Annotated in this window: 106 protein-coding genes, 2 tRNA genes and 1 pseudogene (1 of these 109 running past the window's edge); 53 read left to right on the forward strand and 56 right to left on the reverse strand. The window is 41.9% G+C overall.

Annotated features, from left to right (window positions below; all coding sequences use genetic code 11):
- The coding region (locus Q1W14_RS16640; protein WP_300703468.1) for a sodium-dependent transporter at positions 1 to 754 on the reverse strand (754 nt) is incomplete at its 3' end.
- Positions 755 to 857: 103 nt separating this feature from the next.
- Here Q1W14_RS16640 and Q1W14_RS16645 point away from each other — a divergent pair.
- Complete coding sequence (locus tag Q1W14_RS16645) at positions 858 to 1,244, forward strand: VanZ family protein (RefSeq protein WP_300703471.1); 387 nt, start codon at positions 858 to 860, stop codon at positions 1,242 to 1,244.
- Between the two features lie 45 nt (positions 1,245 to 1,289).
- Here the strand turns inward: Q1W14_RS16645 and murF are convergent, their stop codons facing one another.
- Positions 1,290 to 2,588, reverse strand: coding sequence for a UDP-N-acetylmuramoyl-tripeptide--D-alanyl-D-alanine ligase (gene murF, locus Q1W14_RS16650; protein WP_300703473.1), 1,299 nt, complete (start codon positions 2,586 to 2,588; stop codon positions 1,290 to 1,292).
- A 190-nt stretch (positions 2,589 to 2,778) separates the two neighbouring features.
- Between murF and folP the strand changes: the two genes are divergently transcribed.
- The 4 genes from folP to Q1W14_RS16670 all read left to right on the forward strand — a co-directional run bounded on the left by folP (position 2,779) and on the right by Q1W14_RS16670 (position 7,444).
- Positions 2,779 to 3,645: a dihydropteroate synthase gene (gene folP / locus Q1W14_RS16655; RefSeq protein WP_300703477.1), complete on the forward strand. Its 867-nt coding sequence runs from the start codon at positions 2,779 to 2,781 to the stop codon at positions 3,643 to 3,645.
- An 81-nt stretch (positions 3,646 to 3,726) separates the two neighbouring features.
- Complete coding sequence (gene cdaA, locus Q1W14_RS16660) at positions 3,727 to 4,491, forward strand: diadenylate cyclase CdaA (protein ID WP_300703479.1); 765 nt, start codon at positions 3,727 to 3,729, stop codon at positions 4,489 to 4,491.
- Between the two features lie 64 nt (positions 4,492 to 4,555).
- On the forward strand, positions 4,556 to 6,094 hold the full coding sequence (locus tag Q1W14_RS16665) for a metallopeptidase TldD-related protein (protein ID WP_300703482.1): 1,539 nt from the start codon (positions 4,556 to 4,558) through the stop codon (positions 6,092 to 6,094).
- 30 nt (positions 6,095 to 6,124) lie between these two features.
- Positions 6,125 to 7,444 (forward strand): TldD/PmbA family protein, encoded by a 1,320-nt coding sequence (locus tag Q1W14_RS16670; protein ID WP_300703485.1) that lies wholly within the window; start codon positions 6,125 to 6,127, stop codon positions 7,442 to 7,444.
- Here the strand turns inward: Q1W14_RS16670 and Q1W14_RS16675 are convergent, their stop codons facing one another.
- The 4 genes from Q1W14_RS16675 to Q1W14_RS16690 are packed head-to-tail and all read right to left on the reverse strand — an operon-like array spanning position 7,445 to position 10,507.
- Positions 7,445 to 8,467 carry a GNAT family N-acetyltransferase gene (locus tag Q1W14_RS16675; protein WP_300703487.1) on the reverse strand — a complete coding sequence of 341 codons (1,023 nt, stop codon included), beginning with the start codon at positions 8,465 to 8,467 and terminating at the stop codon, positions 7,445 to 7,447.
- A 43-nt stretch (positions 8,468 to 8,510) separates the two neighbouring features.
- Positions 8,511 to 9,425, reverse strand: a complete 915-nt coding sequence (locus Q1W14_RS16680) for a DUF2156 domain-containing protein (RefSeq protein ID WP_300703488.1) — start codon at positions 9,423 to 9,425, stop codon at positions 8,511 to 8,513.
- A gap of 51 nt (positions 9,426 to 9,476) precedes the next feature.
- Entirely contained in the window at positions 9,477 to 10,172 is a 696-nt protein-coding gene (locus Q1W14_RS16685; protein ID WP_300703490.1) for an LrgB family protein, read from the reverse strand.
- A complete protein-coding gene (locus tag Q1W14_RS16690) occupies positions 10,169 to 10,507 on the reverse strand; it encodes a CidA/LrgA family protein (protein ID WP_300703492.1) in 339 nt (112 codons plus the stop codon). The genes Q1W14_RS16685 and Q1W14_RS16690 overlap by 4 nt, the downstream gene beginning before the upstream one ends.
- 1,101 nt (positions 10,508 to 11,608) lie before the next feature.
- Here Q1W14_RS16690 and Q1W14_RS16695 point away from each other — a divergent pair.
- From Q1W14_RS16695 to Q1W14_RS16740, 10 genes are all read left to right on the forward strand, one after another.
- Entirely contained in the window at positions 11,609 to 12,955 is a 1,347-nt protein-coding gene (locus Q1W14_RS16695) for a PEGA domain-containing protein (RefSeq protein WP_300703494.1), read from the forward strand.
- 49 nt (positions 12,956 to 13,004) lie between these two features.
- A complete protein-coding gene (locus Q1W14_RS16700; protein ID WP_300703496.1) occupies positions 13,005 to 14,333 on the forward strand; it encodes a fibronectin type III domain-containing protein in 1,329 nt (442 codons plus the stop codon).
- A 6-nt stretch (positions 14,334 to 14,339) separates the two neighbouring features.
- Positions 14,340 to 16,298 carry a leucine-rich repeat domain-containing protein gene (locus Q1W14_RS16705; protein WP_300703498.1) on the forward strand — a complete coding sequence of 653 codons (1,959 nt, stop codon included), beginning with the start codon at positions 14,340 to 14,342 and terminating at the stop codon, positions 16,296 to 16,298.
- A 57-nt stretch (positions 16,299 to 16,355) separates the two neighbouring features.
- Complete coding sequence (locus Q1W14_RS16710) at positions 16,356 to 18,167, forward strand: hypothetical protein (RefSeq protein ID WP_300703501.1); 1,812 nt, start codon at positions 16,356 to 16,358, stop codon at positions 18,165 to 18,167.
- 161 nt (positions 18,168 to 18,328) lie between these two features.
- Complete coding sequence (locus Q1W14_RS16715) at positions 18,329 to 19,012, forward strand: hypothetical protein (protein WP_300703503.1); 684 nt, start codon at positions 18,329 to 18,331, stop codon at positions 19,010 to 19,012.
- Positions 19,013 to 19,041: 29 nt separating this feature from the next.
- On the forward strand, positions 19,042 to 19,836 hold the full coding sequence (locus Q1W14_RS16720; protein WP_300703506.1) for a DUF4384 domain-containing protein: 795 nt from the start codon (positions 19,042 to 19,044) through the stop codon (positions 19,834 to 19,836).
- A 35-nt stretch (positions 19,837 to 19,871) separates the two neighbouring features.
- Positions 19,872 to 21,419, forward strand: coding sequence for a hypothetical protein (locus Q1W14_RS16725; protein WP_300703508.1), 1,548 nt, complete (start codon positions 19,872 to 19,874; stop codon positions 21,417 to 21,419).
- A gap of 129 nt (positions 21,420 to 21,548) precedes the next feature.
- A complete protein-coding gene (gene pta, locus Q1W14_RS16730; protein WP_300703511.1) occupies positions 21,549 to 22,565 on the forward strand; it encodes a phosphate acetyltransferase in 1,017 nt (338 codons plus the stop codon).
- Positions 22,566 to 22,584: 19 nt separating this feature from the next.
- Positions 22,585 to 23,781, forward strand: coding sequence for an acetate kinase (locus tag Q1W14_RS16735; protein WP_300703513.1), 1,197 nt, complete (start codon positions 22,585 to 22,587; stop codon positions 23,779 to 23,781).
- Between the two features lie 163 nt (positions 23,782 to 23,944).
- On the forward strand, positions 23,945 to 25,345 hold the full coding sequence (locus Q1W14_RS16740) for an alkaline phosphatase (protein WP_300703515.1): 1,401 nt from the start codon (positions 23,945 to 23,947) through the stop codon (positions 25,343 to 25,345).
- 95 nt (positions 25,346 to 25,440) lie between these two features.
- On the opposite strand, the gene Q1W14_RS16745 is transcribed toward Q1W14_RS16740, so the two are convergent.
- The 8 genes and pseudogenes from Q1W14_RS16745 to efp all read right to left on the reverse strand — a co-directional run bounded on the left by Q1W14_RS16745 (position 25,441) and on the right by efp (position 32,604).
- Positions 25,441 to 25,653, reverse strand: coding sequence for a hypothetical protein (locus Q1W14_RS16745; protein WP_300703516.1), 213 nt, complete (start codon positions 25,651 to 25,653; stop codon positions 25,441 to 25,443).
- 132 nt (positions 25,654 to 25,785) lie between these two features.
- Positions 25,786 to 26,652, reverse strand: a pseudogene (locus Q1W14_RS16750) (polysaccharide deacetylase family protein); the annotation flags it as partial.
- 18 nt (positions 26,653 to 26,670) lie between these two features.
- Complete coding sequence (locus Q1W14_RS16755) at positions 26,671 to 27,435, reverse strand: UDP-2,3-diacylglucosamine diphosphatase (RefSeq protein ID WP_300703519.1); 765 nt, start codon at positions 27,433 to 27,435, stop codon at positions 26,671 to 26,673.
- Positions 27,436 to 27,437: 2 nt separating this feature from the next.
- Positions 27,438 to 27,749 carry an iron-sulfur cluster assembly protein gene (locus Q1W14_RS16760; protein ID WP_300703520.1) on the reverse strand — a complete coding sequence of 104 codons (312 nt, stop codon included), beginning with the start codon at positions 27,747 to 27,749 and terminating at the stop codon, positions 27,438 to 27,440.
- Positions 27,750 to 27,923: 174 nt separating this feature from the next.
- Positions 27,924 to 28,610 carry a DNA repair protein RadC gene (radC, locus tag Q1W14_RS16765; protein WP_300703522.1) on the reverse strand — a complete coding sequence of 229 codons (687 nt, stop codon included), beginning with the start codon at positions 28,608 to 28,610 and terminating at the stop codon, positions 27,924 to 27,926.
- Between the two features lie 5 nt (positions 28,611 to 28,615).
- Complete coding sequence (locus tag Q1W14_RS16770) at positions 28,616 to 29,605, reverse strand: glycosyltransferase (RefSeq protein ID WP_300703524.1); 990 nt, start codon at positions 29,603 to 29,605, stop codon at positions 28,616 to 28,618.
- An 84-nt stretch (positions 29,606 to 29,689) separates the two neighbouring features.
- A complete protein-coding gene (locus tag Q1W14_RS16775) occupies positions 29,690 to 31,576 on the reverse strand; it encodes an alpha-L-fucosidase (RefSeq protein ID WP_300703525.1) in 1,887 nt (628 codons plus the stop codon).
- Positions 31,577 to 32,037: 461 nt separating this feature from the next.
- Positions 32,038 to 32,604: an elongation factor P gene (efp, locus tag Q1W14_RS16780; RefSeq protein WP_300703527.1), complete on the reverse strand. Its 567-nt coding sequence runs from the start codon at positions 32,602 to 32,604 to the stop codon at positions 32,038 to 32,040.
- Between the two features lie 193 nt (positions 32,605 to 32,797).
- Between efp and rpmH the strand changes: the two genes are divergently transcribed.
- The 7 genes from rpmH to Q1W14_RS16815 all read left to right on the forward strand — a co-directional run bounded on the left by rpmH (position 32,798) and on the right by Q1W14_RS16815 (position 38,121).
- A complete protein-coding gene (gene rpmH / locus Q1W14_RS16785) occupies positions 32,798 to 32,959 on the forward strand; it encodes a 50S ribosomal protein L34 (RefSeq protein WP_146266617.1) in 162 nt (53 codons plus the stop codon).
- 152 nt (positions 32,960 to 33,111) lie between these two features.
- A complete protein-coding gene (locus Q1W14_RS16790; protein WP_300703528.1) occupies positions 33,112 to 33,765 on the forward strand; it encodes a PASTA domain-containing protein in 654 nt (217 codons plus the stop codon).
- 47 nt (positions 33,766 to 33,812) lie between these two features.
- Positions 33,813 to 34,883, forward strand: a complete 1,071-nt coding sequence (locus tag Q1W14_RS16795) for an RluA family pseudouridine synthase (protein WP_300703529.1) — start codon at positions 33,813 to 33,815, stop codon at positions 34,881 to 34,883.
- Entirely contained in the window at positions 34,880 to 35,860 is a 981-nt protein-coding gene (locus tag Q1W14_RS16800) for a D-alanine--D-alanine ligase (RefSeq protein ID WP_300703530.1), read from the forward strand. Before Q1W14_RS16795 ends, Q1W14_RS16800 begins: the two co-directional genes overlap by 4 nt.
- 2 nt (positions 35,861 to 35,862) lie before the next feature.
- Positions 35,863 to 37,014: an acyltransferase gene (locus tag Q1W14_RS16805; protein ID WP_300703621.1), complete on the forward strand. Its 1,152-nt coding sequence runs from the start codon at positions 35,863 to 35,865 to the stop codon at positions 37,012 to 37,014.
- A gap of 31 nt (positions 37,015 to 37,045) precedes the next feature.
- Complete coding sequence (locus Q1W14_RS16810) at positions 37,046 to 37,726, forward strand: NigD-like C-terminal domain-containing protein (protein WP_300703531.1); 681 nt, start codon at positions 37,046 to 37,048, stop codon at positions 37,724 to 37,726.
- 8 nt (positions 37,727 to 37,734) lie between these two features.
- Positions 37,735 to 38,121, forward strand: a complete 387-nt coding sequence (locus tag Q1W14_RS16815) for a rhodanese-like domain-containing protein (protein WP_300703532.1) — start codon at positions 37,735 to 37,737, stop codon at positions 38,119 to 38,121.
- Between the two features lie 3 nt (positions 38,122 to 38,124).
- On the opposite strand, the gene Q1W14_RS16820 is transcribed toward Q1W14_RS16815, so the two are convergent.
- The 12 genes from Q1W14_RS16820 to ribD all read right to left on the reverse strand — a co-directional run bounded on the left by Q1W14_RS16820 (position 38,125) and on the right by ribD (position 51,732).
- Entirely contained in the window at positions 38,125 to 39,504 is a 1,380-nt protein-coding gene (locus tag Q1W14_RS16820) for a phosphatase PAP2 family protein (RefSeq protein WP_300703533.1), read from the reverse strand.
- Positions 39,505 to 39,597: 93 nt separating this feature from the next.
- Complete coding sequence (locus Q1W14_RS16825) at positions 39,598 to 40,554, reverse strand: acetylornithine carbamoyltransferase (protein ID WP_300703535.1); 957 nt, start codon at positions 40,552 to 40,554, stop codon at positions 39,598 to 39,600.
- 67 nt (positions 40,555 to 40,621) lie between these two features.
- Positions 40,622 to 41,869 carry a glutamate-5-semialdehyde dehydrogenase gene (locus tag Q1W14_RS16830; protein ID WP_300703536.1) on the reverse strand — a complete coding sequence of 416 codons (1,248 nt, stop codon included), beginning with the start codon at positions 41,867 to 41,869 and terminating at the stop codon, positions 40,622 to 40,624.
- A gap of 114 nt (positions 41,870 to 41,983) precedes the next feature.
- On the reverse strand, positions 41,984 to 43,120 hold the full coding sequence (proB, locus tag Q1W14_RS16835; protein WP_300703537.1) for a glutamate 5-kinase: 1,137 nt from the start codon (positions 43,118 to 43,120) through the stop codon (positions 41,984 to 41,986).
- Positions 43,121 to 43,150: 30 nt separating this feature from the next.
- The gene (locus tag Q1W14_RS16840) at positions 43,151 to 43,390 is read right to left on the reverse strand and encodes a DUF2007-related protein (RefSeq protein WP_300703622.1); all 240 of its coding nucleotides are present in this window, start codon (positions 43,388 to 43,390) and stop codon (positions 43,151 to 43,153) included.
- Positions 43,391 to 43,493: 103 nt separating this feature from the next.
- Complete coding sequence (gene murI, locus Q1W14_RS16845) at positions 43,494 to 44,339, reverse strand: glutamate racemase (protein WP_300703538.1); 846 nt, start codon at positions 44,337 to 44,339, stop codon at positions 43,494 to 43,496.
- 198 nt (positions 44,340 to 44,537) lie between these two features.
- Positions 44,538 to 45,044 (reverse strand): OmpH family outer membrane protein, encoded by a 507-nt coding sequence (locus tag Q1W14_RS16850; RefSeq protein WP_300703540.1) that lies wholly within the window; start codon positions 45,042 to 45,044, stop codon positions 44,538 to 44,540.
- Positions 45,045 to 45,097: 53 nt separating this feature from the next.
- On the reverse strand, positions 45,098 to 45,613 hold the full coding sequence (locus tag Q1W14_RS16855) for an OmpH family outer membrane protein (protein ID WP_300703624.1): 516 nt from the start codon (positions 45,611 to 45,613) through the stop codon (positions 45,098 to 45,100).
- 27 nt (positions 45,614 to 45,640) lie between these two features.
- The gene (bamA, locus tag Q1W14_RS16860; protein ID WP_300703541.1) at positions 45,641 to 48,280 is read right to left on the reverse strand and encodes an outer membrane protein assembly factor BamA; all 2,640 of its coding nucleotides are present in this window, start codon (positions 48,278 to 48,280) and stop codon (positions 45,641 to 45,643) included.
- Between the two features lie 66 nt (positions 48,281 to 48,346).
- The gene (locus tag Q1W14_RS16865) at positions 48,347 to 49,081 is read right to left on the reverse strand and encodes an isoprenyl transferase (RefSeq protein ID WP_300703543.1); all 735 of its coding nucleotides are present in this window, start codon (positions 49,079 to 49,081) and stop codon (positions 48,347 to 48,349) included.
- A 76-nt stretch (positions 49,082 to 49,157) separates the two neighbouring features.
- Positions 49,158 to 50,537, reverse strand: coding sequence for a DUF6242 domain-containing protein (locus Q1W14_RS16870; RefSeq protein ID WP_300703545.1), 1,380 nt, complete (start codon positions 50,535 to 50,537; stop codon positions 49,158 to 49,160).
- Positions 50,538 to 50,670: 133 nt separating this feature from the next.
- Entirely contained in the window at positions 50,671 to 51,732 is a 1,062-nt protein-coding gene (ribD, locus tag Q1W14_RS16875) for a bifunctional diaminohydroxyphosphoribosylaminopyrimidine deaminase/5-amino-6-(5-phosphoribosylamino)uracil reductase RibD (RefSeq protein ID WP_300703546.1), read from the reverse strand.
- A gap of 55 nt (positions 51,733 to 51,787) precedes the next feature.
- Here ribD and prmC point away from each other — a divergent pair, with 55 nt between their 5' ends.
- The 7 genes from prmC to Q1W14_RS16910 all read left to right on the forward strand — a co-directional run bounded on the left by prmC (position 51,788) and on the right by Q1W14_RS16910 (position 55,966).
- Positions 51,788 to 52,624 (forward strand): peptide chain release factor N(5)-glutamine methyltransferase, encoded by an 837-nt coding sequence (gene prmC / locus Q1W14_RS16880; RefSeq protein WP_300703547.1) that lies wholly within the window; start codon positions 51,788 to 51,790, stop codon positions 52,622 to 52,624.
- Positions 52,621 to 53,100 carry a regulatory protein RecX gene (locus Q1W14_RS16885; RefSeq protein ID WP_300703548.1) on the forward strand — a complete coding sequence of 160 codons (480 nt, stop codon included), beginning with the start codon at positions 52,621 to 52,623 and terminating at the stop codon, positions 53,098 to 53,100. The genes prmC and Q1W14_RS16885 overlap by 4 nt, the downstream gene beginning before the upstream one ends.
- An 81-nt stretch (positions 53,101 to 53,181) precedes the next feature.
- A complete protein-coding gene (gene pyrE, locus Q1W14_RS16890; RefSeq protein ID WP_294593123.1) occupies positions 53,182 to 53,820 on the forward strand; it encodes an orotate phosphoribosyltransferase in 639 nt (212 codons plus the stop codon).
- Positions 53,821 to 53,914: 94 nt separating this feature from the next.
- Entirely contained in the window at positions 53,915 to 54,325 is a 411-nt protein-coding gene (locus tag Q1W14_RS16895) for an SRPBCC family protein (RefSeq protein WP_300703549.1), read from the forward strand.
- A gap of 11 nt (positions 54,326 to 54,336) precedes the next feature.
- Entirely contained in the window at positions 54,337 to 55,677 is a 1,341-nt protein-coding gene (gene argH, locus Q1W14_RS16900; RefSeq protein ID WP_300703550.1) for an argininosuccinate lyase, read from the forward strand.
- Between the two features lie 116 nt (positions 55,678 to 55,793).
- A tRNA-Gly gene (locus Q1W14_RS16905) sits at positions 55,794 to 55,866 on the forward strand.
- A gap of 13 nt (positions 55,867 to 55,879) precedes the next feature.
- A tRNA-Leu gene (locus Q1W14_RS16910) sits at positions 55,880 to 55,966 on the forward strand.
- A gap of 189 nt (positions 55,967 to 56,155) precedes the next feature.
- Here Q1W14_RS16910 and Q1W14_RS16915 read toward each other — a convergent pair.
- The 8 genes from Q1W14_RS16915 to Q1W14_RS16950 all read right to left on the reverse strand — a co-directional run bounded on the left by Q1W14_RS16915 (position 56,156) and on the right by Q1W14_RS16950 (position 64,572).
- Complete coding sequence (locus tag Q1W14_RS16915) at positions 56,156 to 56,281, reverse strand: hypothetical protein (protein WP_300703551.1); 126 nt, start codon at positions 56,279 to 56,281, stop codon at positions 56,156 to 56,158.
- Positions 56,282 to 56,383: 102 nt separating this feature from the next.
- Positions 56,384 to 57,814, reverse strand: a complete 1,431-nt coding sequence (locus tag Q1W14_RS16920) for a sugar porter family MFS transporter (RefSeq protein ID WP_300703553.1) — start codon at positions 57,812 to 57,814, stop codon at positions 56,384 to 56,386.
- A gap of 11 nt (positions 57,815 to 57,825) precedes the next feature.
- Positions 57,826 to 58,614 carry a glucose-6-phosphate isomerase family protein gene (locus tag Q1W14_RS16925; protein WP_300703554.1) on the reverse strand — a complete coding sequence of 263 codons (789 nt, stop codon included), beginning with the start codon at positions 58,612 to 58,614 and terminating at the stop codon, positions 57,826 to 57,828.
- Positions 58,607 to 60,370, reverse strand: coding sequence for a class I mannose-6-phosphate isomerase (locus Q1W14_RS16930; protein WP_300703556.1), 1,764 nt, complete (start codon positions 60,368 to 60,370; stop codon positions 58,607 to 58,609). Before Q1W14_RS16930 ends, Q1W14_RS16925 begins: the two co-directional genes overlap by 8 nt.
- Complete coding sequence (locus Q1W14_RS16935; protein ID WP_300703558.1) at positions 60,354 to 61,310, reverse strand: ROK family protein; 957 nt, start codon at positions 61,308 to 61,310, stop codon at positions 60,354 to 60,356. The genes Q1W14_RS16930 and Q1W14_RS16935 overlap by 17 nt, the downstream gene beginning before the upstream one ends.
- Positions 61,303 to 61,872: a glucose-6-phosphate isomerase family protein gene (locus Q1W14_RS16940; RefSeq protein ID WP_300703559.1), complete on the reverse strand. Its 570-nt coding sequence runs from the start codon at positions 61,870 to 61,872 to the stop codon at positions 61,303 to 61,305. Before Q1W14_RS16940 ends, Q1W14_RS16935 begins: the two co-directional genes overlap by 8 nt.
- Positions 61,873 to 61,929: 57 nt before the next feature.
- Entirely contained in the window at positions 61,930 to 63,198 is a 1,269-nt protein-coding gene (locus Q1W14_RS16945) for a cellulase-like family protein (protein WP_300703560.1), read from the reverse strand.
- Positions 63,199 to 63,324: 126 nt separating this feature from the next.
- Positions 63,325 to 64,572 (reverse strand): acyloxyacyl hydrolase, encoded by a 1,248-nt coding sequence (locus Q1W14_RS16950; RefSeq protein ID WP_300703561.1) that lies wholly within the window; start codon positions 64,570 to 64,572, stop codon positions 63,325 to 63,327.
- Between the two features lie 145 nt (positions 64,573 to 64,717).
- Here Q1W14_RS16950 and Q1W14_RS16955 point away from each other — a divergent pair, with 145 nt between their 5' ends.
- Entirely contained in the window at positions 64,718 to 66,358 is a 1,641-nt protein-coding gene (locus Q1W14_RS16955) for a beta-N-acetylhexosaminidase (RefSeq protein ID WP_300703562.1), read from the forward strand.
- 88 nt (positions 66,359 to 66,446) lie between these two features.
- On the opposite strand, the gene Q1W14_RS16960 is transcribed toward Q1W14_RS16955, so the two are convergent.
- The 12 genes from Q1W14_RS16960 to Q1W14_RS17015 form a co-directional block, all read right to left on the reverse strand.
- Positions 66,447 to 68,102 carry an AMP-binding protein gene (locus Q1W14_RS16960; protein WP_300703563.1) on the reverse strand — a complete coding sequence of 552 codons (1,656 nt, stop codon included), beginning with the start codon at positions 68,100 to 68,102 and terminating at the stop codon, positions 66,447 to 66,449.
- Between the two features lie 60 nt (positions 68,103 to 68,162).
- Entirely contained in the window at positions 68,163 to 68,711 is a 549-nt protein-coding gene (locus Q1W14_RS16965; protein ID WP_300703564.1) for a cupin domain-containing protein, read from the reverse strand.
- Positions 68,712 to 68,738: 27 nt separating this feature from the next.
- A complete protein-coding gene (gene proC / locus Q1W14_RS16970; RefSeq protein ID WP_300703565.1) occupies positions 68,739 to 69,512 on the reverse strand; it encodes a pyrroline-5-carboxylate reductase in 774 nt (257 codons plus the stop codon).
- A gap of 127 nt (positions 69,513 to 69,639) precedes the next feature.
- Positions 69,640 to 70,764 (reverse strand): aspartate aminotransferase family protein, encoded by a 1,125-nt coding sequence (locus tag Q1W14_RS16975; protein WP_300703566.1) that lies wholly within the window; start codon positions 70,762 to 70,764, stop codon positions 69,640 to 69,642.
- A gap of 32 nt (positions 70,765 to 70,796) precedes the next feature.
- Entirely contained in the window at positions 70,797 to 71,765 is a 969-nt protein-coding gene (gene argC, locus Q1W14_RS16980; RefSeq protein WP_300703567.1) for an N-acetyl-gamma-glutamyl-phosphate reductase, read from the reverse strand.
- 7 nt (positions 71,766 to 71,772) lie between these two features.
- The gene (locus Q1W14_RS16985) at positions 71,773 to 71,967 is read right to left on the reverse strand and encodes a PspC domain-containing protein (RefSeq protein ID WP_300703568.1); all 195 of its coding nucleotides are present in this window, start codon (positions 71,965 to 71,967) and stop codon (positions 71,773 to 71,775) included.
- A 17-nt stretch (positions 71,968 to 71,984) separates the two neighbouring features.
- On the reverse strand, positions 71,985 to 73,193 hold the full coding sequence (locus Q1W14_RS16990; RefSeq protein WP_294594186.1) for an argininosuccinate synthase domain-containing protein: 1,209 nt from the start codon (positions 73,191 to 73,193) through the stop codon (positions 71,985 to 71,987).
- 12 nt (positions 73,194 to 73,205) lie between these two features.
- Positions 73,206 to 73,763 carry a GNAT family N-acetyltransferase gene (locus tag Q1W14_RS16995; RefSeq protein WP_300703569.1) on the reverse strand — a complete coding sequence of 186 codons (558 nt, stop codon included), beginning with the start codon at positions 73,761 to 73,763 and terminating at the stop codon, positions 73,206 to 73,208.
- 30 nt (positions 73,764 to 73,793) lie between these two features.
- Complete coding sequence (argR, locus tag Q1W14_RS17000; protein WP_294594191.1) at positions 73,794 to 74,267, reverse strand: arginine repressor; 474 nt, start codon at positions 74,265 to 74,267, stop codon at positions 73,794 to 73,796.
- Positions 74,268 to 74,418: 151 nt separating this feature from the next.
- Positions 74,419 to 74,880, reverse strand: coding sequence for a DNA-binding protein (locus tag Q1W14_RS17005; RefSeq protein WP_300703570.1), 462 nt, complete (start codon positions 74,878 to 74,880; stop codon positions 74,419 to 74,421).
- A gap of 271 nt (positions 74,881 to 75,151) precedes the next feature.
- Positions 75,152 to 76,207 (reverse strand): BamA/TamA family outer membrane protein, encoded by a 1,056-nt coding sequence (locus Q1W14_RS17010; protein ID WP_300703571.1) that lies wholly within the window; start codon positions 76,205 to 76,207, stop codon positions 75,152 to 75,154.
- 97 nt (positions 76,208 to 76,304) lie between these two features.
- Positions 76,305 to 76,985, reverse strand: coding sequence for a porin family protein (locus Q1W14_RS17015; RefSeq protein ID WP_300703572.1), 681 nt, complete (start codon positions 76,983 to 76,985; stop codon positions 76,305 to 76,307).
- Positions 76,986 to 77,045: 60 nt separating this feature from the next.
- Here Q1W14_RS17015 and Q1W14_RS17020 point away from each other — a divergent pair, with 60 nt between their 5' ends.
- Positions 77,046 to 77,990, forward strand: a complete 945-nt coding sequence (locus Q1W14_RS17020) for a helix-turn-helix domain-containing protein (RefSeq protein WP_300703573.1) — start codon at positions 77,046 to 77,048, stop codon at positions 77,988 to 77,990.
- A gap of 85 nt (positions 77,991 to 78,075) precedes the next feature.
- Here Q1W14_RS17020 and Q1W14_RS17025 read toward each other — a convergent pair whose 3' ends face one another.
- From Q1W14_RS17025 to Q1W14_RS17035, 3 genes are read right to left on the reverse strand one after another with little or no spacing between them, the layout of a single operon-like run.
- Entirely contained in the window at positions 78,076 to 78,396 is a 321-nt protein-coding gene (locus Q1W14_RS17025; RefSeq protein ID WP_300703574.1) for a hypothetical protein, read from the reverse strand.
- 8 nt (positions 78,397 to 78,404) lie between these two features.
- The gene (locus tag Q1W14_RS17030) at positions 78,405 to 79,223 is read right to left on the reverse strand and encodes an RNA polymerase sigma factor (protein ID WP_300703575.1); all 819 of its coding nucleotides are present in this window, start codon (positions 79,221 to 79,223) and stop codon (positions 78,405 to 78,407) included.
- A gap of 53 nt (positions 79,224 to 79,276) precedes the next feature.
- Positions 79,277 to 79,546, reverse strand: coding sequence for a hypothetical protein (locus Q1W14_RS17035; RefSeq protein ID WP_300703625.1), 270 nt, complete (start codon positions 79,544 to 79,546; stop codon positions 79,277 to 79,279).
- Between the two features lie 70 nt (positions 79,547 to 79,616).
- Here Q1W14_RS17035 and Q1W14_RS17040 point away from each other — a divergent pair, with 70 nt between their 5' ends.
- Positions 79,617 to 80,030, forward strand: coding sequence for a hypothetical protein (locus Q1W14_RS17040; protein WP_300703576.1), 414 nt, complete (start codon positions 79,617 to 79,619; stop codon positions 80,028 to 80,030).
- A 131-nt stretch (positions 80,031 to 80,161) separates the two neighbouring features.
- Here Q1W14_RS17040 and Q1W14_RS17045 read toward each other — a convergent pair whose 3' ends face one another.
- Positions 80,162 to 81,307, reverse strand: a complete 1,146-nt coding sequence (locus Q1W14_RS17045; protein ID WP_300703626.1) for an aldo/keto reductase — start codon at positions 81,305 to 81,307, stop codon at positions 80,162 to 80,164.
- A 106-nt stretch (positions 81,308 to 81,413) separates the two neighbouring features.
- Complete coding sequence (locus Q1W14_RS17050; RefSeq protein WP_300703577.1) at positions 81,414 to 82,226, reverse strand: AraC family transcriptional regulator; 813 nt, start codon at positions 82,224 to 82,226, stop codon at positions 81,414 to 81,416.
- Between the two features lie 335 nt (positions 82,227 to 82,561).
- Here Q1W14_RS17050 and Q1W14_RS17055 point away from each other — a divergent pair, with 335 nt between their 5' ends.
- The 14 genes from Q1W14_RS17055 to Q1W14_RS17120 all read left to right on the forward strand — a co-directional run bounded on the left by Q1W14_RS17055 (position 82,562) and on the right by Q1W14_RS17120 (position 104,685).
- The gene (locus Q1W14_RS17055) at positions 82,562 to 83,158 is read left to right on the forward strand and encodes a DNA-binding protein (RefSeq protein WP_300703578.1); all 597 of its coding nucleotides are present in this window, start codon (positions 82,562 to 82,564) and stop codon (positions 83,156 to 83,158) included.
- A 337-nt stretch (positions 83,159 to 83,495) separates the two neighbouring features.
- On the forward strand, positions 83,496 to 84,089 hold the full coding sequence (locus Q1W14_RS17060) for an RNA polymerase sigma-70 factor (protein WP_300703579.1): 594 nt from the start codon (positions 83,496 to 83,498) through the stop codon (positions 84,087 to 84,089).
- Positions 84,090 to 84,158: 69 nt separating this feature from the next.
- Entirely contained in the window at positions 84,159 to 85,169 is a 1,011-nt protein-coding gene (locus Q1W14_RS17065; protein ID WP_300703580.1) for a FecR family protein, read from the forward strand.
- A gap of 240 nt (positions 85,170 to 85,409) precedes the next feature.
- Positions 85,410 to 88,715: a TonB-dependent receptor gene (locus tag Q1W14_RS17070; RefSeq protein ID WP_300703581.1), complete on the forward strand. Its 3,306-nt coding sequence runs from the start codon at positions 85,410 to 85,412 to the stop codon at positions 88,713 to 88,715.
- A 20-nt stretch (positions 88,716 to 88,735) separates the two neighbouring features.
- Positions 88,736 to 90,523: a RagB/SusD family nutrient uptake outer membrane protein gene (locus Q1W14_RS17075; protein ID WP_300703582.1), complete on the forward strand. Its 1,788-nt coding sequence runs from the start codon at positions 88,736 to 88,738 to the stop codon at positions 90,521 to 90,523.
- 64 nt (positions 90,524 to 90,587) lie between these two features.
- Entirely contained in the window at positions 90,588 to 93,227 is a 2,640-nt protein-coding gene (locus Q1W14_RS17080) for an alpha-L-rhamnosidase (protein ID WP_300703583.1), read from the forward strand.
- A 47-nt stretch (positions 93,228 to 93,274) separates the two neighbouring features.
- Positions 93,275 to 94,669, forward strand: coding sequence for an SGNH/GDSL hydrolase family protein (locus Q1W14_RS17085; protein WP_300703584.1), 1,395 nt, complete (start codon positions 93,275 to 93,277; stop codon positions 94,667 to 94,669).
- A complete protein-coding gene (locus Q1W14_RS17090; protein WP_300703585.1) occupies positions 94,662 to 97,325 on the forward strand; it encodes a family 78 glycoside hydrolase catalytic domain in 2,664 nt (887 codons plus the stop codon). Before Q1W14_RS17085 ends, Q1W14_RS17090 begins: the two co-directional genes overlap by 8 nt.
- Positions 97,326 to 97,431: 106 nt before the next feature.
- On the forward strand, positions 97,432 to 98,892 hold the full coding sequence (gene rhaB, locus Q1W14_RS17095; protein ID WP_300703586.1) for a rhamnulokinase: 1,461 nt from the start codon (positions 97,432 to 97,434) through the stop codon (positions 98,890 to 98,892).
- 31 nt (positions 98,893 to 98,923) lie between these two features.
- Positions 98,924 to 100,174 carry an L-rhamnose isomerase gene (locus Q1W14_RS17100; RefSeq protein WP_300703587.1) on the forward strand — a complete coding sequence of 417 codons (1,251 nt, stop codon included), beginning with the start codon at positions 98,924 to 98,926 and terminating at the stop codon, positions 100,172 to 100,174.
- Positions 100,175 to 100,421: 247 nt separating this feature from the next.
- Positions 100,422 to 101,453: an L-rhamnose/proton symporter RhaT gene (gene rhaT, locus Q1W14_RS17105; RefSeq protein ID WP_300703627.1), complete on the forward strand. Its 1,032-nt coding sequence runs from the start codon at positions 100,422 to 100,424 to the stop codon at positions 101,451 to 101,453.
- A 21-nt stretch (positions 101,454 to 101,474) separates the two neighbouring features.
- Positions 101,475 to 102,284: a rhamnulose-1-phosphate aldolase gene (gene rhaD / locus Q1W14_RS17110; RefSeq protein ID WP_300703589.1), complete on the forward strand. Its 810-nt coding sequence runs from the start codon at positions 101,475 to 101,477 to the stop codon at positions 102,282 to 102,284.
- Positions 102,285 to 102,408: 124 nt separating this feature from the next.
- Positions 102,409 to 103,563 carry a lactaldehyde reductase gene (gene fucO, locus Q1W14_RS17115; protein ID WP_300703590.1) on the forward strand — a complete coding sequence of 385 codons (1,155 nt, stop codon included), beginning with the start codon at positions 102,409 to 102,411 and terminating at the stop codon, positions 103,561 to 103,563.
- A 165-nt stretch (positions 103,564 to 103,728) separates the two neighbouring features.
- Positions 103,729 to 104,685 carry an AraC family transcriptional regulator gene (locus Q1W14_RS17120; protein ID WP_300703591.1) on the forward strand — a complete coding sequence of 319 codons (957 nt, stop codon included), beginning with the start codon at positions 103,729 to 103,731 and terminating at the stop codon, positions 104,683 to 104,685.
- 34 nt (positions 104,686 to 104,719) lie between these two features.
- Here the strand turns inward: Q1W14_RS17120 and Q1W14_RS17125 are convergent, their stop codons facing one another.
- Together Q1W14_RS17125 and Q1W14_RS17130 are read right to left on the reverse strand one after the other, a co-directional pair.
- Positions 104,720 to 105,634: a transporter gene (locus Q1W14_RS17125; RefSeq protein ID WP_300703593.1), complete on the reverse strand. Its 915-nt coding sequence runs from the start codon at positions 105,632 to 105,634 to the stop codon at positions 104,720 to 104,722.
- A gap of 45 nt (positions 105,635 to 105,679) precedes the next feature.
- Complete coding sequence (locus Q1W14_RS17130) at positions 105,680 to 106,456, reverse strand: S24 family peptidase (RefSeq protein ID WP_300703594.1); 777 nt, start codon at positions 106,454 to 106,456, stop codon at positions 105,680 to 105,682.
- Between the two features lie 587 nt (positions 106,457 to 107,043).
- Here Q1W14_RS17130 and Q1W14_RS17135 point away from each other — a divergent pair.
- The 6 genes from Q1W14_RS17135 (at position 107,044) to Q1W14_RS17160 (ending at position 110,495) form a co-directional block, all read left to right on the forward strand.
- Positions 107,044 to 107,511, forward strand: a complete 468-nt coding sequence (locus Q1W14_RS17135) for a hypothetical protein (RefSeq protein WP_300703595.1) — start codon at positions 107,044 to 107,046, stop codon at positions 107,509 to 107,511.
- Positions 107,512 to 107,607: 96 nt separating this feature from the next.
- Complete coding sequence (locus Q1W14_RS17140) at positions 107,608 to 108,069, forward strand: hypothetical protein (RefSeq protein WP_300703596.1); 462 nt, start codon at positions 107,608 to 107,610, stop codon at positions 108,067 to 108,069.
- A 73-nt stretch (positions 108,070 to 108,142) separates the two neighbouring features.
- Entirely contained in the window at positions 108,143 to 108,844 is a 702-nt protein-coding gene (locus Q1W14_RS17145) for a hypothetical protein (RefSeq protein WP_300703598.1), read from the forward strand.
- A gap of 60 nt (positions 108,845 to 108,904) precedes the next feature.
- A complete protein-coding gene (locus tag Q1W14_RS17150; RefSeq protein ID WP_300703599.1) occupies positions 108,905 to 109,351 on the forward strand; it encodes a DUF6808 domain-containing protein in 447 nt (148 codons plus the stop codon).
- 203 nt (positions 109,352 to 109,554) lie between these two features.
- Positions 109,555 to 110,271 carry a hypothetical protein gene (locus tag Q1W14_RS17155; protein WP_300703600.1) on the forward strand — a complete coding sequence of 239 codons (717 nt, stop codon included), beginning with the start codon at positions 109,555 to 109,557 and terminating at the stop codon, positions 110,269 to 110,271.
- A complete protein-coding gene (locus tag Q1W14_RS17160) occupies positions 110,247 to 110,495 on the forward strand; it encodes a hypothetical protein (protein WP_300703601.1) in 249 nt (82 codons plus the stop codon). Before Q1W14_RS17155 ends, Q1W14_RS17160 begins: the two co-directional genes overlap by 25 nt.
- 177 nt (positions 110,496 to 110,672) lie before the next feature.
- On the opposite strand, the gene Q1W14_RS17165 is transcribed toward Q1W14_RS17160, so the two are convergent.
- The 3 genes from Q1W14_RS17165 to Q1W14_RS17175 form a co-directional block, all read right to left on the reverse strand.
- A complete protein-coding gene (locus tag Q1W14_RS17165; RefSeq protein ID WP_300703602.1) occupies positions 110,673 to 111,197 on the reverse strand; it encodes a DUF4468 domain-containing protein in 525 nt (174 codons plus the stop codon).
- Positions 111,198 to 111,458: 261 nt separating this feature from the next.
- Positions 111,459 to 112,160, reverse strand: a complete 702-nt coding sequence (locus Q1W14_RS17170; protein ID WP_300703604.1) for a hypothetical protein — start codon at positions 112,158 to 112,160, stop codon at positions 111,459 to 111,461.
- A gap of 278 nt (positions 112,161 to 112,438) precedes the next feature.
- Positions 112,439 to 113,104: a hypothetical protein gene (locus tag Q1W14_RS17175; protein ID WP_300703605.1), complete on the reverse strand. Its 666-nt coding sequence runs from the start codon at positions 113,102 to 113,104 to the stop codon at positions 112,439 to 112,441.
- A 119-nt stretch (positions 113,105 to 113,223) separates the two neighbouring features.
- On the opposite strand from Q1W14_RS17175, the gene Q1W14_RS17180 reads away from it, so the two are divergent.
- Positions 113,224 to 115,343: the beginning of a tape measure protein gene (locus Q1W14_RS17180; RefSeq protein WP_300703607.1), read on the forward strand. 2,245 nt of this gene lie beyond the right edge of the window; only the first 2,120 of its 4,365 coding nucleotides appear in the window; its start codon is at positions 113,224 to 113,226; its stop codon lies off the right edge, out of view.

The following is a 115,343-nucleotide window of genomic DNA, read 5'->3' on the forward strand; positions in this document are numbered from 1 at the left end:
CGGTCTTGGATAAATTCGTATCATTTCTGAAATAAGAAGCGTAAGTACATAGACATCCCATTCCGAGACTTAAAGAGAAGAAAGCTTGTCCCATAGCTCCTAGTATTACACTGCCGTTCACCTTGCTGAAATCAGGCTTTAGCAAGAATTCAATACCTGCACCTGCTCCGGGTAATGTTATGGAACAAATGGCGAGAACGATTAGTAATATAAACAGCACCGGCATCATGATTTTAGCTGATTTCTCGATACCTCTTTCCACTCCTTTGACAATGATAAAATGAGTAGCGATTAAGAACAGTATCAACCAGATAACCGGACGCCAAGGATTACTAACAAAACTGTTGAATGATGCAATGAAATCGGCTGCCGATTTTCCTGTAAAGCTATTGGTAGCTGCTTCGCCAATAAATTCCAATGTCCATCCCGCTACTACGGAATAATAACTGAGAATAAGGAAGCCTGCCAATACTCCCATACGGCCTACCCAGCGCCAATGTGTACCGGGAGCCAGCTTCTGATAAGCACCTGCTGTATTGCTACGTGAGTGCCTGCCGATAAGGAATTCAGCAATCATAATTGGAATACCCAATATAAGTACGCAAACCAAGTATATAAGGATAAATGCAGCACCGCCGTGATTTCCTGTTTCAAAAGGAAACCTCCAGATGTTACCTAGACCGACTGCGGAACCTGCCGAAGCAAGTATGACACCTAGTTTGCTCCCAAAATTGGCTCTGTCATTTCTTGTCATAATAAGTAGATTTATCTTTCATTTCGTTATTAATACCTACTAAAACATGCAAATATAGAAAATGTTCCTTACTTTTGCCCTCAAATAGTTTATAATTTGCGATATGCTATACTATATTAAGAAATACCCGATATCACTTGCTATTATATTGACAGTGATATATCTGTCTTTTTTCAAACCACCATCCACTGATTTGAATGAAATCCCTAATTTAGATAAGGTGGTTCATATATGTATGTACTTTGGTATGTCGGGCATGCTGTGGTTAGAGTTCCTGAGAGCGCATAAAAGAGATCACACGCCTTTGTGGCATGCGTGGGTAGGCGCATTTGTTTGTCCTGTTTTGTTCAGCGGAGTGGTAGAGCTGTTACAAGAATATTGTACCACCTATCGCGGAGGTGACTGGATGGACTTTGCAGCCAATACTACAGGAGCCATTCTTGCGTCGTTAGTAGGCTATTTCGTTTTAAAGCCGAGAATGATAAAATAATGATTAATGAGTTGCACTATGATACTGCAAATCATTAATCATTTATCATAAGTATTCTATTACAGTATTCAGTTTTATTCCGTTTGAGCCTTTAATCAAGATCATGCTACCAATGGGTTTGTTTTTTTGTAATTCGGTAATGAGTGCTGCTGCATTGGGATAAGTGGGATATATATGGCGGGTTGCGGCAAATAGTTCACCTACAAGTGCAACGTGCTCGAATTTGCATTCTTCCAGATAATCTACAATCTTTTGATGCTCTTCGGCACTATCCTTGCCCAGTTCGCGCATATCTCCCAATATTAGCATTTTGTGCTCGGCTTCCATGTTGTGGAAATTGCTGATAGATGCCATCATACTGGTTGGATTGGCGTTGTAGGCATCAATAATCAATGTGTTGTCCGCAGTCTTTTTCAGTTGTGAACGGTTGTTTTGAGGGGTGTATTCGGTCAGGGCTTTATCTATCTTTTTGGAATCCACATCAAAGAAATGTCCGACGGTAACAGCCGCTAAGGCATTGGGGAAGTTGTATTCGCCGATGAGTTGTGTCTGCACTTTGTGCATTTCACCTTCTTTACCGGCTTTCCATTCAAAAGTGAGGTAGGGGGAATTACCGGTGACACTACCGTTTATATATAAATCATCTTCACTTCCATACGCTATTTGTTTCAAACCTTGGGCAATCTCTCTTAAATAAGGATTATCATGATGGATAAAGATGCTTGCATTTTCCTGTTTTCGTATGTAGTCATAGAGTTCACCTTTGGTTTTGATGACTCCTTCAAAAGACCCGAAACCTTCCAAATGTGCCTTTCCTACATTGGTTATGATGCCATAGTCCGGTTCGGCTATTTCTACCAGTTCCTTGATATCTCCGGGGTGACTGGCTCCCATCTCCACTACGGCAAGATCATGCTCCGGTTTGAGACGAAGCAGGGTTAGGGGAACTCCTATCGGATTATTCAGATTACCTAATGTATAAAGTACGTTATAGCTTTGCGAAAGTACGGCAGACATCAGTTCTTTGGTAGTGGTTTTGCCATTTGTGCCGGTAATGCCGATGATGCGTGTACCTAGTTGGCGGCGATGATAGTTAGCCAATTGTTGAAGGGTGTGCAGGCAATTATCTACTACTATATAATGTGTGTCTCCGGCAGGTGCATAGGCAGGTTCATCTATAACGACGTATGCGCTTCCACTTTCCAGTGCCTTGGAGGCAAAAGTATTTCCGTTGAAGTTGTCGCCTTTCAAGGCTATAAACAGTGAACCTTCGGGACAGTTGCGGCTGTCGGTTGTAACACAGGTACATTCCTGAAATATTCGGTAGAGAGCGGTAATATCCATAATTTTCTCTTTTGAAATAATGTTGGCAATCAAATGAATTACGACGCAAAGATATGGTTTAATTTGCTATGTTGATTTGTTGATAGTGAAAAAATGGTTGGTTCAAAGATTGTTTATTTTTGGAACTTTATGAATCAACAAAGGCTTTTTTGTTTACATTTGCAGATGTATAAGAAAGAAAGGACTATTCATGGAAGTAATGCAACCTAAATATATCAATGTCAATGGCTCGTTATTAGACCTTTCCACGCCTTGTGTTATGGGCATATTGAACATTACTCCCGATTCATTCTACGCAGGAAGCCGTATGCAGACGGAAACTGAAATAGCTCGTAGAATCACTCAAATCATAGCTGAAGGAGCTGGTATCATTGATGTGGGTGCTTATTCATCACGTCCTAATGCTGAAAATGTTTCTGCGAAAGAAGAAATGGAACGTTTACGTACCGGACTGGAAATACTTTATAAAGTTCAACCGGATGCCATTGTTTCTGTTGATACTTTCCGTGCAGATGTTGCCCGTATGTGTGTAGAAGAGTATGGGGTGGCTATTATTAATGATATCGCTGCCGGCGAAATGGATAAAGATATGTTTCGTACCGTTGCCCAATTGAATGTACCTTATATCATGATGCACATGCAAGGAACTCCGCAAAGCATGCAGCAACATCCACATTACGATAATCTTTTGAAAGATATTTTCCAATACTTTGCCCGTAAAGTACAGCAGTTGCGTGACTTGGGGGTGAAAGATATGATTCTTGATCCGGGCTTCGGTTTCGGTAAAACACTGGAGCATAATTATGAATTACTGTCTCATTTGGAGGAATTCCGTATCTTTCAATTACCTTTATTGGTGGGAGTTTCCCGTAAATCAATGATATATCGTTTATTGGGTATTACTCCACAAGAAGCTTTAAACGGTACAACCGTACTCGATACTATTTGTTTGTTGAAAGGGGCAAATATACTTCGTGTACATGATGTACGGGAAGCAGTCGAGACGGTGAAAATCGTGGAGGAATGTACGATGTACAATTTACGATGTACGATTTAGCTGCGCCTTTCCGTCCGCATGGTACATCGTACATCGTAAATTGTACATCGTAAATATATAAACTTTTAAACTATACAACTCGTGTTTTTTGAATTTGGTATAAAAGATTTTATAGATGTATTACTGGTAGCATTCCTACTATACTATACATACAAGTTGATGAAAGCCTCTGGTTCCATCAATGTATTTGTCGGCATATTGGTATTTATCCTGATATGGTTGGTGGTATCTCAGGTGTTGGAGATGAGATTGCTCGGATCGATATTCGATAAATTGGTCAGTGTCGGAGTATTGGCACTTATTGTATTATTTCAGGATGAAATACGGCGTTTCTTGTTGACGTTGGGCTCGCATCAGCACGCCAGTGCGTTAGTGCGATTCTTTACGGGAAACAAGAAAGAGAAGATAGAACATGATGATATTATGCCCGTTGTGATGGCTTGTATCAATATGGGTAAGCAGAAAATAGGCGCTCTGATTGTCGTAGAACATAATCTGCCTTTAGATGATGTTGTACGTACAGGTGAAATTATCAATGCGGACATCAATCAGCGTCTGATCGAGAATATCTTTTTCAAGAACAGTCCGTTGCACGATGGGGCTATGGTGATTAGTAAAAAACGCATCAAGGCGGCGGGATGTATCCTACCGGTATCGCATAATCTTGACATTCCCAAAGAATTAGGATTACGCCACCGTGCAGCAATGGGCATATCCCAAGTCTCCGATGCACATGCAATTATCGTCTCCGAAGAGACCGGAGCTATTTCCGTAGCTTATAAAGGTCAATTCTATTTGAGATTGAATGCCGAAGAACTTGAAAGCTTGCTGACAAAAGAAAATTAGCTTGACATGTGACATCTAACTATGTTCTTGCGTCTTATAGGCAAATAACTTATAACTAAATACGATGGATAGACGAAATTTCTTACGTGCGGGAAGTATGGCAGTATTAGGATCACTGGCAATCCCGTCATTGGCTATGCCTGCATCTGTGCGGGGAGCCTTGGGAGGTGCGGATAACAAGTCTGCTGTTGCATCGGCAATGAGCCACTTCGGAGTGACCGAGGCCGATCTGAGAAAGGTGCTTGCTGCTGCATTGGAAAAAGGTGGCGACTATGCCGACCTTTATTTTGAACATACCTTTAATAATGATGTGAGTCTGATGGATGGCAAAGTAAACAGATGCAGTGCCAACATCGACTTTGGTATGGGAGTACGCGTCTTGGCGGGTGACCAAAGTGGTTATGCTTATGTAGAAGGCATTACTTTAGAAGAAATGCTACGTGCCGCTCATACAGCTGCCCGTATTGCTTCTTCAAATAAAGCCGGCAAAATAGTAGGCTTGACGGAAAAGACAATGCCCAAAAGCCGATATTCAGTAGATACTCCGTGGGAGGATGTAACTGTAAAAGCTAAAATACCTTATCTTGAAAAGGTGAATGCCAGAGTGTTTGCTTTGGATAAACGTGTAAACAAAGTACAAGCTTATTTGTCGGACAGTACTTCGCATGTTCTTTTCTGCAACTCTGAGGGAGTAAGTTACTATGACTATCGCCCGATGGTCTCTTTCAACGTCGTTTGTATCATGGAGGAGAACGGAAGGATTGAGAATGGGTTTGTAGGCCGTTCCTATCGCAAGGGGTTTGAGTTCCTGACAGATGATATTATAGAAATCCTTGCACGTGAGGCGGTGGATCAAACTGCCATTTTGTTTAAAGCGGTTATGCCTAAAGGTGGTGAAATGCCTGTTGTGATGGGTGCCGGAGGTTCGGGTATCTTGTTGCATGAGGCAATCGGACATGCCTTTGAAGCGGATTTCAATCGTAAGAATACATCTATCTTTTCCGACCAGCTGAATAAAAAAGTTTGTAGCGAACATATTAATGTAGTAGATGACGGAACGATTCCGTTCAACCGTGGTTCTGTGAATTTTGACGATGAAGGCATAGAAGGACAAAAGACGTACGTTGTAAAAGACGGTATACTTACCAGTTATATGCACGACCGTATCAGTGCTAAATATTATGGAGTGGCTCCTACCGGAAATGGTCGCCGTGATACTTTCCGCAATTTGCCGATTCCCCGTATGCGTGCTACTTATATGGAAGCCGGTAATATGAAGGAAGAAGACATTATCTCTACAGTGAAGAACGGAATCTTTGTAGACACCTTTACCAATGGTCAAGTGCAGATTGGTGCAGGTGATTTTACTTTCTTCGTGAAGTCGGGTTATATGATTGAAGATGGCAAGCTGACTCAACCTATCAAAGATATTAATATCATTGGTAATGGTCCGAAAGCTTTGGCGGATATCACGATGGTGGCTAATAACGATAAGATTGACAATGGCACATGGACATGCGGTAAAGATGGACAGTCTTGTCCGGTTACTTGCGGTATGCCGTCGGCATTAGTCAGCAAACTGACTGTGGGAGGAGAGAGCTGATAGAATTTTAATTCTCAATTTAGTAAGATTATGATTACAGACAATAATAAGAATTTGGCGCAATGGGCGATGGATTACGCCTTGAAGAATGGTTGCCAGTCGGCTAAGTTGGTGCTGTATTCCAACTCCAACGCTTCGTTTGAATTGCGTGATGCGAAGATGGATAAACTCAAACAGGCTTCGGAAAGTGGTCTGAGTATCAGTATATTTGTAGATGGCAGGTTTGGTACTTACTCTACTAACCGTTTGGACAAGAAAGAATTGGAATCGTTCATTAAAAACGGCATTGAGTCAACACGTTATTTGGCGGAAGATGAGGCACGTGTGTTGCCCGATTCTTCACGTTATTATAAAGGTGGAAAGCCGGACTTGCAACTGTTTGACGGAAAGTTCTATGATATTAACCCGGACGATAAAGTGACGATAGCACGTGCTGCTGCCGAAGAAGTCTTGGGAAAAGATGACCGCATTATATCCGTGAGTACTTCTTATAGCGATGGTGAAGATGCAGCCTATCGGTTGACTAGCAATGGCTTTGAAGGTGAATCCAAATCAACCTGGTACTCTGTTGCAGCAGAGGTAGCTATGAGAGGCGAAGGTGAAGCCCGTCCTTCTTCCTATTGGTATGACTCTTCTTTGTACTTTGATAAACTGATTAAATCGGGTATCGGAGTAAAAGCATTGGAACGTGTAATGATGAAGTTGGGACAGAAGAAAATTGCTTCGGGAAAATATACGATGGTCGTAGACCCAATGAACACCAGCAATCTGGTCGATCCTATGATTAGTGCTTTATATGGTTCTTCATTGCAGCAAAAGGATTCTTTCCTATTGGATAAACTGAATACGAAGATAGGTGCTGACAAGTTGAATTTGATGGATGAACCTCATCTGATTGGTGCCAATGGTTCCCGCTATTTTGATAGCGAAGGTGTGGCTACAGAACGTCGCCCGATATTTGAGAACGGTATCTTGAAGACCTATTTCATCGATACTTATAATTCTAAAAAGATGGGTGTGGCTCCAACTATAAACTCTCCTTCTTTATTGGTGTTGCAGCCGGGTAATAAAGATTTGAATGGTTTGGTTGCCGATGTTCAGAAAGGCATTTTGGTTACCGGCTTTAATGGAGGAAACAGCAACAGTACTACCGGAGACTTCTCATACGGTATTGAAGGCTTCTTGATTGAAAACGGTAAATTGACACAACCTATCAACGAGATGAATATAACTGGCAACATGATAACCCTATGGTCTTCATTGGTGGCAGTGGGCAATGATCCGCAAATGTCTTCCTCCTGGCGTATACCTTCTCTGGTATTCGACGAAGTAAACTTCAGCGGATTATAATTAGTTATTAAGCATCAAACTCATATAAGGGTTTAATGATGCAAAGACCTTTTCGGTGAGTTCGCCGATAGTAAGTGCCAAGTGACTGCCCGGCAGACGCTTGGCACTACTCATACATTTACCATTGTGCAAATAGTAATAGCCGTTGTTGGCACTAACCTGTTCATCGGTAATGTAGAGGGTGATCTCTAGTTCAGGATGAGATACCGCATAGAGTTTCAGCATCGTTTTGGCATTAATAATCCGTGCCATACCAGCAGGGATATTGTCAGCATCGGCAACGGGAGGCATATATACTTCAATAGATGGAATATGCTTTTTCTCACACAAGCGTTGGAGAAGCATCGAATTTGTTTCGGGAGTGTCTGATACGATCTCTCCAATATACAAGCTACCATTGTCGGTAGGGTAGGCAATAGCCAGCGCTACAATATTTCCTTCTTTATTTAGTGTGTAGATATTTCCTTGACTTAACCGTAAGTCGGATAAAACAAACTGGAAATCTTTTTGGGTGTGCTGGATGTAATTGGGACGTTCTTTCAGCTTCCGGTTTAGATATTCGTATATCTCTTTCTTGTATTCATGGGTTGCCTTTAGTATCGGGCCTCCTTTAGGAAGAGGAGTTTCGGATGCAGTATAGACTAACTTCCGGTACTGGAATACAGGTGCAAAGCCATGACGGGCATAATAATCGAATAACCATGGTTCGGCAGGAATCAAAGTAGATACGGTAATATCATTTTGCAGCATACGTATAAAAGCTTGTGATAATAGCTCGTGCATCACACCTCGGCTTCTGTAATCAGGATGCGTGCAAGCTCCCGAGATATAGGCGGTATTGATTTCTTTGCCTTCATAAGTCATGGGATAAGGAATCATCTGCAAAGCGGCGATTACTTCTTCTCCACTTTGAATGGCAATATTTACATCGTTGTTGTAGCGCGAATGGAAATACAGATCTATGTACTCTTCGGTATCGTCAAAACAGAGTCTCCATAAGTTTTTTACTTTTTCCCGTATCATTGCTTTGTCGTTTTATTACTTTATCATCCTATCACCTTATCACTTACCACTTAATAGCCTCTACCGGTTCGTCTTTTAAGCAAGCAACGTATTTCTCTAAAATGATAGTCGGCTGGTAGGAAAGTTTAGCTTTGCGCAAACCTTCAATACCTAAATCTTCTTCCCGGTTGATGTAAGTGTACTGTTCGGGGATGTGGTTGGCAAATTCGTAATTTATCATAGCGTAGGCACCATCAATGCTGGTGTCAGCTTTTTCTACACTTATGCCGAATGTATCTTGGTTGATGGGCATGCCAAATGTGAAGGCAACAATCTTGCCGTCTACATGGAGAATACCACCTGTCAGACCCAGTTCGTCAAAATTATGGAGGGCATAAATCAGTGCACGGCGTTCATTGCCTGTACCTTCGTGTTGATCGCAATTGTTGGCTTTGCACCATTCGGCTTCCAAGTCGAGACACTCCTGAATGAGATCGGGTGTGATAGGAGCATATTCGTAGTTATACGTTTTCTTGAACTTGTTTACATGGTTTCTCTTCGCCTGAAACCTCTTTCCGGAGAGTGTGGCAAGATCGGTACGCAGATAGATGTAATCTGCATAATCACGATCGGCTGTAAACTGGAATTGGTCAGGCATAAATGCCTCCAACTCTGAACACATCCCCGCACAAATACCCAATAAACAAAGAGGCTGTCCTTCCTGGCGGGCATCTTCTCTCAATGCTTCGAGTGCTTTCTCCAAATCACCGTTACCGATAGGCATCATATATACAAGTTCACTTTCGGCCCAGAACTTCAACAGAAGGAAGCCGTCTTGTATGGCAAACTTGGTATTGTATAAAAAACGCCAGCTACAAAGATTGGAGAATGAAAGGTCACAATTCTGCCTTGGACTGTTTAGTGTATATGAAGTGATGAGTTCTTTGTCTTTTAACTCAATATCTTTAAATGGAATCATAAGTCGATTTTAATAGTTCTAATTATAGATAACAAAAATAGAAAGATTTTGTTAGAGTAGCCCCAATAATCTTAAAATTGTTGGAGTAAACAGAGCGGTAAAGATTCCATTCAGAGTCAGACCGAGACTTGCGAATGCTCCATATTTACTGCTGATATCCATTGCCGTTGATGTTCCTACCGCATGCGCTGCCGCTCCCAAGGAGAGACCTTGTGCCATGGGGCTGCCAATACGGGTTAGTTTCATGGTCTTGATTCCCAGGATACCTCCCAGCAAACCGACGCAAACCACGACCGCTGCCGTCAGCGAGGGAATACCTCCTAAGGTTTTGGTCACTTCCATTGCTATGGGTGTAGTAACGGATTTGGGTGCCAGTGAATAGATTATTTCGTCGGAAGCTCCCATCCATTTGGCGATAAGCACCACAGAGACAACACCTACAATGCAACCGGCCAATTGTGAAAGCAATATGGGGAGTAATTGCTTTTTTATAGTCTCCAGTTGGAGGTACAAAGGCACTCCTAGGGCGACTACTGCCGGTTTGAGCCAGAACTCTATCAGATGTCCACCTTTATCGTATGTCTCATAACTGATATTTGCCATCTTCAAAAAGATGATGAGAACGGCAATTGTCAGCAGGATGGGGTTGAGTAACATTATCCCTGTCTTCTTTTGCAATACTTTGGCAAAGAAGAATATCCCGAAAGTGATAGCTAACAGGAAAAATTCATTTTCAAAGAAACTCATTTGATTTTACGTGTTAATTGGTGAACCCATCCGGTGACTACAAGCACCAGCAGGGTACTAACTGTTGAGGCTATGACAATTGGCCAGAATTCAGCAGCGATAATGTCGAAATAGAGCATGAGGGCTACACCGGGCGGTATGAAAAAGAAGCCCAGATTAGCAACCAGGAAGTCGGACATACCCTGCACCCAATGCAGTTTTATCCAACCCAATTTCAAGAAGAGGGTGAGTAACAGCATCCCTATGATGCTGGACGGTAGCTTAATACCTGTAATAAAAACAATCAATTCACCCAAAGCTAAACATCCGAAGAGGATGGCGCACTGACGGATCATAATACTATTATTATACCTATGTTATTTTTGAAAACGTTGCAAAGTTAGGTATTCTCTTCTTTGCTTGTTACAGCTTCGAGAACTATTTTTATGAAACAGTACAATACAGGTATTTGTTTTTTAATTCCTGTTTTAGTTAAAATTGAATCCTTTCTGAATTTAGTTTTACTTGCATATTTGCTCTCATGCTCTCATAGATGCACTGTATCTCCCTATTCATCATTGTTTGAGACATGATAGCAACTATGATAGCAGGTATGAGGGCAACTTTTGCTCTCATATGTAAATTGGTTAAATGTTACTTTAATTGTTTGTTTATCAGCTTTTTAATGTGTAGAGGGAAAGAACGTATTTCGTGTCAACATGAAACAAATTTCGTGTTAACACGAAGTTAATATCGTGCAAACACGTTATTTATTCCCTGTAAGCTCAGTGTTGAGCGTCTAAAACTACGGTCATTGATACGCCATGCACCTGTATTTGTTCTGTAAAAGCAATATGTTTGTTATATTAAACTTCTAAGACTATTAGAAGATTACATTAATGATCCTATCTATTTACATACGTGAATCAATTCATTCTCATTAGAGGGCTTATCAGTTCACAATAGTGGATACTTAATAGAATAACGCCTTTGTTGTATAAAGTATTGAAGGTTAATAAGATCAATGAACTTGCAGAAGAGGAGAAATGCTTGTGCTTTTGTGCTCAACTTGCCTTTAGTATCCATGTTAAGAAGAATGGAATTATTTATTGCAAAAAGGTGACACTTAATAAAAAAAGGTTTATATTTGCGGCATAGTCTTGTAAACTATAGCGAGAGTTTAAGATATAAAGACTATTAAATTTGAAAAAACGCAAGAAGCGAAAAGTTATTATCCGCCTATTCGGAATCTGGTAAATTCAAAGGTCGTAGGATAATAGCAACAGTTTTCTTCACGTCTATGTTATATATAGGCGTGAGGACTGTTGTCTATTTACGACCATGGGTTTTACCAGAACCTCGAATAGGAAATAGATATTAACAGTCCTCGCGCTTTCTTTATATATAACAAACTCCGCCCCAAGAGGACAGACGGAAGAAATTTAGAAAAACACACGATGGCAAACAAAATTTTTAAGCCTTTGTTGTTCGTCGGCAGTCTGTTATGTCTGCTCTTACTTCCACAGTCTGTGACGGGGCAAAACAAAATCCAGATTACTTCCTTTCATCGTATGGAAACAGATGTTACAGCACGTGTTGCTGCTCCTAAGAAAGACCAAAATGGCGAAGTCTGTGCGTTAATCCGTATTGTTACTACGGAGAAGAATTTTATGTTCGAACCCGATGCACTGGGCATTGTTGCGCGTGAAAATAAGCCCGGTGAGATTTGGCTTTATGTGCCTCGTGGTTCACGGCGCATCTCTATTATGCATGATAAATACGGAGTATTGCGTAACTATTTTTATCCCGATATTATAGACAAGGCAACCGTTTATGAAATGGAAATCAGTGCCGGTGATGCAGTTAAGGCAGCTACAGTGGATACGAATATGCAGTTACTTGTGATGCGCCCCGAACCGGCGAATGCCGGTATTTACATTGATGATGAAAAAATGCCTACTGAGATGGGGTTATTTACTGCTACCATGAAGAAAGGCACACATACCTATCGGGTGGAAGCTCCCATGTACGCTCCCGAAGCAGGTATTATAGACTTGGGTAGCGAACAGAAAATAATGAGTGTCACCTTGAACCCTCGATTCGGTTATCTGGAAGTGTTTTCTTTGCCCGAACAAGATGCTAGGGTGTATATCGATAGTGTGCAAGTGGGTGTTACTCCTTATAAAAGTGATCGTATGCCGTTACGTGATTACCATATCAGTGTAGAGAAGGATTTCTTCTTTCCGATTGACAGCCTCGTTACGATTGTTGCAGGAGAGACGAAGATATTAACCTGTAATATGGTGTCCACTATCAAGCCACGTGCTCCTCGTCGTATGCTAGTAATGGCAGATATGGGGTATCAATCGTCACAAATATCCTATGGTGGAATGATAGGATTTGTTCGTGAGAATGGTGCGTACATTCGTTTCCGTAGCGATTTCGGTTCTGTATCTACCGATTTGGAATGTAATGATACAGGAACTTTGATTTCGGGTGGTGAGGGCAAACCTTATTATAAAAAAGGAATGGAATATAAATCGCGTATGTCTGTTGTCGCCGGTTATCTTCGCCATCTGTGGAAACCGCTTTACTGTTATGTCGGCGCAGGCTATGGACAACGGTCTCTTGCTTGGGAAACTGTAGATGGAGAGTTGGTTAAGAATATTGACCATTCAGCAGTCGGGGTGGCAGGTGAAGCAGGACTTCTGCTGAATGTTGGCAAGTTTGCCGTCTCCGTAGGATATCACACCGTGAATTTAAAGAATCATGAGCTTGGAGCCAGTGTTGGCATCATGTTTTGATCAGGCTTCAATTGATTCTTAATCAGATTTCAACCAACTTTTAATAAATATGCATAACAAGATTTTACTTTTCACATGTGGCTTGTTGCTGCTTTGTTTTTCCGGTTGCAGCAAAGACTCTACGCCTGAGAATGAGATGCCGACACTGACTACCGGTGAGGCTACCGCTATTAGCCGGAAGACGGCGACTATTTTCGGCACTATTTCAGTGCCCGAAGGTTCGGAAGTCAAAAATTGCGGCTTCCTCTACTCTACAGTTTCTTCATTGCCTGAGGCTGATACGAAAACGGTAGCCATCACCCTGCAAGGAGTGTCCGGTACTTATACGACTACCCTAACGGGGCTCGTACCGAACACGAAATATTACTATTGTCTCTATGCCAACAGTGGATATACCACAACCCGTAGTAGTGTACGTGAATTTACCACTGCCACCGACGGAGTTCCCGCTTTGGAAACCACTACTTCCGTTTCGGCAACGGAAACTTCGTTGACTGTAGCTAGCAAAATTTCGGATGACGGAGGCAATGATGTGCAGAAGTTCGGCTTCACCTATAAAGTGAGCGGTTCTGCTGACACGGAGAAGATGGTGGAAGCGGCGAGTAAAGAGGGTGACGGCAGATACACGTTCACCATTACCGGACTGACTGCAGAGACGAGCTATGAAGTGCGTGCGTTTGCAACGAATGCGAAGGGGACGGGATATGGAGAAAAAATAACGTTGATAACTGGAAAACGTTCCATACCACAGTTGGAAGATGTCAGCGTTAGCGAGATAGGAGAAGATGCTGCTATGTTGCAGAGTAAAATCCTTAGCAATGGGGGACATGAAATAACGAAATATGGTTTCGTTTACAGCAGTGGTGAGACCGGGCAGGAAGTACAAGTGGAGGTAACGGAAATGGATACCGATAAGACGTTCCGCTTGTTGTTGTCTAAATTGGCTGCGGCTACAACCTATAATATCCGTGCGTATGCAACGAACTCTTCGGGTACAGCTTATAGTAAGAGCCAATCTTTCACGACACTGACCAAAGAATCGCCTGTGGTGTCGTTGGAAGTGAGTACAGTTGAAGGCAATTCTGTAAAAGTAGGAGGTATTGTATCAAGTAGTGGAACAACACCTATTAAGGAGGTTGGTTTTTGCTGGAGCAAAGATAATGCAACGCCGACAATTGCTGACGGCAAGCTGACTTCCACGTTAGACGGAACTTCTTTCAATAGTACTATTACTGGACTGAAAGCGAAAACTACTTATCACATTCGTGCTTATGCTATTAATGAGGCGAGAGCCGGTTATAGTGAAGTTGTAACAATAACTACGCCAGAATCTAACGTACCGGACATTGATGATATTGAATCACCAGATAAAAACTAAATGATTATGAAGCGAATTACTTATCTATTAATATGTATCATCTCTCTTTTTTGGGGAGGATGTACAAGCCTTTTGGAAACTGATAGTGGACTTTTGAGAAATACCGCAACCAAAGTTGATAATCTGGAAACGATGGAAGTTACATTGGAGGTAGCAGGTACGTTGGCTGAAAAGATAGGAAATAAAAAAGATGCTATCTCAAAATTGATTGTTTCCGGACCTTTTGATGCTGATGATGTAACTACAATGAGGGCTTTGCCTAAATTGCAGGCTATTGATATGAAAGGAGTAAGATTGATGGAGTCTGATAAAAAATACAATGGTCGTGATTGGAGTTGGTCAATAAAGGAGAAAGCAATTACTGAAGAAATGTTCGCAGATTTAAAACTTATGGAAGTTGTTATTCCAAAGGATATAGAAATCATTGGTGGTAGAGCTTTTATGGGAACTGCTATTGAAACGATAGAGCTTCCAGAAGGAATAAAGTTGATTGATTATGAAGCTTTTGCCGGGTGTAGAAATCTTTTGAATATAATAATTCCGAAGAATGTTTTAACAATAGGTAATGGCGCATTTATGAGCTGTTCGGCTTTAAATACAATTACTTTGCCCGAAGGATTAACAAGTATGGGAGGGACTGTTTTTAGCGGTTGTGGTTCTTTGACAACTATAGATATTCCGGAAACTGTTACTGATATAGGGAATAATGCATTTAATAATTCTGGTCTCAAATCTATTACTATTCCGGAAAGTGTAACTGTCATACCGTCTGGCTGTTTTGTTTTTTGTGAATCGTTAGAGCTAGTGTCTATTTCATCTCATGTAACCACAATCGAAAGTGAAGCTTTTCGAAGTTGTACCTCATTAAAATCAATAATAATACCTGATAATGTTATCGAGATAGGTATGTCGGCTTTTTGGGATTGTACAGCTTTGGAAAGTATAATATTATCCGATAACATAAAATGTATATCCAAATTAATGTTTAGAAATTGCTACGCTTTGAAATCAATTAGGTTACCGTCTAAATTGAAAAGCATCGGTGAACAGAGCTTTATATGTTGTACTTCGTTGCGATATTTAGAAATCCCCGAATCTGTTACGTCTATTGAATATATGGCTTTTCAGGAAGATTATCATTTATATGCTATTGTCGTGAAAGGGCATCCAGTTATCCAAAAGATTGTTGAATCTGATGCTAATACGCTCATTTATTTATCTGATCCGGATACGGACATAAATGCTTCTAATAAGAATGTAATCATTAATGGGATGGCGCCATCTATTACCCTCAACAATAAGTTCGATTTCTTTTGTCCACAGACTTTCAAAACTCAGAAGATTACTTATACCCATGCATTCAATAGTAATAGTGGAGAGTATCCCATACCAGGAGAAGCGGCGGGTTGGGTAGGACTTTCACTACCTTTCACCGTGACAAATTTTGCTCATAAAGACGGTCGGGTACTGGCTCCTTTTAATGCGGACATGCCGGATGCTAAACCTTTCTGGTTGCGTAAACTTACTGCTAATGGCTTTGAAAATGCAACAACCATGGAAGCTGGTGTGCCATACGTAATTGCCATGCCGCATAATGAACGGTATAACAGTGCGTATAATATAGAGGGAGAAGTTACCTTTATGGCGACAGATGTGACAAACGGAATTGTTATTCCGGAAACAATCTATCAGAAGATGGATGGTCCACTGTTTGATTTCAATCCTAGTTATGGAAAGATAACGAAAAACGCTACAGCATTTGTGCTCAATACTTATGATTTTGTTGAAGGATGCAATTATGGCGGTACTTTCGTGCGCAATTTACGAGATACGAAACCTTTTGAAGCCTATGTCACCGCTAAGAGTATGTCAGCCGACAGTCGTGCCTTCTTTGATATAGATGGTGGTACCAAGACTAGAAGTACCCGCACCATCGGAACTAAGCCAAGAATAGACGATATGTAATGGGAAAGGCAAAAGTTGTGTTTGATAACCTGTTTGAGTAAAATACAGAAAATGGATATGTCAAAGAGTTCTTTATATATAGTAGCGGTGGCACTGTCCGTGCTCCCATTGCTGTGCCATGCCCAGTCGGTCGAGGAAATCCAGCGAAGCCCGGACTTCCTTTGGGGAACGGGCAATGCTTCTACCTTGAAGAAGGCGGACAATGATGCTTTGGCGGCATTGGTCAGCCAAATATCCACCAAGGTTTCTGCCAGTTTTGAGCAACTGACAGAAGGTAAAAGCGATGGGAACAAGGCTATGGCGGGTGAAACCTTCAAATCGGTCATTAACACCTATTCGCATGCCACATTGAACAACACGCGGCGCATTGTGATGCAGAACGAGCCTGAAGCTGTAGTGATGCGCTACATCAAAGTCGCTGAAATCCAGCGCATCTTCGACGGGAGGAAGAACAAACTTCTGAACTTTGCACTAGAAGCGCAGCAGGCTGAGAAAAAGGCCCAGATAGCGGATGCTTTGCACTATTACTATTGGGCGCTGGTACTACTGCAAAGCTATCCCGACGGGAATTTCCTTACCATGGAGGATGCGGACGGTAACAAGCAACTTCTCTCTACCTGGATTCCTAAACAGATGAATGAAATCTTTTCCAACATACATCTTTCCGTCGAAGGAATCCAAAAGGATGGGAGATTGAAGACAGTCTATCTGAAAGTACTCTATAAAGACCGTCCGGCTTGCAACTATGACTACACCTACTTTGACGGGCGCGACTGGTCGAATGTCTTTTCAGCTAAAGATGGGAGAGGAATCATTGAACTGCCGGAATTGGCAAACATTGACGGCCTCTCCGTAAAAACCGAATATGCGTTTGAAGGCGAAGCCAACATTGACAATGAACTTGCCGAAGTGATGAAAACAGTCAGTATGTCGGGAATGCGCAACGCTTATCTGAAAATAGAGGCCAATGAAGAGGAGATTTCAGAAAGACGGCTGGCCGATGTCACAGACAACAATACTAGGAACACGGGTATGCACTTCCTGAACAAGGCAAAGTCAGCTTCCTATCTGGCTACGATGCAAAAGACGGAGGCAGCCATTCATTCCCGCTGTTTTGACGGGATGGAACAACTCTGCACTAAAACAGGACTTGAGATGTTCCGCTGCCTTATTAAATATGGTAATGCGAAGATTATCCGTCAGCCTGAATACCAATTTCTTGAATACGGCGATGAAGTGACTTGCCGTAGTCTTCCCATGAGCTTCAACTTTGCGGGCAACCGCCGTACATTTGTGGAAGACGTGGTGTTCCTCATGAACAAGGATGCCAAAATCTCAGGACTTTCCTTTGCCCTGAACAAGCCTGCGGTGGATGACATCATGAACCGAACGGCATGGGGCGATACGGTGAAGAACGTACTAATCAACTTTCTGGAAAGCTACAAAACGGCGTATGCCCTGAAACGCTATGACTACATCAACTGTCTCTTTTCGGACGATGCATTGATCATAACAGGTTCGGTTCTGAAACGTTCGGGAGGAGGTGAAATGCAACCTACGGATAGGCATGTCGTGAAGTATACTCGGCAAACAAAGCAGGAGTACATGAAGAAGCTACAGTACATCTTCAGAAGCAACGAGTTTATTAACCTGCGTTTTGCTGACAATCAGGTGCGCAAGTCGGGTGTAGGTGGTGAAGTATATGGTATTCAGATAAAACAGGACTATTTTTCTTCGAGCTATGGCGATACAGGTTATCTGTTTCTGATGGTTGATCTGAATAATCCGAAAGAACCAGTCATTCACGTCCGCACTTGGCAGCCGGAGAAAGATCCGGATTTCGGTTTGATAGATTTGAGTTATTTCTAGTCAGCTTTTTTATTCGGATAATCCTTGATTTCACCTGATAGATAAACTGCATGAAAAAAAGATACGAATTGTGATGCGATTAGAAATATTTGTCTACATTTGCAAAGCATAGCATGTTTAAAGATTTAATAACAATACTAATCATAAAAGGAGAAATTGCGATGAAAAAGACTTTGTTTATCAGCGCTCTTGTAGCGTTTGTTATGATGTTTGCTGTCAATGTTAGTGCTCAAGAAAAGGCGGTAGGTAAGGATCGTAAAGCTTTAGAAAAACATGAAAAAGTTTTGGATAAAGACTTGCAGAAAAAAGCGATAAAATCAGCTCGTAAAGAAGCTAAAGAGTTGGAAAAGGAAGGGTTTAGAACTCCAGTAGGTAAATTACCTTTAGACAAGCAGCTGGAAGCATCATGGGAAAAGCAGGCTGAATTGGATATGGATGGAAATCCGTATTGGTATATTGCTACTTCAAGAGCAATCGGTGGCAACCAATCGGCTGCTGCATTGCAAGCTACTAATGCTGCCAAGATTGATCTAGCCGGACAAATTCAGACAAAAGTGTCTCAGTTGATCGAAGCTAAAGTTGCTAATGATGATATGGGACAGGAAGAGGCAGCTAGCTTGTCAAGTGTAGTTGCTTCCAGCAAGAGTGTGATCTCTGCTACATTGGGACGCACTATTCCTTTGGTAGAAGTTTACAGAACATTGCCTAATAAGAATGTAGAAGTTATGGTAACTTTAGGTTATAGTACGGATGCTGCTAATAAGGTTGCTGTTAGTGCTATACGTAAAGAATTGGCTGCTAAATCAGAAGAGTTGGCAAAAGAATTGGATAAATTGGGTTATTAAGAAGCCCGTTTACTAAAATTAGACTTTAAATGAATCGGAATAATCAGATTAAGTGGATATTCCTTCTGTTGATATTAGTTGCGGTTCCGCTGCATGCCCAAAACACTGTAAAGGTGAAGGGCGTGCAGGGGCGCTGGCAAGTCAGTGACAATGTAACGCTGAAAGAAGCGGAAGAACATGCCCGCATGGAGGCTAAGAAAGAAGCATTGCGCAAAGCCGGTGTGATGGAAAATGTTTGGTCTGTATTCGGACAAATCACCCAAGAGAACGGAACTGATTTTCAAGAGGCATATTCACAAATGAACGTGCTGGCAATTGGTGGAATGGTAAATATCACCAAGGAAACTGTGGAGGAGGTATGGGATACAAATAACCGCAGTCTTTATAAAGTAGTGACCATTGACGCCACGGTACAAAAAGAAGAAAAAGTAGATAACTCGTATGCCCTCGAAGTGAAAGGAATCTCTACCTTATATAAGGAAGGAGATGTCTTTACTTGTACCTTGAAAGTACATGGCACGGATTCTTATCTGAAATTCTTTTGGTTTGACAGCAATGGAGGAGCTTTGCTTTACCCTAATGAATATGAAGGAAATTCCTTGCTGAAGACCGAAAATGAGTATAAAATCCCTTTCAGCAATGCCGTGGATTATCGCATGGAAAAGCAGGGAAAGGAAAGTGAGAAAATCAATATGATGATGGTAGCCACCAAAGAAAATATTCCTTTTACGGGTGAAGTAAGCTATCAGAATGTATTGAAGTGGGTATATTCTATCCCCAATGATAAACGTTGTGCCTTTTACGACATGATTCTGATCAAATAGAACGTTTTTATTAACTTCTCTAAATCTAATTACAGATGAAAAAGATGAAGGTTTATTCAGCAGCATGTTTCGCTTGTTTTTTACTGGCGATTCCTGTCAATGCGCAAAATATAGAGAAAGAGTTTGAGGATTTTGAAAAGCAGCAGCAGACGGAATTCGAAGAATTTAAAAATAAGGCGGATGCAGAGTTTGAAACTTTCTTGCGTGAGACTTGGGAGAAATATGACGCTTTTGCTCCTGTGCCGGCACCTGTACGTCCGGAACCTCCTAAGCCGGTAGTCTTTGATAAGACGAAACCGGCGTTACCTCCTGTGGCAATTAAACCGGGCGGATTGAAAGTGCCTGACGTAGCTGCTCCCGGTGTGGGTGAGAAAGTTCCGGTGGATATAAAACGTCCGGATCTTCCGGCTATAGTAGATAAACCTGCTCCCGGAGTGTATGTACCAGGGAAGCCTTATACACCTGTATTGGTAGAAGCGCCGGTAGTAAAGCCGGGATCAATGGTTCGACGTACCCCGATTGAATTTTATGGAACTTCTTTTGAAGTGGCTACCGATGTCATTGATGGTTTGTCTTTGTCCGGCAATAGTGAAGGGAAAGTGGCAGACGCCTGGAAAGGATTATGCAAAATGGACTATGAACAGTTAGTAAAAGACTGTATGACCCTCAAACAAGAAAAGAATCTGAGCGATTGGGCTTATTTGCTATTTACCAAACAAATAGGCAAGCAGTTGTACGGTGAGAATAGAAAGAATGAGATTGTCTTTTTACAGATGTTCCTGCTTAATAAATCGGGCTACAAAGTACGTTTGTGTAAGATTGATGATGAACTTAAATTGATGATTGCTACTGCCGGTACTGTTTATGGTACTCCATATCTTACCATGAGTGGTAATAAATACTATGTCTTTGAGCCTACTCCCGGAAGTTCGATGGGAATTTATACCTATCGTCAGGATTTTGCGAATGCTAAAAACCTGGTAAGCCTCAATATCGAAAGTTTACCGGCGTTTGCCATGCAGGAACAAGATCGTACTCTTACTCCATCGGGCAGTACTCTGAAGGTGCAGACGGTAGTCAATAAGAATTTGATCGATTTCTACTATGACTATCCTAAATGTGATGTGGTAGTACATTACAAAACTCCCATGAGCGAGGAGTTGCGTACTGCCTTATATCCACAACTGAAAGCTGCAATCGCCGGAAAATCACAGAAAGATGCGGCTAACCTGTTATTGAATTTTGTTCAGACCTCCTTTCAGTATATGACAGATGGAGAACAGTTTGGTTACGAAAAGCCGAATTTCCCTGATGAAACTTTCTATTATCCGTATTGCGATTGCGAAGACCGTGCCATGCTATATTCTACTTTAGTGAAAGATTTGATGGGGTTAGATGCCATATTGTTGGATTATCCTAATCATATAGCTTCTGCTGTTCGCTTTACAGAAACCATTCCGGGAGATAACGTTGTGTTGGATGATGGTGGCGAATACCTGATTTGTGACCCTACATATATCGGAGCACCTATTGGGGTCTGTATGGATCAATTCAAGAATGTAGCGCCTGAAATCATTCATTAGTGTTAAATTATATAATAATTGCAGTTCGGGAAGTAAAATAACCCCGAATTGCAATGTGGATATTGCAAAATTGTGTACTTTTGCGGCGTGAATAACACGTACTACCGATTTATACACAATTAAAATATCATGCAGAGATTAATTAATGAAATTCTTGATCGTGCGAAAGCAGATCGCCAACGCATTGTTCTTCCCGAAGGAACGGAAGAACGCACCTTGAAAGCTGCCAATCAAATCTTGACTGACGGAGTTGCTGACCTTATACTTTTGGGTAAACCCGAAGAAATCCATGCTTGCGCTAAAGAGTGGGGGCTGGGTAATATTGAAAAAGCCACTATTATTGATCCGGATAACCATCCGAAGCAAGAAGAATACGCACAATTACTTTGTGAGTTACGTAAGAAGAAAGGTATGACTATCGAGGAAGCTCGTAAGTTGGTGCTCGATCCACTCTATTTGGGTTGTTTGATTATTAAGAATGGTGATGCGGATGGCCAGTTGGCAGGTGCCCGCAATACTACCGGCGATGTACTTCGTCCGGCTCTGCAAATTATTAAGACTGTACCGGGTATAACCTGTGTTTCAGGTGCAATGTTGTTGTTGACTCATGCTCCCGAATATGGTAAGAATGGTATTTTAGTAATGGGTGATGTTGCGGTGACTCCGGTTCCCGATGCAGCTCAACTTGCACAAATCGCAGTTTGTACGGCACGTACAGCTCAGGCTGTGGCAGGTATTGATCCCAAAGTGGCTATGTTGAGTTTCTCAACAAAAGGTTCTGCGAAGCATGAAGTAGTAGACAAAGTAGTAGAGGCTTTGAAGATTGCCAAAGAAATGGCTCCTGATATTGCTATTGATGGAGAATTGCAGGCTGATGCGGCTTTGGTGCCTGAAGTAGGTGCAAGCAAAGCACCCGGTTCGGCTATTGCAGGTGCAGCTAATGTGCTTATTGTACCAAGTCTCGAAGTAGGCAATATTTCTTATAAGTTAGTACAACGTTTAGGGCATGCTGATGCTGTAGGTCCGGTATTGCAAGGTATTGCCCGTCCGGTAAATGACCTTTCACGCGGTTGTTCTATCGAAGATATATATCGTATGATTGCTATTACAGCTAATCAGGCTATTGCGGCTAAGAAGAGTAAATAACTTATAAATCTGAATTAATATGAAAGTTTTAGTATTGAATTGCGGTAGCTCATCCATCAAATATAAATTGTTTGATATGGATCAGAAAGAGGTTATCGCCCAAGGGGGTATTGAGAAAATAGGTTTGGAAGGTTCATTCCTGAAATTCACTTTACCTAGTGGAGAAAAAGTAGTTCTGGAAAAAGATATACCGGAACATACAGTAGGAGTAGAATTCATTTTAGATACATTGGTGAGCCCGGAATATGGTGCTATCAAATCACTGGATGAGATCAATGCAGTAGGTCACCGTATGGTACATGGTGGAGAAAAGTTCAGCAAATCAGTGTTGTTGACACAAGAAGTATTGGATGCCTTTGAGGCTTGTAATGATCTTGCACCGCTGCACAATCCTGCCAACCTGAAAGGTGTGAATGCAATTTCTGCTACTTTGCCGGATGTACCGCAAATAGGTGTGTTCGATACTGCTTTCCATCAAACAATGCCCGAATACGCTTATCTGTATGCTGTACCTTTCGAACTGTATAAGAAATATGGTATTCGCCGTTATGGTTTCCATGGAACTTCTCACCGTTATGTTTCGCAACGGGTATGCGAGTTCCTGGGAGTTAAACCGGAAGGCTTGAAAATAATTACTTGTCATATTGGTAACGGTGCGTCTATTGCTGCCGTAAAAGATGGCAAATGCGTGGATACATCTATGGGACTCACTCCGCTGGAAGGTTTGATGATGGGTACTCGTTGTGGTGACATTGACGCAGGTGCAGTAACTTTTATCATGGATAAGGAAGGTCTTGATACAGCTGGCGTTTCCGACTTGCTGAACAAGAAATCGGGTGTTGCAGGTCTGAGAAATGGTGCCAGTGACATGCGCGACTTGGAAGCTGCTGTTGCTGCCGGAGACAAGGAAGCCATCATGGTTGACAAAATGTACAATTATCGCATTAAGAAATATATCGGAGCTTATGCTGCCGCTATGGGAGGTGTTGATGTTATTGTGTTTACAGGTGGTGTAGGCGAGAATCAATTTACTTGCCGTGCCGCTGTTTGCGATGGTCTTGAATTCCTTGGTGTGAAAATGGATTTTGAGAAGAATAAAGTAAAAGGTCAGGAACTTATTGTTTCTACTCCTGATTCCAGAGTAAAAGTTGTAGTAATTCCTACTGACGAAGAATTAATGATTGCTTCGGACACCATTGCTATTTTAGAGAATTAATAATCTGATATAGAATCTTTAGCTGGTTATAGTGAAGGAGCCGGAGGCAGTAAAACTGTACTCCGGCTTCTTTTTTTTAATAGAATCGTCATCTCATAGTTGCTAAAAATCCCTATCTTTGTTACTCTTTAATACACTAATAACTTTTTTAAGAAATAAGCTTATGAAACGATTAATCTATGTGTTGCTCTTTGTGCTGTTAACCGGTGCGGCGTATGCACAGCAGGCAAAGTATGTATTTTATTTCATCGGTGATGGAATGGGAGTTAATCAAGTGAATGGTACGGAAATGTATCTTGCCGAACAGGAGGGAAGAATTGGTGTAAAGCCATTATTGTTCACCACATTTCCTGTAGCCAGTATGGCAACTACTTTCTCAGCTACTAATTCTGTTACAGATTCCTCGGCAGCAGGTACTGCTCTATCTACCGGTGCTAAGACTTATAATGGTGCTATCGGCATGGATGATAACAAAAACGTTCTTCAAACTGTTGCCGAAAAAGCAAAGAAGGCGGGAAAGAAAGTAGGCGTAACAACCAGTGTAAGTGTGGATCATGCTACTCCGGCAGCTTTCTACGCTCATCAACCTGACCGCAACATGTATTATGAAATCGCACTGGATCTGCCGAAGGCTGATTTCGATTTCTATGCTGGTGGTGGTTTCCTGAAACCTACTACAACGGCTGATAAGAAAGAAGCACCCAGCATTTTCCCTATATTCGAAGAAGCAGGATATACTATTGCCAGAGGACTTGATGATTATAAAACAAAAGCAGGAAGTGCCAATAAGATGGTGCTGATCCAAAAAGAGGGAGCTGAACCTTCTTGCTTGCCATACGCTATTGATCGCCAAAAAGGTGATTTAACTCTGGCTGAAATTACAGAAAGCGCTATTTCCTTCTTAACTAAAGGAAAGAATAAGGGCTTTTTCTTGATGGTAGAAGGTGGTAAGATCGACTGGGCTTGCCATGGTAATGACCCTGCTACCGCTTTCGAAGAAGTAGTAGATATGGATAATGCTGTGAAAGTGGCATACGAATTCTATAAGAAACATCCTAATGAAACATTGATCGTTGTAACTGCCGACCATGAAACAGGTGGTTTAGGACTTGGTACTGCTAAGTATGAATTGTTTTTGAAGTCATTGACAAATCAAAAGCAGTCACAAGATCTTCTTTCTAAAGCTATAACAGATATGCGTAAAGCAAAAAATAACAAAGTTTCATGGGAAGAAGTGAAAGCTTTGCTTGCTGATAAGATGGGATTCTGGAGTGTATTACCATTAAGCTGGGAGCAAGAGAAAATGTTGCGTGACGAATATGAAGAGTCATTCGTAAAGAATCATACTGTTTTCGAAGAAAGTCTTTATGCCAAAACAGAACCTATGGCTGCTACAGCTAAAAAGGTTATGAGCCAGATTGCAATGGTAGGCTGGACCAGTGGAAACCATACTGCCGGTTACGTACCTGTATTTGCAGTTGGAGCCGGCTCTAAGCTGTTTATGGGTAAAATGGATAATACTGAAATTCCTAAGCGCATAGCAAAAGCTGCAGGATATAAATAATTCGATAAGAATTCATCTAAAAAAAGTACGGAGCATAGCTGGGTTACCCTAGTTATGCTCCGTTTCTTTTTAAGATTTCGCAAGTATGTTGTTTTTTATTCCAAATCCTTTTTGATGATCTCGTCCATTTCTTTGATACGTTTCTCTCGTTCTTCATCGGACATTGGCTTTTGATTATCCTTATATCCCAAGTCGGTGCGCTCGGAAACATCCTCGCTCCATTCTTCAAATTCATCCTTTGCCGGGCGTCCTTTAGGATCTATATTTTCCTCAGCAATTGCATTATGTCTGTAAATCATATCATCCATAATTTTTCGTTTTAATGGTTTATGATACTACTACAAAATTGCGGAGAAAAAGTTCTGCTTCTTTATTATTTTTCAGAAGCATTTAATAAGAATAAACGCTTGTCGGATATGTATTGACGATTATTTACCCACCAGTTCTTTGATAGAAATCAGCTTGATTCCTTTTTCTTCAATCACCTTCTTTACTCGGGGACTTGTCAGTAAATCGGTTACTCCTTGGCGGTCGAAAGCTACGTCTTCGTAACCAATGTGGAAAACATTTTTCATCTCATCATTGTCTAATGCGGGGTGATCTAGAAATAGATATCGTTTGCCGGGTTCCAGTTTATTCAAAGATTTGATGAAGCTTGCTTCTTTCTCTTCGGGAGTTCTCTTTGGACCGTCGTAACCAATGTAAGCGAACTGATAGTCTTTTGTAGAGCCCATACGATCGATGGACGGTAGGTTGTATTCCTCGGCGAGACGAAGTACCAGTTCATTAACCTCTTTATTGAAACCGGTCGAAAGCATGTGTCCGGAGAGATGGCTAAGTTGGGGAATGTTCTTCAATGCCATTTCTATCTGTGCCCGAAATTCCTGTTCTATCTCTTTTATGTTCCAGTTATGTTCCAGAATGGCTTGTTCCGGATAGGCTGGGTTCGGGAATATCATCGGATAAAAGTAACCATTTTCATCGGTCAGGCTGGGGCAGTGTGTCAGCGGACGCCATTTCACATTTTCCCATTCACTGGTAAGAACCAAGTGTAGACCGACGTCCAATCCGGGGTTCTCTTTCAATAGTTTTACACCTTCGGGATACCAGGCTGCTACGGGCATTACTTCCACACTCCGGGCAATTCCCGAACGATAGGTTTTGATACAAGCTTCGTTTACAGAATGGAAGGCTCCCAAGTCATCTATTCGAATGGCAAGAGTGGGTGCCGATTGTCCCCATACCGAAGATACTCCTACAGTGAGAAGAAGTCCGGCAAGTGTGCTTTTTAGTTTTAGAAGATTCATTTTGTGTATTATATTGGGTTAGAGTTTTGTTTCTCCCTCGATAAATTCCTCTAGGAATAAATTCTCTCCGTCGAATACGGCGTATGAAAAAAAGTTGATCCAATCTCCCAAGATAAGCACACGTGCGGTAGAACTAAGCATCAAGTCGAGTTCGATGTGACGATGTCCGTAGATAAAGAAGTTGATATTGGGATGGCTTTTCAGATAATCTTTGGTGTAGAGAACAAGGTGCTCGTTGTTCTCACCCATATAATCGGGTTCTTTTCCATCTATTCGTTTCATGCGACTATGCTTTGCCCATGTCAATCCTAGTTCCATACTCCAACGAGGATGTAGGGCAGAGAAGAGCACTTGCAGGGTAGGGCTATGGAACATGGAACGCAAGAGTTTGAACTTCTTGTCAGGATCTCCCAGTCCGTCACCATGGGCAAGATAGAATTCTTTTCCATAGATCTCGGTTGTCAGAGGTTCCCGATGAATGATAACTCCGCATTCTGTAGTCAGATAATCACCACACCAAATGTCATGGTTGCCTGTGAAGAAGTGTACTTCCACTCCCAAATCCGTCAGTTCGGAGAGTTTACCCAGGAATCGGGTGTAACCTTTGGGGACTACTGTACGAAACTCATACCAGAAGTCAAACATGTCACCCAGCAGATACACCGCAGCTGCCTTGTCTTTGATGCTATCTAAGAAATTGACTAATCTTCGTTCTTGAGTTCGTCCATGCTCAATGGCTCGTGAACCCAAATGTGCATCTGAAAGGAAGTAAATGTTCTTCATAATTATAAGAATCCTAATTCCAGTTTTGCTTCTTCACTCATCATATCCTTGTCCCATTCGGGTTCAAAGACTAAGTTGATAGTAGCGGAAGGCACTCCGTCTATAGATTCAATCTTTTGGCGGACATCCTCCATAATGAAGTCAGCTGCCGGACAATTGGGGGCAGTCAATGTCATGTCGATAGTAACATCATTACTATCGGAAACATCTATTTTGTAGATCAAGCCCAAATCATAAATGTCAACCGGAATCTCCGGGTCATATACGGTCTTGAGCATTGCAACAACTTTTTCTTCTATCTCAAATTTGGTCATATTAGTAGGGGTTATTTTAGGCAAAACTAAATATTTTAATTGAAACAGCAAAAGAATACTTCTGAAAGCGTCATTTTACGCACTTATCTGTGAAGGCATACGCACTTATCTGCGATAGAGCATACACTTATCTGCGATAGCATACGTACCTATATGTGTTAGTTCGTGCATCTACTAGATACACCCTTCATCATTGAAGCTGTAATATTTACCGTCTGTTATTATAACGTGGTCGGTTAATCGTATGTTCATGGTTTGTGCTCCTTTCTGTACAAGCTGCGTCAAACGTTGATCGTCGTTGCTGGGGCGTGGATTTCCTGAAGGATGGTTATGGATCAAAGCTATTTGGGTGGCTCTTTGCAGCAAAGCCTCCCGTAAGATGCTGCGTACGTCGGCAGTAGTTTGATCTATTCCTCCCCGACTGATACGTACTTTGTCGATGACGCGGGCTGCTTGGTTCATTAATAATACCCAAAACTCTTCTTGGGAAAGATCGCAAAGCAGCGGGTGGAACAGGTCGTAGATATCTTTAGAACAACGGATGGTGGCGCGTTCCGGGCGTTCTTGCAAGTTGCGGCGTTTGCCCAGTTCAAGTGCTGCCATGATAGTGAGACTCTTTGCGGGGCCGAAACCTTTGAAACGGGAGAAGTCACGGATTTCCCATTTTCCCAATTGGTTTAAGTCATTGCCGCAACTGACCAATATACGTTGCATGAGTGAAACTGCACTTTCTTCCGTATTGCCGGAACCGATGAGAATGGCGAGCAGTTCGGCGTCACTCAATGCTTCTGCACCTTTCTGCATCATTTTTTCCCGTGGTCGGTCTTCTTCCGCCCACTGGTTGATATTTAATTTATCCACGGTAACTACTTGTAAAAATTCTTTTTGAAAGCTTCGAACTCATCCTTGCCGCATACACAACGATTCCACCAGGCACGCCAGAAACCGGTTCCGTATCCGATGAGTTGAATAAAAGAGGCGGCAATAGAGTATAGCCCGATAGATATGCTCTTGTTTTGTATGGAAGAGTCGATAAATACTAATAAAGCATATAAGGCAATAGGAACTAAACTGTACAGGCAGAATGGTGCGCCTAATAACAGTATAACCACTCCTAATGTAAATGCGGCAGGTAATAAGTGTACGATCTTCAGCGATTCGGGGTATTTCTTGTAAAGGTTGATGCGCGCTATACCGGAGTTGTGTACTTGTTTGAAAAACTTCTTGAGGTCTGTCCGTCGCTTGTGATAAACCCATGCGCCGGGGAGTAACCGACATTTATATCCCTCTTTGAAGATTCGGATGCTGAAGTCAATATCTTCACCAAACCTCATTTTAGAGAAACCTCCTAAAGTTTGGTACACTTCTCTCCGCACTCCCATATTAAAGCTACGGGGATAGAATTTATCCATCTTCTTTTTACCTCCACGGATGCCTCCGGTAGTAAAGAAAGAAGTCATAGAGTAGTTGATGGCTTTCTGTATGTCTGTGAAGGATTCGTGTGCCCGGTCGGGACCTCCGAAAGCATCGGATGGAGCGTTTTGCAGTTCTTGTTCTACAGCGGCGAAGTAGCCTTCCGGCAAAATGCAATCCGAATCCAATATAATCAGATATTCTCCCTTACTCCGTTCTGCACCGTAATTGCGGGTTTGTCCGGGACCGGAATTAGGTTTGCTATAGTAATGTACATCCAGTTTATTCTGATAGATTTCTACAACGCTTTCGCAAGGAATAGATGAACCATCTTCCACAACAATTACTTCAAAATCGGTAAAGGTTTGTTGCGCCAGGCTTGCTAGCAATTCGTCCACTTCGTCGGGACGGTTATATACGGGGATGATGACGGAGTATCGCATAATTATTCCAGTTACTTAATGATTTCTCAATATCAGTTTTTGAGTCTGTCACCACAAAAGTACTCTTTATCTTTTAATAAAGTATTATTGTATTCCAAATTCTGCAAAACCCACTTCATTCTCTTCGTTCACCGTCTTTACTGCTTTTAAGGCTACAAAACGTGCTTTTACAGGAGTGAAATAAATAGATTGCAAAATGGGGTTATTCTTAATATTTGAGAACTCACCCTTTTTGATAACGTTACTAATCGCATTTTTATCAAGACCAATGGACAATTCATAATTTGAAATTAATCCTTTGCTGTAATCACTCTGGTCGGGTAAGTAATAGAATGAAGAAATAGTACGTTCTTCACCTAAATCTACTATTAGAATATTTCCTCTGATGAAACAGGTGGTTGCTATATTTTTGTCCGTACATTTATCAGCTTCGTTTTTATCTACGCCGAGCAAGGTGAACGGGAGACTATTCAGTTCATCCGGCTTGATGGCGAAAGAAACATCATTCGTCTCTCCTGCATAATAAGCCTCGATATTATTAATGCAAAGGCTCGCGCGAGAATCAGTGAAATTTACACGTAGGCGATTGGTCTCAACGGTTTTAAATCGCAAAAGACGTTTGTATCCTATGGTCGTGGTTTCTTCATTGAGCTTTATGGGTAACCATTGGTCATTCTTATAATATTCCACGTTGAAGGCTTTAACGCGTTGTCCTAATGGAATGTATTCTTGTAGCAACAGACGGTTTACTTTCTCTGTTTGGGGTAAAGTAAATTCCACGGTAGCTGAGGTTACTCCGTCTTTGGTGCCCCAGTATGAATCGTAATTATTATCGGTTATAGCCTTCGCTTTAAAATCTGTTCCACGTTCATCGGAGGCTTTGGGAGTGATGTCAGATAAGAGGTTGTGTGATAATTGTTGCTCTATATTTTTGCGGAAGTTGACAGCATTGGCAGAATCTATAGGATGAATCAGCCCGTCTCGGTCTACAGGAAAATTGAGTAGCAGGGTTGCGTTGCGTCCCACACTTTTATAATATAAATCGGTTAGTTGATCTACAGTCTTTACCTTGTCATCTTCTTCCGGATGGTAAAACCAACCGGGACGAATGGAGACATCGCATTCGGCAGGTGTCCATTGATTGCCATCATCATGCCCATATTGCAATTCGCGATAATTGGCGTAACCGGGATATACTTCACCGGCACGTAAGAAAGACCAGTTTGTTGTTCCGGCAAAACCATTTTCATTACCTACCCATCGGCAACCGGGACCACCATCGGAGAATATAACAGCTTGTGGCTGATGCTCGTTCAGTATCTCGTAAATTTTCGGATAATCGTAATAATTCTTTCGATCAATGTTGCGAGAGTCTTTTGCGCCACCGTACCATCCATCTCCTCCGTTTGCACCATCAAACCACACTTCAAATACCTCGCCATAGTTATTCATTAGTTCTTTGAGTTGTTTATGAAAGTAGTCTACGTATTCGGGCGTTCCATATTGTGAGTGATTACGATCCCAGGGTGAAAGATAAACAGCGAATTTAATACCGTACTTCTTGCAGGCAGCAGCAAGTTCACCCACAATGTCTCCTTTTCCATTCTTGTAGGGAGTGTTTCGGATGCAATATTCGGTCAGATGTGTAGGCCACAGGCAGAAGCCGTCATGGTGCTTGGCGGTTAGGATAACCCCTTTCATTCCTGCGGAAACAAAAGTTTTAACCCATTGCTCGCAATCCAGCTTTGTAGGATTAAAGGTTTGAGGGTCGGAGTCTCCATATCCCCATTCACGATCATTGAAGGTGTTCAAACCAAAGTGTACAAAAGCGTATGTTTCCATTTTCTGCCAATCTATTTGTTTTTGTTCGGGGATTGGAAGAACCGCTTGAGGAGGAGTTCCAGGGGAAGTGCAAGAACTCATTATTGCAAGAAATATTCCGGCATATAAAAGATTGGTTTGTTTTTTCATTCGGTTCATGATTTAGATTGTTGGTTAATAGTACAAAGATACATCATTATTTACTGATAATTTCATCAATAGCTTTATCTTTTATCGTCGGAAGGGAAAAGTTGAAAACAGTGTGAATACGTTACATTCTAAACAGTCATGCTTATCTTTGTTTTTTCCGACACCGAGGAAGGTCTTGTTCCCCGGTGTCGAGCAAGGGGTTCCTCGGTGCCGAACCCTTCCTTCCTCGGTGCCGGAGAAATACCCTACTCAGAAGGTACTCTGACGGGGGATGGCTCATAAGAAAGAGAACTTGATTGGATTTAAACATTATCAGATTGTTTTCTCAAATAATAATATTCTGTTTAGCTCAATCCCCGTCCGATATAAATCAATTTTAGTTGCTCTGCATTAAAGAAAAACCGCTTGTCCAAAGAAGAACTTTGGACAAGCGGCCACTCTATATATCGTATAATCGATATTTATGCTTTTACACGGCTTACGTAAGAACCGTCGCGAGTATCGATTTCGATAGTTTCACCTTCGTTGATGAATAACGGAACACGTACGGTTGCACCAGATTCTACTGTTGCAGGTTTCAGTGTATTGGTTGCGGTATCACCTTTCATACCCGGTTCGGTATAAGTAATCTTCATCTGAACCTTTATAGGCATATCAGCGTAAAGAACTGTTTCGTCAGTAGCGTTGGACACAACTTCTACAATAGCTCCTTCCAGCAAGAAGTCAACACCGTTGATCAAGTCATGAGCAATAGGATGTTGGTCGAAAGTTTCCTGGTTCATGAAGATATAGTCTTCACCTTCTTTATATAAGAACTGGTAGGGGCGGCGTTCTACGCGGATGTCTTCCAGCTTTTCACCGATGTTGAAACGACGTTCCAATACGTAACCATTTACTACGTCTTTCAGTTTGGTACGCATGAAGGTGTTACCTTTACCCGGCTTAACATGCAGGAAGTCAACACAGAAATACAACTTGCCGTCCATACGGATACAAGTCCCGATTTTGATGTCTTGGGAATTAATCATACTAATTTTCTTTATTATATATTATAGATGTAAGTCGCTTTAAATAAGCTTTGCGGGTGCAAAAGTAATGGAAATCAGTAAAAAACGCAAAAACTTTTGAGAGAAAAAGACTTAACTCTTGGTTATTTTGAAAAAAGTCCCTATTTTTGCAGCCCGAATTCATAGGAATAATAACATAAAACAAGATATAGTAATGAAAAGAACATTTCAACCCTCTAACAGAAAGAGAAAAAACAAACACGGTTTCCGTGAGAGAATGGCAAGTGCTAATGGTCGTAGAGTATTGGCATCACGTCGTGCAAAAGGCCGCAAGAAACTAACTGTTTCTGACGAATACAACGGAGTGAAGGCATAAGCCCCCTCTTTTTGTAGAAAAGATTAAGAAAACCGCAAGAAACTGAGAAGCTTCTTTGCGGTTTTTCTTTTTGCTATTTATAAAAACTATGTGAACTCGGTGTTACTCTGTAGCGAAAATTGTATCTTTGCCTCAAAATAACGCTATAGATTATGACAATAAAAGAGTTTTTTTCTTTCCGACAGAATAAATACTTCTGGGTGAACATCATCGCCATGGTCGTTGTAGTTTTCGTACTGCTGTTCGTAATACTGAAAGGCTTGGATATATATACTCGCCATGGAGAGGCTGTGGTGGTACCTGATGTAAAAGGAATGGGAGTGGAAGAAGCTGAGAAAGTGTTTCGTAATCATGGACTGAGCTGTATTGTTTCCGATTCCAGTTATGTTAAAACTTTGCCCGCCGGCTCCATTCTTGAATATAATCCGGCTGCCGGACAGAAGGTGAAAGAAGGCCGCACGATATATATTACAATCAATGCTCTCAATATTCCTTTGCAAACGGTTCCCGATGTAGCGGATAACAGTTCGTTGCGTCAGGCGGAGGCACGTATTTTAGCTGCCGGCTTCAAACTCGCAGAGATACAATATGTAGCGGGAGAAAAAGATTGGGTATATGGCGTAAAGTATAAAGGCCGCGAACTATCTATCGGCGATAAAGTGCCCACAGGATCTGTGCTCACTTTGTTGGTCGGAAATGGTGGTGAACTTCGACAAGAAACAGACTCTTTAGGTCTGGAATCTACAGAAGAAGTAGCAGAGCCCGCAACTCCTGAGAAATCTGCTTCAGATGAATCCTGGTTCTAATCAATCGACAATTAATAATTAATTAAACTTCAATCGTAAATAGAAAGATGATAGAAGAATTGCCGGAAGACATAGAGAATGATGAGTTGGACGATGTGGAACCTGTGGGTGATGAAGCACAACTTTATGAGCACTTCCGTGTAGTAGCGGATAGAGGGCAAGAAATGATACGTGTCGACAAATACTTGTTCGACAGGATTACAAATGCTTCCCGTAACCGTATTCAGAAAGCAGCCGATGCCGGATTTGTAATGGCGAACGGCAAACCAGTCAAGAGCAGTTACAAGGTGAAACCGATGGATGTCATCACCGTGATGATGGATCGTCCGCGCTACGAAAACGAAGTTATTGCCGAAAATATTCCCCTGAACATAGTCTATGAAGACAAGTATCTCATGATAGTGAATAAACCTGCCGGACTGGTAGTCCATCCGGGACATGGGAATTATCACGGTACGCTTGTCAATGCCATAGCCTGGCACATGAAAGATAATCCTGATTATGATGCTAATGACCCGCATGTAGGACTTGTGCATCGTATTGATAAAGATACTTCAGGACTTTTAGTCATTGCCAAAACACCTGATGCCAAGACAAATCTCGGTAATCAGTTCTTTAACAAAACGACTAAGCGCCGTTATCGTGCCTTAGTTTGGGGAAATGTGGAACAAGACGAAGGTACCATTATCGGCAACCTCGGCCGTAATCCCAAAGACCGTATGCAAATGACTGTTCTGCCCGACGATCAGGGTAAGCACGCCGTTACCCATTACCGGGTGCTGGAACGTCTGGGCTACGTTACTCTTGTGGAGTGCATCCTCGAAACGGGACGTACCCATCAAATCCGTGTGCACATGAAGCATATTGGACATATTCTTTTCAATGACGAACGCTATGGTGGGCACGAAATACTGAGAGGAACCCACTTTGCCAAATATAAACAATTTGTAAACAACTGCTTTGATACTTGTCCACGGCAGGCTTTGCACGCCATGACACTGGGATTTGTACATCCCGCCACCGGCGAGGAGGTGTACTTCACCTCGGAAATGCCCGATGACATGACCCAACTGATTGATAAGTGGAGAAGCTATATTAGTAACAGAGAATTAGAATGAAACGTACCATTGCTATTGTTGGCGGAGGCGATACCTCCGAGTATCATGTTTCCCTGCGCAGCGCGCAAGGTATTTATTCCTTCATAGATAAGGAACAGTATACATTATATATAGTAGTCATGCACGGGCTGGACTGGCACGTACAGTTACCGGACGGTACAGAACTTCCTGTAGACCGTAATGACTTCAGCTTCATACTTGACGGGCAGAAAGTAACCTTCGACTTTGCCTATATTACTATTCACGGTACACCGGGCGAGGACGGGCGTTTACAAGGATATTTCGACATGATGGGTATTCCTTACTCTTGTTGTGGAGTATTGGCAGCTGCCCTTACTTATGATAAATTCACCTGCAACCAATATCTTAAAGCCTTTGGTGTACGTATCGCTGAATCTTTGTTATTACGCCAAGGACAATCTGTTTCTGATGAAGACGTGCTGGAAAAGATTGGTCTGCCTTGTTTTATCAAGCCCAGCCTGGGAGGTTCAAGTTTCGGCGTAACGAAGGTAAAAACGAAGGAACAGATACAACCTGCCATCGCCAAAGCTTTTGAAGAAGCCCAGGAAGTTTTAGTAGAAGCTTTTATGGACGGAACTGAAATTACTTGCGGTTGCTATAAAACAAAAGATAAATCGGTAGTGTTCCCTATCACTGAAGTAGTGACGCATAACGAGTACTTTGATTACGATGCCAAGTACAACGGTCAGGTGGATGAGATTACTCCCGCTCGCATTGCTGACTCAATAAGAGACCGTGTGCAAGCACTCACTTCCGCTATTTACGATATTTTGGGAGCTTACGGCATTATACGTGTAGATTATATCATCACCGCCGGCGATAAAATTAATTTGTTGGAAGTGAATACTACACCCGGAATGACTACCACCAGCTTCATTCCGCAGCAGGTTCGTGCTGCCGGACTGGAAATTAAAGATGTAATGAGAGATATAATAGAAAACAGGTTTAATGATTAAACATTGAATACATGGAATTTGACGAAATCCGTCCTTATCATGACGAGGAGCTTCCTCAAATATTTGAGGAACTGATTGCCGATCAGGCTTTTCAGGCTGTAGCTACTACAGTGATGCCTGGAGTACCTTTTGAGATGATTGCGCAAAAGATGCGTGCATGTAAAAGTAAGCTCGATTTCCAGAAAACCTTTTGCTACGGTCTTTTGTGGAAGATTGCTAAAGACGCTTCCAACGGGTTAACGTTGGATCATACTGCCTTAAAGGATAAGCAAGCGGCTTACACCTATATTTCCAATCATCGTGATATTATTTTGGACTCCGGTTTTCTTTCTATTCTTTTAGTAGATCAGGGAATGGATACTGTAGAAATTGCCATTGGCGATAATTTGCTGGTTTATCCCTGGATCAAGAAACTGGTGCGTGTCAATAAGTCCTTTATTGTACAACGTGGGTTGCCGATGCGGCAGATGCTGGAGTCTTCCGCACGTATGTCCCGTTATATGCACTATACTATCAAAGAGAAGAAGCAGTCTATCTGGATAGCCCAGCGTGAAGGACGTGCCAAAGATTCCAATGACCTTACACAAGATAGTATCTTGAAGATGTTGGCAATGGGAGGTGAAGGAGAAATCATAGATCGTTTGATGGAGATGAATATCGCTCCATTGGCTATTTCTTATGAATATGATCCTTGTGATTTTCTCAAAGCATGGGAGTTTCAGTTGAAGCGTGACATTCCTGATTATAAGAAGAGTACAACCGATGATTTGAAAAGTATGCAAATTGGTCTGTTTGGTTTTAAAGGACATGTCCATTTCCAAACCGGTGCTTGTATCAACGATGCACTGCAACAGATGGATCGCTCACTTTCCAAACCCGAACTTTTTTCCCATATCTCTGCTGTGATTGATCAGCGTATTCATGCCAATTACCGGATATATCCGAATAATTATGCGGCATACGATCTGCTTGAGGGTAATGATACTTTCTCCCGGCATTACACAACAGAAGACAAACAGCATTTTTTGGCATATCTTGAGCAGCAGTTAGCACGTATTGAGATTCCCAATAAAGATTTGACTTTCTTGCGTGAGAAGATGTTACAAATGTATGCTAACCCTTTGAAGAACTATTTGGCAGCAACAAATGCCTGAATTTGTTATTCAGATAAAAAGAAAATAGAGAATGATAAGAGCTAAGTATAATTGGTGTTTTTTGTCTTTATTGATCTGTTTGCTGACGGCTTGCGGTGACGATGAGTACCATTATCCGGATGTAAAACTGGAATATTTGACTGCTTTTTCGGGTGCGGCGGGTGATTTAGTGTCAATTTTGACGGACGAAGGAACCACTTTCTCCGTTGTATCGGATGCCTCGAAAATTAATATAGATGAGAACTCTTCTGTTCGTATTGTTGCGAACTATGGTAAAGTAGCAACTGCCGATGGTACTGAGGGTATGAAATTATATTCTTCGATAAAAACTGTTTCGCCTTTGCCTATGCCAGTTGATAAATTTAAGGACGGTGTGAAGAAAGATCCTGCAAATATACTTGGTATTTGGATGGGATTGAACTATTTGAATATAACTTTGGAAGTAAAGGCGCAAAGCGGGAGACATAAATTCGGATTTATCGAGGATGAGGTTATCACAAACGCCGAAACCGGAAAAAGTGAAGTGTACTTGACGCTTTATCATGATGCGGGCGACGATGTACAAGCATATACTCAAAGAGCTTATCTTTCCGTACCTCTTCAGCAATATGCAGTAAACGGAATACGGTCAGTAACCATTCATTTCAATCTGCTCACCTATTCCGGTAAGGTAGAAACTTATAATTTTGAATATATTCCTTCTTTTAAATAAAATGCTTTATGAAAACTTTATTTGCAAGTATCTGCCTTTTCTTTTCCGCTCTTTTCTCTTGCCAGCAGAAAGCAGGGAACTTTAAGTCTGTACCGGTGGATGAGTTTGCTACACTGATAGCCGATCCTGAGATACAACGGCTGGACGTTCGTACGGTAGCTGAATACTCTGAAGGACATATCCCTGGCAGTATCAATATAAATGTGTTGGACAAAGAGTTTGAAACTGTTGCCGATTCTACTTTACAGAAAGATAAACCGGTAGCTGTTTATTGCCGCAGTGGTAAACGCAGTAAAAAGGCTGCCGCCATCCTTAGTGAAAAAGGTTATAAAGTATATGACCTTGACAAAGGCTTTAATGCTTGGCAGGAAGCTGGGAAGGAAACAGATAAATAACTTCTATTTCCAAAGTAATACATCAACTTCAGCACCTATACTGAAATGGTGTAAATAGAGATTTTTATGCCCAGTGGTCGGAATAAGTTGGTCGGCTGTGCGATTATAATAGGTATAATCTCCTCTTCCTCTGCCCATGTTGTAGTTAAGGTATAGTTTTATTCCCAAATTGTTCTCCATGCTATGCATCAGGTAAGTGCTGAAATCAAGGTTTGCAATTGGATGTGTTTGGCAGTGAATAATTGAGGTACTATTTTCATCTCCTTTATATTGGACGTTGATGCGGTATGTTCCCGTCCATCCGATACCGGGCATGACGCTTCCACCTACGTGTAAGCCGTGTACTATTTGATAGTCGTACATGATTCCTGCCATAAGTCCGGCATACGTCATGGCATGAGTTTCTGTCCCTTGAATGGAAGATTCTAATTCCGGATGTTCTTTAAAGAATCGGGTGGTTTCTAATTGTGCGGTTACTTGAGTCAAAGAGAACTTTCCCGTTATTCCCCAATTGGGGTGGAAAAACCAGCCGCCGTTTAAGGAGGTCATTACTCCACCTTTTCCTTCAATTTCTATGCCTTCGGGCAAATGTACTTCTCTTTCGCCGACCCCATATCCCATCTGCAATCCAAAGAAAGAATAGCCGCGTGATTGGATGGTGCTGCTTAGCTTGGGTTGCCGAATGATACCTTTGTTTTTGAAGATAAGGTCGGCAAAGTAATAGCCTAGTTCTGTAGATAAAATACCAATGCCTGCTCCGGTCAGTACATCGGAGAACCAATGCTTATTATTCAATTGTCGGCTAAGTGCGGTAGCAGTAGCAAGAGAGTAACCTGCAATACTATAAAATGGGCTGCGGGTAAGTCCATATTCCTTATGTAGCATAGTGGCAAGCATAAAAGCCGTAGCAGTATGTCCTGACGGGAAAGAGTGGTTATTACTTTGGTCGGGGCGCACTTTGTGTATGGATTGTTTTAAGCTGTTGACGGTAATAGCCATGATTCCGGCAGCAATGGCATCGGAAGTCAGCATCCGTCCCCAAGAACTTCTACCTTCTACACCTGCAGCTTTTAGTCCTAACATCAGAACTCCCGGACTGTATTGCAGGTAATCATCATAATGGAACCTGAAACGGGGAATATAAGAATTACGCATTTCGCTGAAATCCTTGTCCTTCGTGCTGGCAATGCTACCGATAATGATAAGTGGTACAGCAATATGAGTCATGCGGTAGAAACGACTTTGAAAGAAGTCATGCTTCCGTGCAAGAGTGTCTGTCTGGGATGGTGGAGTGGGGTATAAAAGGATGCTGTTCTGTGCCGTTACAGAACATATAAAGAGACTTATAAAAAGACTCGTTACTATGGTTCGTAGTTGTTTCATCTTGTAAATATAAACAACCCGCCGGACAAAAGGTTGCTTTTCTATTGAGATTTAGCACTTTCCTTTTATCCGGCGGGTTGATATATTACAAAACTATTTCAAACCTTCTATCAACTGTTTCAGTACTACTGTTGCTGATATTTCGCGGTTGGCAGCTTCGGGGATTACAATTGATTGTGGGCTTTCGATGACGTCGTCGGTCACAATCATATTACGGCGTACTGGTAGACAATGCATAAAATATGCGTTATTGGTAACCGCCATTTGACGGTCGCTTACAGTCCATTCACGGTCTTTACTTAGAATTTGTCCGTAGTTATCGCCTGCATAGGCAGCCCAATTCTTGGCATAAACAAAGTCTGCACCTTCAAATGCTTTCATCTGATCGTATTCTACATGGGCATTTCCTACGAACTTCGGATCAAGCTCGTAACCTTCGGGATGTGTAATCACGAAGTCATAATCCGTAGCGTTCATCCATTCGGCAAAAGAGTTTGGAACAGCTTGTGGCAATGGACGTGGGTGCGGAGCCCAGCTCATTACTACTTTAGGGCGTGGTGTCTTCTTGTATTCTTCAATTGTAATGAGGTCAGCGAAACTTTGTAACGGATGACGTGTCGCCGCTTCCATAGAGAATACCGGACGACCGGAATATTGGATAAATTGATTTAGTATTACTTCATTGTAATCATATTCTTTGTTTTCGAAACGAGCAAAAGAACGTACGCCGATTATATCGCAATAGCAACCCATCACAGGAATAGCTTCCAAAAGGTGTTCAGGCTTGTCTCCATCCATGATGACACCGCGTTCGGTTTCCAGTTTCCAGGCACCTTGGTTAATGTCTAGTACCATTACGTTCATACCCAGATTCAAAGCGGCTTTTTGGGTGCTGAGGCGGGTGCGCAGGCTGGAGTTGAAGAATATCATCATCAACGTCTTGTTGCGTCCCAGTTCCACATATTTGAAACGGTCTTTTTTAATCTCGAATGCTTCGTCCAGTGCAGACTTCAGATTACCGATGTCTTGCACGCAAGTAAATTTCTTCATATTCACTGTTCTTTTAGTGTGTCTATACGGTGGCAAAGATAAAGATTAAATGTGAAATACAAATAAATTAGTTTCTCGTTTGCCCTGTTCCTTCTACTATCCACTTATACGTGGTGATTTCTTCGAGTGCCATTGGCCCACGGGCGTGCAACTTCTGTGTGCTGATGCCGATTTCGGCACCCAATCCGAACTGTGCTCCATCTGTAAAAGAAGTCGGTGCATTGACATATACACAAGCGGCATCCACTTCACGGCAGAACCATTCAGCACGTTCTTTATCTTCTGTGATGATGCATTCGCTATGTTTGGAACTATACTGTCTGATATGTGCCATTGCTTCTTGGATAGACATCACGGTCTTAATGGACATTTTGTAATCCAGGAACTCTTTGCCATAGCAATCTTCAGTAGCAAGCTGCAATAATTCAGCCGGGTACTTACCTTGTAAGGCAGTATAGGCGGGTTGGTCGGCGTAAATCACTACATTGCTTAGATGTAACGGGAGGCATAAGTCGGGCAAATCGGCCAGACAGTCAATATCAACAATAAGACAATCCAAAGCATTGCATACACTGACACGGCGCGTTTTGGCATTGTTAATAATGGCAGCACCTATATTTACTTTGCCATAGCGATCGAAAAAAGCATGGCAGACTCCTGCACCAGTTTCTATAACCGGAATAGTGGCATTCTGCCTTACAAAATTGATGAGGCTACTACTGCCGCGTGGGATTATTAAATCTACAAAGCCATTGGCATGCAGCAATTCTGTGGTTGCTTCGCGGTCGGCAGGGAGTAATTCAACGACGTGTGTATCTACCCCGAAATGTTGTAATACCTCGTGTATAACACTGATGATAGCCCGATTGGAACAATCTGCGTCGCTACCACCTTTCAAGATACAGGCATTGCCGCTTTTGAAACAGAGTGAGAATACATCGAAACTGACATTGGGGCGAGCTTCGTAAATGATGCCAATGACACCAAAAGGAACGCTGACTCTTTTTATCTTCAGTCCGTTAGGAAGTATATTCTCTTTTAGAATTCGTCCCAGTGGAGAAGGAAGTGTAGCCACTTTGCGAATATCTGCAGCAATGTCTTGCAGACGGGCTTCCGTTAATTTTAGACGGTCATATTTGGGATCGGCAGCATCCATGCGGTCCAAGTCTTTCTGATTTTCATTCAGAATGAAGGCAGTCTTCTCGACGGCAGCATCCGCAACTGCCAGTAATATCTGGTTGATTTCTTTGTCACTCAACATCAAAAGTTTGCAGCTAGCGTCTTGTACGTCGACAAATGTTTTGCGTAAGTCCATTTTTGCTATCATTTATGAATTAATTGTCCGGCAAAGATAACAATATAAATTAGTAAAATACATGGAGTAAATATAATTATTACATGTATAAAAGTGGATCTACTTGGCGATAAATTACTCTATATATAGGTAATCGTAATGTACTACAGCTTTCTTGCCGTGCTTGCCCATTGCTTCACGTGCTTGTGTGGAATCGCAATTTGCTTTACCTACACCGATAGGGTTACCTTCGAAATTAATGATACGTACAATATCGTCTTTTTCAAATTCGCCTTCAATAGCAGTGATGCCTACAGGCAAGATACTGACTGCTTTATCGGAAGCTAATATTTGTGTAGCTTGTTCATTGATGTGCAACTCGCCTTTGGCGAAGCCTTCGCTATGCGCAATCCACTTTTTGACACTTGATACCGGTTCATCGGATGGAATGAAACGGGTGTATTTTAATGAAGAATTAGACTGTACATCTTCGCCACAAGAAGATTTTTGATTCTTCATTCTTAATTCTTCATTCTTTATTATATCGACAAGAATATTATCTCGCTTACCATTAGCGATGATAACGGTGATACCTTCGTCCGCTACCTTGCGGGCAATGTTTGTCTTGGTCAGCATGCCACCACGTCCGAAGCTAGACTTGGATGTTTGTATATATGTGGAGAGATCTTTACCTTGCCCGATTTCGCGAATGACCTCTGATGATGGGTCAGTAGGAGAGCCATTATAGATACCGTCGATATTGCTGAGAATAATTAATGCTTGGGCATCCATCATGGATGCAATAAGTCCGGATAGTTCATCATTGTCAGTAAACATCAGTTCGCTTACGGAGATAGTATCATTTTCGTTGACAATGGGGATAACACCGTTTTCAAGCATCACAGTCATGCAATTCTTTTGGTTGAGATAGTGCCGGCGGGTACCGAAGTTCTCCTTCATTGTGAGCACTTGTCCTACAGCGATATTATGTTCTCGGAATAATTCGTAATAGCGGTTGATAAGCTTAGCTTGTCCCACGGCAGAGAAAAGCTGACGTTGGTCTACGCTATCCAGTTTCTTGGTAGGACGTACTTCGCTTCGCCCTGAAGCTACAGCACCAGAGGAAACGAGGATTATTTCTACGCCTGCTCTGTGCAGTTCAGCTATTTGGTCTACAAGGGCAGACATACGTGTAACGTCGAGAGTGCCATCCCGACGTGTCAATACATTACTGCCTATCTTGACAGCAATTCTTGTCAGTTGTTGTTCCATATCTATGATTTTCCGGAGATAGAGTAGGCTCTAATCTCCGTCTGTATTCTTTTCGTATGCACGAACTACCTCCATCGCAGGCTCATAATCCTTTTCGTTAACGAGTATAGCTACATCTATGGCTGTAGCAGGAAGAGTAAGATTTACAACCATCGCATCTTTGGTAGCGGCTTCAATACCATTATCTCCAAGCATAGTTCTTACGAGTTCTGCTTCCCACATTGGACCTGCGAATACTTCAACGAGCTTAGTTTTATCTTCTTTCATAATCGTATGAATTTAGAGTTTTTTGTATGACAAATATAACACTTTGTTTTGAATTGACTATTTTATTCTACGAAATAAAGATTAGCCTTCCTCTTAATCTTCCCTGTTAGGCTTCCAGTGAGATTCTCTTCACTGTAACTTCTTCGTTTAAAAAAGTAGATGCAGATTCAATAAACTTATCTTCAGCTTCGGTAGTGCAATAGATACAATTTCCGCCTTTGGTACAGTTCTTATCTATTTCTGTATGCCGTCGTAAATAATCTTTCAGGCTGGCACCCACTAATTCTCCTTGCGCAACGGTAGTAATGCCTGTAGGCATATATTGCTGAATCTTAGGAAGTAAAAGCGGATAATGAGTACATCCTAGAATAACTGTGTCTATTTGCTTGTCTTTGGCAAGCAATTCATCAATATATTTACGGATGAAATAATCTGTACCTTCACCTTGTGCTTCGTTGTTTTCAACGAGCGGTACCCACATGGGGCAAGCTTCTCCACTAACTTGTATGTCAGGAAAGAGTTTATGCACTTCCAATGGATAAGATTCTGACTTAATAGTACCTGCTGTAGCAAGTACACCTATGTGACGGCTTTGAGTGATGCTACCGATACATTCTACCGTAGGGCGGATAACGCCGAGTACGCGTCGCATGGGGGCAAGTTGTGGAAGGTCGTTTATCTGGATACTTCGTAGCGCTTTGGCCGAAGCTGTATTGCAAGCTAGAATGACAAGGTGACAACCCATTTCAAATAATTTGGTAACTGCCTGCAATGTGAATTCGTATACGATGTCGAAAGAGCGGGTACCATACGGAGTACGTGCATTATCCCCCAAATATATATAGTCGTATTGCGGTAGTGCTTCCCGTATCTTACTCAAAATAGTCAGACCGCCATAACCGGAATCGAATACTCCGATGGGTCCTGGGGCAGAAGGTAATATTTGTTTCATACTTCTAAAAGAATTGTGTACCCTGCAAAGATAATGCAAACCGAGGGCAGAATAAAATGAACTTGTTCGTTTTTTATGCAGAGGTGTAGCTTATCTTCGATTTTAATCAAAGATAAAGAAAAGGAATAGGATAATAAATAAAAAGGCACGGACAAAACTGCCCGTGCCTTTTTATTTATTATAACTTTGAGTGGCTTCTTATTTGATGCCTAACTGAGTTTTAACTTTAGCAGTTACATCAGCACTTTGTGTACTTACATAAGGTATCGGAGTACGAGCCAAGTCAAAGATGTAAACTACACCTTCAGTCTTACCTACAGCCTGAATTGCTTCGTCCAATTTCTTGTAGATAGGAGTCATGGCATCTTGCTGTGCTTTTTGCATTGCCTGATAAGCTTCTTGTTGGAATTGTTCTTGACGTTGAGCCATATCGTTCAATTCTTTCTGGCGTCTTTCAGAAATGTTTTTCGGCAAAGAATCTTGTTGAGCAATAAATTCCTGATACTTCTTGTTGAATTCTTCTTGAGTGCGTTGCATCTCTTCCTGATACTTTTTAGACATAGCGTCCAAGTCAGCTTGTGCTTTAGTAAATTCAGGCATAACAGAGATTACCTCTTGAGAATTCATGTGAGCAAATTTTGCTTGTGCCATAGCTCCCAGGGGGAGGACAAACATAATTACGAATAGTGCGATTTTTTTTAGCATAATGTTTATTATTTATTTGAATGATTATTCTGTTGCGGTGCAAATGTATGAAATTAATTTGAATATCCTAATCTAGCAAGTACTTCATTGCTGATATCTATACTTGGCGATGCAAAAATTATGCTTGAAGCAGAAGCGCGATCTACTACTACTGCATATCCTTTTTCAGTTGCAATCTCTTTCACTACATCGTATATATCATCTTGAATGGGTTGCATCAAACTTTCACGCTTTTTGTATAATTCCCCTTCCGGACCAAAGTACTGACGGCGCAGATCGGATACTGATTTCTCTTTCGCAACAATCTCTTCTTCTTTCTTTCCTCTTTGTACTTCAGAAAGAGATGCTATCTGAGACTGATAGTTCTTATACATAGTCTTAGCTTCTTCGGCAATCTTTTCAACTTCGCTTTGCCATTTTTTGGAAGCTTGAGCCAGTTCTTCATTTGCACGATCATACGCAGGAATATTCTTCAGAATATATTCCGTGTCAATCAAAGCAAACTTTTGAGCATTTGCTGTTACGCCTACGGCTAGCAGCAGAAACATTAATAAAACAGTCTTTCTCATCATAACGTCTGGTTTTTGTGAAACGAATTAGAATTCTTGACCTAAGATAAAGTGGAATTGGCTACCACCATAGTCTGAACGTCCAAATACTTTGTCGAAACCGTAAGCCCAGTCAATACCCATCATACCAATCATCGGGAGGAAGATGCGGACACCGACACCGGCAGAACGCTTCAAGTCAAACGGATTGAACTTGTTAACGTCTTGCCAAGCATTACCTGCTTCGACGAATGTTAACGCATAAATACTAGTACTTGTTTCCAACATCAACGGATATCTTAATTCCAGACCGAGACGGGTATAAGCATAACCTTCATAACCGTACGGGGTCAATGAGCTGTTTTCGTAACCACGAAGAGCGACACTTTCCGTTGCATAACTGGAATAACCGGTCATACCGTCACCACCTACGTCGAATGTTTCAAACGGAGACTTCTTATATTTATTGTAGTGTCCCAACAAACCAAATTCTACACGACCCATCAATACCGGAGTACGTTTTACTGTAACAGGGTCCATCAACGGAATATAGATTTTTGATTTGAATTTCCACTTGTGGTATTCAATCCATTTATGCATCTTATTCATGTCATCCTGGTTGCTGGTGCTGTACTTGCTGTAATCTTTGCCGTCAAACAGTGAGTAAGGCGGTGTAATCTGTGCAGACAGTGAGAATTCAGAACCTTGACGCGGATAAATAGGATTATCAACTGAGCTACGAGACAAAGTCAGGTTCAAACTCAAGTTGTTACACTTACCGTTTGTTACGGGGAAGTATTGCCAATCACTAAGGATATAGCGTTGGTATGACAACTCAGCAGTAAACTGGAAGTAGTCATCCGGCCATTTCAGACGTTTACCGAACATTACGGCAAGACCATACATCTGGATAGACTTATCAGGGTCGTAATAGTTTTCGTAGTTATTATAGTTACCGTAGTTGTACTGTCCATAACCATACATACCGCTGTAATAGCTGTTGTAGTAGTTATTCATATATGCCGAGTTGTAGTAACGACTACTGATGTCAGTCTGTCTGGAGTAGAATGCCGATACGGAGAACGCATTCGGACGTTTACCACCAAACCACGGATCATAGAATGAAACACTATAAGATTGGTAATATTTGGCATTTGTCTGACCACTTACTGTCAAAGTCTGCCCATCACCTTGTGGTAAAATACCACGGTAGTTTTCACCCGGATGCAGCAAGTTGGCAAGAGAGAAGTTAGTGAACTTCAAACTTAACTTACCGATGATACCCGTTTGTCCCCAACCGGCGGAGAATTCTACCTGGTCATTGGCCTTAGAAACGAGGTCGTAACCGATATCAACAGTACCGTCTTCCGGTCTTGGTTGGATGTCCGGTTTGATTTGTTCAGGGTCAAAGTGTCCCATTTGCTGAATTTCACGCATAGAACGCATCAAGTCTTCACGACTGAACAACTCACCCGGACGGGTACGAAGTTCACGGCGTACTACGTTTTCGTACAAACGGTCATTACCATTGATACTTACTTTGTTGATAGTTGCCTGACGACCTTCGAAGATACGCATTTCAAGGTCGATAGAGTCGCCTACAATATTTACTTCTACCGGTTCGAGGCTATAGAATAAGTAACCGTTGTTATAGTATAGGTTACCGATAGCATCCTCATCAGTAGAGGTACGTTCGGTCAATAATTTCTGGTTGTAAACGTCACCCTTCTTCATACGGAGCATGAAGTTCAATTGTTCCGAAGGATACAAAGTGTTACCCACCCAAGTTACATTACGGAGGTAATATTTCTGTCCTTCATCAATTTGCATAAAGATATCTACAGTACGGTCATCATAAGGCTTGATACTATCTTTCACAATGATTGCATCACGATAACCTAATTCGTTATACTTGTCGATAATCAGTTGCTTGTCTTCTTCGTATTTGTCTTCTATAAACTTCTTAGTACGGAAAAGATTAAGTAACTTACCTTTCTCATTGGTTTTCTTCATCACACGTTTCAACTTATTGGTCTTGATGGCCTCGTTGCCGACGATGGTGATTTGGTGTACCTTTACTTTTTCTTTCTTGTCAATGTTAATGTCGACGAATACTTGATTTTCTTTCGAAGTATCATCCTTTTGAGTAATGATAACCTCTGCATTCTTAAAACCTTTGTCGTCAAAATAACGCTTAATCAAAGTCTTGGCACGGTCTATCAGGTTGGGAGTGATTTGTCCACCCTTTATCACACCAATTTTGTTTTCCAGATCTTCGCGCTCAGACTTTTTCACTCCATGAAAGCGAATGTCAGAAACACGAGGACGCATGGTAAGACGGATAGTCAACCAAATTTGATCGCCATCTATCTTGTCTGCGGTAATTTCAACGTCGGAGAATAAACCATGTCGCCAGTAGCGTTTACAAGCTTGGGTAATTTCGTCACCTGGCACAGTGATGGTTTGTCCTTTTGATAAGCCGGACAATCCGATAATTACATAGTCCTCATAGTTTTGGGCTCCTTCAACTTTGATGTCTGCTATTTCATACTTCTTGGGTGTTCCCGAGTAGAGGATGACCGGTTTCTCGGTTTCATCGGTGCTGTTTGAGTCCTGTGCTGCAGTAGTCAGTACGCAGCCGAAAAGGCAGATAAACGTTACGAATATGGAGAAAATACGATAATGCATTATTTTATGAATTACAAATTACAAGTTATGTGTTATCTTATTTATTACTTATTTTCAAATAGGTGTTCAACTAATTTGTTCACTGGTTTTGCCAAATCTGCGCTCGCGCTTCTGATAGTCGAGAATCGCTTTACAAAGCTCTTCTTCGCGGAAGTCGGGCCAGTAAGTGTCGCAGAAGTACAGCTCAGAATAAGCACATTGCCAAAGCAAATAATTGCTCAGGCGAATCTCGCCTCCGGTGCGTATAAGCAGGTCAGGGTCGGGCATAAAATTAGTAGTCAGGTGTTGTGAAATCAACTCGCTACTAATTTGTTCGGGGCTTAATTCCCCTTGTTGTACCAGAATTGCTATTTGTCGGGTAGCTTCCGTTAACTCCCATTGGGAAGAATAACTGAGTGCAAGCACCAGACACATTCCTGTGTTATGTGAAGTATGTTCTACGCAGGCGTTTAATCGCTGCTGAACATGCGTCGGTAACTTATCAATATCTCCAATCACACGAAAACTGATATTGTTCTTCATAAACGTCTCTTCCTCGATAGAGTCAAAGAGCAAGCCCATAAGAGCGGCTACTTCGTTGGAAGGACGATTCCAATTTTCGGTAGAGAACGTGTATAAAGTCAGATACTTGATGCCTAGCCTGGCAGCTTCTTCTGCAATGATATGCACGGTTTCTGCACCGACCTGATGTCCATAGCTACGCTCATGTTCGCGTTGCTTGGCCCATCGTCCGTTACCGTCCATGATAATTGCTACATGCCGGGGTATCCGATTTAAATCAATTTGTTCTTTGTATAGCATCTCTTTTTAGTTGTTACATTCTCTGCATCTCGAGTCGCTTTATTCTTTATTATATAGGGCGGCAAAATCTTGACGGTTATTGCAGTTTAAACCCCAGTCTGTTGAGACGACCGCGCCATACCTCGTTCTTGGTGCCTTCCCCACCAAATATTACCCAAATATAACCTCTTCTGTCAGCAGGGTCCGCAGTAACAGGATCCACTACGATGGTGTAGGGCGTTCTACCTTTGAACGTTTCATTTAATAAGAATTTCTTTTCGGTCTTAGTCCATGCTATGCCTGCTATAGACGAATAAATAGCATCCATATTACCTCCAAAACAGTAGAGACTACCGCCATAGTAGGTTACAAAAGGATTCTCCATCGCTGGACAAGCTGTGCTGGGAGTACTGCCGTCATTGAGATTAGCCCAACCTTTACCGTCCATTGAGAACCAAAGGTTAGTCTGCTTATCTGTTGCTTGTGGCATACCGGTGATTACGACTTTATCAACGCCATTGGCAGTAGTAAGTGCAGTAGAATAGATGTTTTCAGTTGGGAATTCCTCAGGAACTATTTCGGTGTCTTTAGTTTCCCATGTTTGTCCGTCTTTGGTGATACAGAACTGATAAAGACCATCGCTGTTTTTCAGAATTCCAACCAGTGTAGCCGATTGATCATTAATCTCATTTTGAGAGAAACAAGCTACCAAAGCTTTAACATCCGTACTCAATCCGTTGACTTTTTCCCAAGTACTACCATCAGCTGAAGAGTATACATCACCTCTTTCAGTTTTACTTCCGGTAATCATATATAGCTTTTCCTGAAAGTTTATTAAGGAAGAAAGTTTAGCATTCGAAGGTAGATTGGTTACAGATACTTTGCTCCAACCGTTATTTAAAGGTAATGCAGATCTCTTGTACATTGTTGTGTTAGAAGTGTATACCAGTAATTTATTGTCCAAAATGACAACTTTGGGTTTTCCTTGGATAGGCGTTTCAGAGAATGCATCCACCTTTGTCCAGTTTAATGAATCAGGATCTTGGTGATGTACTCTTACGTCCAGATAGTATGGGCGGTTATTAGTACCATCTGCTGCGTGAACAATGAATTTCATACCTGTCTTTTCGGGTTTGTTCACGGCAGGTCTTAAATCTACGGAGTCTTTCATTAAGAACAGGGTGTCAGTAGGAGAACCAGCGGTTATCCAGCCCGTTACAGAAAATGTATCTACCAATATACGACCAAGGATACTATCAGAATTAGAGCCGACCGGCATTGAATCCTTGTTATAGATTAATCTGTTAAGTTGGTCAATCGAAAATTTGTAATGTCTGCCATATACGGTGTCAAGGCCAAAGGCATGTACAGTAGCGTCGGAGCTAAATTCGGTATTGTTGTCGGAATCCAGACATGAACTCATGGCTATAGACACAATCAGAAAACTCACAATAACTGATAAAAACTTTATTCTCATTTGAAAGTTAGTGTTTATTTACAAGTTGCAAAAATAGGAACATTTTTTTCTATAAACAGCATTGCGGGGAAGTTTTATATAAAATTATAGATAATATACCCCATTTTCTCGATAAAAAAGCCCAAAAATGAGGCTATTGGCTGATTCTTTCGGCAGTGTAATGTCGAAAACTCCTGTCGAAAGATTGTTCAATCGCATAAGGAATTTTATCGCTGATTTCAGGTGATTTAACACCGGAATGGAGCAATATAGGTGTCTCTTCTATAAATATTTCATCCCATAAGCCTGCATCTATGAAAGATTGCAATAACAGACTGCCTCCTTCTACAAGAAGTGATTGCAAACCACGGGAGTATAAAATTTCCATTATTTGGGGTAGAATGTCTTGTTGAAAATCAATTGTGAGATACTCAATATTGAATTTTGATTCTTGTGTTGCTTCAGTGAATACAAGAGTAGGAGTGCTACCGTCGAACAAATGTAAATCCGAAGGTAGGCTCAAGCCCCGGTCAATAACAATCCGAACGGGTGAACGTCCTTGCCAGTGGCGCACGTTCAGACTTGGATTGTCTAATTTTGCTGTATGGGTGCCTACCATAATGGTGCTGTGTTCTGCTCGCTTTTTATGCACTAACATTGAAGTGAGTGGAGTCGAAAGAATAACAGGACTTCCTTCAGTGCGACATTTATCTATGAATTTGTCCGCGGATTCCGCCCATTTTAGTGTGATATAGGGGCGGCGTTGTATATGGAAGGTGATAAACCTGCGGATAAGGTCTTTACATTCCTTTTCTAATACTCCGACAATTACTTCTCGCCCTGCATCTTTCAACTTTTGAATGCCTCGTCCTGCTACTTTCGAAAAAGGGTCTTGGCAGCCGATGACAATACGGGGAATTTGTTTTTCGATAATTAAGTCTGCACACGGAGGTGTCTTGCCATAGTGTGAACAAGGTTCCAAAGTAACATAAATAGTAGAACGCCTGAGCAATGATGTGTCTTTTACAGAACGAATTGCGTTGACTTCGGCGTGTGCTTCTCCGCAACGTATATGGCAGCCTTCACCAATTATCTTTCCGTCACAAACGATGATTGCTCCTACCATTGGGTTAGGTGCAACGTTGCATTGTCCGTTTTGGGCCAATTGAATGCTACGCCACATGTATTTCTCTTCTTCAAAACTCCCTTCTGTCATTTTGGTGTAAATCAAAATATATTATTACTTTTGCAGTCCGATAAAAAAGACTTCAATGAATGTAACCAACTCATACATTCGCAATGCCTTGCAGAAGTGTTACTCCGCGCAAGAAGCTGCCAATCTTTCCCGCATCATCTGCTGTGAGATGCTGGGACAGAGTACGATTGATTATTATTTGGGCAAAGATATAATTTTATCCCCAAAAGAAACACAGGAATTAGAAAGCATTCTCATTCGTTTGTGTAATTTTGAGCCGATACAATATGTACAAGGCTTTGCCTATTTCCTCGGACGTACGTTTCTGGTTGCCCCCGGAGTATTGATCCCGCGTCCTGAAACAGACGAACTTGTAGAAATTATATTGAAGGAGATCTCTGCAAATGCCCGCATTCTTGATATTGGTACAGGTAGTGGTTGCATTGCAGTCTCTTTATCAAAAGAACTTCCGAAAGCACAAGTTACAGCTTGGGATATTTCGGAAGAAGCACTTGCTATTTCTCGCCGGAACAATGAGATGTTGCAGGCTTCCGTTAATTTCGTTTTATGTGATGTGTTGACCTGCCAACCAACCTTGCAGGAACGCTATGATGTGATAGTTAGCAACCCACCTTATGTAATGGAAGCGGAGAAGCTAGAAATGGAACGAAATGTGTTGGATTGGGAACCTTCTTTAGCTTTGTTTGTTCCCGATACTGATCCACTCCGTTTTTATCGCTGCATTGCGGAACTGGGATTGGTAATGCTTGAATCGTGCGGTAAACTTTATTTTGAAATCAACCGGGCATTCGGGAAAGCGACCGTTGCTATGTTGCTCGAACTAGGCTATTCGAGTGCCCATATCCAAAAAGATATTTCCGGTAACGACCGGTTTGTAATTGCAAAACGATGACTGAAATAACTGAAACAGAAGCACTGAACCGGGTGGCTGCTTATTGTTCTACTGCTGAACATTGCCGCGCGGAGATTGCAGAAAAACTACAGCGTTGGGGTATCGCATACGATGCCATTGAACGTATCCTTGACCGTTTAGAACAAGATAAATACATTGATGAAGAACGATTCTGCCGTGCTTTCATTAATGATAAATATCGTTTTGCCAAATGGGGTAAGATGAAAATAAAGCAAGCCCTCCAGTTGAAAAAGATATCTTCCGTAACTTATCATTCATTCTTAAATGAGATTGATGAAGAAGAATATCTTTCCATTCTGCGCGATTTATTGAATTCCAAGAAGAAAAGCGTTCGTGCCGAAAATGAGTATGAACTAAATGGAAAACTGATGCGGTTTGCGCTCAGTCGGGGATTTGAAATGAAAGATATTCGTCGTTGTATCGACGTTTCTGATGAAAATGAATATCCCGAATGAAAAATTATTGGCATTCTCTTTTTTATTCTCATTCAGTTTCCGTATTTTTGTGCCATATTTATCATAATAGTAAGTTTCGCTATGAAAAATTTAGAAAGATTGTTTGCAGAAAAGTTGCTGAAGATTAAAGCGATTAAATTACAACCGGCTAACCCCTTTACTTGGGCATCTGGTTGGAAATCTCCGTTTTATTGTGATAACCGCAAAACCCTTTCTTATCCTTCTCTCCGTAATTTTGTGAAAGTCGAAATTACGCGTCTGATTTTGGAACGTTTCGGACAGGTAGATGCTATTGCCGGTGTGGCAACAGGTGCCATTCCCCAAGGGGCATTGGTGGCTGACGCATTAAACCTCCCGTTTGTATATGTACGCTCCACTCCGAAAGACCATGGATTGGAGAATTTGATTGAAGGTGAACTTCGTCCCGGCATGAAAGTGGTGGTTGTAGAGGATTTGATTTCTACTGGCGGAAGTAGCTTGAAGGCTGTAGAAGCTATTCGTCGTGACGGATGTGAGGTTATTGGTATGGTTGCCGCTTACACTTATGGTTTCCCGGTTGCTGAAAAAGCATTTAAGGATGCCAAGGTAACTTTGGTGACTTTGACCAATTACGAAGCTGTAATGGAAGTTGCATTGCGTACGGGTTACATTGAGGAAGAAGATGTAGAAACGCTGAATGAATGGCGGAAAGACCCTGCACATTGGGAATCCGGAAAATAAGACTTGTTGTTTTTATTATATAAGTATGATGAAAGAGCCATTCGGATAGATTCTGTCCGAATAGTTCTTTTTGTCTTTTAAATATGATTAGGATATGACGAAATTTGAGAGCGAAGTGAAAGTAATACCGGCTTCTCAGGAAGCTGTTTACGAAAAACTTTCCGATTTGAATAACTTGGAAAAGGTGAAAGACCGCCTTCCTGAAGACAAAGTAAAAAACTTGAGTTTTGATGCAGAAAGCATGTCTATAGAAGTGGCTCCTGTAGGAAAAATTACTTTGCAGATAGTAGAGAAAGAACCCTTTAAGTGTATCAAATTCGCTACTACGACTTCTCCATTGCCCTTTAATTTATGGATTCAGATTGTTCCGGTGACCGATACCGAATGCAAGATGAAACTGACCATCGGCATGGAATTGAATCCATTTATGAAAACTATGGTGCAGAAACCTTTGCAAGAAGGATTGGAGAAGATGGCAGATACTTTGGCAATGATTAATTATTAAACATTATTATCGTGGCTCAGAAACTTTGGGAGAAATCCGTTCAGGTAAATAAAGATATCGAGCGCTTCACTGTGGGGCGTGATCGTGAAATGGATCTGTATTTGGCAAAACATGATGTAATTGGATCTATGGCCCATATCACGATGCTCGAAAGTATTGGTCTGCTGACAAAAGAAGAACTGTCGCAACTGATTGCTGAATTGAAGAATATCTATGCGACGGCAGAAAGTGGGGAGTTTGTAATAGAGGAAGGTGTAGAAGATGTACACTCTCAGGTAGAACTTATGCTGACGCGTAAATTGGGTGATGTAGGTAAGAAAATCCATAGCGGACGTTCGCGTAACGACCAGGTTTTGCTTGACCTGAAACTATTCACCCGTGCGCAGATCAAAGAGATAGCCGAGGCAGTAGAACAGTTATTCCATGTACTTATTGTGCAAAGCAATCGTTATAAGAACATATTGATGCCGGGTTATACCCACTTGCAGATAGCTATGCCTTCGTCTTTTGGACTATGGTTTGGTGCTTATGCCGAAGGGTTGGTAGATGATATGCTGTTTCTTCAGGCTGCCTTTAAAATGTGCAACCGTAATCCATTGGGATCAGCAGCCGGATATGGTTCATCGTTTCCGTTGAACCGTACGATGACGACGGAGCTTCTGGGATTCGATTCAATGAATTATAATGTGGTATATGCTCAGATGGGACGTGGCAAGATGGAACGTAATGTTGCTTTTGCTTTGGCTAGCATTGCGGGCACTATCTCCAAGTTGGCATTTGATGCCTGTATGTTCAATAGTCAGAACTTCGGTTTTGTAAAGTTGCCCGATGAATGTACTACCGGTTCCAGCATTATGCCACATAAGAAGAACCCGGATGTATTTGAATTGACCCGTGCCAAATGCAATAAATTACAATCCTTGCCTCAGCAGATAATGATGATTGCCAATAATCTGCCGTCAGGCTATTTCCGTGACTTGCAGATTATCAAGGAGGTCTTTCTTCCTGCTTTTCAAGAATTAAAGGATTGCTTGCAGATGACTACATACATTATGAATGAGATCAAGGTGAACGAACACATATTGGATGACGATAAGTATCTGCTTATTTTCAGTGTGGAGGAAGTGAACCGCTTGGCTCGTGAAGGCATGCCTTTCCGAGATGCTTATAAGAAAGTAGGATTAGATATAGAAGCCGGAAGGTTCTCTCATAGTAAAGAAGTCCACCATACTCACGAAGGTAGTATTGGTAATCTCTGTAATGATGAAATTTCTGCATTGATGCAGCAGGTAGTAGATGGCTTCAACTTCTATGGAATGGAAGCAGCAGAGAAGTCTTTATTGGGACGGTAGTCGTTGGAGACTGATGTTTTACAGGGTAAATGCAGATAAAGTTTAACTTTTCCAATTAAAAAGTTTGGCTGTAATGAGGAAACTTTTTATCTTTGCACCCGTTCTCCAAAATACCTGCGGAAATAGCTCAGTTGGTAGAGCATAACCTTGCCAAGGTTAGGGTCGCGAGTTCGAGTCTCGTTTTCCGCTCTCCACACAGGATGCTCGAATGGTGGAATGGTAGACACGAAGGACTTAAAATCCTTTGGCCATTGCGGCTGTGCGGGTTCAAGTCCCGCTTCGAGTACCAAGAAAGCCTCTTAATCGTATGATTAAGAGGCTTTCGCTTTTTATATGAACACTAATCATAATATCCGTGAATTCATGCGGTCATGATTAGTTTACATTTGTATTGTCTTCCCCTTTACGGTGCAAAGTGGCATTTCAAATGGTTGATTCATGTAAAATACACCGTTGAGATCCGTGTTTTGGCTTGGGCTTATTGGTACTTTGCTGTGCGCTCGTCGTTGATAACGCCCGACCAATTCAGACCATACGCAAAGTCATACACATTCCCATCAATATCTTGATAGCAACGCATGTCGCGTGGCGTATCTTCGGCCAATGTACCGGAATAAAGGTTCCAGCGCCGCTCTGTAGCGATATCTACTTGAGGCGAAAGTGCGGTAGCTGATATAAGAAATACTACATAAAGATAATTTTTTATTTATTTCAGGTCTCGAGGCTTTCCTCCTTCTTTCCAATGCTTTTCTATTTTCTCTAATGTAACACCTTTGGTTTCCGGAATGAAATAGTAGCCCCAAATCAAGCCTGCTAATGCTATTACCCCATAGAAGAAAAATGCGCCTGCCGGATTACCGATCTTCTCATCGGAAACCATAAGCTCTGTTCCGGGTATGGAGAATACTTTGACAATCTTGAAGAAAGTAAAAGTCACGATACTGTTGAAGAACCATACGGATAGTGATCCGAGCGATGCACCCAATCCCCGGACGTGTTGCGGGAAGATCTCTGAAATGATGAGCCAACCCAACGGGCCGATGCTTATAGCATAGAAAGCGACATAGAAGAACACGAGAAGGATGGTCAATAATTTACCGTATTCCGCCATCTGGTTCGCAAAAATAAAGCAAGTACTCAGTGCCAGAAGGGAAACGATAATGCCACTCAATCCAATGAAGTATAACTTCCGGCGTCCAAAGCGGTCGACAAAGTGCACAGAGAAGATAGTGAACAATACATTTACCAGCCCGACGCCTACCGATGCCCAAATGGCAGAGACTGTACCGTCGAAACCTGCCATCAGGAATATCTTGGGACTGTAGTAGATAATGGTATTGATTCCTACGAATTGCTGGAAGAACATAATTCCTATAGCTATAATCAGTGGTGTCTTGAGCCAGGGCTTGAATAAGTCTTTCCATTTAGAACTGTTCTTTTGGTCTTTCTTTATCTCCTCTTCCATTTCTGAGAAGGTATTTTGCAGGGAATCTTGCGGTTCTATTTTTGTCAGTACCGAAAAACTTTCCTCGCTACGACCTTTGCTCATAAGCCAACGAGGCGTTTCAGGCATGAAACTCATTCCTATTAATAGTATAATTGCCGGGATTACACCTACATAAAACATAGGACGCCAGCAAGACATGTCTTGCTCATTGGCAAAGAAGAGATCGGAGAGATAAGAGGCAAGTACGCCGATTGTAATCATCAACTGGAACATGGAGACAAACTTTCCACGGGATTTGGCAGGAGATATTTCTGCCAGATACAAAGGTACTGCAAATGAAGATATGCCAATGGCAATACCGAGGAATAGTCTGGCTGCTATCAGGTTGTAGATATCAGGAGCTATGCCCGACCATAACGCACCTACCGCAAATATTACAGCTGAGACCAGGATAACCTTCTTTCTGCCCAGCTGGTCTGTTATTTTGCCACAGAATAAGGCACCAAGGATTGCACCTACCAGTCCGAAGGAAGTTATTAACTCTACTGCACTGTCATCTATGCCGAAGTCACTCTGGAAAAAAGGAATAGCACCCGAAATAACGCCCGTGTCGAAGCCGAATAATAAACCTCCGGTAGCGGCGATGAGGGCGATAATATATATAAGGTTTTTGTTATAACTGTTTTTCATGGGGTGGAGTTTTAGGGTTCGAATTTAGTCCATACATTCTCTTTTAATTTAGGGTTTGGAACATACAGAAAAATATGAGGTTTCTCTTCAAATATGCGATAGATAGGCTTTCCTTTTTCGATGCCTAACTGTGAGTAGTCGCCCGGTGCTTTCTCTATTAAGGGCGATTGTTCGTAGGTGGGATTGGCTATCCACTCCAATTCGTTGTTGTCATTAAATATCGGAAACCAAGCTATACCGTTGTGACGCCGTACGCCATCGTAAACAAAACCATAATCGCGGTCACACCATGCCCCGAAGGTCAGAGGTTCCAAGGGGTTAGCACTAATGGTAGCATGTATCCAGTAGGGAGGCACTATCACTACATCTCCGGGCTTGGCCCTAACGGCAAAACATCTGCCGGGATTGTGATCGGCTGTTTCTTGCATATAAATGATGGCCTCCCCCGACCATATTTCATACACTTCGGGAGTGGACCAACCGCAACGGGTGGATATCTTGTGCATATGTCCTTGGCTGCGGACCGGTTCACACCCTAAACGGTCTGCGGCATAAGTGACTACACCAAATAGGAGATTCATAGATTTCAGTAGTTCTTTATCCTTCTTCTTGCCGACGTCCATAGCAATGGAATATACTACCTCAGGACCTTTACAAGTAGGATCAAGTAAACTTTTGCGGATATCGTCCAGTTTGCGATTTTCAGCTTCGGGTCCGAATACATCATCTCCGTATATAAATCCGATACCCGATTCACGTGGGGTTACGGAAAGTCCCGGATTAAATACTCCATTATACATTGTGTTTGATAAAAGCTTTAATGGTTATACATTCTTTTCCTTCGGATTTTCCGTAAGGACGTATCGTATATTCTTCTACAGAAGCAGGGATGATAAAAGTCTCTGCATAGTGAACCACGAATGGCTCAAAGCTTTTTTGCGGACTTTCTACGATAGCTTCCAATCCGTCTACAAGATTCAGTACATTCACGCTTCCGTTGGTGTAGTGGGTAACGGGACGGGTAAAACGATGTCGACGGGTTTCTATGAATTCTTGTTCATGCAGTCCGGTGTGTTCTTCGGTTATGCCTTCTTCTTCGCTGATTACTTTTATCTGGTTGATAATCTCTTTTTTTACCCACGACTCGGTTCTGTTCCATTGAATTACATGTTCTCCGTGGGCAATGTTGATGGGGCGTGGACGCCCGTCTAGTCCGAGGCGTCCCCAATCCCAGAGTTTGAATGTAAAAATGTAAGGCGTAGCACTGATTTCCAGTACCATGCTGTTTTTGCCGGAGCAGTGAATGGTGCCGGCAGGTATGAGGATGTGATCGTGTTTCTGTACGGGATATACACCTATATAAGCTTCTGCATCGAACTTGCCGGACTCTTGGGCTTTCTTCAAGTCCGATATCATCTTCTCAGGACATATATTTTCTTTCAGCCCTAGGTAGACTACGGCATCTTCTTTAGTGTCTAGCAAGTAATAGCTTTCGTCTTGGGTATAATGCATGCCGAATTTTTCTTGTATATATTCGGTTAAAGGATGAACTTGCAAGCTTAAGTTACCGCCATTCATTGTATCCAGAAAGTCGAAACGGATGGGAAATTCATCGCCGAAGCGTCCGTAAACCGGTCTGCCGAGTAATGATACCGGATGAGTAAATACTACGTCGATGGACGGAACCTCAAATCGAACATCTCCGAATCCAAGTAGCAAGCTATTCTCTTCGGGGACGCAATCGAAACACCAGGCATAGTTGGCCGCTGATTTATCCAAGTCACAAACTTCTTTCATCCACTGTCCGCCCCACGGACCCGGATCGAAGAAAGGAACCACTCTGAAAGGCTGTGTTGCTGCCTTCTCCAATCCTAAGCGGATGGCATCTCCGGTAGCCATCTTGGGAGTGTCCTTTATATTTGTATCGAGCACGTAATCCCATTTGGCTATCAAGGTTTTCTTAAAGCGGTCGCATATTCTCCAATCCACAAAGAAAGCCCGTTTGTATTGAAGCGAGGGGCGCTCATCCCGGTTCTCTACTCCGATATTGCTTACCTCATTTCTTCTGAAACGCATCTGTATTTCCCAGCGTGCCATGTCGACATATATCAGAATATCAGCATCAGGACACAGATATGCCGCACCTACGCCATAAACCATAATCAGACCTTCTGCTTGCGAGTCTATGCTATTGCGCATGGCTTCTGTCTTTGAAGCATCAAAGAAACGATCTATCGTGAAGCGGGTTATATAACCGAAAATCTCATCATCGGTTATGTCCGGGTGGAAGAATGTATTAATGGCATCTTCAGGTAACATAGCTTCGGACGAGAAGTAACGGGTACTTTCGGGCAATCCTTCTGCTAACGCAGTGACAAGTTCTTGGTCATTTACTCCCTGATAGCATTCTATCACTAGTTTCTTGACCGGCTTTTGCAAAGAATCCAGTTTCTCTTTGATCTGTTCTATTATATCTTTCCATCCCTGCCAACATGCTTCGTTGCTGTCCGTAACACGGACAAAGGGGTATTTGTCGTAATTAGATGTATATTTCATGATTCTGTTTTTTATTAAGGTGATAGTGCAGCCCGTATAGGGCTGCACTGTCTGATAATTGTGAACTTACAATCTTAACTTTTCCTGACGGACACCAGGCGTAACGGCTAACTCTTTCTTCAATATACGGAAGGATAACCTCACGACTATTCATAATTCCACCGCCCAGCACTACGATTTCGGGATCATAAGCATGTATATAGGTTATGATAGCTGCGCTCCAGATGTCCAAACATTCATTTCTGAGGATGAGTGCTTCCTTGTCATTGTTTCCTGCTTGCTTGAATATCTCTTTGAATGTCCAGTGAATAGCTTGTTCTTTAAACGAGGCGGATAGTAAAGGATGTTCCTTTATAATAGTAGGCAGGAAGAATGAGGAAGATAAGGCTTCTACACATCCTTTATTGCCACACGAACATCTACGTCCCCGATAATCTACTATGAAATGCCCGCCTAGCGAACCGGCTTGGAAGTGTTGCCCGTATAGAGTTTTACCATCAATTATCACTCCGGTACCGATGCCGGTACCGATTGTCATCATTACAACATTCTTCTTACCCAAGGCTGCACCCTTGTACCATTCTCCCACAACTGCCAGGCGTGCATCATTATCCATATAAAAGGGTACGTTCCAGTTATCACAAACCCATTTATTCAGATCGAGTTCGCAGGCATCATCATATTTCTCGTTTGTAGATATAACGCTGTTATTGATAGGGTTTACCAGTCCGGGGAAGGCAAGTCCTATCCCTGACAACTCATTTGCCGTTGCATGGTTGCGGGACAAAAGAGAGTTGATAGCATCTTTTATCCGGGGTAAATTGGGCGCTAATCCTATTGATAACTGCGAACTCAGCTTAATGTCATCCTGTATTTCGCCATGGGACAATAAACCTATTTTTATGATAGTTCCGCCTAAGTCTATAGCTATTTTATACATGATTTGATATGAGTTGTGGAACGCCATTTGTTTCCATTAATCTAGCTGAAAAGCCATGTTCGGCAATCTCTCCATAATTGTGTCCTGCATCCGAAGGCCAGCAAGCTGCAAAAGATAAAATACTGCTACCTGTATTTGCTACCCGGTGGGCTATGCCGCCAGGAATGTAATGCAAGCTACCGGGAAACATCCGTTCTGCCCGGATGTTACGCTTTTCGTCCATGAAGATCAACATTCCTTCACCTTCCAATCCCCAGTAATATTCGGCTCGGTCTATTTGGGCATGAAAGTGCCCTTTAGTCATAAAGTACTCTTTACCCACTTTACCAGGATAAATTTTGGTTAGTCCGAAGTATAATCCACCGGGAGTTCCTTCTTTTTCTGGTAAGTGGCAATATACGTCATATACCGGAGTATCGGGAGCGAGGGTTGAAAAGGCAACTTTATCTTCGAAGATAGAAGATAAGTCGGCCAATATTCTTCTCGAACTATCGATATTGTTGCCAACCAGATTGTCTTTTATGAAGAATAAGGAAGGGAGTGCTATTTTTGCTGTTTCCATAAAATAACTTGATAAAATGTTGAATATATTGTTTTATGTTTCGTGTTGTAGATGGCTTTAGAGCCTCTTTAGTAGCTTGGCGGCTACTTTATTGTTTTTAGTTAGTGATTCGTCTATTTTGGCAGAGCGTATAATTGAGGTAAGATGTTGATGCCACTTGACATCTCTCCACATGCCTACGAATTGAGGCCCGCAGAAATTGCTGGTGGCTACACCTACCCACATGCCTGTTTCTGCAGCAGTAGTTGCTCCTAAGGCACACAGGTCTTTTACCCAGTCCCATTTCATAAGCGGCCAGTCTTTATAATCTACAATAGACCAGCATTCGGTAGTCATAAGTGGACGATTGTACTTACGGGCTATGCCTTCCATTTGTCCGATTCTTTTTACCAATAATCCTTGCCAATACTCCGGTTTCTCTCTGTATACTCTTTCGCCATTGCGGGCAAGATTCTTGTACCCCTCAGGAGTGAAGCGACCATAATCATATCCCACTGTATTGGCAAATTCCCCATTGTTTTCTTTTGCCATCCAGATGTGGTGTTCATAGAAGTCAAGAAACGAGGTATCCTCATTATCGTAACCTTTTGTTCCGTCAGAGTCTAAGGAGAAGATGAAGGGCATGTCGGGATAATGCTTTTTCATTATATTTAAAGACTTCTTCATCCAGTCTAATGATTCCTTTTTATACCATTCTCCCCATTTAATGTCCGGATGTTGAGTTGAGAAGTACGGTGCCCAGGCATCTCCGGGCCATTCGTTACAAAGGTCTACAAATAGGATGGTGTCCATGAGCCCATCCTTCTCGATGCTTTTGATAGTCTTTAGCCAGCAGTCGGCCATCTTTTCGGGGGTAGAGAGCAACATTCGGGTGTCGTCTACATCCTGCCGGAACCAGGAAGAAAGTCCTACTTTTATATCCCGTTCACTACATTTAAAAAGGAATTCGTTCAGATAAGGTTGTATCTGTACTTCGTTCATATCCGGGCTTCCCCACGTCTGTTGATTCCAGACTTCTTTCAGCATCCATTTTTTAGTCGGATTGGCTGCTAATAAATGTGGGTAAGCATCTAGTCGGATGGCATTATATCCTCTTTCTACCAGTTCGTCCAAAGCGACATCCCAGTTCTCGTAGCCTGCTCCGGCCCAACGCCTCTCTAGCCAAGAGAAATCCCACATCGTGATGGCACGTGGAGCCATTCGGGATGAATTGGTACCTGGTAACTTTAGCCCTTCAACAAGATTAGTTGCTTGGAGAAGCGATGTTGAAGCAAGACCACCTAATGTAATAGTGGCTGTTTGTTTTAGAAATTTCCGTCTGTCCATGATTATTAGGAATGTGGTTAAATATGCTATATGCTTGTTGAATGCAAATGTAGCGTATTCCTAAAGACGGAAAGTTCTCGATATTAACAGTGAGTTATGGTATTTTGCTTTATCGTATTATTTCAATCAATGCAGTAAACGAGGGCGCTTATTATTGAATCGGTACCCCAGTCCTAACATCAGATAATTAGGCTCATGGAAATCCTTGAGGTTATATCCGATGTGAAGGTAGGTGTTGCGTGATACATCTATTTTAAGTGCCAGTATTTGGTAAAATGATTTAAGATCGTCTCCGTTGTGCAAGATATTGGCTCCCATGCCGATACCAATAGTGAAGTAGGGCATCACGAACTCACCGCGGGCGGATATTCCCAAAGCCATTTGCTTGAGAGCGGAAGGAACAGTGAAGTCATCTTCTCCATTGTATTCCTGTTTAATGTTAGCGCTGTGGTCGTATACTCCATCCAGTGCTACTCCGGCACGGAACTTATAACCAAAGTTATACATCGGTGCAAAGCTGAATCCCATTACTGCATAAGTGCCCGGTGCAGGGACTTGTCCCCCGGATACATCTACGGCTTTCTTACGCCACGAACCGAACAAGGTCAAGTCGTAGCTGACATGCCGTGGAAACAACGGTACAATAGGACGTTGCCAGGATTTGACAAGTTCATCCGCTCTGCGATTAAAGTTGTATACCAAACCGATTTTGCAATCCACTGTATTCAAGCCTGAGTTGGGGTATCGGGTATTTCCGTTGGAAAAGTGGCTTCCGGTAGCCCCGATCATTAAATCGAATTTAGGTGAGAGCGCCCAGTTCAGATAAAGATTAGCATTCAGATAAGCATTGGCCTTGGAGCCGATCAACTTGTTTGATGAGTTATAGCTCTCATCGTAAGGTTTCCAACCAAACGAAATACCGAAGTTCCATTCATAATTGAGTGATAGTCGGGGAGAGAATTGGGCAATTCGTCCGCCTTGGAACAGATAGACTCCGAAAGGATTTCCTAATTCCTCCGGGTTACCGAAATCAAAGTAACCTACACCCAGTCCTTGATAGGCTCCGATATAGGCTTTGTCTGCGGTTGTATTAGGGCGGACCTGGAATGAATATTTCAAATGTCCGGAATAGGTGCTTTTCATTTCTTTACCTTGATAATTCATTCCTTTCAGGAAAGGATTGGTTGGGAAGATATAACCGGTACGACCTTCTATTCCGACTCTTTGAATAAAGCGTTGCGCAAAAGCAGTAGTGTCCGAATAGCTTTCCGGATAACTTTTATGAGTCTGTTGTTGCGCGTATGTTGTATCAGACAGGAAACATATTGCTACGAAAAAAGCTAACCATTTCCACGTCTGCATTTTATTTTCCATAAACCGTGTCGGTGTTTGTTAGTGAATGAATATTTAGATAAAGTTCAAATTTCTCGCAAATATAAGTCTTTTATCCATTGGGTTTGTATAAAAAGTCTATATTTGCAATGTTAATGATCAATCATCTATGTTACTTAAGAATTTTATGGCTGCAATTATTGCAATTTCTTCAATTGCCGTACAGGCACAGGAGAGACAATTCAACATTATTCCGGAACCAGTGGAAATTTCCACTACCGGTGACTCTACCTATCGAATAGGACGTAATACTCCGATTCATGTTTCAGAAACAAGTTTGCAGTTCTCAGCGGACTATCTGGCGGATTATATGAACCGTTATCTGGGTATTCCTTTGCAAATAGAAAAGGCTAAGCCAAGTAAGCGAAAAACTGATCCAAATGCAAAACCTGCGATCTTCTCCGGGATTTTTCTGGTCGATAAAAAGAAGGACGAAGTTTCCGGTGGCTACAAGCTGACTATATCAGCGGATAAAGGAGTCCTTATTGAAGGTAATGATGTGGCAGGCGTTTTTTATGGTGTACAAACACTTATTCAATTATTGCCTACCCGTGCCGGTGTATTACCCATATTGCCATCCGTACAAATCGTAGACTATCCACGTTTTGCTTACCGTGGTATGCATCTGGATGTAGTGCGCCACTTCTTTCCCGTCGATTTCATCAAGAAGTATATCGACTATCTGGCATTGCATAAACTGAATTACTTTCATTGGCATCTGACAGACGACCAGGCTTGGCGTGTAGAGATGAAGTGTTGTCCTGAGTTGACCCAGCAAGGCTCTGTGCGTGAAGGCGAGATATTCGGACTGTATCCCGGTAAGTATGAGCCGTTGCCATACGGCGGTTATTATACTCACGAAGAGGTGCGTGAAATCGTGCATTATGCTGCCGAGCGGCAAATTACGGTGATCCCGGAGATTGATATTCCCGGTCATTGCATGGCAGTGCTTGCTACGTATCCTCAATTCAGTACAACTCCCGATGAACCCAAGAAGTGTGCGTTGACTTGGGGCATTTTTAATAAGTTCAACAATGTATTGGCTCCCAAACCGGAAGTATTCGATTTCCTGAAAGATGTATTTTCCGAACTTTGTGACCTTTTCCCCGGGCAATATATCCATGTGGGTGGTGACGAATGTGCCAAGCGCTGGTGGGAAGAATCTGAAGATACACAACGATTCATGCATGAGCATAACCTGAAAGATGAAAAGGCATTGCAAAGCTACTTCATTCATTATGTACAGCAGGTCGTGAATGGGAAAGGTAAGACACTTATCGGTTGGGATGAAATACTCGAAGGGGGGATCTCCGAAGATTGTGTTGTAATGAACTGGCGTCGTCCTGCTTCTGGTATAAAAGCTTTGAAAACGGAACACCGCACTATATTTACTTGTTCTGCCTGGTCATACTTCAATCTGAAAGAAAGCCGTACACAGATAGAGATCGGTCCTCGCGGTCCGCTTTCTTTAGAGAAAGTCTATGAGTTCCAGATTGTTCCCGATTCTTTAAAGTCCGAACAAGAAAAACTAATCTGGGGTGCTCAGGGGTGTTTGTGGACCGAGTATATACCTACTACATGGAAAGCGGAATTCGCCATCTTCCCCCGTATGTCGGCACTATCAGAAAATGTATGGTCTCCATTGGAAAAGAAAGATTGGAATAACTTCGCCCGCAAGGTTGAAAAGCAAGTGGAACGTTATGAGCTTTGGGGCGCCCGCTATTCAGATGCATTCTTCAGAGTGCAGGATATTGAAAGAAAACGATAACCTTTAGGGGGGAATGCCGTTTCCTTTAAAGGGAACGAGCGTTTCCACAGCAAGAAACGCTCGTTTCTCTTTGAGGGAAACGGAAGAACTACTTTTCGTCGTTCTTCCTGATCTCTACACGGCGTATTTTGCCACTGATAGTCTTTGGAAGTTCTTCGACGAATTCAATGACGCGCGGATATTTATAAGGAGCGGTCACTTTCTTTACATGATTTTGAAGTTCCTTGATAAGTTCTTCTCCGGCACGTGCCTTATATTCGTTTGCCAATACAATCGTTGCTTTTACTACTTGACCGCGAACTTCGTCGGGCACGCCGGTAATGGCGCATTCTACAACGGCTGGATGTGTCATCAAAGCACTTTCCACTTCGAACGGGCCGATGCGGTAACCACTACTCTTAATAACGTCGTCAGCACGTCCTACAAACCAAAGATAACCATCTTCGTCTTTCCAGGCAACGTCTCCCGTAAAGTAGATATCATCATGCCATGCTTCGTGGGTGCGTGCAGCATCCCGGTAGTATTCTTTGAATAATCCTAATGGTTTGCCTTTATCTGTACGGATTACGATTTGTCCCTGCTCGCCGGCCTCAACGGAACGTCCGTCGTGGTCTATCAAATCCACATCATATTGAGGATTAGGCAACCCCATACTACCCGGTTTGGGTTCCATCCAAGGCATGGTGGCAACGGTAAGCGTTGTTTCGGTTTGTCCGAAGCCTTCCATCAACTTGATGCCTGTAAGTTTCTTGAATGTGTCAAATACAGCAGGATTCAATGCTTCTCCTGCAATGGTGCAATAATGCAAAGAGGAGAGATCGTACTTCGTCAGGTCTTCATGAATCAGGAAGCGGAAGATGGTAGGCGGCGCACAAAGAGAAGTTACGCGGTAATTCTGAATCTTCTCCAGAATGTCTGCCGGAGTAAATTTCTCGTGGTCATAAACAAATACGTTGGCTCCTGCAATCCACTGTCCATAGAGCTTACCCCATACTGCTTTTCCCCAACCTGTATCGGCAATGGTGAGGTGCAGGCTATTCTCAGTCAGGTTATGCCAAAAACTACCTGTGACGATATGTCCTAACGGATAAGTATAATCGTGAGCTACCATTTTGGGTTCGCCGGTGGTTCCACTGGTGAAGTACATCAGGGAGATGTCGTCATTACTATTTACGTGTTCCGGTTTTACAAAAGGTGCGGCGGTTTCAATTCCTTTGTGGAAATCTTCGAAGCCTTCAGCTATTTCAGGACCTACGCTAACGAGTTTCTTTACCGTAGGACAATCCGGCATTGCAGCTACGATGTGGTCGGTAATAACCGATTCACCTGCGCATACAATCATTTTGATGTCAGCGGCGTTGCAACGGTAAATAATGTCTTTCTTGGTAAGCAAGTGAGTGGCGGGAATCACTACTGCGCCAAGTTTATGCAAGGCAACAATGCTGAACCAGAATTCATAACGGCGTTTCAGAATTAACATAACCATATCGCCATGTCCGATGCCAAGGCTTTGAAAATAAGAAGCCGTCATATCGGTATAGCGCTTCATTTCGGCAAAAGTGAACTGTCTGTGTTCTCCTTTGTCGTTTGTCCATAACAGTGCAGGTTTGTCGGGTTGTTCAGCTGCCCAGGCATCTACTACATCGTAGCCGAAGTTGAAATCATCCGGTACGTTTATTTTTAAATTCTTGATGAAATCTTCCTGTGATGTGAAGGAGATTTGTTCTAAAAATCTTTCTACCATAATCTTTTGAATTAAGAATTAAGAATTCTTCATTCTTCATTTTGTTTAGTTCTTCTTTTGTTACATGATAACAGCGAGGAAACGTACATTCTTACCGTCCAATGCTTTCATACCATGAGGCAGTTTGGAGTTGAAGTAAAGGCTGTCTCCTTCATTCAGTATAAGGTCTTTGCCTTCGATGCTGAGCATCATGCGACCTTCTAACACGAGGTTGAATTCTTGTCCCGAATGACTGTTGTAATGTATAGGTTCATCGTTGGGTTCTACGGTAACGATAAACGGGTCGGCATTGCGGTTCATGAAACCGGAAGCCAGTGATTGATATTTATAGGCTTTTGTACGTTCGATACTGACACCTTTTCCCGCACGGGTCAGGAAGTAAGAACTCATTTTCGGCTCTTCACCGAACATCAGTGCATCGAGAGCAACGCCATAATGACGTGCAATCTTTTGCAACATACTGACGGAAATGTCGAAATCTCCGGTTTCAGCCAGACGGTATTCTTCAGCAGATATATCGCAATCGCGGGCAATATCTTCGGAAGTCAGTTCCAAAACATCACGGAGTCCGCGAAGACGTTCTGCAATTTGTTTGATTTGTTCGTCCATGTAATTTAGTGATTAGTGATTAGATAACTATTTTGATGCTTTCATAGCATTGATAACAGTCGAAGTAAATCCATCGTGCTCCAGCTGATTAATTCCTTTAATGGTAATTCCGCCCGGAGTACATACTTTATCTATTTCTATGCTGGGATGCGTATCATTATTCAGGATAAGTTCGGCTGCACCTTTCACAGACTGAGCTACCATTTTCATGGCGTCTTTGGGATATACTCCCATTTCGATACCTGCTTGCATGGCTGCCTGAATATATTTCAATACGTAAGCAATGCCACAAGAAGTAAGGGCTGTGGTAGCAGCGATCTTCTCTTCCGGTATTAACATGGAAAGTCCCATTTCATTGAAAATATCCACTATCAGTTTTTCCTGTTCGGGGGTAGCGTTGCGGCTGGCAATAAGTGTCATACTGGCAAGCTCGCTGATGGCTGTATTGGGCACAAGGCGGAACATCGTCATTTCAGGTTCGGCAACGTAGTGAGCCAATTCTTCGAATGGAATTCCGGCGGCAATAGAAATGAGAATCTGTTTGCTTTTCAGTTTCAAATCACGTACAACTTGCTTCATGAACCAAGGTTTCACGGCGAAGACAATCATTTCTGCTCCGGTTATGGCATCTTGGTTGACTGTGGTTGTTTTTATTTCAGGAAATTCACGGAACAGCTGCTCCAGTTTATCTTCTGAAGGATCAGCCACTATTATTTCTGAGGCCGGGATGATACTCCCTTTGGCTAGCCCACGAGCAATTGCACCGCCCATGTTTCCGGCACCGATAATCGCAATTTTCATATCATTCTGTTATTAAAAGGGTTGTCAATGGGGCAAAGTTAGAGTTTTTTCTATAAAAAACGACCGAAATTGAAAGGTAATCTTCATTTCGGTCGTTTCTTTTGTTGGCTGATTATAATATCAAATATTAAAGTACTTTCTGAAAGCGTTCTAGAAAGAGATTTGCTTCGTCCATGCTGAGGCAAAGAGGTGGCAGCAAACGGATTACATTCGTACCACTTACACCCGTAAATACATGTTGCTCTTTCAGCAGGCGTGTACGCAATTCCTTGATGGGTTCTTCAAATTCCAGCCCTATCATCATTCCACGTCCGCGAACTTCTTTGATTTGAGGGAATTTTTTCAGTTCGGTTATCAAATACTCACCTACTTTGGCGGCATTCTCTACAAGATTCTCTTGTTCTATTACATCCAGTACGGCAAGAGCGGCACTGCATGCCAGGTGATTTCCACCGAAGGTCGTTCCTAATTGTCCGTAAACGGGAGTAAACATCGGACTTATCAATATGCCTGCCATTGGGAAACCGTTTCCGATGCCTTTGGCTATAGCTATGATGTCGGCTTTGATGCCATTGTATTGGTGAGCGAAGAACTTACCGCTACGTCCGTAACCACTTTGTATTTCATCCAGAATCAGTATCGTGTTGTTTTCCGTACAAGCTTCACGCAAAGCATGCATAAACTCGTCTGTAGGCAATTGAATGCCACCTACGCCCTGTATACCTTCGATAATAACGGCACAAACGTCACCTTTCGCCAATTCGGCCTTCATGACTTCGATATCATTCAGCGGAAGAAATGTTGTTACGTGTCCGCAATCGTTGATAGGCGCAATGATCTTCGGGTTGTTGGTCACTTCTACTGCCAATGAAGTGCGTCCGTGGAAGGATTTGGAGAAAGAAACAACGCGGGTACGTCCGTTATAGAAAGAAGCCAGCTTCAATGCATTTTCGTTAGCTTCGGCACCGCTGTTGATGAGGAATAAGGAATAGTCGTCATAACCGCATACTTTTCCTAGGCGTTCTGCCACTTCTTCTTGCAGCTTGTTGATTACTGAGTTGGAATAGAATCCCAACGTTGCCACTTGCTTGCTGATCATCTCTACATAATGCGGATGTGCATGTCCGATAGAGATTACCGCATGTCCACCATACAGGTCGAGGTACTCCGTACCATTCTCGTCCCATACCTGGCAGCCTTTTCCTTTGACAATATTGATGTCAAAAAGGGGATATACGTCGAATAAATTCATAAGACTAATGTTTAATGATTAATGTTTACTGGTTAGAAGGCGGCAGGTTTCAATCGAAGTCCTATTGTCTCTTCCAGGTTAAACATCAAATTCATGTTATGAACAGCCTGACCGCTGGCACCTTTCAATAAGTTGTCAATGCAGGAAATGATGAGCAGCTTGTCGCCATGCTTCTCCAAGTGGATGAGGCATTTGTTGGTGTTTACCACTTGTTTCAGGTCGATGTTCTTCTCTACAATAAAGGTGAAAGAATCTTTGGCATAGTACTCTTCGTACATGCGGACAATTTCTTCCAGAGCTACCTTTGTCTTGACAACAATGGTAGTAAAAATGCCACGGGGAAAGTCGCCACGGTAAGGAATAAAATCTATTTCCGAGTCGAAGCTGTTTTGCAACAGTTTGAGTGATTGCTTGATTTCGGGCACGTGCTGGTGGTCGAAAGCTTTGTACACACTCATGTTATTGTTGCGCCAGCTGAAGTGGCTTGTGGCACCCGGTTTCACTCCTGCACCTGTACTACCGGTAATAGCATTTACCATGATGTCATCATTCAGCATCAGGTGTTTAGCAAGAGGTAATAAACCTAATTGGATGCAAGTGGCAAAACATCCCGGATTGGCAACATGCTTCGCTGTACAGGTAGCACGGCGGTTCAGTTCCGGCAGTCCGTAAATGAAGTCATGTTCGGGAGATGCGATGCGGTAATCCATGGAGAGGTCGATAATCCTCAACTCTTCGGGTACATTGTGACTTTCGAGGAACTTCTTCGTGTCGCCATGTGCAGTGCAGAAGAAGAGAACATCAATTTCGTCCAATGGCAGCTCGTCGGTGAATACTAAATCTGTTTCTCCGTACAGTCCTTCGTGTACGTCGGTAATTTTGTTGCCGGCATTGCTCGAACTGTTTATAAAAACGATTTCCGCTTCCGGATGGTTGATAAGCAAACGTATCAGTTCGCCTGCCGTATATCCGGCTCCGCCGATGATTCCTACTTTTATCATGTTTATTTTATCTTTTTTCTGGAACAATAAGCCACATTATGAGGTATACAGGTATTCCTGCAAAAGCAGTAAATATCGTTAATAGTGCATAACCGATGCGTACGAGTGACGGGTCGAGCCCGAAGTAATCTGCCAAGCCTCCGCAAACGCCTGCCAACATTTTGTCGCTGCGTGAGCGTGTAAGTTTCTTATTATTCTCCATAGTGTTATTCTTGTGATTTATATTTTTTCGTCTTTATGATTGGCGTAATAAGCACGTAGCGGGGTAGAAGTTACTTTAATAAATCCTTTTGCATCTTCTGCAGTCCAGCCTTTTTGCATTTCACCGTATTCGCCTAACTTGTTTTTTACAAGGTCGTCTTCACTTTCCACACCTACGGTAGAGAAGCTGAGTGGGCGGAGTTCAAGAATAGCCGTACCATTTACATTGCGTTGAGAAGACTCAAGCATAGCTTCAATATCACGCATTACCGGTTCCAAATACTGGCTTTCGTGCAAGAACATTCCGTACCAATTGGCTACCTGGTCTTTCCAGTATTGTTGCCATTTGCTCAATGTGTATTTTTCCAGGAAGCGGTGTGCACCGATAATCAGCATAGGTGCGGCTGCCTCGAAACCTACACGTCCTTTGATACCGATAATTGTATCACCAACGTGCATATCGCGTCCGATACCGTAAGCGGCACCAATTTCTTCTACTTTCAGAATAGCTTGGATAGGATCGTCGAATTTCTCATCATTAACTGCTTTCAGTTCGCCGTTTTCAAAAGTGAGGCGCAGTTGTTCGCTACCTTCTTTCGTACAATGCTTCAGATAGGCGCTTTCGGGTAAACCTTGGGCTGAGTCCAGAATTTCGCCTCCACAGATGGAAGTACCCCACAATCCTACATTATAAGAGTATTTCAGTTTGGCGAAGTCGGCTGCAAAACCGTGCTTGTTCAGGTAATCAATTTCTTCCTGACGGCTCAGTGCCATGTCGCGTGTCAGTGTGATGATTTCTACTCCCGGAGCCATTACCAGGAAAGTCATGTCGAAACGAATCTGGTCGTTACCGGCACCTGTAGAACCATGTGCGATGGCATCCGCACCAATCTCGTTGGCGTAGCGTGAAATGGCGAGTGCCTGGAAAATACGTTCGGAACTTACAGAGATAGGGTAGGTTCCGTTGCGCAATACGTTACCATAAACCATGTATTTCAGGCTCTTTTCGTAATACTCTTGCGTTACGTCGATGGTTACATATTCTTTAGCGCCCAGTTTGTAGGCGTTCTCTTCGTTGGTTTTCAGCTGTTCGGGGCTGAAACCTCCGGTGTTGGCGCAAGCTGCATATACTTCATAACCTTTTTCTTTAGCAAGGTACATTACTGTAAATGAGGTGTCCAAACCGCCGCTGAATGCGACTACTACTTTTTTCTTCTTAGCTTCCATATCTTTGTATATTTATATTTTATCTTCTTCGTGTAACTTCGGATCGTATAGCATTGCCGTGCAAATACAGAATTTACGATTCTTAGCTACTAATATATCGTGGTTAATGCAACCTTCGCAACCTTTCCAAAAGGATTCATCGTCAGTCAGTTCATTGAAGGTTACAGGGACATACCCCAGTTCCGTATTCATTTTCATAACGGCAGCTCCACTGGTCAGACTGAATATTTTTGCATTAGGCCATCGCAATCGGGCAAGGCGGAAAGAGGCGGTTTTAATACGTTTTGCCAATCCTAAACCGCGGAAGTCGGGATGAACAATCAATCCGGATGTAGCTACATACTGTTTGTTGCCCCAGCTCTCAATGTAGGTAAAGCCTGCGAACTCCTCTCCACACAAGGCGATGATAGCTTTTCCTTCTTTCATCTTAGTTGCTACATATTCGTGTGTACGTTCTGCGATGCCCGTTCCGCGTACCTTGGCAGCATCCCGGATGGTATCCAAAATTTTATCCACGTAAACTTCATGTGAGGCATCGGCCACCATCACATCAATTTGTTTCGAATCCATTTCTTTATTTTAATTTCTTATTTATATGACTTACTTCAAATGCGGAATGATTTGTGACAAGAAGATGCGTACTTCTTCGTGAGATGCCGCTTCGTGAACAACCATCATAATAGTATCGTCTCCGGCTATAGTACCCAAGATGGCGGGACATTCGCGATTGTCGATGTCGTATGCCATGCTACTGGCATATCCAGGGCGAGTACGGATAACAGCGATATTGCCGGAAAATTGAATGGATATAAATCCGCTATTCATTAGCATTTCGCTGGCACTCTGGTCGTTAGAACGTTTGTACATGATGTTGTTCGGCAGTACATAGACGTATTTACCGTTCATATTGGCTGCTTTTGCAACTTTCAACTGTTTCAAGTCGCGTGACAAGGTGGCTTGTGTCAGCTCAAAGCCTTCCTTTCCCAAAGCCTGCAATAATTCTTCCTGAGAACTTACGTCTTTGCTTGAGATAATCATCTTAATGGCGTCTAACCGATTGGCTTTTTTCTTCATGTTTATGTATAATTATTCCAATGATGGCGCAAAATTAAGGATTTATTTGGAAATAATATGCAAAAATGATCGAATTTTTATTCTATTTTAAAAGAAAGCCGGACTGTTTATGCAGCCCGGCTTATACTTTTACTATCGAAAAATCGCTCCTTTATCCTAACGGATTATCATTTTCATCTCCTGGTTTTCCTGTGCTTCCTCCGCTTTCACTAGAAGTATCTTCCGACTCAACTACCATACGGGTTACACCTGAATTTTTCATCATATTCTTCAATCGTTGTCCCGGTACGAAGATCAACTTTTGTCGATAAATCACATCGGACGTCACAGCCTTGGCCTCATCTTGGCTTTTGCTATTCAATCCCGGTCGGATGCTGCCGAAGTCTCCTAATCTAATGGTCGCACCGATACTGGCATATGTGCAAAGTGCGTCGATCATACCGTCGAGAACGGCTTTTACAATACCTCTCGGTACAAATCCCTGACTAGCAACCTGATCACATAACATACTGAAATCAATATCCGCTACCGAAATTGAAGCGGCTACATACTTTTCTACCTTGGCATCACCGATACCAATTTTTCTTTTTCTTACTGCATAACGAAATGACATAATTGTGTTTGTTTTAAATTAATAAAATAGTTTTGTTTTGTGTTTTAAGCTTAAGACATGGCAAATATATAGTTTTAATATTTAAAAAGAGGCTTTTCCAAAAAAACTTTCTTAATACATATTTCAATTGATTGCTATATAGATAGTTATATGAACTATTATCAATAGAACCAACTGAAATCCCTAATTAGTAAACCATTAATTGTGATTATTCGCTAAGAGTTTTTATCTAGATCACTAATTTGAATACAGTCTTGCCAAACATACATTTTTAGAATGCTTCAGCAAACTGAAATAGAAATCCGGCAGTATCTTTACCGAAGCCATAATCAATACGTATATTTACATTGTGTTTAAACTCAATCCGCAATCCCAAACCATAATTAGGTAAAATATGTTTCATCTCTAATTTTTTTAAAGAAGGGAACACAGTTCCGCAACCTAACCATGCCACACAACCAATACGACTATAAATGTGCTGTCTTAATTCCAGTTGTGTCGTCATTTGATTACAGTCTATATAGCGACCACCATAGTAACCACGCATCCGGCTATCTCCACTTCCTAATTCTTCCCTTAATGGCCAAGGAGTATTATTACTATTAAATTGTCCGTAAAGGTCAAACGCAAGGACACTACTTTTCCACATAGGGGTAAAAGCATCGAAAATCATCGTTGTATTAAACAAAGTCTTATTATAGGAGCTTAATAAATCCGGATAAATGATTTCTCTTGCCATGAAATAGATACCACGTTTAGGATTTAAGATGAAATCGCGTGTGTCATATTGGATAGATGCTCCGATTCCCGTGAAGAAATAAGAATTCTTTTGTCCTTCCAGATAAGTGAGGTTAGACATTTTAGTCAAATCTGCATATTTTATATAGAGAGCCGCGCCGACATGAAAACTCTTGGTGAGTTTATAAACGTAGTCCGATTCCCAGTTGATAAGTTGTTTGGTATATTCTGAAATTGGATTCACATTACAGGCATCGTATGTAATTCCCCAAAAGTCCTGTGTCTTATGTTGAAACTGCAAGCGATAACTCAAACGAGCCTTATTTCCCCTGAAGTGATTGTTCCCTTTTACGGTAATCCCATAAAAGCCATTCATCATTGCACTTCCCGATAATGATATGTCGGAAGGTTGCATGATAGAATCCATGCGGTCTAAACGGTATAATGCGGTTGCAGCACCTCCGATGCCAACGCCACCCTCCCGGGTATAACAAGGAGCTACTACAAAACTCATATCCATCTTTTTCTCGAATGTTCTGTCTACATTTCCATGAAAAAGGCTATTCCAGTATTTTTTTAATCCTTTCACTTGTATTGAATCTGATTGAGCAGAAACATTTTTTGCAAAAACAAGAAGGATAATTATGCTAAAAACGAAGTGTTTTATATTCATATTCTATCTGTTTTTATTTTGCAAATCGGTAAGCTACTCCAATACTGATAGTCTGGGGATGCATTTTAATTCTACTGCTATTCTCATCAAGTAAATTGGTTACACTCGCCTTATAAGTGGCGTTAATTTGAAAACCTGAAATAAACTCATAGCCTATCTTAATGCCGAAACCAGTATTCGAATCACTTAAAGCGGGTAATCCCGTAGTACCGTCTTTCTCATAAAGATCTTGTTTTACTCCGTCGTACTTGAATGATGCTCCCAAGCCAAATTCGGTGTAAGGTCCTATCCCTATGTGTATACGGTTTCCCTTTGAAAAGCAATAATGATACATGGCATAAATAGGAATTTCCATTCCCCAATAACGATACTCACCTGTTTGATTGTCCCATTCAAAATCAGAATTTTTGTAATGAAATAGCATTTCTCCCTGGATGGAGAAAGATTTAGAGATACCTAAATTAAGGAAACCACCAGTGCTAAATCCTAGCTTCATATTACTTTTGCTGTCATTGATACCTGAATGGATAAAATTAGATGCATTCATTTCTAAAATCGGTCCACCTGTGAAAGTGATTTTTTGTTCTTTGGAGAACTCTATTTCTTTGCTTGTTGCATTTAGGGGCTGAGCTTTTAGTATGCTCATACAGCTTACAGCTAATACTGAAAGGATAAAATACTTCTTCTTTTTCATTTTGATGTTATTTTTTGCCGCAAAAGTAGGCAAAGTCTTATCGCACAAAAAGGTCATTTCATGGAGAATATTGGACGAAACTCTAGATTATTGTTTTATATCCAATATTTTGCTCTATTTTTGTGTTCTAATCCTTATATAATAGATGGAATGGATATATTGAATTTACGAAATGAAGCACAAAGCAACAGGCAGTTTTTATGTGTGAATGATGATTTTTACATTTTTGATGTAACCAATAATAGCTTATCAAATCATCCATTCAAAATAGATATGTACGTATGTTGTATTTGCCTTCAAGGAGAAAGCATAGGAAAAATAAACTTATCTCCCTATCGTTTAACTAGCGCAAGAATGTCAATCAATGTCTCAGGACAAATTCTGGAACAGGAATTCATAAGTGATGATTTTAGAGGAATTTGTATTTTTATGTCGGACAAATTCATTAGTAGTTTGGGATTACCCTATAACTTTGAGACCTATATGTTGCTGCAAGACAAACCTATTTTGGATTTAAAATCGGGACAACTTGAGGCCATACTTTCCTATTGTACAATGGTTCGTAGGGTTATAGAGAATAAGCATCCCTATCAATTAGATATTATCAAGCATCTGACTTGTGCTTTCTTTTATGGCATGGGATACTATTTTCATCAATTATCAGAAAATAGAATACTATCAAACAATGAAGCGTTAATGAATGACTTTTCAAAAGAAGTGCAACTATTCTACAGGAAAGAAAGAAAAGTACTTTATTATGCGGATAGACTTCATTTATCCGCAAGTTATCTATCCACTATCGTAAAGCGTGTTAGCGGGAAAACTGCTGCGGAATGGATTGATGATTACGTTGTATTGGAAGCAAAAGCGCTATTAAAGTCCACTAAATTGACAATACAGCAAATCAGTGATGAATTAAACTTTCCTTCTCAATCGTTTTTTGGTAAGTATTTTAAAAGAATAACAGGTTTATCGCCTAAAGAGTACAGAGAAAAAATTAGATAGATTGCAAAAATGCTTTATCATGACTATGCACTTTGAATAGTGCAACTAACGTGAAAAGTAAGTTGCATTTCTTGTTAGTATATATTTAGTTATATAAATAGTGTCCAATAAAACCAACTAAAGTTCCCAATAGCAAACCATTCATTGCGATTATTGGCAAAGACTTTTTATCTGAATCACTAATTTGAATAAGCATAGGAATTGTCAATGCCAGGCCTACGATACCACCTTCCAGCCACCAAGCAATATGTGGTATCTCTATATTAAGAATTACTATCGAAACAAATAAATAATGAAAGAATGCTGATGCAATAGAACGTCGTGGCAATTTTTGTATAATCATAGGAATTACATCTACGGTTCCTGCAACCAAGCCCACTACTATCGAAAAGATTAATTTATCCATATTACAAATTATTTGGTTATTGAAAAATCATCGGTTTTAATCAAGTTAATGAGAAAATCTTTAGCCTGCTTTTTAGAAGCATGTTTTAGTAAGTTGGCGTATAAAGCTGTTGCAGCATCAATATTTTCCATTGCATTTTTTGAATTAGAAATTGTGTCAGGTATTGCAGATGATAAATATGGTAATGTTAAATCTACTCTATGTTGGCTTAGCGCATAATTAACCCGATTCATACATTTGCATTTTCTCCCTCCTCCATGTTCACAGTACTCAGATAAAAAAAGGCTCATTACTTTTTTGCAGCGGGACAATCGTTGTCTAAAATTATCTGCTGATAATTCTGTAATTTCACCACCGATACTGCTCTCTACTTGAAACATGGTCCCTAAAATGAAAACTAATCTATCCAATGGAGCTAAACATTGGAGCAGCACATTTGTACACGATATTTTAAGTTCCTCAGATAATAGGCTTTTTTCAGCTAAACTAATTTGTTCGGTAGCAGACAATACATAGTTATCTATATCATTACCAAATATCTCAAAAGATAATGGACGATTCATAAACAGTTTATCCTTCTCATTGAGTAAATGATTCACTGCGATACGATAAACCCAAGTCGAAAATAAACTTTCTCCTTTATAAGAAGATAGATTTGTAATGACTTTGATTAAAATATCCTGTTTTACATCTTCTGCGTCTTCAATTCGTCCAAGCATGCGCAAAGATAAGTTGAAAACTCTTTCCTCTATGCTTGCAATAATTAGCTCCAATGCAGTTTCCGAACCATTGAGTGCTTGATTTATTTGCTCTATTTTTATTTCCATAATTTCAGCCTTTTATTTGTTAGACAGTTGAAAAAGCAAATTGTGACAATAAATCATAATAACTTAAATACCTCAGACCAGTTATTAACCCTTATATAGGTGGGATTGGATATATAAATATTATGAGGTTGAGTAAAAATATAGCGTTTACCCGGGAAGAAATCCAGATTTTTCGGGTGATCATCTAGCATCATATCACCCTCGATACCTTGCTTGGTTCCACACAATACAAGCTGTCGCCAACCAATGAAGGGAAAATGCTCTTTCAGCCAATTGTGTTTGTCATCAAGGCAGTTATCAAATTCCGTAGCCGAAGATACAATTCGTACATCGTATCGTTCATTGAGATAGGGAACTTCAAATCTTGAAGTAGTTCGTCAGCTTCCCGATGAATTGGAGCTGACGATCTACACCAATAGTTTCCCGATTGTTTCAGAATTAATCAAACGGCCTAAGATTGAAGTCATTTTTTTAGGAGGAACACTCTTTCGCAGTTCACGAGTTACAGTAGGCATATCAGTATTCCAAACCTTGCAAACTGTTCATGCCGATTGGCTGGTTTTGGGTGTATGCAGTATTCACCCCCAGTTAGGTTTGTCAGGACCGGACCGGGAAGAATCCGCCATCAAACGTTTGATGCTTAATAGGGCTTGTAAGCGGATTATACTTGCAGATAATCACAAATTGAATACAGCCGAGAACTATGTGATCGGTTCCATCGGAGATATTGACTATCTGATACTTGAAGATGATATGGTGAATGAAGCGAAAGAAATGTTTTCTAAATACAGATGCAATATTATTTAAGTCATTTATGAATTATCTGATACCAATCATTTATCTTTCCACTGTTTGCCGAAAGTCGTTTGCTTCGTTTCTCGCAGCCCCGGTGACCATGTACCTCACTTGTGTCCAAAGTCGATTGCAATTGCTGATTCTTAATGTCCTACCTGCTTCTGCTGCTCTGAATTGTAACGATCTCCGATAACAGGGATGGCGGCAACGGCATCTTCCAATTCTTTCCATTCTTCAGAGGAGATATTAAATTCCAGAGTACGCAGGTTCTCTTCCAAATGCGAAAGTTTTGTCGTTCCGGGAATAGGTACGATCCACGGTGCTTTCTGTAATAGCCAGCCGAGCGCTACTTGCGCCGAAGTCATCCCCCGTGTGCGGCCGAAAGCTTGCAGAACATTTACGATACGGGTATTCATCCGCATCGCTTCCGGTTGGAAACGTGGTAGGGTCTGGCGGTTGTCATTGTTTGGGTCGAAAACCGTGTGTTCGTTGATACAGCCGCCTAAAAAGCCTCGGTTGATCGGGCTGTAGGGTACAAATCCGATGCCCAGTTCCCGGCAAGCATCCAATACACCATTCTCTTCCACAAGGCGGTGCATCAGGTGGTATTCGCTCTGAATAGCGGTAAGCGGACATACGGCATGTGCCTTACGAATAGTCTCTGCATTGACTTCGCACATTCCCCAATGTTGCACCTTACCTTCTTTTATAAGATCGTCAATGGTCGAAGCAACCTCTTCTGCCGGAATATTCGGATCGGCACGATGCTGGTAGAACATGGGCAATGAGTCAAGTCGGAGGCGGCGGAGCGATTCCTCACAATAGCGGCGGATCGTTTGCGGACGGCTATCCTGACGACCGGTTCCTTTCCCGTCGATTACTTCGTGTCCAAATTTGGTCGTTACGTTGATTTTATCTTTGAAATCGGACAACCCTTCGCCGGCAAGGTTCTCGTTGGTCAGCGGTCCGTAGATAATAGCCGTGTCAAAAAGCGTCACGCCACGATCCACAGCCTCGTGCAACAGCCGAATGCATTGTTTCCTGTCCGGGTGTTGACTACGGTTGTAGGTCATCCCCATCATACCGAAACCGATTGCCGATACCTCGAAGGTCGCCTTGCCTGTACCTAATACACGAAGTCCCCTGATATGGGCAACATTGTTGTTATTGGTGGATGCTTCCGACTGTTTCTTTTCGGCTGCAAAAACCTTATCCAATCCGGCGGGCAGTGCCAATGCAGCTCCCGCAAGTGCTGCCGTCTTTAGAAATCCGCGGCGACTACTATTCATTGTTTCCATAATCTTTATGTTTTTAGTGCTCTGCCGGCAAAGGTAAAAAGAGAGCCTCGCAACAACTTTGCTGCGAGGCTCAATTCTCTTTGTTGTGAGGCTCATATTACCACGATGGTGCAACTCCATAGGTCTCTTTGTATATTTTGGAAAAATGAGACAAATTTTTGAACCCTACGTCAAAACAGGCTTCTGTCACTTTTTTCTTACCGGATTTTATGAGAATATATGCCGCTTCAAGACGACGTTTAATGATCCATTTCTGCGGTGTTAAATCACTTACCTTGGCGAAATCCCGCTTGAAAGTTGCCAGGCTACGCCCTGTATAACTTGCAATCTCTTCCATTGAAAGATCGCACATGTAATTTTCATTCAGGTAGTCGAGAATGTCGATTTTCCATGGTTCCACGAAATCGAACAGCGAAGCATAGAGATTTCGATCGGAATTGAGCAGTACATAAACTCCTTCGATCATCTTCAACTTCAAAACCTCCTCCGAGGGCTTATCGCCCGTATCGAAATAGGGTATGACCGATTCGAAAAGTGACCGGACATCGGGTCTGTTTTTCGGTAATATACGAAGGCTCACTTTTTCACGTTTGGAATCCGTCGGAAGTTGTTGGGAGCTGAGCGTCTGGTAAAAGTCCCGTAGAAAGGGTCTTGAAAATTTCAGTACAATGGAATGGTACGGTTTACCTTCTTCAACTTTTTTCTGCAACCACATCCGGTTATCACGTCGCATAAAGGCGCAATCTCCCGGATGTAAAATGGTTTTCTTTCCGCGTTCTTCAATTTCCAGTTCTCCGGAACATAGATAAATAAGCGTATGTTCCCGGTTTTCATGAGCGCATTCCCTGTCATCGGTGAAATAACTTGCTATGAGTACATTCGAATAATCGAATACATCCAACTGTTCCATATTATCTGACTTTCATTTTCTACAAATATAGTGCATCGCATCCATCTTTTATTTGTTGTAAGGCTCATTTTTTTATATAAAGAGAAGTCTTTAATACATATCTTCTATTTTTTTTCTCCTGTTTTTATTTCTCAACTCCCCCTTTCTTACTACCTTTGTCAGAGATAATAATTCGCCTTACCATGGTTGTTCTTTCGATTGACCTAGGTTTACTTTTCGATTAACTATGGTCATCTTTTTGATTGACCTGGTAGTTCGAAATAAAAACGGGACTTTTTGATCTTATTTTCGCCGGTTTTCAGTATTAAACTTGGCGGTTTTATGCCTTATATAATATGAGTGTCTATTACGATTTGTATCAGAACCCTCCGCAAGAGGGAGAAAAGGACGAGCGTCTCCATGCCCGTGTACTGCCTAAAGGAACTATACCGGCAGATAAATTCTTGGAGATAGTACATAATGCTACTGGGTTCAGTCAAGCCATACTGGACGGTACGTTGCAAGCCATTACTGACGAGCTGCAACGTTGGCTGGCCGATGGATGGATTGTGGAAGTGGGTGAATTGGGATATTTTTCTGTTTCGCTGGAATGTGACCGCTTGGTGCAGGATAAGAAAGAGATACGCTCTCCATCCATTCATTTTAAAAATGTAAATTTGCGTTTGGGCAGCAAGTTCCGCCACCGCTTCGTAACGATGGGGCTGGAACGGAAAGCATCACCTTATATTTCACATTCGAAACTGACAGAAGAGCAACGGCTGGAACGATTGCTGAAATATCTGGAGGAGAACGTATGCATTACCCGTGCCGACTATTCTGGATTGGCCAAATGCTCGAAAACACAGGCGCAAGTAGATCTGAATCGTTACATTGAACAAGGCATCATTCGTAAGTATGGCTCCGGACGAACGGTGGTTTATCTGAAACGGTAAGCGCTTGAATTTTTTATTCCTGTTTTAATTTTCTTAATAAATATAAAAACGTTCGGTTTTGACTACCCTACGTTTTTTTTCTTTTGTCATACTTGTAATATACTAGAAAAATGCATCTATGATAAAAAAGACTCTCTTTCTTTTTTTCTTCTGTCCTATAGTTTATGATAAACGATATTTGGGATAGATTAATCTTTTTCTGTTATTGGCGCGCATTATAATTTAATAATATTACCTTTGTCCCGTCTTATAATCGACCTGCGTGAAACGAACAACACGGTTTTCTTGATATAAAGTAATAACAACTAAGGATTTACCATTTGTTACTCAGGCTACTATGGAAAAACATATTATTGAAAAACTGAAGCAAGGAGACGAAAAGGCATTTCAATATATATATGATTGCCACTACGTTCTGCTTTGTCGTTTTGCGTACCAATTACTGAATGATTCTTCTTTAGCCGAAGAAATAGTAGATGATACCATCTTTTATTTATGGGAGCATCGCACTGAACTTGAAATAACTCACTCCATTCGTGCATACTTGATGCGTGCAGTTCGGAACCGGTGTTTGAACGAGTTGAATTCGTTGAGCCATCGAACTGAACTTCGCTTCTCCTCTTTTATGCTTCCTGAAAACGCGGATTTCCTGAATAATATTTTCGTGGAAGATAATCATCCGTTGGGTATGCTTCTGGATAAGGAGCTCGAAGAGAAACTCTCCCAATGCATTGAAAATCTTCCGCAAGAATGTCGTACGGTCTTTAAGAAAAGCCGGTTCGAACAAAAAAAATATGAGGAAATAGCAACTGAATTGAATATATCCGTAAATACAGTTAAGTATCATATAAAGAATGCTATAGCTTCTTTACAGACAAATATGGGAAGCTATTTGAAACTATTTATCTTCTATTTCTTTTTAAGAATTTGAGAAAAACTTTAGATTACGACTACCCTGTATGTTTTCTTTTTTGTCTTACTTATAAACGCACTTGATACTATGTATACTGAAGAAAAAAATAGCGATATAGATAAGCTGATAACTTCATACTTATCCGGCGAAATGGACAAGGGGGCTTTTGCCGAATTAGAGCGTTGGAGTATGGAATCAGAAGCTAATCGTAATTATGTACGCAATCAGTTGGAAGTCTGGTTCTCTTCGGGTGTGTTGAGCGAGAATGTGTCTTTTAATAAAGACAAGGCATTTGATTTGTTTAAGCAACGAGTATCCAGTGTGGAGAAACAGAAAGAACAAATCCGCCGATTCTCCTGGAAGACGATGTATCGGGTAGCTGCTGTTATTCTGATCCTACTATTACCCTTGGCTGCCTATTGGCAAGGAAAAGAAACAGTGAAAGGGACTTTTGCGGATATGGTGGTTGAAGCTCCTTTGGGGTCGCGTACTAAATTGTATTTACCTGACGGAACATTGGTTTGGTTGAATGCAGGTTCTAAGATCGTTTATTCGCAGGGATTCGGGGTAGAAAACAGAAAGTTGTCTTTGCAAGGTGAGGGATATTTTGAAGTTACTAAAAATGAAGAAATACCTTTTGAAATAAAAACAAGAGATTTGAATTTGGAAGTGCTGGGCACGAAATTCAATTTCAAGAATTATCCCGAAGATGAAGAAGTGACGGTGAACCTGATGGAAGGTAAAGTGGCTTTGATGAATAAACTGAAGAAAATGCCTACTCTTTATTTGGCGCCTCAAGAAAAAATGGTTCTTAATAAACGGACAGGCATTTTGACAAAGTCAAAGACACATGTAGAGTATTCCAATGCTTGGTCGAGAAATGAGTTATTCTTTGACGAGGAACTACTAGAAGATATAGCGAAGAAGTTGATGCGCAGTTATGATGTAGAGATAGAAGTTGCTGATTCTTTAACTAACAAGCGCTTTTACGGAAGCTTTAAGATAGTAGGAAACACGATAGACGAAGTACTTCAAACGATTGCTTCTACCAATAGAATGAAGTATCGCTATGAAGATGATAAATATATATTGTATTGATTTTTGAGAAGTAATATATTTGTTGAACCTTAAAAAAATAAAAGCATGAGAACAGAACCTTCCGGCTGAGGCAGAGAAGGCACTTGAATAATAAAAACGGAGGATGCGGCAACACCCTCCGGATTAAAAGTCAAGTCGCCTTGAGAGACCATCTTGAATTTAAGATTGTGCAAAGATAGAGAATCTTTAAAATAATCTTATCAACTTTCCTTAGTTATTTAATTAAAAATCAAGAGAATTATGAGATATTTTAAAAGGGCTATGTTAGTAGCCTCAGCAGCGCTTTGCTTTAACTTATCGGTTTTTTCGCAGGATATAACGCTAAAAGCCAATAATGTAACGGTAAAAGAGGCGATGGAACAACTGAAAAACACCTCAGGATATTCCTTCGTGTTTTCATCAGTAGACGTAAATACAAAGAAACGTGTGTCTGTTTTATTAGAGAATGCAACGATCGAAGAAGTTGTAAAGCAGATTCTACAGGGGCAAAATGAATTAAGTTATGAAGTTCAGGGTAAGAAGATTGTTATAAAGAAAGCGAATCCGGCAGCTACTCCCGCACAGCAAGGTAAAGTTGCGGGACGTATTGTTGATCCGACAGGTGAACCGATTATTGGTGCCACCATCAGAGTTCAAGGCACATCCAGTGGTACAACTACCGATATTGACGGTAATTTCTCCTTGGATGCCGCCTCTAACTCTACTTTGGAAATTTCTTACATCGGCTATCAGACTCAACTGCTGAAAGCACAGAGTGGAAAAATGCTTGCAGTGACTTTGAAAGAAGATGCCCAGCTTTTGGACGAAGTGGTAGTGATCGGTTACGGAACAACGACCAAGAAGGATTTTACCGGTTCGGTTTCTTCTTTGAAGTTGGAAAATTCGCCTGTGGCATTGGTTTCCAATACAAATGCTTTGGAAACATTGAAAGGTTCGGTGGGCGGACTTGACATTGGTGCCAGCAATACGGCGGGTGGACAACCTTCGATGTTGGTACGCGGACAAAATTCAATTTCAGGTAACAATGATCCGTTGCTGATTGTGGATGGTGTGATCTTCTTAGGTAATCTGAATGATATCAATCCGAACGATATAGCCACAATAGACGTATTGAAGGATGCTACTTCAGCAGCTGCATACGGTTCACGTTCGGCAAACGGTGTGATTGCGATTACTACTAAACGCGGTAGATCAGGCAAACCGGTGATCAATTTGAATATGACCGGCACCATGCAATCCTGGCATCGCCAACCGGAATTTATGAACGGCAAACAGTACATGGAGATGCTGCATGATAAGAATGGTGCTACTTTAGAATCATTGAGCGAACAGCAGAGAGACAGCTACGAGGCCGGACAAGAAACCAACTGGCTGGACGAGATTTCACGTACAGGCTGGTTGCAAGATTATCAGGTATCTGTGGCAGGTGCAGGTGAGAAGATGAATTATTATATGTCGACTTCTTTTACAGATAATCAAGGTATCATGATCGGTGATGATTTCTCACGTGTCACGATGATGGGTAAGATTAGCACGGACATTACAGACTGGTTGGAAGTAGGTGCTGACGCTTCTTATACTCATTCCGATTATTCGGGTGTAGGCGCTGAGTATAACAGAGCAGTTCTTCTTGGCCCGTACGATGTAATGTATCGCAAAGGAACCAATCTATTGGAAAGATTCCCCTTAGGTTCTAATGAATTTGAGAATCCATTATGGAAAGACCAGTCCGGTACATACGACAATTTGGATCTTAGACGTACTTTCCGTGTCAATGCACATGCGGTAGTAAAACTTCCTTGGGTGAAGGGGCTGAGCTATCGTTTCAACTATTCGGCTTATATGAATGTGAACGATGGTGGGGAATTCTATCATGAAGGATATTTTGCTCCATTAGGCTCATACGCCGATGATTCCCGCTATTCTGAAGAAACAGTTTATTCGAAGTTGGGGTCAGCGAATGGTTATTATCAGAATACAAGCGCAAATAGCTGGGTTATAGATAATATCTTGAATTACAAAAATACATTCGGTAAGCATACCATTGATTTAACAGCTGTTGCTACTCGTGATAGCAAGCTTGATAGATGGGACAAAATGGAAGGACGTGATTATGTGGCTAATGGTAATACAAGTTTAGGTTACGATGGCTTGCAATATGCAACTACGCAAAAAACGACCACAGGTATTACCCGTCGTCGCAATGCCGGATATTTTGCCCGTGCATCTTACTCTTTTAATGATGCTTACTACTTTACCGGTTCTTATCGTAGAGATGGTGCCTCAGTATTCGGTGAGGAAAATAAGTGGGGTAATTTCTATGCCTTCGGTGGTGCATGGCGTGTTACTCATGAGAAGTTCATGGAGAAAGCCACTTTCCTGAATGATTTGAAGCTTAAGTTATCTTGGGGTAGAAATGGTAACCAAGGTATCAATCCATACGGAACATTGTCTGAAGCGGTTATCGGCCCCGGTGGTGGTATAGCTTATCCTTTTGGAAATTCGAAGGTTCCTTCGTTTGGTATCAGACAGAATACTTTGGGTAATAGCGGTCTTGGATGGGAAACAACTGACTCATGGAACTTCGGTTTCGAGTCGGCTTGGTTGAATAATCGCTTGTTTGTAAACATGGATGTTTATTTGTCAAGAACTACCGATCAGATATTTAAACGTACTATTCCTTCAATGACCGGTTTTGAATCAATGAGCTCTACAATGGGTGAAGTTGCCAACCGTGGTGTGGAAATCAACGTCCGTTCTGTAAATTATCAAAATAAGGACTGGAAATGGGATACTAATCTGACATTCTGGTTGAACCGTAACGAACTGATTCATTTGTATGGTGAAGATTTGGACGGCGATGGCAAGGAAGACAATGATTTGGGCAATAACTTATTTATCGGAGAATCCATACACTCCATATATGGTTACAAGGTAGCCGGTGTTGTGCAGAAGGATGACACAGAATATATAAAAGCCAACGGTGCCACTCCCGGTAATCCGAAATATGTGGACGTGGATGGTAATGGAACAATCGGTGTTGAAGATCGTACCATACTTGGTTCATCAGATCCCCGTTTCAAGATGAGTTTGGCGAATACCATTTCATGGAAGAATCTTCAATTGTACTTTATGTTTAGCGGTACGTTCGGCGGAAATGGATATTATGTAAGTGAAAATGCACCGGCGTTCCTTGCAGGTGGCGGTGGCGGCGGAGCTTACTCTAATAATATGTATATACCTTATTGGACAGAAGATCGCCCCAGCAACAAATACCCTGCGGCAAACTTTAGTGGAGATGGACGCTTCAAAGGTCTGCAAAGCCGTGCGTTTGTACGTCTGCAAGATATCACATTGTCCTATACCTTTAATTCGGCTAAGATAAAGAACTTTGGTATTAATAATCTGAGAGTGTTTTTTACCGGTAAGAATTTGTTCACGATTACAGGTTGGGAGAATGGAGATCCGGAATTGGGTAACACAATCTTATCTTCAACGTATCCTGTTTCTACAAACCTCTCTTTGGGGGCAAATATTAGTTTCTAAATTTAATACTTTGATGAATTATGAATGTTCTTAAAAATAAAATTAATATTGGATTGATAGCCTTGTCCGTAGTTGTGGCAAGCGGTTGTGACGATGCAGCTTTTTTAAAGGAAAGTCCGGAGTCATCTTATGCGATTGAGAATGTGTTCAAGAGCTCCAACCAGGTGAAACAGGTGGTGACTTCTTGCTACGAGAAAGTACGTGATATCTTTTGTACTTCCGCCCCTATGCAGTTCTCGCCGAGACACTTCTATATGGCAAGCAACGGTACTGACATGTTTGATGTGCCTAACGGTCGCGATTCACAAAATATGAATGATTATAGTAAGTTGGCGGCTGACTATGACATCTACAAGCAAGTGTACAACAACTTTTATAATTTGGTTTCCCAAGCCAATCTGGCCATAACTGCTGCTGAGGAAGTTGCATGGGATTCCGAGTCGGATAAAACTCAGACTTTGGCTGAGGCTCATTTCTTCAGAGCTTATGCCTATATGAACTTAGGAGAGTTGTATGGTGGAGTGCCTTTGGTAAAAGAGCGTATCACCGGACCGCGTTACGATTTCCAGCGCAGTACCCGTGTAGAAACTTATCAGCTTGCCATAGACGATTTGGAAAAGTTTGCTTTGGCTCTGCCGGAAACTCATCCCGATGCAGGTCGTTTGGTAAAGGGGGTTGTTCAGCATTATTTGTGTCAGCTTTATATTGACAAGGGTGTGGCACTGCAAGAAGAAGGAAAAGACGGTGCTGAGTCGTATCGTAAGGCGAAGGAATATGCTGATGCTGTAATCGATGGTGGTACTTATCGTTTGATGAAGAATCGTTTCGGTACTCGTAAGAATGACTCTCCCGTCTATTATTACGCTACAAGCATACAAGAGCAAACCCCCGAGCGTACTTATGCCTCTGCCGGTGTACATATTGAAGGCAATGTGTACTGGGATTTGTTCCAGGAAGGCAATCAGGATTACCAAAACGGGAATACGGAAGCCATTTGGGTAGCCCAGATGAGCCTGGATCTTTGCCAGCAAGGATATGGCGCCAACCGCATGGCTCATTCTTGTAACTACAGTCCGGTGGCCCGTGACGTTCAAGGTGAGCTGATGGGTAGCTTAGAGGATGTAGGGGGGGAAGGTGTTACCGCTGTAATGCCTACTTACTATACACGTGATATCATTTACGATGGAAAGTGGTCTGATGACATGAGAAACTCTGATGCTGTGTTCAGAAGAAGCTTTGTGGGTAACCAAAAGAATGGCCAGTATTATGGTAAAATTCTTCCATGGGACGTAATGCATAAGGTGAAAAACGGAGTAAAAGACAGACAAGCTGAAACTTACTTATTCCCTATTTCCTGCAAGATTGCTACGGATAAATATACAGGCTATATTGCGGGTATCGATGGTAGCTTCTCATTCCTTTACCGAGATGATTATTTGGTACGTCTGCCCGAAACTATCTTATTGCGTGCTGAGGTTAAGTGGCGTTTGGGTGATAATGGCGGCGCTGCTGCTGATCTCAATCTATTGAGAGAAAGAGCGCAATGCAGCTATATGGCTACGGCTTCGGATGTAAGCCTGGACTTGATTCTGGACGAACGTGCACGTGAATTGGTCTATGAAGAGCATCGTTGGAACACCTTGCTTCGTATGGGTGGTAAAGTTGCTATTGAGCGCATCAAGAAGTATGCTTATTGGGATGTGGCACGTGCTTCACTTGCCAACAAGAACTTCAACCTTTGGCCGATTCCACAAAGTGTGATTGATACAAACAAGGATGTTGTACTCGATCAGAATCCGGGTTGGTAATTTAATGGAGAAGGGACTTTTGCATAAGTCCCTTCTTGCTTATTAATTCATTGAAATTTGTGTTATGAAAAAAGGTATTGTTTTTATAATATGCTGTTTTTTAAAGATTAGTCTTTTGTCAGCAGCTCCGATTGTACTTTCAGACTTGCGGTGTGAGAACCTGAAGAATCCCAATGCGATTGATAACCCGGTTCCCCATTTCAGTTGGAAGATACAGAGTGACGCTTCTATGCGTCAGCAAGGCTATGAGATTCAGGTGGCAACAGATAGCTTGCAGTTAACAAACAACAAGGCGGATTTATGGAACTCCGCAAAGATCCAGACTCCGGCTTCGGTCATGGTTCCTTATAAAGGAAAAGAATTGAAGTCCCGTATGCTGTGCTATTGGAGAGTTCGTGTATGGAATGAGCAAGGAGAGGCTTCCGATTGGAGCACTATCCAACGTTTCGCCATCGGGGTTTTGGAGAATGATAAACTAAAAGGAGAATATATAGGACTTGCTTCAGGTGATATCCGCTCTCCGTTATTGAGAAAGTCATTTACTATAAACCAACTTGGAACGACTTTCCTGCATGTTAATTCTTTAGGCTATCACGAAGTGTATATCAATGGTGAGAAGGTGGATGACCAAGTGCTGGCTCCGGCTGTTTCACAAATAGGCAAGCGTTCGCTGATCGTTACTTACGATGTGACCCCTTATTTGCATAAAGGGCAGAATGAACTCGTCTTCTGGCTGGGACAAGGCTGGTATAAGAAAACTACGTTTGGTGCCGAATATGACGGTCCGGTAGTTAAAGCGGAAATGGATGTATTAAAGAATGGAAAATGGAATTCTATTGTGGCTACAGATGCCACATGGTCAGGACGTGAGAGTGGTTACTCTGATACAGGAACCTGGCAAGCACTCCGGTTTGGTGGAGAAAGAATAGACGGACGTCTGTTACCGGAGAATCTTACAAAAGAAGAATTGAATAAATTGAAGTGGGCTGCCGTTGCAGTTGTTCCTATTAAAGCCCACAAAGTCTCAACACAAACATGCGAACCAAATAAAAAGCAAGAAACACTTGCTCCCAAAAGTATTGAAGCCCTGGATAAGAATACCTGGCTGGTGGATATGGGCAAAGTCCTTACCGGATGGTTTGAACTGCGTATTCCCCAACTTGCCGCCGGACATGAGATCACTGTAACCTACAGTGACTACATGGGTAAAGACGGCCGTATAGAAGAACAAGGCGAGAGTGATCTCTATATTGCATCCGGCAAACCGGGAGGTGATGTTTTCTGTAATAAGTTTAATCATCATGCCTTCCGTTACGTGAAGATTTCGAACTTGCCCGACCAACCGGTGAATAAGCAAATCAAAGCTTACCTCGTGCACGCTGATTATCAATCGGCTGCCACTTTTAGATGCTCTGATAATGAGCTGAATGCCATACACGATATGATAAAGTACACCATCAGTTGCCTTACGTTCGGTGGCTATCAGGTAGATTGTCCTCACTTGGAGCGTGCCGGATATGGTGGTGACGGTAATTCATCAACCAATGTTTCGCAAATCATGTATGACATGGCGCCCACCTATATGAACTGGCTACAGACTTGGGACGACTCCATGCGTGAAGGAGGAAGCCTTCCTCACGTAGGACCCAATCCGGGTGCAGGTGGCGGCGGACCTTATTGGTGCGGATTCATGGTGATGGCCCCCTGGCGGACTTATGTAAACTATAACGATCCCCGTCTGATAGAACGTTACTATGATTCAATGAAAGAATGGATGGGGTATGTCGATAAATATACCGTGGACGGATTGTTGAAACGTTGGCCCGATCTTCCTTACCGCGACTGGTACCTGGGCGATTGGCTTGCTCCGGCGGGAGTGGATTCGGGTGCTCAATCTTCTATCGACTTGGTGAATAACTGCTTTATCAGTGACTGTTTGAGTGCTTTGCAAAAGATAGCTACTAAGCTTGGCAAGCCTGCTGAAGCGCAGAAGTTCGCCGAACGTAAGGCTGCGCTGAATAAATTGATTCATAAGACTTTCTATAATGCAACGGAGGGTATTTATGCTACCGGTTCGCAACTTGACATGTCTTATGCTATGTTAGTAGGAGTAGTTCCCGGAGAACTCTATAATAAGGTGAAAGAACAAATGCTTGCCCGTTCCGCCAATCAATACAAAGGTCATATCGCTGTAGGCTTGGTAGGTGTGCCTATCCTTACGGATTGGACTATTCAGAACAAGGAAGTCGATTTCATGTACAAGATGCTGAAGCAGCCGGATTATCCGGGTTATCTACACATGATTAACAATAACGCCACTACTACCTGGGAGTATTGGAACGGAGAGCGTAGCCGCGTGCACAACTGCTACAATGGCATTGGAAGTTGGTTCTATCAGGCAGTCGGCGGTATTAGAGTGGATGATACGAAACCCGGTTATCAACATGTATTCATTGATCCGCAGATACCACAAGGATTGACATGGGCCAATACGACCAAAGAGTCTCCATACGGAACCATTATCGTAAATTGGGAATTGAAGGAGAATAGCCGGATTATGCACATCACACTACCGGTAGGAGTAGAGGCAAGCGTTGCTGTACCCGAGAAAGCACGCCAATGCGTAGTGAATGGTAAAGAGGTAAAACTTAACGGAGAAGACCTGACATTAGGAGTAGGTACCTATGATATTGAGTTTAAATAACCCCAAGAAAAACGGCAGAACATATAAACCAAGAAAAAGAAACTAAAATGAAGAAAATGATATTAATAGCACTCTGCTTTTTGATAGGGATGGGCAAGGTGTATTCACAAAGTATCCCTGTTTTTAAAGAAGGAGAACGAGTAGCTTTTGTCGGTAATAGCATTACTTGTGGCGGTCATTATCATTCATACATCTGGTTATACTACATGACGCGCTTCCCTGATCGACGTATCGACATCTTCAATGAAGGAGTGGGTGGGGATGTAGCCCGACAAATGACTCAACGTTTGGATAAGGTTTTCGAACATAAACCTACTGTAGTGACGCTTTCATTCGGTATGAATGATACCGGATATATGGACTATACCCTTCCTGAGAATGCAAGCACCGGACGTAAGAATGTAGAAACTTCCTGCAAGGACTATAAAGCGTTGGAGGACGCCTATAAGAAATATTCTAAAGTTCAGAAGATACTTATTGGCAGCTCACCCTACGACGAGACTACCCGTTTCAATAAAGTTCCTTTTCCCGGAAAGAATAAGTTGATTCAGGAGATTGCTGATTTCTTACAGGAAAGAGCACAGGCTAATAAATGGGGATATGTAGATTTCAACCGTCCGATGACTGAGATCAATATACGTGAACAACAGGCTGATTCTACCTTTACTTTGTGTGGTGGCGACCGTGTTCATCCTACTACAGACGGACACATGGTGATGGCGTATTTGTTCCTGAAAGCTCAGGGATTGACTAATAAACCTGTGGCTGATGTCGCTATTGACGCTACCACGAAAGTCGTAAACCGCTCCGAGAACTGTAAGATCACTGATTTGACTGTATCTCCGGATAAAGTAAGTTTTACGTATCTCGCTAATTCTTTACCTTATCCGATAGACGGAAGTCATTATAACAATGAATTGCATACCCAAGCCGACGCTTTGAAGGTTATCCCGTTTATGGACGAAATGAATTACGAAGGTTTGGCGATTAGTGGTTTGTCCGACGGATATTACTTATTGAAAATAGGTGGTAAAACAATAGCCCGCCTCACCGCAGGTGAACTGAAACGGGGTGTTAACCTGGCATCTTATAGCAATACCCCTCAAAATGAGCAGGCACAGCAGATACGGCAGTTGAATGAACAACGCTGGTTTATGGAACGTGAAATGCGTGAATATTATTGGATGGAGTATAACCTGATGCGTGACAAAGGATTGTTGTGGGCAAGTAATGAGGCAGCTGTTAAAACATTGCTCGAAAACCGTAAGACTAATCCTTTCGTCAATATGTTGAAGGATTATTGGTTGCGTTTCATGTATAAGAGTGTTCGTGATGATAACGAGAATGAACAACGTGAATTGGTGGAACGCATTTATAAGATGAATAAACCACAAACCTTGAAAGTGGAACTGGTAAATTTAAACCATGCCCCCAATGAATAAATGCTTCCGATATATCTATATAGCCATTGTTATATCGACATTTTTGGCATGCAAAGAGAAAGGTATCAGCATTGTGGGTTTGCATTGTGACTATATGGAAAATCCACTGGGTGTTGATAAACAGAACCCCTTCCTGCAATGGCAATTGTTGTCCGGTGAAAATGGGAAATCTCAATCAGCCTATCGTATAATCGTATCCAGTGATTTGTCTCTGCTAGAGAAAGATCAAGGCGACTATTGGGATTCAAATAAAACAGCCTCATCCGAAACGGTCATCAAGTATCAAGGGAAAAGTCTACCTGCTACTGAGGAACTTTATTGGAAAGTCATGGTTTGGGATGAAAAAGATCATCCCTCCGATTGGAGCGATGCGGCAAGTTGGACAATGGGACTTCTTGACCCTTCTGACTGGAAAGCTAAATGGATAGGCGAGCGTGAGGATATATATCCTGACTCGGCAATAACCTTTCCGGCACCCTATTTTCGCAAGGAGTTTGCAATAGCCAAACCCATAAAGAAGGCAATGGCGTATGTTTCCGGACTGGGATTCTATGAAATGTATTTCAATGGAGATAAAATAGGAGATCTGGTACTGGCACCTGCCGTTACGAACTATGATAAGCGGTCGCTTAAAAAACTGCTGTACCATTATGATGACCAATCTACGCAACGGGTATTTTATAATGTATTTGATGTTACTCAGAATTTGAAAGCGCAGAATAATGCCGTTGGTATGATATTGGGCAATGGTTGGTATAATCAGCGTGACCGAACTGTAGAGGGAAATATGTGGTATGATCTTCCTAAATTGATCTTCCAATTGGAGATAGAGTTTGAAGATGGAACCAAAGAGGTGGTTGTTTCGGATGACTCATGGAAAACAACTACAGGACCGTTACTGCATAATGCTATTTTTACAGGTGAAGTTTATGACGCCCGTCTTGATTTGGGTGCATGGAATAAAGTGGGATATAATGATACCGCATGGAGATCGGTATTGCAGGTGCGTCCTCCTACCGGTGAACTTCGAACACAAAGCATTCCGTCTACTAAAGTGATGCAGATAGTAGATACTCAATTTGAGCAAGTGAATGACTCTCTTTACCGATTTACATTACCTGAAACAGTATCGGGTTGGAGTGCTATCAAAGTCAAGGGTAAATCCGGTGATACAGTGAAACTTCGTTTTATCAGTGAAGAAGAGTTGGATTATGGACAAACGGATACATACATTTTAAAAGGAAATGGTGAAGAAGAATGGGAGCCTAAGTTTACCTGGCATACTTTCAGAATAGTGGAAGTATTGTCTAAACAGGCTGAAATTACAGAACATAGTTTGACCGTGAAGTCTATCTATACGAATGTAAAGAATACTGGTAGCTTTGAATGTTCCAATGAACTGTTCAATCGTATCGTTCAAGCTTTTAACCGCACTATGCACGCTAATTTTAAAGGCATTGTAAGTAGTGACCCGCACCGTGAAAGGCTGGCCTATACAGGCGATGGTCAAGTGATTACGGAAAGCCTTCTTTACTCATACGACATGACTCGCTTCCTTCGTAAGTTTGTGGAAGATATGGATGATGCCCGTAACAAAAATACGGGATATGTACCGCATACTGCACCGTTTAGCGGTGGTGGAGGTGGTCCGGCATGGGGATCGGCTTATGTTATTGTTCCTTGGAATTACTATTGCCATTACGGTGATAAGATAATCTTGCAGGAACATTATGACGGAATGAAACACTGGGTAGAATATTTGGGTACAAGAACGGATGAAAAGGGCCTTATCGTGCGAGAAGAACCGAACGGTTGGTGTCTGGGTGAGTGGTGTACTCTATATAACAGTATCGAGATTCCGACATCATTAGTGAATACTGCTTACTATTATTATGTAACCCGTATTATGGCGGATGTGGCGAAAGCCTTGGATCAGGATGCCGATGTTGCTTCATTCCAATCTTTAGCCGAAACCATTAAGGAGAACTTTAATTCAGCATTCTATGATCCGCTTACGAATCATTATTGGCAAGGAAAACAAGGTTCTGATGTCTTTGCATTAGGTTTTGGCCTTGTACCTGACGATAAATATGAAAAAGTATTTGCAGCGATGCTTAATCATTTGCATAGCCTTAATTATCACTTCGACACGGGTATATTTGCTACTCCTCTTTTACTGAAAGTGTTGTCGGATAATGGGAAAGTCGACATGGCATATAAGCTGATGGATCAAAGGGATTTTCCGGGGTATAGTTATTTGTTGGATAGTAAGAACAGTACTCTGTGGGAAACCTGGGACGGTGGTGGAGATCCCGGTGGCTGCGGACATTGCCATCCGATGTTCGGTAGTGTAGTGGCTTGGTTCTATAACTCACTTGGAGGTATTAAGCCTGATACTTCTAATCCGGGAATGAAACATTTTTATGTTGAACCTAGGCCAGCTACTGATTTGAAGTATTGTAAAGCATCTTATATGAGCCTGTACGGTGAAATAATCTCGGATTGGGAAATAGATAAAGACGGTAATTTTAGTCTGAAGGTAACTGTGCCCACCAATACTTCCGCTACAATCGTTCTACCTAAGTGGGGAGCGGATTCGGAAGAAAAGTCTGTAACAGTTCAATCGGGCGTACATAGCTTTACTATTTCGGAGTAACTTAGAACTTATCAAATCTGACATTCTTTCAATCAAAACACTTACAAGAGATAGGGGAGCAATCCCCTATTTTTGTACCATCAAATAGCGACTAAAACTAATTACCATGAAACAATGCTTTTTTGCAGTCGACCTGGGGGCTACCAGCGGTCGTACTATTTTGGGGACTTTTACTTCGAACGGACTGGAACTGGAAGAAGTAAACCGTTTCCCCAATCAACTGATTGAAACCGGAGGACACTTTTACTGGGATATTTATGAACTCTATCGTAACATTATCGACGGGTTGAAACGTGCTGCTCGCCGGGAGGATGTTGAAATAACTTCTATCGGTATTGATACCTGGGGAGTGGATTTTGTTTGTGTGGGCAAGGATGGAGCTTTTCTCCGCCAGCCTTATGCTTATCGTGACCCGCATACCGAGGGTGCTCCCGAAGCTTTCTTTGCCCGCGTGCCTCGCAGCAAGGTTTATGAATGGACGGGCATTCAAGTGATGAACTTCAATTCTTTGTTCCAACTTGATACGTTGCGTCGTAATGAGGATAGCGCACTGGCTGCCGCCGATAAAATCCTCTTCATGCCCGATGCCCTGAGCTATATGCTGACCGGAGAAATGGTAACGGAATACACGATTGCCACGACCGCCCAGCTTGTTAATGCTCATACCCGTAAACTGGAATCTTCCTTGCTTCGCGAACTTGGATTGACTGAGGCGAACTTCGGACGTTTTGTTTATCCCGGCGAAAGCGTCGGAGTGCTGACAGAAGAAGTGCAACGCATCACCGGTCTTGGCGCCATCCCCGTGATAGCCGTAGCCGGACACGATACCGCTTCGGCTGTAGCGGCCGTACCTGCCATGAACCGGAACTTTGCTTATCTAAGCAGTGGTACCTGGTCGTTGATGGGGGTAGAAACTGATGCTCCCGTTATAACTAAGGAGACCGAAGAACTGAACTTCACCAATGAAGGAGGCGTAGATGGTACCATCCGTCTGCTGAAAAATATTTGTGGCATGTGGCTGCTGGAACGTTGCCGTGCCGATTGGGGTGAGACATCTTATCCCGAACTGATAGCCGAGGCTGAGGCTTGCGAACCTTTCCGCAGTCTGATAAATCCGGATGATGCCCTATTTGCCAACCCTGCCGATATGGAACAAGCTATAAAGACGTATTGCGCTGCTCGTCATCAGCCCGTCCCCGAAACCCGTGGACAGGTGGTACGTTGCATCTTCGAAAGTCTTGCCTTGCGCTACCGTCAGGTACTGGAGCATCTTCGCAACCTTTCACCGCGTCCGGTAGAAGCCTTGCACGTGATAGGCGGCGGAAGCCGTAATGACTTGCTGAACCAATGGACAGCTAATGCGGCAGGTATTTCCGTTATTGCCGGCCCGTCGGAAGCAACAGCCATCGGCAACGTGATGATTCAGGCGTTGACAGCCGGAGCAGCAAAAGATGTGACCTCCATGCGTCAGCTCATTAACCGCTCCATTCCATTAAAGACTTTTCAACCGCAAGATACGGAAGTATGGAATACCGCTTATCTGCACTTCAAACAAATGACAGATTAATCAATAACTAATAACTTAAAGACTCACTATCATGAAAGAAGAACTGATTTTAAAGGCCTATGAAGTGGCTAAAGAACGTTACGCTGCTATCGGCATCAATGTAGACGAGGCAATGGATGCCTTGCAAAAGATTTCCCTCTCCCTGCATTGCTGGCAAGCGGACGATGTAGCCGGATTCGAGGCACAAGGCTCACTGACCGGCGGTATTCAGGCTACGGGCAACTATCCCGGCAAAGCACGTAATATGGAAGAACTGCGTCAGGACGTACTGAAAGCAGCATCCTATATCCCCGGTACCCACCGCTTGAACCTGCACGAAATCTATGGTGACTTCGGCGGAAAGTTCGTAGACCGTGACCAGGTAGAACCCGCACACTTCGAAAGTTGGATGCAATGGGCTGCCGAAAACAATATGAAACTCGATTTCAACTCCACCTCTTTCTCCCATGCGAAGAGCGGCAATCTTTCTTTGTCCAACCCCGACAAGGCAATCCGTGACTTCTGGGTAGAACATACCATCCGTTGCCGTGCCATTGCCGAAGAGATGGGCCGTCGTCAGGGAGATCCTTGTATCATGAATCTGTGGGTGCACGATGGTAGCAAGGACATCACCGTGAACCGTATGAAGTATCGTGAATTATTGAAGGAATCTCTCGACCGCATCTTCGAAAAGGAATACCGGAATATGCGCGATTGTGTGGAGTCTAAAGTCTTCGGTATCGGTCTGGAAAGCTATACGGTAGGTTCTAATGACTTCTATATCGGTTATGGCGTTAGTCGAGGCAAGATTGTGACGCTGGATACCGGTCACTTCCACCCAACGGAAAGTGTAGCGGACAAGCTCTCTTCGCTGCTGCTCTTTATCCCTGAAATCATGTTGCACGTCAGCCGTCCGGTACGTTGGGACTCCGATCACGTGACGATTATGAACGACGATACGCTGGATCTGTGCAAGGAAATAGTTCGCTGTGGTGCACTGAACCGTGTGCATATCGGTCTTGATTACTTTGATGCTTCTATCAACCGTATCGGTGCTTACGTCATCGGTAGCCGTGCCACTCAGAAGTGCATGATGCAGGCATTGCTCGAACCGCTTGCCCTGCTGCGCCAGTATGAAGCAAACGATCAGGGCTTCGAACGTCTCGCCTTGCTCGAAGAGGCAAAATCTCTGCCTTGGAATGCCGTTTGGGATATGTTCTGCTTGAAGAATGGCGTACCTGTTGGTGAAGAATTTATCGCCGAGATACAGAAATACGAGGCCGAAGTTACTTCTAAACGCTGAAAAAGATGTACATTTGCAGGAGGCACGGAAGGGGGTGATAAGGACATACGTATGTCATCGGTCATGAGATACGTATGTCTCCACTCATGAGATACGTATGTCATGACCTATGAGATACGTATCTCTCTACCTATGACATCCGCATGTCACTACCGGTGACAGACACATGTCTCCAATGTCCTCACTTGTGTCTCTGCAAGTGCTTCATTATATGGCAGTTATAACTGATGTGAAAAGAACTAAAAACATGAATACACTGATAGGATTATTGATAATCGCCATCGGCAGCTTCGGTCAGAGCAGCTCGTATGTGCCGATAAAAAAGATTGACGGATGGTCTTGGGAAAGCTTTTGGCTGGTACAAGGTATCTTTGCGTGGCTCGTCTTCCCGTTGTTGGGGGCGCTGCTTGCTATTCCGGCAGGTAGTAGCCTGATGGAACTTTGGGGTGCAGGCGGTGCAATGCCTGCTATGGTTTACGGCGTGCTGTGGGGCGTAGGCGGACTCACTTTCGGCCTGAGCATGCGTTATCTGGGTGTTGCGCTCGGTCAGAGTATCGCTCTGGGTACCTGTGCAGGCTTCGGTACACTGTTTCCTGCTCTCTTTGCCGGGAAAGATCTCTTGCATGGCGAGGGGCTGATGCTGCTCATCGGGGTTTGTATCACCTTGGCAGGTATCGCCGTTATCGGTTATGCCGGCGGCTTGCGTTCAAAGAATATGAGCGACGAGGAGAAGAAGAAAGCGGTGAAAGATTTCGCCTTAACCAAAGGTCTGCTGGTTGCCCTGCTGGCAGGTGTGATGAGCGCCTGTTTCGCTCTCGGACTGGATGCCGGTACGCCCATCAAGGAAGCTGCACTGGCGGGTGGCGTTGCTCCGTTGTATGCCGGACTTCCCGTTATCTTCCTCGTTACATTGGGCGGTTTCTTTACGAACGCCGTCTATTGCATTCAGCAGAACATCAAGAACAAGACCGGACGGGAGTACTTCTCCGTTCGGGGCGGAGTGTTTACGAATAATCTCCTGTTCTGTGCCCTTGCTGGTGTACTGTGGTATTCGCAATTCTTCGGCCTTGAAATGGGGAAGAGCTTCCTGACGGATAGCCCCGTGCTGCTCGCTTTCTCATGGAGTATCCTGATGTCGCTCAATGTCACCTTCAGCAATGTCTGGGGCATTCTTCTGAAAGAATGGAAAGGCTGTGGCTCGAAGACAATCGGTGTGCTGGTTCTGGGACTGGCGGTGCTGATTGCTTCGATTATTGTAGTGGCAATAGCTCAGAATTAAACGAAACTAATTTCTAACTATATGAATTCAATCTTAACCAATCGCCCCCTCTTGGCTGCCGAAGTGAACAAGGTAGCCGAAGTAGCCGGTTATCTCTGGCAAAAAGGCTGGGCGGAACGTAACGGTGGTAACATCACCGTAAACATTACCGAATACGTGGACGAAGCCATTCAGGCTATGCCCGCTATTAGCGAAGCAAAACCTATCGGCGCCACCTTGCCGCACCTGAAAGGCTGCTACTTCTACTGCAAAGGCACCAACAAGCGTATGCGCGACCTTGCCCGCTGGCCCATGGCGAACGGCTCCGTCATCCGCATACTCGACGATTGCGCCAGCTATGTCATCATAGCCGACCAACCGGTACAACCCACCTCCGAGCTCCCGTCACACCTCAGCGTGCACAACCAGCTCATCGCCAAAGGCTCTCCTTACAAAGCCTCCGTGCATACCCATCCCATCGAACTGATTGCGATGACCCACTGCCCGAAGTATCTGGAGAAAGATGTCGCCACCAACCTGCTTTGGAGCATGATTCCCGAAACCAAGGCTTTCTGTCCCCGTGGTCTCGGCATCATCCCCTATAAGCTCCCCAGCTCGGTAGAACTGGCCGGGGCCACCATGCGTGAACTCGAAGATTACGACGTCGTCATGTGGGAAAAGCATGGCGTCTTCGCCGTAGATGTCGATGCCATGGCCGCCTTCGACCAGATAGACGTATTGAACAAATCCGCCCTCATCTATATCGCCGCCAAGAACATGGGCTTCGAACCGGACGGCATGAGCCAATTGCAAATGCAGGAAATGTCCGTAGCCTTCAATTTGCCAAAATAAAATAAGGTACGATTTAACGATTTACGAGGTACGATTGAGCTGCGCTATAATACCGCATGGCAAATCGTACCTCGTAAATCGTACCTCGTAAATCGTTAAATCGTACATTTAAAAATATAATCTTATGTATAGAATGATATTAAATGAAACCTCTTACTTTGGAGCCGGCTGTCGTCAGATGATTGCTGTAGAGGTTGCCCGTCGTGGTTTCAAAAAGGCTTTCTTTGTAACCGATAAGGACTTGATCCGTTTTAAGGTCGCTGATAAGGTGATTGAAGTGTTCGAAAAGAACCAAATCCCTTACGAACTCTTCAGTGATGTAAAAGCCAACCCCACCATTGCCAATGTGCAGAATGGTGTGAAGGCTTTTAAAGCCTCCGGTGCCGACTTTATCGTCGCTCTGGGTGGCGGTTCCTCTATCGACACTGCCAAAGGCATTGGCATCGTAGTCAATAACCCCGACTTTGCCGATGTGAAGTCGCTCGAAGGCGTAGCCGATACCCGTCAGAAGGCAATCCCCACTTTCGCCTTGCCCACTACTGCCGGTACTGCTGCCGAAGTGACTATCAACTACGTTATCATCGACGAAGACGCCAAGAAGAAAATGGTTTGCGTCGACCCCAATGACATCCCCGCAGTGGCTATCGTCGACCCCGAACTGATGTACTCCATGCCCAAAGGTCTGACCGCCGCTACCGGTATGGACGCCCTGACCCATGCCATCGAGAGCTTCATTACTCCGGGTGCTTGGGCCATGTCGGACATGTTCGAACTGAAAGCCATCGAAATGATTGCCGCCAACCTGAAAGCTGCCGTTGACAACGGTAACGATGCCGCCGCCCGCGATGCCATGTCTCAGGCACAGTATATCGCAGGTATGGGTTTCAGCAACGTAGGTCTGGGCATTGTACACTCTATGGCACATCCGCTCGGCGCTCATTACGATACTCCGCACGGAGTGGCAAATGCCCTGCTGCTGCCTTACGTCATGGAATATAATGCAGCATCTCCTGCGGCTCCCAAATACACGCAGATAGCCCGTGCAATGGGTGTAAATACCGAAGGTATGAGCGAAGCCGAAGGTGTAAGTGCTGCCATCGAAGCAGTAAAGAATCTCTCTCTTAGCATTGGCATCCCGCAGAAACTGCACGAAATCAATGTTCGTGAAGAAGACCTCCACCAATTGGCTATCGATGCTTTCAACGATGTATGTACCGGAGGTAATCCGCGTCCTACTTCCGTCGAAGAGATTGAAGCATTGTATCGCAAAGCATTCTAAAATCGACAACCTGCTACTACAATCGGTTTGCTTACTGCAACCAGTTTGCTAATCCCCAATCGGTTTGTTAATCCCCCTCACAGAGAACATTATTTTCTGTGAGGGGTCTCTTTTCTCAGGAATAATCTCTACTTTTGTCGCTAAGCATCATGAAAAGCACTTGGTATGGCGAAGGATTATAATGATTCAGGAGTAGAATTCAAATATCTGATTGTAAATGATATGGACCGGAAATATGGCCTATGGGTAAATACCGTAGGCTTTCAGTCTATTCAGCCGGATTCTCCTTATCCTTTGAAGGATCACCCTTCCGGTTACTTCTTTAACGCTCAGAAGGGGCGTGTCTTGCGCGAATACCAATTAGTCTATATCACCAAAGGCCGCGGATTGTTCTCTTCCGAATCTACTGCCGAGAAGCAAGTCTGCCGGGGCCGTCTGATTGTTCTTTTCCCCGATCAGTGGCATACCTATCACCCTTACCGGCAAACGGGCTGGAACGAATACTATATCGGCTTCGAAGGTCCCGTTATCGACGATTTAGTGCGGGGCGGCTTCCTGTCTAAAGATAACCAGGTTCTCGAAGTCGGCCTCGATGAAGAACTGGTCTCTCTGTTCTCCCGTGCATTGGAGATAGCCGAAGGCGATAAGATTTCTTCCCAACAGTATCTTGCCGGTATTGTATTGCACATGGTAGGAATGATTCTTTCCATCTCCAAAAATAAGATATTCGAAGTGGGGGATGTAGATCAGAAGATTGAGCAGGCCAAGATTATTATGAACGAAAATGTCTTTAAGGAGGTTGATCCCGAAGAACTTGCCATGCGATTGAATATCAGCTATTCCTGGTTTCGCAAAGTCTTTAAAGAGTATACCGGTTATGCCCCTGCCAAATACTTTCAGGAACTAAAGTTGCGTAAGGCAAAGCAACTTCTCGTTGGTACTTCGCAGTCTGTAAAGGAAATCTCCTATATGCTCGATTATAAATCTACCGAACATTTCTTCTCCTTGTTTAAAAAGCATACAGGTTTTACTCCGCTGGAGTATCGCTCTTTCGGGCGGGAGACGGATAGCGAAAGCCTCACCCCCGACCCCTCTCCGAAGGCGAGGGGAGAGGAGGAGTAGGGCTAATAAGAAGGGGCAGAGCTGTTGGAAAGGCTTAAGGATGAATTTTGTAACTGACAAAAGCAACCTTTTTGCTATCCGGTGCCCATGAGTTGACATTGATTGTTCCTTGTCCACCAAAAAGTTTTACCAGTGTTTGGGGTTCTCCACCAGTGGCAGGCATAATGCGAAGTTCTACATTTTTGTTTGGTAAGTGTTCGCCCGGCTCCAGGTCGCCTTTGTAATAGGTGATAAAGAGGACGGATTTGCCGTCGGGTGAAATATGCGGGAACCATGAGTTGCGGGTCTCGTCGAAGGTCATTTGAGTTTGTTCCGAACCGTCTGTTTTCATACGCCATACCTGCATAAGTCCGGTCCGTACGGAGTTGAACCAAATGTACTGTCCACAGGGAGAATATTCCGGACCATCATCCAATCCTTCCGCTGTTGTAAGGCGGGTTTCTTCGCCTCCTTCCGCCGGAATTGTATAGACATCGTAATTACCGTTCCGTTCGGCGCAATAGGCGAGTTGTTTTCCATCGGGACTCCAGCCGTGCAGGTAACTAGGTGCCAAAGGAGTAATCAGACGGGGAGTACCACCGGTTATCGGCAAAGTATATATGCGCGATTTATGGTCTTCCTTTGTTCCGTGGCTGATAGCTATTTGTTTTCCATCGGCTGCAATAACGTGATCGTTGTTGCAGTCTTGGGCAAAACCTGTATTTATCTGTTCCGGTTCGGCGGGAGAAGTGGGAGAAATACGGTAGAGCTTTCCATCGCTGTTATATACCAGCCACTGTCCGTCAGGTGTCCAGTTAGGCGCTTCAATCCGGTAGGGGAATTCTTTTACAACGGTTCTGTTTCCGTTGGTAACGTCCAGTATCTCGAGGATGCTGGTGACCTTGCTGGGTTGCTGGGCAGTTGCTGTCAGCGTAATAGCAGTGAAGAGAAGGGTTGAGCAGGTTTTCATACTTATATATTTATTAGTAAGGTATTACAAAAGGCTGTTGATTTATTATCTTCTTCTTGGTCTGACAGATTCTATCACATTAAAGATCTGTTTAACTTCGCACAGATCAATGACTTTATCTTCATACATATCATTGAGTGAATGTATGGTTATTGTATGGTTTTCAACGTTATGGTCAATAATCCGTTTAACTATTATTCCTTCTGCATGTACAATGACGAAATCCCATTTGCGCAAATGCAGTTTTGATGTAGCCCAAAGATAAGGTGCTACTTCCCTACAATAAAGTCTGTCTCCTTCGAGATAACTGTCTTCGGTTCCGTCGTTCATGCTATCCCCCTTTACCTCGAATGCTATATAATTTCCGTGCCCTTCTCTATCTACAATGAATGGTATTTGTGGCAATTGATTTAAATAAGTGACATCGGTATATCCATCTAAATATCCGGCATAAGCAAATTGGTTCACAAGCGGAACATATACAACATCTTGTAGTATGGGCACAGCCTCATTATTTACAGGTACGGAATTCTTCAGCATCTTTCCTTCACCTGACAATAGCCATTCTTCGGAAAATATATCATCGAAGGCTTTATTGAATCTTCTCAAGAATCCTTCAGTCATATATCTGACATTGCCTTTAAAAGCATAGTTGACGTTTGTACTATTATTATATCCCATTAGTCTGGCAATGTCTTTCTGAGTAGATGTCTGAGATACTTTTTCTGTTGAAGTCAGATAAGAAACAGCCCTGTTTAATCTCCCAAGTCTTTCTTTGGCAAGATTTTCTTTAGCATTCTCTAATTCTTCTTTTAGGGTCATATCAATGTCTTTTATTTATGTATTGTACTTATTATATTAGTATACTATGATCGGGCTAATTCACCAAAATATAGCGATGTTCCTAAATAATATCTGCTATATGTATTTAATAAGGTGAAAACTCGTTCAATCGTTAAACGATGCAAATATACTAATTATTTTAGTATAAATCATCCTGGATACTGAAATAATTAGTATATTTGCAGCATCAATCAATTACAAAGGTAACTGATTGGAAGTAGAAATCAAAAAAATAGTTCTTTGAAATAATGTAAAGGCCTCTTATAGGTGTGTAACTTATGGGAGTAGCTGACAAGACAAATAAACGTACATAAACAAGTTGGGGCTTGTGAGCTGTACAATGTATAACAATTAAAAGAAAACACCGCAAAGAATCGTCTTAGAGCAGTAGGCATACAGGTTAGGCGTCTGTACTGTTTTCGCAATAAATATTTAGAGCTTATTTCAGTTTTCTTCAATATCCTTTTGAGGAAAATAGAAACCGGCTCGTAGTATATCCTTCGAATTGAAAGTAAGGATGAATTTATAAACAATAATTTCTAATTAATTTTTAAACACTTAAAATTATGGCACAATTATCTTGGGGAAAACCCTCAATTGAATTCGGCAAATGTGGTGTTGATGGTACAACACCTACTACATGGACAAAATTAGCATACGATCCGGTTGAGAACTCAACTAAGCTGACACCTACCAAAGGTGAGAAAAAGGAAGCTAAAGTGGAAGGCGGCGAGAATGAAGCCGTTAAGTATGCAAAAAATACTTATGCATTCGAGTTTGAGGTTCGTGCTGCTAAAGGCCGTACCAAACCTATTCCTGATGCTGACGGAGTAGTTGAAGGTGAATATGCAGTTCGCCTCACTCCTGAAGATCCTACAGTTGAAGGTATTTTGATAGACAAAGCTACCGTATCGGTTGAAGAAACCTTTGATACGGCTGAAGGTAAGAAGTGGAAATATACTTTTGATGTATTGAAACCGGCTTTGGGTAATCAGGTAAAGCCTTATACAGCTTCTGCTCCCGCTAAGGAGTAATCTGACTGATATATCCGGCTTGCCCTTAGGTGTACAATGAGGGCAAACCATCTAATAAACAACAACAACTTATTAATTTTTAAAACATTTAGAATTATGGCACAGTTATCATGGGGAAAACCCTCAATTGAATTCGGCAAATGCGGCGCTAATGGTGCAGCTCCTACTACATGGACAAAGTTAGCATACGATCCGGTTGAAAACTCAACTAAGTTGACCCCTACCAAGGGCGAAAAGAAAGAAGCTAAGGTGGAAGGCGGCGAGAATGAAGCCGTTAAGTATGCAAAGAATACGTTTGTATTCGAGTTTGAAGTTCGTGCAGCCAAAGGGCGCACCAAACCTATTGAAGATTCCGATGGAGTAGTAGACGGAGAATACGCCGTTCGTCTTACCCCGGAAGATACTACAGTAGAAGGTATTCTGATTGATAAAGCTACCGTATCGGTAGAAGAAACATTCGATACCGCCGAAGGTAAGAAGTGGAAATACACTTTCGATGTATTGAAACCGGTTGAAGGAAATCAGGTGAAGCCTTATACGGCTCCTGTTCAATCTTAAGAAATAGAAACTTCAGAACCAGAAAGAGTGCCGATTGAGGCACTCTTTACTAACCTTTCAATTACCAATCAGTATGAATAAACAGACCGAAATGAACGTAGCCGATGCTATTATAGAGAAACCAATCAGGTTCAACGTGGGCAAACAGAAATATAGCATCCATCCTCCTACATTAGGAAAAACTCAGATATTGAAGAATCTTTATTTGAGTTTGGACATAAATGCTCAGTTGCTGTCATTGAATCCTTTGGCTGAGGCTATCCGCATCAGTAGAGAGAATCCTGACGTTGTTTGTCAAATAATAGCCTATTCCACTTTCAATGATAAAAATAGTATCATGAATACCGAAAAAGTATTTCAGAGAGCCAAAACATTGAAAGAACACCTCACTACCGAAGACTTGGCGACACTTCTATCCCTTATTCTCTCGAACGACAAAACGGACGAATTCATTAAATACTTCAAAATCGATGCCGATAAAGAGTTAAGAGAACGTATCAGCCGGATTAAAGGTGAAAGTAACAGTCTTACTTTTGGCGGAAAGAGTATTTATGGTCTTTTGATAGACTTTGCCTGTCAACGCTATGGCTGGACTATGGATTACATTCTTTGGGGAATCAGTTACGTTAATCTGAACATGCTTTTTGCCGATGCCATCACTACCGTTTATCTCACCGATGAGGAGCGGAAACAATTAGGAATGGGCTTCGGACAATCCATCAATGCTGATGATCCGGCGAACAGAGATTTGATTCGAGAGCTTATTAGCGAATAAGGCTGTATGTGGTTATATTTATTTTATTCGGGTGCATGAAATCGTAGGAGAAATGAATTTATGAAAATATTACCTTGGATATTAGTTGTTCTGCTCGCTATAGCTTGTGTGGCGGCTTGGTTTCGTCCACACGAACCTCAAGTGGAAATAAAAAGGGAGACAAAGATAAGAACTACTTTGAAGGTGGATACATTGTTCATCTCTGCCCCGATGGTTACTTTCTTTCGAATTACGACGGATACCATCCGTGTCGGTGATACAGTTGTTCGACGCGAACAAGCTGTGTATGAGGATAGCCTTTATCGTGCTTGGGTCAGCGGGTACCGTCCAAGGCTCGATAGCATTGAAGTATTTCCGCGAACTGTTACTCACACGATAGCTAACGATATTTATCACTCCATTACACCGAAACGTAAACGCTGGGGAGTTGGCTTACAGGCAGGTTATGGTTATCCCGGAGGATTTTATATCGGCGGTGGGATAAGCTATAATATTTTTCAGTGGTAGAAATTATATGGGATTTCCCATTTTGTGTAAGATACATATAGAGAAAGATATAAAACAAAACAGTTTTTTTTCGTTCCTGCTTCCACACCTCCACTCTTTTTCTGTATCTCCCTGTTCATCGGCATTACAGAGGTGGTGGAAGCAAATTTAAAAGGTGTAGGCAAATTTTGCCTACACCGCATATCTCGTAACGCATGGTGTGTTTGCTCCAAACTGACCATCTGTTTAGTTCAAACGCATCATCTGTTTGCCTTGAACACACTATCCGTTTTGCCACACCTCAACGTCCCGAATGCCGGGGCTTTTCACCAAAATCACAGGGCTTTGCTATGGTCTATTTATTCGCCCGAATGAATGGAGTGACATCAATAACCTACCAAACATTGCTTGCTCTTTATGATCGTCTTGTTCAATCAATTGCTGAGTTAATGCCTAAAGTCGAAAAGCAAAATTGGGACGATACTAATATAAATAATTTTTCTGTTTTAGGTACATTGGTTCAAAATGTGGATAGTGAAATGGGGAAGCAATATTATTTGCTTTTATATCGTTATGCTTCTCTTATAGTCAAAGCAGATGGCACTATTACAGATAAGGAATCTGAGTTTCTGAAAAGTCTATTTTCCCTTAGAAAAGATGACACAAAACAATCGGAATTGCAACAAAGTATTGATACGCCAAGCAATAGCGGAATGAACCAGTTGCGCCGGCTGGTTGGGCTTGGTTTAGTAAAGCAGGAAGTAGCTACATTAATCAATTTTATTGAGATAAGAAAAATGCGTGAAGCAAAAGGAATGAAAGCTCCTGATTTGTCGTATCATTGTGTTTTTATAGGAAATCCAGGTACAGGAAAGACTACAGTTGCCCGCATTTTGGCAAATGTTTATAGAGAACGATGCAGATTTTCCTTGATAATTTGAAGCGGTATGACTACTTTATTACTAATGAAGCTAAAGAGAAAGTGAGGTTACTGATTTCGAAAGCTATCATTAATAAAGATCGTAATTTTGGAAATGCTCGTTGGGTTCGTAACATCTTTGAAAAGACATTAGAAATTCAAGCTAACCGTTTGGCGGTCGAAGGGAATATTTCGAATGAAGCTTTGATAACTATTACAGAAAAAGATATAATGGTTGAAGTGTGATAAATAGCATTTAGTATGATGATTATTTAATGGAATTTATCATTAATCTGATTTATTTCAACTTAGGTAAGGTTGATCTATTTATTGACAAATCCGATTGGCTTAATCTTATAAGCTAATCGGATTTGTAAAATCATCAATAATTGTGTTTAGAATCTGACTTATTAACAGACTCAATTAAAAATCATCATTAGTATTAATATACTTATTATACTGGTTCATGATTTCAGAGAATTCTTTGTCTAAATCTTGCATCATTGCTATTGCTTTTTTCTTTGAAATACCTTTTCCTAAACTTTTTGTATCAGGAGCATTCTCGCCGGTAAAATAAGGTATTAAAGGAATATCATGTTCTGTTCCTAACCCAGTTTGTTTGGCAGATAGACATCGAATATCATAAACTTCAACTTTGTATTTATTGTCTTTGAATCTAAATTTTGTAAGGTATTCGTAATCATAAACACATTTTAGTCCCATTCCAACATTGATGGAAAATTCTTTTTCTGTTTTTACTTGTATGATACCACCATCTTTATCCTCATTCTGAATTGACCACTTGGGATTATTCCATTTGTCTGTAATAAACATCTTTGTTTTTGTGAAAAGTTCATCTTTACTCATCTGAACTTCTTTAGTTTCTTCAATTTGGGCATGCAATGCAAATGGTAATATTGCAAAAAATAGCAGTAAAATCTTTTTCATAAATTCGTGTTTTAAAATTAATTATATGCAAATAAACAAAGAATAATCAATATAATCAAGTGTGCCCCGAATTATATAGGAGATTCTTCCTTCGGTACTTAACTTGGTTCAGAGGGCAATCACGCAGAATTAATCTATCTGTATGATTTTTATATATAAAAGCTGAACTATATTCATTTTAATCCTGTACAGTAAGAAATCGATAGTAGTCCAGAAGACTATCTTTATAATTCTGCATAATGCAAGAGGAAAGGGGTTGCCTTATTTCTTGATGGGAGCTACTGGCTCTAACCACTTGTAAAAGTCCCTTAAGGGCATTTCAAAATAACATTCTGAAAATAGATCGTAGTCTTTTCCCCATCTCTCATCTTTTTGGTAGGGCAATAAAAAACGTACCATTTTACCATCATCGGCAATTCTGATTTGCATGAAATCTTTTTTATTATTTTTATTAGCGTTTTCAATGATATCAGTGGTAATTTTAGAAAAATCAGATTTATAGTTGAATAAATGGTTGTTAAAGTGCCTAAATGAATTAATAGTTTTTGAGTTTTTATCTAGATGGAATATTTGCTCAAATTCGGAGGCGATGAAGAAATATAGAATATCAGTTTTACTACTACTACCGCCACCCTGATATTTGTAAACATCGCCGGACTTTACTATAAAGTCGCTTGGACCGGAACCGAGGAAATTTCTAACTAATACATAGTATAAAGTATCATTGAGTGTTGTAGTCTTTACTGTTAATTTGTCGAACTTTTGTGTTTCGTCAAATAGCGCATGAGTTATTTGATTTTTTTCACTTTTCCATTCTCCAGTGGTACCCCTATAACCCATGACTTTCTTAAGTGCTTTTGTCGTTTTATCGAATTGGAGATATGTTTCTGTATTAATTCTTTCTTGGCTAAAAGATAGAATAGATATAAATGATAATGCTATGCCAATCAGTACTGTCTTCATTTTATTATAATTTATAAATAGATACTTTTTTATATGTTAGTCGTTTTTCAAAGTTATCCTTCGCAGCGGATGTTTTTTATCCGCTGCTTTTGAGTATTAGAATCTCGAGATTCGCTTATTCCTTATTTGCCTAATCCTTCTGCTTGGAATTGTCAGGAAATCAGATTTTTTGATCTTTGATTTTAATCGGATTTGGAAATCCTTATACTCGAGATAGCCGGATGACACATCCAGCTGAACGGGCACATCCGGCTAGACGGGGCAGTTTGATGGTCTTTTTAGAAGATTGCAGATTGTTCAATAACATGAGGTTCTCCTTTATATTTGATGCGGAAAAGATTTTCATTCTGTTTAGTGTCTTCATTAAAATAAATAAAGCATTCTGTTATTGTAATTTCTTCACCAGCGTGTATGATAATCCCTTTTCCAGCTTTCATATACATATTGAAGTTATCGATATCGTCTTTATGGTCTTTTGCAAAATTTATTAAGAATCTCAAACTGGAGATGTAGTTCTCATCATCAACTACGGCTAAGGCATCATCTGCTAATTTGATATTTTTCCCTGCATAATTTTCATTTGTAATGGGTATATCTGTATTTATATTTTTCTCTTTGTATTTAAATGTCATATTTTCTTTTGGTATAGTGCGTATATCATACTCTTTTACATCCAATACTCTTTTTCCTAAGGTTTCAATAGTATATGTACTTTGTACCATAACTCCGAAACTGTTTTTGGCACCGATATTAAGTACAAATCTTGCATTTGCATCGCTTTTATTTATAATTTCTTCGCTATGAATAATTAAAGATTCGGGATCTTTCAATGTTTCTTTGAAATACTCTTTGTAGGCAATTCGACCTTCGGTTACAGATGTTTTTTCGCATGCGCTTAGTATGAATAGGGTAGCGAGTAGGAAGAAAATAATTAGCTTATTCATGATAATTGATTTTGAGTGAATATTGTAGATGAACTAAATAATATACAAAATTACTACAAAATTCAGTTAACACAAATAATAAAATAATAATCATATAAGATAATTTAATTTAGTATACTATGGATTTAAATTTTGATGTAGCAGGTAATACTGCTGATTTCGTGAAAAATGCCGAACAGATGAGTTCTGTTATCAGAGCTATTTCTTCGGAAGTTGAGAGGCAAGGTAAGAGTATTGGTTTGTCAATGTCTCTTATGTCCTCCAGTATTAGTGAAACTACAGGTAAGAGTGATATCTTATCGGGAGCATTTAAAAAAATGTTTAATGTAGTGGGTGGTAAAGATGCGATAAAAGAGCTTGTAACTGAAGTGGTAAGAGTACGTGGTGAATTTCAACAGCTTGAAGTTGCTTTTGGAACGCTACTGGGTAGTAAAGAAAAGGCAGATTCTTTAATGAATCAGATGATGAAAACGGCCGCTGAAAGCCCATTCAGTGTTACAGAGTTAGCAACAGGAGCTAAGCAACTTTTGACTTATGGTGTCCAAGCAGAAGATGTGAATGATATCTTGTTAAACTTAGGTGATATTGCTTCGGGGCTAGGAATGCCTCTTGAACAATTGACAACTCTTTATGGAAAAACCATGTCACAAGGACAATTGTATGCTCAAGATTTGGAACAATTCACTGCATCGGGTATTCCTATGCTTCAAGGACTTGCCGATGTATATGGGGTGACCACTGAAGAAGTAAACAAAATGGTATCTGCGGGGCAAGTAGGATTCCCAGAAGTGCAAAGAGTGATCACTGATTTGACTGGTGAAGGAGGAAAGTTTCATAATGTGATGCAGGAACAGTCGCAAACACTTGCTGGTAAGATTAATAACTTAAGAGATGCTTGGGAGCAAATGTTGAATAACATTGGTGAATCACAAGAAGGAGTTATGGCTGGTGCTATTGATGGCGCTGGATATCTGCTTGAGAATTATGAGGGAATAGGTCGCATACTGGCAGTACTTGTGGCAACTTATGGAGCTTACAAAGCAGCAGTTATAGCGGTGTCAGTTATAGAAAGTGTTCGCTATCAAGCTACATTGATACAGATGGCGGGTATGACAAAGATGCAAGCCATAACCGATATTCTACGTGCGAAGACCGAATTGCTGAATAAAACAATGCTTTCTAATCCTTATATTTTGATACCTACTCTTATAATAGGTGTGGTTGCTGCTATGTGGGCTTTGCACGATTCGACTACTGCGGCTGAGAAAGCACAGGAAAGATTTAACAAAAAGCAAGAGGATTCGAAAAATGAGGCTCAGGATTACAAGCGGAAACTTCAGCAATTGGTTGAGGAACTTCAAGATGAAACTACAGCCGAAGTAAAGAAACAAGAGATACGCAATGAGATTAATAAAGATTATCCTACATTCTTTAAGTTCCTGACCGATGAGAAGGGGCATATCGGCGATTTGACGTCAGCATGGAAAGCCTTCAATGAGGAGGCAGCAAAGAAAAAAAGTACTCAGAATGAGGCAAGCGTTGCTGAGTTGAAGCAAAGGATTGCAGAGGAAAAAAGATTTCTTGCATTGATGGATATGGGATATAAAGATAGGCAGAATGCTCTTAAAAATCCTACAGATATGTCGATCCTGAAAAAATATAGTGGAAAAGGCACTTACTCTATAAAGAAAGACATTGAAGTTGATGAAGAGGAATTGCGGAAATTTGAAAAAGAGGTTCGTAATGATAAATTTCTTGAATGGCAGGGGGATTTGAAGAATAAGACTGATAAAGAACTTGAAACAGTGCTAACAGTTTTGAATCAGCATTCCAAAACAGTTCGAGGTAGTGAATATTTAACAGAAGCCTATAAGAAACGTATAGATGCTATTGAGTTAGAAACAGAAAGAAGAAAAAAAATACCTGCTAAAGAAGAGAATACTGATAATGGACAAAATAATAATGATAACTTAAATACCGACCGTCTCGATCAAACTCGTAAGCAACAAAAAGACTATGACTCACTTGTTGAAAAGAATAAACGTGAACAGGCGCGAATAGAGGTTGATGCTCAGAATAGCGTGACTCAAAGTATTATTGATGCGATGGATGATGATGCAATCAGAACCCTTGCGCAAAGAAATCTCAATCATAAAAAAGAGGTTGAAGCTATCCAAAGGGAAGCAGAAGATAAAAAGCAAGCACTTATTGATAAAGGGAAAGCTGAGTTTGAAGCTAA

The sequence above is a fragment of the Bacteroides sp. genome (genome assembly GCF_030151085.1).
GTDB lineage: Bacteria > Bacteroidota > Bacteroidia > Bacteroidales > Bacteroidaceae > Bacteroides.

Bases quoted from the DNA above. Each gene is read 5' to 3' on its own strand.
- Q1W14_RS16645 (WP_300703471.1), top strand. From the start codon at position 858: ATGCTATACTATATTAAGAAATACCCGATATCACTTGCTATTATATTG.
- murF (WP_300703473.1), bottom strand. From the start codon at position 2,588: ATGGATATTACCGCTCTCTACCGAATATTTCAGGAATGTACCTGTGTT.
- folP (WP_300703477.1), top strand. From the start codon at position 2,779: ATGGAAGTAATGCAACCTAAATATATCAATGTCAATGGCTCGTTATTA.
- Q1W14_RS16665 (WP_300703482.1), top strand. From the start codon at position 4,556: ATGGATAGACGAAATTTCTTACGTGCGGGAAGTATGGCAGTATTAGGA.
- Q1W14_RS16670 (WP_300703485.1), top strand. From the start codon at position 6,125: ATGATTACAGACAATAATAAGAATTTGGCGCAATGGGCGATGGATTAC.
- Q1W14_RS16675 (WP_300703487.1), bottom strand. From the start codon at position 8,467: ATGATACGGGAAAAAGTAAAAAACTTATGGAGACTCTGTTTTGACGAT.
- Q1W14_RS16680 (WP_300703488.1), bottom strand. From the start codon at position 9,425: ATGATTCCATTTAAAGATATTGAGTTAAAAGACAAAGAACTCATCACT.
- Q1W14_RS16685 (WP_300703490.1), bottom strand. From the start codon at position 10,172: ATGAGTTTCTTTGAAAATGAATTTTTCCTGTTAGCTATCACTTTCGGG.
- Q1W14_RS16690 (WP_300703492.1), bottom strand. From the start codon at position 10,507: ATGATCCGTCAGTGCGCCATCCTCTTCGGATGTTTAGCTTTGGGTGAA.
- Q1W14_RS16695 (WP_300703494.1), top strand. From the start codon at position 11,609: ATGGCAAACAAAATTTTTAAGCCTTTGTTGTTCGTCGGCAGTCTGTTA.
- Q1W14_RS16700 (WP_300703496.1), top strand. From the start codon at position 13,005: ATGCATAACAAGATTTTACTTTTCACATGTGGCTTGTTGCTGCTTTGT.
- Q1W14_RS16705 (WP_300703498.1), top strand. From the start codon at position 14,340: ATGAAGCGAATTACTTATCTATTAATATGTATCATCTCTCTTTTTTGG.
- Q1W14_RS16710 (WP_300703501.1), top strand. From the start codon at position 16,356: ATGTCAAAGAGTTCTTTATATATAGTAGCGGTGGCACTGTCCGTGCTC.
- Q1W14_RS16715 (WP_300703503.1), top strand. From the start codon at position 18,329: ATGAAAAAGACTTTGTTTATCAGCGCTCTTGTAGCGTTTGTTATGATG.
- Q1W14_RS16720 (WP_300703506.1), top strand. From the start codon at position 19,042: ATGAATCGGAATAATCAGATTAAGTGGATATTCCTTCTGTTGATATTA.
- Q1W14_RS16725 (WP_300703508.1), top strand. From the start codon at position 19,872: ATGAAAAAGATGAAGGTTTATTCAGCAGCATGTTTCGCTTGTTTTTTA.
- pta (WP_300703511.1), top strand. From the start codon at position 21,549: ATGCAGAGATTAATTAATGAAATTCTTGATCGTGCGAAAGCAGATCGC.
- Q1W14_RS16735 (WP_300703513.1), top strand. From the start codon at position 22,585: ATGAAAGTTTTAGTATTGAATTGCGGTAGCTCATCCATCAAATATAAA.
- Q1W14_RS16740 (WP_300703515.1), top strand. From the start codon at position 23,945: ATGAAACGATTAATCTATGTGTTGCTCTTTGTGCTGTTAACCGGTGCG.
- Q1W14_RS16745 (WP_300703516.1), bottom strand. From the start codon at position 25,653: ATGGATGATATGATTTACAGACATAATGCAATTGCTGAGGAAAATATA.
- Q1W14_RS16755 (WP_300703519.1), bottom strand. From the start codon at position 27,435: ATGAAGAACATTTACTTCCTTTCAGATGCACATTTGGGTTCACGAGCC.
- Q1W14_RS16760 (WP_300703520.1), bottom strand. From the start codon at position 27,749: ATGACCAAATTTGAGATAGAAGAAAAAGTTGTTGCAATGCTCAAGACC.
- Q1W14_RS16770 (WP_300703524.1), bottom strand. From the start codon at position 29,605: ATGCGATACTCCGTCATCATCCCCGTATATAACCGTCCCGACGAAGTG.
- Q1W14_RS16775 (WP_300703525.1), bottom strand. From the start codon at position 31,576: ATGAAAAAACAAACCAATCTTTTATATGCCGGAATATTTCTTGCAATA.
- efp (WP_300703527.1), bottom strand. From the start codon at position 32,604: ATGATTAATTCCCAAGACATCAAAATCGGGACTTGTATCCGTATGGAC.
- rpmH (WP_146266617.1), top strand. From the start codon at position 32,798: ATGAAAAGAACATTTCAACCCTCTAACAGAAAGAGAAAAAACAAACAC.
- Q1W14_RS16790 (WP_300703528.1), top strand. From the start codon at position 33,112: ATGACAATAAAAGAGTTTTTTTCTTTCCGACAGAATAAATACTTCTGG.
- Q1W14_RS16795 (WP_300703529.1), top strand. From the start codon at position 33,813: ATGATAGAAGAATTGCCGGAAGACATAGAGAATGATGAGTTGGACGAT.
- Q1W14_RS16800 (WP_300703530.1), top strand. From the start codon at position 34,880: ATGAAACGTACCATTGCTATTGTTGGCGGAGGCGATACCTCCGAGTAT.
- Q1W14_RS16810 (WP_300703531.1), top strand. From the start codon at position 37,046: ATGATAAGAGCTAAGTATAATTGGTGTTTTTTGTCTTTATTGATCTGT.
- Q1W14_RS16815 (WP_300703532.1), top strand. From the start codon at position 37,735: ATGAAAACTTTATTTGCAAGTATCTGCCTTTTCTTTTCCGCTCTTTTC.
- Q1W14_RS16820 (WP_300703533.1), bottom strand. From the start codon at position 39,504: ATGAAACAACTACGAACCATAGTAACGAGTCTTTTTATAAGTCTCTTT.
- Q1W14_RS16825 (WP_300703535.1), bottom strand. From the start codon at position 40,554: ATGAAGAAATTTACTTGCGTGCAAGACATCGGTAATCTGAAGTCTGCA.
- Q1W14_RS16830 (WP_300703536.1), bottom strand. From the start codon at position 41,869: ATGGACTTACGCAAAACATTTGTCGACGTACAAGACGCTAGCTGCAAA.
- proB (WP_300703537.1), bottom strand. From the start codon at position 43,120: ATGGAACAACAACTGACAAGAATTGCTGTCAAGATAGGCAGTAATGTA.
- murI (WP_300703538.1), bottom strand. From the start codon at position 44,339: ATGAAACAAATATTACCTTCTGCCCCAGGACCCATCGGAGTATTCGAT.
- Q1W14_RS16850 (WP_300703540.1), bottom strand. From the start codon at position 45,044: ATGCTAAAAAAAATCGCACTATTCGTAATTATGTTTGTCCTCCCCCTG.
- Q1W14_RS16855 (WP_300703624.1), bottom strand. From the start codon at position 45,613: ATGAGAAAGACTGTTTTATTAATGTTTCTGCTGCTAGCCGTAGGCGTA.
- bamA (WP_300703541.1), bottom strand. From the start codon at position 48,280: ATGCATTATCGTATTTTCTCCATATTCGTAACGTTTATCTGCCTTTTC.
- Q1W14_RS16865 (WP_300703543.1), bottom strand. From the start codon at position 49,081: ATGCTATACAAAGAACAAATTGATTTAAATCGGATACCCCGGCATGTA.
- Q1W14_RS16870 (WP_300703545.1), bottom strand. From the start codon at position 50,537: ATGAGAATAAAGTTTTTATCAGTTATTGTGAGTTTTCTGATTGTGTCT.
- ribD (WP_300703546.1), bottom strand. From the start codon at position 51,732: ATGACAGAAGGGAGTTTTGAAGAAGAGAAATACATGTGGCGTAGCATT.
- prmC (WP_300703547.1), top strand. From the start codon at position 51,788: ATGAATGTAACCAACTCATACATTCGCAATGCCTTGCAGAAGTGTTAC.
- Q1W14_RS16885 (WP_300703548.1), top strand. From the start codon at position 52,621: ATGACTGAAATAACTGAAACAGAAGCACTGAACCGGGTGGCTGCTTAT.
- pyrE (WP_294593123.1), top strand. From the start codon at position 53,182: ATGAAAAATTTAGAAAGATTGTTTGCAGAAAAGTTGCTGAAGATTAAA.
- Q1W14_RS16895 (WP_300703549.1), top strand. From the start codon at position 53,915: ATGACGAAATTTGAGAGCGAAGTGAAAGTAATACCGGCTTCTCAGGAA.
- Q1W14_RS16920 (WP_300703553.1), bottom strand. From the start codon at position 57,814: ATGAAAAACAGTTATAACAAAAACCTTATATATATTATCGCCCTCATC.
- Q1W14_RS16925 (WP_300703554.1), bottom strand. From the start codon at position 58,614: ATGTATAATGGAGTATTTAATCCGGGACTTTCCGTAACCCCACGTGAA.
- Q1W14_RS16930 (WP_300703556.1), bottom strand. From the start codon at position 60,370: ATGAAATATACATCTAATTACGACAAATACCCCTTTGTCCGTGTTACG.
- Q1W14_RS16935 (WP_300703558.1), bottom strand. From the start codon at position 61,310: ATGTATAAAATAGCTATAGACTTAGGCGGAACTATCATAAAAATAGGT.
- Q1W14_RS16940 (WP_300703559.1), bottom strand. From the start codon at position 61,872: ATGGAAACAGCAAAAATAGCACTCCCTTCCTTATTCTTCATAAAAGAC.
- Q1W14_RS16945 (WP_300703560.1), bottom strand. From the start codon at position 63,198: ATGGACAGACGGAAATTTCTAAAACAAACAGCCACTATTACATTAGGT.
- Q1W14_RS16950 (WP_300703561.1), bottom strand. From the start codon at position 64,572: ATGGAAAATAAAATGCAGACGTGGAAATGGTTAGCTTTTTTCGTAGCA.
- Q1W14_RS16955 (WP_300703562.1), top strand. From the start codon at position 64,718: ATGGCTGCAATTATTGCAATTTCTTCAATTGCCGTACAGGCACAGGAG.
- Q1W14_RS16960 (WP_300703563.1), bottom strand. From the start codon at position 68,102: ATGGTAGAAAGATTTTTAGAACAAATCTCCTTCACATCACAGGAAGAT.
- Q1W14_RS16965 (WP_300703564.1), bottom strand. From the start codon at position 68,711: ATGGACGAACAAATCAAACAAATTGCAGAACGTCTTCGCGGACTCCGT.
- proC (WP_300703565.1), bottom strand. From the start codon at position 69,512: ATGAAAATTGCGATTATCGGTGCCGGAAACATGGGCGGTGCAATTGCT.
- Q1W14_RS16975 (WP_300703566.1), bottom strand. From the start codon at position 70,764: ATGAATTTATTCGACGTATATCCCCTTTTTGACATCAATATTGTCAAA.
- argC (WP_300703567.1), bottom strand. From the start codon at position 71,765: ATGATAAAAGTAGGAATCATCGGCGGAGCCGGATATACGGCAGGCGAA.
- Q1W14_RS16985 (WP_300703568.1), bottom strand. From the start codon at position 71,967: ATGGAGAATAATAAGAAACTTACACGCTCACGCAGCGACAAAATGTTG.
- Q1W14_RS16990 (WP_294594186.1), bottom strand. From the start codon at position 73,193: ATGGAAGCTAAGAAGAAAAAAGTAGTAGTCGCATTCAGCGGCGGTTTG.
- Q1W14_RS16995 (WP_300703569.1), bottom strand. From the start codon at position 73,763: ATGGATTCGAAACAAATTGATGTGATGGTGGCCGATGCCTCACATGAA.
- argR (WP_294594191.1), bottom strand. From the start codon at position 74,267: ATGAAGAAAAAAGCCAATCGGTTAGACGCCATTAAGATGATTATCTCA.
- Q1W14_RS17005 (WP_300703570.1), bottom strand. From the start codon at position 74,880: ATGTCATTTCGTTATGCAGTAAGAAAAAGAAAAATTGGTATCGGTGAT.
- Q1W14_RS17015 (WP_300703572.1), bottom strand. From the start codon at position 76,985: ATGAAAAAGAAGAAGTATTTTATCCTTTCAGTATTAGCTGTAAGCTGT.
- Q1W14_RS17020 (WP_300703573.1), top strand. From the start codon at position 77,046: ATGGAGAATATTGGACGAAACTCTAGATTATTGTTTTATATCCAATAT.
- Q1W14_RS17025 (WP_300703574.1), bottom strand. From the start codon at position 78,396: ATGGATAAATTAATCTTTTCGATAGTAGTGGGCTTGGTTGCAGGAACC.
- Q1W14_RS17030 (WP_300703575.1), bottom strand. From the start codon at position 79,223: ATGGAAATAAAAATAGAGCAAATAAATCAAGCACTCAATGGTTCGGAA.
- Q1W14_RS17045 (WP_300703626.1), bottom strand. From the start codon at position 81,307: ATGAATAGTAGTCGCCGCGGATTTCTAAAGACGGCAGCACTTGCGGGA.
- Q1W14_RS17050 (WP_300703577.1), bottom strand. From the start codon at position 82,226: ATGGAACAGTTGGATGTATTCGATTATTCGAATGTACTCATAGCAAGT.
- Q1W14_RS17055 (WP_300703578.1), top strand. From the start codon at position 82,562: ATGAGTGTCTATTACGATTTGTATCAGAACCCTCCGCAAGAGGGAGAA.
- Q1W14_RS17060 (WP_300703579.1), top strand. From the start codon at position 83,496: ATGGAAAAACATATTATTGAAAAACTGAAGCAAGGAGACGAAAAGGCA.
- Q1W14_RS17065 (WP_300703580.1), top strand. From the start codon at position 84,159: ATGTATACTGAAGAAAAAAATAGCGATATAGATAAGCTGATAACTTCA.
- Q1W14_RS17070 (WP_300703581.1), top strand. From the start codon at position 85,410: ATGAGATATTTTAAAAGGGCTATGTTAGTAGCCTCAGCAGCGCTTTGC.
- Q1W14_RS17075 (WP_300703582.1), top strand. From the start codon at position 88,736: ATGAATGTTCTTAAAAATAAAATTAATATTGGATTGATAGCCTTGTCC.
- Q1W14_RS17080 (WP_300703583.1), top strand. From the start codon at position 90,588: ATGAAAAAAGGTATTGTTTTTATAATATGCTGTTTTTTAAAGATTAGT.
- Q1W14_RS17085 (WP_300703584.1), top strand. From the start codon at position 93,275: ATGAAGAAAATGATATTAATAGCACTCTGCTTTTTGATAGGGATGGGC.
- Q1W14_RS17090 (WP_300703585.1), top strand. From the start codon at position 94,662: ATGAATAAATGCTTCCGATATATCTATATAGCCATTGTTATATCGACA.
- rhaB (WP_300703586.1), top strand. From the start codon at position 97,432: ATGAAACAATGCTTTTTTGCAGTCGACCTGGGGGCTACCAGCGGTCGT.
- Q1W14_RS17100 (WP_300703587.1), top strand. From the start codon at position 98,924: ATGAAAGAAGAACTGATTTTAAAGGCCTATGAAGTGGCTAAAGAACGT.
- rhaT (WP_300703627.1), top strand. From the start codon at position 100,422: ATGAATACACTGATAGGATTATTGATAATCGCCATCGGCAGCTTCGGT.
- rhaD (WP_300703589.1), top strand. From the start codon at position 101,475: ATGAATTCAATCTTAACCAATCGCCCCCTCTTGGCTGCCGAAGTGAAC.
- fucO (WP_300703590.1), top strand. From the start codon at position 102,409: ATGTATAGAATGATATTAAATGAAACCTCTTACTTTGGAGCCGGCTGT.
- Q1W14_RS17120 (WP_300703591.1), top strand. From the start codon at position 103,729: ATGGCGAAGGATTATAATGATTCAGGAGTAGAATTCAAATATCTGATT.
- Q1W14_RS17125 (WP_300703593.1), bottom strand. From the start codon at position 105,634: ATGAAAACCTGCTCAACCCTTCTCTTCACTGCTATTACGCTGACAGCA.
- Q1W14_RS17130 (WP_300703594.1), bottom strand. From the start codon at position 106,456: ATGACCCTAAAAGAAGAATTAGAGAATGCTAAAGAAAATCTTGCCAAA.
- Q1W14_RS17135 (WP_300703595.1), top strand. From the start codon at position 107,044: ATGGCACAATTATCTTGGGGAAAACCCTCAATTGAATTCGGCAAATGT.
- Q1W14_RS17140 (WP_300703596.1), top strand. From the start codon at position 107,608: ATGGCACAGTTATCATGGGGAAAACCCTCAATTGAATTCGGCAAATGC.
- Q1W14_RS17145 (WP_300703598.1), top strand. From the start codon at position 108,143: ATGAATAAACAGACCGAAATGAACGTAGCCGATGCTATTATAGAGAAA.
- Q1W14_RS17150 (WP_300703599.1), top strand. From the start codon at position 108,905: ATGAAAATATTACCTTGGATATTAGTTGTTCTGCTCGCTATAGCTTGT.
- Q1W14_RS17160 (WP_300703601.1), top strand. From the start codon at position 110,247: ATGCAGATTTTCCTTGATAATTTGAAGCGGTATGACTACTTTATTACT.
- Q1W14_RS17165 (WP_300703602.1), bottom strand. From the start codon at position 111,197: ATGAAAAAGATTTTACTGCTATTTTTTGCAATATTACCATTTGCATTG.
- Q1W14_RS17170 (WP_300703604.1), bottom strand. From the start codon at position 112,160: ATGAAGACAGTACTGATTGGCATAGCATTATCATTTATATCTATTCTA.
- Q1W14_RS17175 (WP_300703605.1), bottom strand. From the start codon at position 113,104: ATGAATAAGCTAATTATTTTCTTCCTACTCGCTACCCTATTCATACTA.